Raw genomic sequence first — 107931 nt, 5'->3', positions numbered from 1 at the left:
TCGTCCCTTTCCTAGGGATGGGTGTGTTTTTTACTTTGAAAGGAGGTGCGGTAATATGAAACGATTTATAAGTACGGAAATAACCACCACCTGCATGACAAAAAAGCAGAGTAAGGTGATTTATAGATGTAACAATTAAACTTTTAGGAGGAGATTAGAAGATGAATAACGTTATAAATGTTGGGGTATTAGGTTTAGGTACGGTCGGAAGTGGTGTTGTTCATATTTTGAAAGAACATTATAAAAAAATCGCACTTGATACAGGATACGAAGTGAAAGTGAAAACAGTCGTTGTACGTGATTTGGAAAAAGAACGCGATGTTTGTATTGATGGAATTGCAGTAACAAGTCATGCAGATGAAGTTCTAAATGATTCAAATATTGATATTGTAGTAGAGGTAATGGGCGGAATTGAAGAAGCAAAACAGCATATTGTTAAGGCTTTACGAAATAAAAAACATGTCGTAACAGCAAATAAAGATTTAATGGCTGTATATGGTGCAGAGCTTCTTCAACTGGCGAACGATAATGATTGTGATTTATGTTACGAAGCGAGTGTAGCGGGCGGTATTCCAGTGTTAAGAGGACTAACTGATGGGTTAGCATCAGATCAAATTGAAAAAATAATGGGAATTGTAAATGGTACAACAAATTATATGTTAACAAAAATGAGTCAAAATGGATGGTCTTATGAAGAGGCTTTACAGGAAGCACAAAAATTAGGCTTTGCAGAATCGGATCCGACAGCAGATGTAGATGGACTAGATGCGGCGAGAAAAGTAGCAATTCTTGCAAACTTAGGTTTTTCGATGAATGTTTCATTAGATGATGTGCAAGTAAGAGGGATTCGAAAGGTCGAAAAAGAAGATTTACAAATGGCTGAAAAGTTAGGATTTACTATGAAGTTAATTGGTAAAGCTGAAAAACAAGGACCAGCCATTCATTTAAGTGTAGAACCGACGCTTTTACCGAGCCAGCATCCATTATCAAATGTGAATAATGAATTTAATGCGGTGTATGTTCATGGTCAAGCGGTAGGAGAAGTGATGTTTTATGGACCCGGAGCTGGGAAGTTACCGACTGGTTCTGCTGTAGTAAGTGATATTATTTCCATCGTTAAAAATATGAATCAAGTGCCGAAAAATAAAAGTGCGTTAAAAGAACCAGTTCCTTATGAATTACAAGGTGATGAAGAAGTAGTTTCGAAATATTTCTTGCGTATTTCATTACGAGATGAGCCTGGGATGTTACAAAAAATAACAGAATGTTTCGTTAATTACTCTGTAAGTTTAAAAGAAGTTATTCAATTACCTTTAAACCGTGAACTGGCAGAAGTTGTTGTTGTGACACATCGAACTTCCAAGTATCAATTCGAACGAGTTTTAGGAGCGATAGAAGCTGTCGCAAGTGAAATAAACAGTTACTACATTATTGAGGAGGAAAAACAATATGTATAAAGGACTATTGAAACAATATGCTTCTTATTTACCGGTGAATGAAAACACACCTGATGTCAGTTTAATGGAAGGAAATACACCTCTTATTCCGTTATTAAATATATCAAAGCAATTAGGGATTCAGCTATATGGTAAGTACGAAGGAGCGAATCCGACAGGTTCTTTTAAAGATCGTGGTATGGTGATGGCAGTTGCTAAGGCGAAAGAAGAAGGTTCAGAAGCAATCATTTGTGCATCAACAGGTAATACATCAGCATCAGCTGCAGCATATGCGGCACGTCTTGGGATGAAATGTATAATCGTAATCCCTGAAGGAAAGATTGCGCATGGAAAATTAGCGCAAGCGGTCGCTTATGGAGCTGAAATTATCTCAATAGAAGGGAATTTCGATGATGCACTTAAGGCTGTAAGAAATATTGCTGCAGAAGAGCCGATTACATTAGTAAATTCAGTGAATCCTTATCGAATTGAAGGACAAAAAACGGCAGCATTTGAAATTTGTGACCAATTGCAAAATGCACCAGATGTTCTAGCTATCCCTGTTGGGAACGCAGGGAATATTACAGCATATTGGAAAGGCTTCTGTGAATATGAGAAAGAAAAAGGTTATAAGAAGCCAAGAATTCATGGCTTTGAAGCAGAAGGAGCAGCGGCAATTGTAAAAGGGCATGTAATTGAAGAGCCTGAAACAATTGCAACAGCAATTCGCATTGGTAACCCAGCAAGTTGGTCGTATGCAGTAGAGGCTGCCGAGCAGTCTTGTGGTGAAATAGATATGGTATCAGATGAAGAAATTTTACATGCGTATAGGTTATTGGCAAAAACTGAAGGAGTTTTCGCTGAACCGGGATCAAATGCTTCATTAGCTGGCGTAATTAAACATGTTAAATCTGGAAAAATCAAAAAGGGAGAAACAGTTGTTGCAGTATTAACTGGAAATGGTTTGAAGGATCCTGATATCGCTATTTCTTCAAATCAACTAGACATCGCAAGTTTGTCAAATGATATAGAACAGATTAAAGATCATATTAAAGGGGTGATTATGTCGTGATACCATTAAGTGTTCGTGTCCCTGCTAGTACGGCAAATGTTGGTCCTGGATTTGATTCAGTTGGAATAGCTTTGTCATTGTATTTAGATGTGGTGGTTAAAGAAAAAGCTGATAAATGGCAAGTAATCCATTCCTTTGAAGAATCAATTCCGACAGACGATAAAAATTTAATCGTTAGCACGGCATGTAAAGTCTGTCCTTCTATATCACCCCATATAATAGAAGTTACTAGTAATATCCCATTAACAAGAGGGCTAGGAAGTAGTGCATCAGCGATTGTAGCTGGGATAGAACTTGCGAATCAACTAGGCAATTTGAACTTAACTGCTGATCAAAAAGTTCAAATTGCTACAAATTTTGAAGGACATCCTGATAATGTTGCTGCTTCTATATTAGGTGGAACTGTAATCGGAGCACTTGATGGAAAGGATATTTCCGTCGTAAGAATTGAGAGCAAGGAGTTAGGGGTAATTTCTCTTATTCCGAATGAAGAATTAAATACAGATGAAAGTCGATCTGTATTACCAAAGATGTTTCCGTTTCATGAGGCAGTTAAAGCTAGTGCGATAAGTAACGTATTAGTAGCTGCATTATGTCAAAAGCGGTGGGAAGTTGTAGGTGAAATGATGGAGAGAGACCATTTTCACGAGCCATATCGTTTAGAACTCGTACCGTTATTACCATCTATTCGTAAATGCGCAAAAGAATTTGGTGCGTACGGTACAGCACTTAGCGGTGCGGGACCATCTATTTTTATATTAACGCCATATGAGAAACGTCAAGAAATCGCTGAGCAATTAGCGAGAGTATTTACAGATATGAAAGTATGTGAGCTTGAAATCGACCATAAAGGTATTATTGTAAATAAGGAAGAGCATATTGGATCGTAAAGAAAGCTGGCATGGCTAGCTTTCTTTACGTTGCAAACCTATTTTAAATTAGGTTTTTTCGGAAAAAAATATAAAACAAATGTTGATTTTGAATAATGTAAGTAAAGAGTGCATTCATTTTGGAGGTGATTAAATGAATAAAGAGTCACCAGAAGAAAAAAGAGAGCGTATGAGACAAAATGAATTAAAAAGTAATCCTACGGGTTTCTTTACATGACGGACTCAATAGAGCGGAAACAGGTAGTCCAGTTGATATAGCAGGCGGTATGAATTGGAAAGGTACAGGGATAATCATTTTAGTACTACTTTTAGGATACATTGTATACACTTATTTTTTCAGTTAAAGAATGCTTGTTAAAATTTTGATTTGTTTAGTTTCATAATTGTTGAGAAAAAATGCAGTTACTGTATTACATATCTTCTAAGCAAGTTATAGTTGTTCATATCAACTTTTAATAATCCAAATAGAGCTAGCAAAATGCTAGCTCTATTATTTTTTGCCACATTCCTGTAACAAACCACCTGTATATTCATTGGTGGAGGTGCAGAGGATGAAAAAAATGATAGCGATATGTCTTCTAACAACTATGCCATTTTCGACTTTAGTCGGTTGTGACGTAAAAGGTAGTAATGCTGTACAAGAGTCTAAAATAAAGAAATCGACGTATAAAGATTTTACTTATGATGTAAATCCAGAAACATTCACATTAACTGTAGAACATGAGGGGGTAAAGGAACAGGCATCACGACCCCTATCGAAAATGAAGGTATCGAATGTAAAAAAAGAAAAGGATCGTACATCGTGGGAATATCCAGATCAAAAAGTAAAAATAAAATTAGAAAAGAAAAAAGACCACTTAAACATTGAAGTGGAATCGACTGGTGCAGAAAGCTTTACATGGCCGAAAGTAGAAGCTGAAAATTATACACTTCCATTATGGGAGGGTAAGCAAATTCCGAGCAATGATGAGAATTGGAAGAAGTTTTTAAAGGATGATGCATATTCATTTGCTGAATCATTTTCTATGAAGTTTTTCGCATTAAATGGTTCGAAATATTCAATTGTATATATTGCAAACAATATGTTTAATAATGAATTGAAGTTTCATTCGGATCCGAAAATAGGATTTGATTTTACACATGAATTTCCGAGCATAAATAAAAATAAAACATATGGATTTCAATTATATGTGACAAATAATGATGCGGTAAGCATTGCTAAACTGTATAAGGATGATATTGTTCGAAAAGGTGAATTTAAAACATTACAAGAAAAGGCTAGAAAAAATAAAGAAATCGAAAAGTTATATGGAGCGGCGCATTTTTATTTTTGGAATCAAAATGGTCTATCAGAAAATAATATAAATTGGCCAAAACTAAGGGAGCAAATAAATAGCCCGCTGTTTAGTCATATAAAAGAACTTATTCAAAAGAATAGTTCAGAGCCTGGGGAACTGAATGTATTAGATCAAGTAAGTAAACAAGATTTCATTGATAAGTATCAAAAAAATGTTATTTTACGTTATATAAACGAAGTATTATCCATGAAGGAATTTTATAAAGAGGATATTTTTCAAAACGTTGATCAGGAAGCTAGTGTGCTATTAAAGAAAGGTGTAGGTCACTTAACGAACACAGAATTGTATAGCTTAAATAAGCATTTATTAAAGTCGCTACTTGGTGATGCGGTTGAAGAGGTAAGTAAATGGGGTAATGCAGATGGAACGGACATACTAAAGGAAATGAAAGAGGTAGGAATAGAAAAAGCGTGGATTGGTCTGCCGAACTGGGAACAAGGATTTATGCAACCTAATTTCGTGACAAAAGCGAAGGAAATGGGGTATTTAGTTGGTCCGTATGATTCATATCATTCCATTCACGAAAAAAGTGATAAAAATTGGAACACAGCATCCTTTAATGACCCATCATTATATGAAGAGGCTACTGTAACGAAGAAAAACGGAGAAAAGGTGCAAGGCTTTTTAGGCAGAGGTCGCAAGTTAAACCCGACTTTATCGCTGCCTAGTGTAAAGGAACGCATGAATGATATATTACAAAATGGTCCTAAATATAATTCATGGTTTATTGATTGTGATGCGACAGGTGAAATTTACGATGACTATTCAGCGAAACATATAACGACACAAGAGCAAGATTTAAAAGCACGTTTAAAACGAATGGACTACATTGCGCAAGAAAAGGGTATGGTCGTTGGTTCTGAAGGTGGAAATGATTTTGCTAGTAGTACGATTGCATTTGCACACGGAATTGAAACACCTGTTATTAAATGGGACGATGAAGATATGCGGAAAAATAAAACAAGTCCGTATTATGTCGGTGGATATTGGTCACCAAATCAAAATGTGCCTGAAAAATATGCAAAACAAGTACCATTGAAAGAAGAATATAAACAAGTATATTTAAACCCAGTATATTCAGTACCATTATATAAATTAGTATACAATGATTCCGTTATTACAACGCATCATTGGGAATGGGGAAGTTTAAAGGTAAAAGATGAAGTTGGAAATCGAATGCTGTCTGAATTATTGTATAATGTTCCTCCGTTGTACCATTTAGATGAAGTAGAGTGGAATAAACATAAAAAAGAAATTACAGAGCATCTAAAAGTTTGGAATGAAGTTCATGAAAAAGCAGTAAAAGAAGAGATGACGAATTTTGCGTATTTGTCAGAAGATAAGCTAGTACAATCTGTTTCTTATGGAAAAAATATTAAAATCATTGTGAACTTCTCAAATGAAGACATGGAAGTAGAAAAGACGAAAATAAAAGCAAAGTCGGCTTACATTGATAATCAGGGGAAGAAAAGTGTGTATACGCCGTTTGAGAAATAATAAAGTTAAATATACTGTATTCATAGAGATTTTATAATTAGCTGGATTCTTTATTCATATCGTTTGTTAGGAAAAAGACATTCTAATTTAAAATGAAAGAGTTAATAAATTTGTAAATCCGCATGTTGCGAAGTGCTAAATTTTTGAAATTGGTAAATAGTGACTTGCCAAAAATAAGTACGAGAGTATAATGTGAAATGGAATACGTATTGGGTTTAAGTAGTAACCTTACAAAATTGTAAGGTTAGTGAAAGGAAATTCAATATGAAGATAAATAGACTTACATTATACTTGGTAAAGAGAAAGAGAGGCGAATGGGTATGAGCTCTGAATTAGAACAAAATACGAGAAGTAATAAAAAGCGTTCTAAAAGAAAGTCAATAAAATGGTTCATATTAATTCCATTTTTCCTACTTATTTTTGGAGGAGTAGGATATGGTTCGTTTATATATAATAAAGCAAAAGCTGTTGTAAATGATGCGTATGCGAAAATTGAAAAGTCATCAAAGCGTGATAAAGAAGTTGAACCTTTAAAGGATAATATTTCAATATTAATCATGGGTGTAGATGGAAGTGAAATGAGAAAAAGCCAATATGGCGAAGCAGTTCGAACAGATGCACTTTTATTAGCAACAATTAATAAAGATGATAAGTCTGTTAAGCTAGTAAGTATTCCACGTGATTCACGTGTTTATATTCCAACTAGAAAAAAATTAGATAAAATTACTCATGCTCACGTATTTGGTGGCGTAGAAAGCACACGCGATACGGTGGAAAGATTCTTAAATGTCCCTGTTGATTATTATGTGAAGTTTAACTTTGAATCATTCGTACAAATTGTCGATTCAATTGGTGGTATTGATATTGATGTACCAGTTACTTTCACTGAACAAGATAGTAAAGACCAAGCTGGTATGATCCATTTAGAAAAAGGTTACCAACATTTAAATGGAGAACAAGCACTTGCACTTGCAAGAACGCGTAAAATTGATAGTGACGCAATGCGTGGACAGAGACAGCAACTTGTAATAGAAGCAATTGCCAAAAAAGCGATGTCTGTTCAATCAATTAGCAAAATGGGCTCTTTACTAGATGCGGTTGATAAAAATATGAAAACGAACTTAACATTTGACGATATGCTTGCCATTACAAAAAATATGGCAGGATCTAATTTGGAAATGGAAAAATTGCAAATAGAAGGTACAGATAAACGTATCGGTGGTATTTATTATTACATTCCAAATGAAAAAAATGTAAAAGATATTTCAAAAAAATTAAATGATCATTTAGGTGTAACGCCAAAATCAGTCCGAAATGAATAATAAAAAAAGATTGGCTTTTGCCAATCTTTTTTTTGGGAATGTATTTGTAACTTTTCTGTAACGATTTTTTAGTTTAGAAAAATTATACTCATATGTATGAGTATAATGGATAGGTAAAAAAGTAAAAGGACATATTCAAAATTTGTGGTAAGGAAAGATATCATATGCAGAAATGGTTAAGCATGATGGGAATTATCTTTATATTGACTGGATGTAAAATGTCTGAAGCTCCAACAAGTCTAATGGAAGCTCCTACAAATGAAAAATGGATTAATGAATTAAAGGAACAAATTGATAAAGATTTACCTGTTAATTATCGCTTACTTACTCCAATGTCTAATAGAGATAAACAGACGACATGGTCAATGAATTTCGAGCGAGATAATAAAAAAGAAGCTGTCATCGTATATAAAATACCTAATGAAGATTATCATATATATTTAGCCGTATATGAGAAGAAAAATAATGGATGGAATATGAAGTCAACCTATACATTTGATGGGGAAGAAGTAGATATTGTTGAGGTAGGAGATTTCACAGGGAGTGGGGAAAGGGAACTATTGATAGGAATAACTACCAATCGTGATTTATTAGAAAACACAATGTATGTTTTTTCCGATGAGAGTGACGATATAAAGGAATTTTATAGACAGAAGTATACAAAGTTATTTATAGATGATTTAAACAAAAATGGTTTTAAAGACATAAGCCTTGTTTCGCATATGAAAGATGAACAGTTGAAGGTTCAGTTCATTGAAAAGTTTAAGGTATTGTCAGAGGTTACATTTGATCCGTATATAAATAGTATTCAAAGAATACAAATGGGTCGTATTTCTAAATCATTAAAGGCAGTTGTAATCGATGCGGGAACAGGGGCTCATTCAGGTATAACTTATGTAGCAAAATTTGATCAGGATCATTATGAAGTATTACCTATAGATGGGAAAGAAGATTTATTTAATGAATATGTTGTAGAAAGTAAAGATGTTAATGAAGACGGCATTATTGAATTTGTTCGTACTGTACGCCCAAAAGGTTGGGAAGATAAATCACATGGTGATAGTCCGCTTTTTGAACGTTACATACAGTGGAGTGAATCTGGAATTAAACCAATTGAAGAACGATATATAGATATAGAAAAAGGGTATTATGTGAAAATTCCTAAAGAGTTAATAGGGAAAATTACAATACCAGATCAGCAAAAAGAATCAAATTCTCAAAAGTTTTTGGATACAAGAACAAATAAAATATGGCTTGAAGTTCATATTTTTAAGCGGAAAGAATGGTTCAATATAAAAGGCTACAGCGCAGCAATTAAAACGGCTTCTCACGTATATGCAGTACCGAAGCAATCGGAATTTGAAAAAGTGAAAGCATATATAAAACCGCTAGCGGATTATCAACAAGAGTAGGAGGTGGGAATTATGTCAAAAATTTTAGTTTTAGAAGATGAATTAACGATCCGTAGCTTTATTGTTTTAAATTTAAAACGTGCTGGATTTTATGTAATAGAAGCTACTACTGGAGAAGAAGCGTTACAAATTTTGAGTGAACAAACTGTTGATATAGCACTGCTGGATGTAATGTTACCGGGGATTGATGGTTTAGAAGTTTGTAAGGCTATCAGGAAAGAAAATGAAAAAATGGGTATTATTATGTTAACCGCACGTGTACAAGATGAAGATAAGGTGCAAGGACTAGGAATAGGTGCAGATGATTATATTGCAAAACCGTTTAGTCCAGTAGTATTAACTGCACGTATACAGTCTTTATTAAGAAGAATAGAAGTACATGAAGAAAAAACGAATATTGTTACGTCAGGTCCATTTTCGTTAAATATTATAGAAGAAAGATTGTATAAAGATGGACAATTAGTCGATTTAACACCTACAGAGTATATGATATTACAGTATTTAATGAATCAGGCTTCAAAGCCAGTTTCGCGTGATGAAATTTTAAATATGATTTGGGGAACCAATTACGTAGGTGAGACGAAAGTAGTAGATGTAAATATGAGACGGTTACGTCAAAAGATAGAATGTAATCCATCAGAACCTGAATTTATTCTTACGGTGTGGGGAAAAGGATATGTGTGGAAGGAAAGTATAAGATGAAACGGAAAGTGACTTTATATTTTATGACGGTCATTACACTTATGCTTGTATTATTTGAAGTTGTATTTTCAGTCTCAATTTATCGATACTATTATAATGGTATTGTGCAATATATAGAGTCTCATGCGAAAACGAGTACACGTTTTTTTTCAGAATACAATTCACTATACTTTATTCGATTACAAGAATATAGTGGTGACATAATTAGTAGCTTTCAATTAGAAGGAACAGAATTACAGTTAATTGATCGTCACGGCTCGGTTATACAATCTTCAAGTGGTGAAAAGGTAAAAGGTAAAGTGAATATTCCACAATCATTATTAGAAGGTGAAATGTATAATCAAGTTACTACGAAAGGTAATAAAAAACAACTAGAGGTGCTAAGCCCACTTATACATCAAGGACAAACTATTGGTGTTTTAAAATATACGACTGTTTTAACAAATGTAAATAAAAAGATTATTGAAATTATTACGTTTACTATTTCTGTAGGTATTGTTATTTCGGGAGTCGCCTTCTTAATTAGTAGACGTTTGGCAAATTCATTTGTTGAGCCAATTGAATCCATTATTCAAGCCTCTTCACAAATTGCAGAAGGCACATTAAAGCAAAAAATTAAAGAAGATTATCCTGGAGAATTAGGTGAATTGGCACATAGTTTAAATTATATGGCCTATAAAATAGATAAGGCTGAGCAGATGAAAAATGAATTCATTGCTTCTATTTCGCACGAAATACGAACGCCTTTAACAGGAATTAAAGGTTGGAGTGAGACGTTAAAAACAGTAGATCATTTAACAGAAGAAGAAATAAAGCAAGGTATGGGCATTATTTCAGGTGAGACAGATAGATTGATTCATTTAGTAGAAGAATTGCTAGATTTTTCAAGATTACAATCAAATCATTTTAATTTATATAAACAAAAGGTGCAGTTGTACGATATACTAGAGGAGACGATTTGGCAATTAACTCCTAAATCGGAAGAGAAGGAAATTCAATTTATTACTACTATAGACCGAATTGAATTGATGGGAGATCGAAATAGGTTAAAGCAAGTTTTCTTGAATATTGTTCAAAATGCAATTAAGTATTCACATAAAAAAAGTACAATACACATTGAAGCGACTAAAATAGAAGGACAAGCAGTGATTAAGGTAAGAGACGAAGGGATTGGAATTGCTAAAGAACATTTACCATATATTGAGCAATCATTTTACCAAATTAATAATCATGCTGCAGGTGCAGGTATTGGTTTAGCTATCGTTAAAAAAATGGTAGAGCTTCATGGCGGTGTGCTTAGTGTTACAAGCAAAGAAGGAATAGGAACAACAATTTTGATAAAACTCCCATTATAATACAAATAAAATCTATTTATATGGTGAAATAAAAATAAATAGATGTATAATTATATTGGGCGATTTATATATAAGATTAATAGGGAGAGGAATTCGATAGAATGGAAAAAGCTTTAAAAATTAAACAAATAGTAGTCGTTTTAATAGCGATTGCCGCAGTAGCTATTGGGTATTACATGTTTCAATCAATTACTTCACCAGCAAAAGCTGTTGCGAAACAAGAAAATGTAGTGCAGCTTGCAAGTGAACAGCCGAAAGTTGAAATGAATAAAACGGCACCAAGTCGTTTTAATGGAAAAGAAAGAAAAGTTGCTTATCTTACATTTGACGATGGGCCAGGGAAATATACGGCTGAATTATTAAATACGCTAAAACAACATGATGCGAAGGCGACGTTCTTTTTAATTGGAGCGAATGTAAAAGAATTTCCTGATTTAGTGAAACGTGAAAATGCTGAGGGTCATTATGTAGGCATGCATAGTATGACACATAATTTCGCAAAGTTATATAAAAATGGCGAGTATGTAAATGAGATGAAAGAAGATCAAGGTTTAATCGCTAATATTATTGGGAAATCACCTAAATTAACACGTCCTCCATATGGTTCGATGCCTGGATTGAATGAAGGTCTCCGAAATAAAGTGGTAGAAGGCGGATTTAAAGTATGGGATTGGACAATTGATTCATTAGATTGGAGATACAATAAAATGCCAGTTGATGCAGCTGCAGCACAAATTGCTCAAAACGTATTAACAAACGCAACAAAACCACAAGAAGTAATTTTAATGCATGATATTCACCCGCAATCAGTTGCTGCTGTGCCAGCAATTTTAAAGGGGCTAAAAGAAAAAGGTTATGAGTTTGAAGCTTATCATGAAGAGAGTCACTTCCCAGTGAACTTCTGGCATGATAACCGTATGTAATGGAGGAATGAACGTTGAAGTATGGAAAAGTAGCAGTAGTTGGAGCATTATCAGTAGGACTTTTAACAGGTTGTTTCGGTGAAAAGCCAGAAGAAAATCTATATACAGCTTTTGAAACAGCAGCAACACAAGAAAAATCTTTAGTGGATGAAGCAAAAAAATTAGAGCAGTTAGAGAAACAAGGGCAAGAATTATATGCTCAAATTTTGCAAGAAGGTAAAGATCATAATGAAGCAGTTGTGAAGAAAATAGAGCAAGCTACTGCAAATGTAGATGATCGTGAAAAAGTATTGAAAAGTGAGAAAGAAATGCTAGAAAAAGCACAGAAGGAAACGAAATCTGTTCAAAGTAATATAGAGAAGATTGAAGATAAGAAGTTACAAAAACAAGCAAAAGCAGTAGAAGAGTCGTATAAGAATCGTTATGATGCATTCCAAAAGATGAATGAAAATTACACGAAAGTGTTAGCGACTGAAAAAGAACTGTATGAAAAATTAAAAGTAAAAGAAACGAAATTAAAAGAAATCGGTGAAAAAGTTAAAACTGTTAATGAATTAAATGTGGAAGCACAAAAGTCGAAAGAGCAGTTTAACAAATTTACAAAAGAGTATAATGACAGTAAATTAGCATTCTACAAAGGTGCAGAAATTAAGATTAAAGATCAGAAATAAAGAAGAATCTAAAGTGTAATAAAAAGCCGGAGAAACATCGTTATAAATGTTTTTTCGGTTTTTTACGTTAAATGAATAGAAAAGACTGGAATTGATATCATAAAAGAGTTATAGTGAGTTATTCTAAGGGAAACATTGTAAAGTAAGGAGAATAGGAATATGTCATATGAATTTTTACTCAAATTAGGTTTAGCACTCTTTTTAGGATTATTCATCGGGATAGATAGGCAGCTAAAGAATAAACCACTTGGTGTGAAAACAAGTATGGTTATTTCTGTAGCAAGTTGTTTAATTACGATGGTTTCAATTGAATCTGTGCATGTATATTCTGTTCCAGGACATACAAATATGGATCCGATGCGACTGGCCGCTCAAATTGTTAGTGGAATTGGTTTTCTTGGCGCAGGTGTCATTTTACGAAGAAGTAATGACGTTATTTCTGGATTAACAACAGCTTCTATGGTGTGGGCTGCTTCAGCTTTAGGAATCGCAATTGGTGCGGGATTTTATTTACAAGCGACAGTTGCTATGGTTTTAATTATTTTAGCGATTAATGTACTTCCGCAACTTGTGAAAATTGCAGGACCGTATTCATTAAGACAAAAGGATTTATCTATAAAAATTACTGTTAAAGAGCATCATGAGTTAGATGGTATATTTAAGCAAATTAAAAATTTAGGCATGCATGTGAAACGCGTGAAAATTAAAGATATAGATAGTGGAGCATTTCAGCAACTAGAGATGGTTATTTTAGCTCCAGAAGATTTATATACAACAGAATTATATAGTTCCCTGAAAGAGATTGATCGAGTAGTTTCAGTTGAAGTGGAAAGTAGATAATTGTGATAAAAAAGAGTGAAGTGAATTCACTCTTTTTTATTTGGATTTTTAAGGAATGAAATTGATATAATGATGAGTAATAAAGGGGGAGAAATGATGGGAATACATATTAGAAGAGCAATAAAGGATGATATACAAGGTATAGCAAAGGTGCATGTCGATAGTTGGAAAGCAACGTATAAAGGGATATTTGCTGACGAAATTCTAGATAATATAGCATATGAGAAACGAGAAAAACAATGGGAAGATATTTTTCAAAAAGAGGGTAATCATCAATTTAGATTTGTAGCAGAGAATTTAAATGGAGAAATAGTTGGATTCATCGATGGGGGAGTAGAAAGAACTGGTACATATAATTGTGATGGAGAATTATATGCAATCTACCTTTTACAAGAGTATCAAGGAATGAAAATAGGACAAAAGTTATTTCAAGCTTTATTATCGGATTGTATAAATAATGATATGCAATCACTTTTAGTTTGGGTTGTTACGAATAATCCTTCTAAAAAGTTTTATGAAAAATTTAACCCAGAAAAAATTGATACAAAATTTTTAGAGCGATTACAGGTAGAAGAGACAGCATATTGCTGGAGAGATATAAATAATATTATTATGTAAATTTTATGTTTGAAAGAGGTATACCAATTAAGGTATACCTCTTTTGTTTAAACATTTTGGATAGATTACTAATGAAAAATAGTAAGTATGTAGTTTGAAACTGAGTATTTTTTTGTGTATTTTTAACTAGATTAAAGAAAAGAGGGAAAACAATAAAAATTAAAGCAGATAAAAAAATTCTGAAATATACTATTGAATTGAATATCATTATCAATTAGAATCATAGTTGATAACGATATTCAATTATCAATTGTAATATGAAATTCTCATAGCGTTAATATAAAGAGGAGGACCAACATGCAGCATGCGAAACAAATCGCAGAACATGCAACATTACAAAGCTTTTTAAACTGTTATTTAAGAGAAACAGGGAGTGGAGAATGGATTACAGAGGATGAAAGAATGAAGAGTATCTTCAGTAATACGTTGAATAGAGATACAGTCCCCACATATTTATGTTGTCGGCTATCGGCACAGAACGTTACTTTGTATGGAGAAGTTATATATAAATCATCAACAGATCGCCATTTGTTTGGAGAACAATTTTATTATCAAATTGGAGATAGTCATTCTGTTATTACAGCAGATTATGTTACAGTTATTACATTTTTAATAAAAGAGATGTCTATCAACTACGGAGAAGGAACGAATCCTGCGGAACTTATGCTTCGAGTCATCCGTAGTTGTCAAAATATTGAGGAATTTACAAAAGAGAGAATAGAAGATACATCCGCATTATACGGTTTTCATACAACTTTTATAGAAGCGGAGCAGTCTTTATTATTTGGGCATTTAACTCATCCTACACCAAAGAGTAGACAGGGGATATTGGATTGGAAAAGTGCAATGTATTCTCCAGAATTAAAAGGAGAATGTCAGCTTCATTATTTTCGGGCACATAAAAGTATAGTAAATGAAAAATCATTATTATCAGATTCTACAACAATGATTATAAAAGAAGAATTAAGTAATGATGAGATGGTTAGTAAAGAATTTATAACGAAGTACTGTAAGGAAGATCAATATGCATTAATTCCAATTCATCCGCTTCAGGCAGAATGGCTCTTGCATCAAGCTTACGTACAAGATTGGATAGTTCAAGAATTGCTTGAGTATATTGGTCCTGTAGGTAAGTATTATATGGCAACATCATCACTAAGGACGCTATATCATCCCAATTCGAAGTATATGCTTAAGTTTTCATTTCCGGTGAAAGTAACGAATTCAATGCGTATTAATAAACTGAAAGAACTTGAGAGTGGTCTTGAAGGGAAGGAAATGTTAAATACGGCTATTGGTGAAGTACGAGAAAGATTTCCAGGATTTGATTTTATTTGTGATCCAGCCTTTATTACATTAAATTATGGAACACAAGAATCTGGATTTGAAGTGATTATTCGTGAGAATCCTTTTTATAGTGAACATGCAAACGACGCAACATTAATTGCTGGGCTAGTTCAAGACGCTATACCTGGGGAGCATACGCGGTTATCGAATATTATTCATCGCCTAGCAGATTTAGAAAGTAAAAGCTGTGAAGAAGTAAGCTTAGAGTGGTTTAGACGATATATGAATATTTCTTTAAAGCCAATGGTATGGATGTATTTACAGTATGGTGTTGCATTAGAAGCTCATCAGCAAAATAGCGTTGTTCAGCTAAAAGATGGTTATCCGGTCAAATATTATTTCCGTGATAATCAAGGATTTTATTTCTGTAATTCAATGAAAGAAAAGCTTAATAATGAATTAGCTGGTATTGGAGAACGTACTGGAAATTTATATGACGACTATATTGTGGATGAGAGATTTCGTTACTACTTAATTTTCAATCATATGTTTGGCCTCATTAATGGTTTTGGCACAGCAGGATTAATTAAGGAGGAAATTCTTCTCTCGGAATTAAGGTCTGTACTTGAATCATTCCTTCCGTATAACCGGGAACCTTCAACATTTTTAAGAGAATTATTGGACGAAGATAAGTTAGCGTGTAAAGCAAATTTACTAACGAGATTTTTCGATGTCGATGAGTTAAGTAATCCATTAGAGCAAGCAATTTATGTGCAAGTACATAATCCGCTCGTTAGAGAAGTGGCTGTTCGTTCATAAATAGCGTTAAAATTTCACGTAATACAAATAATGGTATTTTGTCATAAGGTGGAGGGTTTTATGAGAGTGGACATGTATCATACGAAAGTATTGAAGGCGCTCGAATCAGAAGATTACATTTCAGTACGAAGAAGAGTGCTACGTCAATTAGTAGAATCGTTAATTTATGAGGGGATTATTACACCGGTTCGCATAGAAAAAGAAGAACAAATTCTTTTTATAATACAAGGACTTGATGAAGAAGACAAAAGTGTCACGTACAAATGCTATGGCAGGGAACGGATGACATTTGGACGTATTTCGTTAGACTCATTAATAGTAAGAGTCCAAGATGAACAGCAAGAAATACAGTCTGTCTCGCAATTTCTAGAAGAAGTTTTTCGGGTTACTAGTGTAGAACAAGCTAAATTAGATTCTTTTATGCACGAATTAGAACAAACAATATTTAAAGACACGATTGCACAATATGAAAGAAATAATAAGAGAGAATATACTCAAAAATCTTACGATGAGTTTGAAAGCCAATTAATAGATGGCCATCCATATCATCCTAGTTATAAAGCACGTGTTGGATTTCAATATCGTGACAATTTTCAATATGGTTATGAATTTATGCAGCCAATAAAACTCATATGGATTGCAGCACATAAGAATTATGCGACTGTAGGTTATGAGAATGAAGTGATGTATAACAACCTTTTAAAAGAGGAGATTGGCGATCGTAAATTAGAAGAGTTTATGGAACGAATTCGTAATAAGGGATGTAATCCAAAACAGTACGTGTTTATACCTGTTCACCCATGGCAGTGGGAGAATTTCATCATTTTAAATTATGCGGATCATATACAGGGTAAATTTATTATTTATTTAGGAACATCAGAGGACGATTATTGCGCGCAACAGTCAATGAGAACGTTAAGAAATATTACGAGTCCAAAGAAACCGTACGTTAAATTATCGATGAATTTACTCAACACTTCAACACTTCGTACGCTGAAACCATACTCTGTTGTAAGTGCACCAGTAATATCAAATTGGTTAAATGATGTTGTAAGTAATGACGCCTATTTAATGGATGAAGCACGTTTAATCTTGTTAAGTGAGTTTTCAAGTGTAACGTATGACACGAATAAGAAAGCTATATATGGTTCATTAGGATGTATTTGGCGCGAAAGCGTTCACAAGTATTTAGATGCACAAGAGGATGCAATTCCTTTTAATGGTTTATACGCTAAAGAGAAAGATGGTACACCAATTATTGATGCGTGGTTGAATAAATATGGAATGAAGGATTGGCTACAATTACTTATTCAAAAAGCGATAATACCAGTTATACATCTTGTTGTAGAGCATGGCATCGCACTGGAATCACATGGACAAAATATGATTCTAGTCCATAAAGAAGGGGTGCCTGTTCGTATTGCGTTAAAGGATTTTCATGAAGGGCTTGAGTTTTATCGTCCATATTTGAAAGAAGTTGACAAATGTCCCGACTTTACTAAAATGCATAAAACATATGCGAATGGAAAAATGAATGATTTCTTTGAAATGGATCGCATTGAATGTTTGCAAGAGATGGTGTTAGATGCACTATTTCTGTTTAATTTAGGAGAATTAGCATTCGTACTTGCGGATGAGTATGGATTGAGAGAAGAACATTTTTGGATGATGGTTGTTGAAGAAATTGAAAATCATTTAAGAATATATCCACATTTGAAAGGTAGATTTGAAAATATTCAATTATATGCACCTACATTCTATGCTGAACAATTAACGAAACGTCGATTATATATGGATGTGGAATCGCTTGTTCATGAAGTTCCAAATCCATTGTATAGAGTAAGACAACTTATGAAACAAAAATCAGCTGTTACAGGGGGAAATTATGCTAATCGTTAATAAACAAGAGTATAGCAAAAGTGATTTTGAATTGAGATTACAAGTTTATGAGGAAATGGAACAATTTCAAAAAGCAGAAGGAAATAGATTTGCACTTTGTCTGAAAGATCCATTCGATATTATTACGCTTGTGTTTTTCTTAAAAGAAAAGAAATCATCAGTATTACTTATACATGAAGATACGCCAAAAGAAACGGCTATTGAAATGGCAAAGCGTGCAAATTGTGTAGGGATTTTATATGGAGAATATGGCGATTTTACAAAATTAGAAGTAGGGAACTTTTTACTAGAAGAGCCTTCTTTATTGCAATATAGTTCGGGAACTACGGGAGAACCGAAACTGATTCGTAGAGCATGGACGGAAGTTGATACAGAAATTACTGCCTATAATGAAGCTTTAAACTGTGAAGTAGATGAAGTGCCAATCGTTATGGCTCCTGTTTCACATTCATACGGACTAATATGTGGTACGTTATCAGCAATTACGAGGGGGAGCAAGCCTGTAATCATTACGAACAAAAATCCTAAATTCGCATTAAATATAGTTCGCAATACAGAAAAACATATTATATATGCAGTACCACTTATGTTACACATTATGGGGAGTTTTCCATTAGGAACGTTCCAGTTTCATAAAATTATGACATCAGGATCGCCTTTGCCAGAAGCACTATTTTATAAACTAAAAAAAATGACAACATATATGATGCAGCAATACGGTTGTTCTGAAGCAGGTTGTATTAGTATATGTCATGATATGAAAAGCCATTTAGATTTAGGAAACCCTCTACCTCATGCAAGTATAAGCATAGGTTCAGATGAAAATGCACCGGAAGAAATCGTCGTGAAAATGAATGATAAGGAAATTTTCACGAAGGATTTAGGGTATAAATCTGAGCGTGGCATTCATTTTATGGGGCGTATGGACGATGTAATTAATGTCTCAGGATTAAAAGTCTTTCCTATAGAGGTAGAAGAAACGATGCTTCGATTGGAAGGTGTGCAAGAGGCAATTGTATATCGGGGGAAACATCCTGTGATGGGCGAAATAGTTAAAGCGAAAGTGATCTCTCATGTTGATCCAGTGAAAATAAGAGAATGGTGTATTCAGCACTTACCTTCTTATAAAGTTCCGCATGAAATTGAAAGTGTAAATGAAATTCCTAAAAATAAAACTGGAAAAGTAAGTAGAAAGTTACTAGAGATGGGAGAGGTTACAACATGAGACGGGAAGCGTTAAAGAATGCCGTGTTAAAAATTATGATAGAAAAAATGGAACTGAAAAATGTAACGCATTTAGAAGAAACGATGCGCTTAAATCAAGATTTATATATAGATTCGGTCATGATGTTACAGCTTATTGTATACATAGAAATGGATGTAAAGCTATGCGTTCCAGAGGATGAGGTAGATCCAAAGGCATTTCTTACTGTAGGATCTTTGCTTGATTTTATGGAGGAGTTAGAGCCGTTACAGGAAGTAAATGTGAATAACTAACCTTTAGGAAAGTGGATGAGAGTATGACTTCAATTAAAGTGCACTGTTTAGTGAGTTGTTTTTGTGAAATTATAAAAAGGCGTAGCGACATTGATTTTCGTCCATTTTATTTTGGACTATGGGATGGAGATTTTGATATAACAGAAGGCGGAATTATTTCATATCACTCTGAAAACATTAACCATGATCATTATTTACTTTGGTTTGAAAAATTGTACGGTATTAAAGTAAACGAATGGTATGATCATGCAAAAGATAAAGATAGCAATGTAGAAACGTTTTTAGAATTAGTAGAAAACAAGCCGGAAAATCGTTATGTCATTGTAATGGTTGATATGTCTCTATTACCAGAGAGGGAAAATAAATTTCATCAAAAACCGTTTCCACATTATTTAATGATATCAAAAACAGAGAAAGAAGAAGAGTGGTTCATGCTAGATCCTGATTTTCGTTGGGAAGGAAATATGGAAAGAGAAAAAGTACTTCACTCTATTCAAGATAACCCATTTGGTGGAGGTTATTTCATTGATATAGAAGGAATTGGGGAGCCAACGCAAGAAACAGTAGCTAGTTATTTCACAGAAACATTCAAAAAGAACGACAATGAACTGACTATGGAACTGAAAAATTTAATTGTAAAAATGGCAAATGAGGAAGAAGGATATGCGCTTTCTGGACTTGTAGCAGCAGTAAAACAAATACCAGTACTTGCAATTCGTAAATATAGTTATGAGCATGCCTTTGCATACTTCCGTGAAACGTTGCAATATTCGGAGCAAGAATTTGATTATTGGTGTGATCGGGTAGAGGATATTGTACAAGGATTTACAAATGTACAGTATCGTGCAATTAAAATGGCAATGACGAATAATAAAGGTATGCTAGTATCGATTATTGAAAAACTGGATGAAATGAATGCGATTGAACTGCAAATTAAGAAGGAATTAGAGAGACAGTTTCTATCATGGAAAGGTATGAAAACAAATCAATCTGTCGCAACTCTTTAATAAGCTAACTGAATTTAAGATAGGGGAGTTTAATACTATGAAATATTCGCTATGTACCATTTCATTTCGTCATCAATTAATTTCATTTACTGATATTGTTCAATTTGCATATGAAAACGGTTTTGAAGGAATTGAATTGTGGGGGACGCATGCACAAAATTTGTATATACAAGAACGCGAAACGACAGAACGAGAATTGACTTTTCTAAAGGATAAAAACTTAGAAATTACGATGATAAGTGATTACTTAGATATATCATTATCAGCAGATTTTGAAAAAACGATAGAGAAAAGTGAACAACTTGTAGTACTAGCTAATTGGTTTAATACGAATAAAATTCGCACGTTTGCTGGGCAAAAAGGGAGCAAGGACTTCTCGGAACAAGAGAGAAAAGAGTATGTGAAGCGAATACGTAAGATTTGTGATGTGTTTGCTCAGCACAATATGTATGTGCTGTTAGAAACACATCCCAATACACTAACGGACACATTGCCTTCTACTATAGAACTATTAGAAGAAGTAAATCATCCGAATTTAAAAATAAATCTTGATTTTCTTCATATATGGGAGTCTGGCGCAGATCCAATAGACAGTTTCCATCGATTAAAGCCGTGGACACTACATTACCATTTTAAGAATATATCTTCAGCGGATTATTTGCATGTGTTTGAACCTAACAATGTATATGCTGCAGCAGGAAGTCGTATTGGTATGGTTCCGTTATTTGAAGGTATTGTAAATTATGATGAGATTATTCAGGAAGTGAGAGGTACGGATCTTTTTGCTTCCTTAGAATGGTTTGGACATAATGCAAAAGAGATATTAAAAGAAGAAATGAAAGTATTAATAAATAGAAAATTAGAAGTAGTAACTTCGTAATGTGAAATGATGTGAGAGTCTCGTTTTAGAGGCTCTTTTTTTATGGTGAAAAAATAACCAAAAATTTCCATGTATTTTAATTTGAATTTAACACAATTTATATATAAATAAGGAGGTGATTGGTAATGGCTAGAAATCGTAATTCTAATCAATTAGCATCACATGGAGCACAAGCAGCTTTAGATCAAATGAAATATGAAATTGCACAAGAGTTTGGTGTACAACTTGGCGCTGATACTTCTTCACGTGCAAACGGTTCTGTAGGCGGTGAAATTACAAAACGCCTTGTAGCGATGGCAGAACAACAACTTGGTGGCGGATATACTCGCTAATTGTAGAAGGTTATAGGAGAAAGGAAGGATTCTTCCTTTCTTTTTTTTTCAATTAATTGGTATGGATATATTGTGAACTGGATTCAAAGAATAGGAATAATACTATAATTTCCCCAATTTCTTTTGTTGTGAATGGGAAGTAGTAAAGATGTAATAGCCCTGGTGGAATGAAAACTATGTTCCAGCAGGGCTATTATATGGTAAGAAATATATGATGAAAGGTTCCGAAATCAACATGTTAAAAAAAGAAAACTGTTGTTTAATTGCGCTTGCATCAGTTCCACTTGTCATGACATTAGGGAATTCAATGCTCATTCCAATCTTGCCGACAATTGAAAAGAAATTACATATTTCATCGTTTCAAGTATCCATGATTATTACAATTTACTCTATCGTAGCCATTTTACTTATACCGATTGCTGGTTATTTATCAGATAGATGGGGACGAAAGATGGTAATGGTTCCGAGTTTGCTGATTGCGGCTATAGGAGGAGCGATAACTGGTTGGGTATCTTGGAAAGTTGATAATCCCTACACTTGGATATTAATCGGTAGAGCGATTCAAGGTATTGGTGCTGCTGGGGCAATGCCGGTTGTTATACCGTGTGTTGGTGATTTATACAAAGACGAAAAACAAGTTAGTACAGGCCTGGGAATTATTGAGACATCCAATACATTTGGAAAAGTGCTGAGCCCTATTTTAGGATCTGCTCTTGCTGCCATTGTATGGTTCTTACCATTTTGGGCGATTCCAGTTTTATGTGTCATATCAATTGTTTTGTTACTTGTTCTAGTAAAGGCAAAGAAACAAGAAGGAGAAGTACCACCACTTAAAGAGTTTATAAAATCTATTCTGTCTACGTTTCGAGAAAAAGGAAGATGGTTAATTGCCATTTTTGCATTAGGTGCAATTATTATGCTTATTTTATTCGGAATTCTCTTTTATTTGTCGACTATACTGGAATCAAAGTATGACATTCATGGTATATGGAAAGGGTGTGTGCTTGCTATCCCGTTACTTGTACTGTCAATTAGTTCATATATGGCCGGTAAAAAAATTGGAGATAATCAAAATGTTATGAAGAAGTGTATTTATATTGGTTTTTTAATGGCAGCTGCATCAGTCATCATTCCTTTATTTATAAAAGGGATTTATTTACTACTTCTTTGTCTCGTTATTATGGGGATAGGGATTGGTATGGCACTCCCATGTTTAGATGCCCTCATTACACAAGGAATTGAAAAGGAGCAAAGGGGAACGGTTACGTCATTTTATAGTTCAATGCGATTTATCGGTGTAGCAGCTGGACCACCTTTATATTCTTTTTTCATGAAAGGGGCGGACCATGAAGTGTTTTATTTGACAAGTATTTTCGCTGCCATTGGTGCTGTCATAGCAATCATTTGGATTAAACCAGCAAAGGATGCAAAGACGGTAAAACAGAAACCAGAGCCTACTTCATAATTTGTAAGAGAATTGCATGATGTTTTGAGTAACATGCAATTCTCTTTCGTTCATTAAGAATAAATAACTTGTTTTAACATATAAAGCGCGACACCCCATATGATGAGACCAGAAAATTTATTTAATAATAAAATTGTCTTTCCGGTTGAGTCTAGTCTTTTTAGAAATTTCCCCGCTAACGCTAAGCTTATAAACCAAATCCAAGAAACGATAATAGTTGCAAGTGTGAAAGCCCATTTTTCACTTCCTATGTATTGAATAGAATTTGTTCCAATTACACCGATTGTGTCTAAAATAGCATGTGGATTTAATAACGAAACGGATGCTGCGAAAAGGATTTGCTTTTTTAAGGGCATACTTTTTTCTTGTTTTACATCGTTGGAAGGGTTACTTCTCCAAATAACAAAGCCCATGTATAGGAGAAAGAAAAATCCAATTATATATAACGAGTTAGTTAGCCAAGAAAAAGTAAGGAGTACAAGGGAGACACCTTGCACTGCAATCAATATGAGTAACGTATCACATATAGAGGCAGTTAATACTACAGGGGCTGCCCTCCAAATGTTTGGTTGGCTCGCACCTTGGTTAAAGACAAAAACATTTTGTACACCTAATGGAATGATAAGTCCAAATGCAAGAATGATACCATGAATAATTGCTTCACTCATCATATTACCTCCTATTTTAATTCATTATGATAGTGTATATTGTATAGAAGAAATGAAAATTTGTATCCATCCATATGGTTGGGGAGGTTACCAACCAAAAAGAATATAAGGTGATATAATGGAAAGATTCGTTTGGAAACCGAATATGTCTCTAGCGACTCCTCTGTATAAACAAATAGAAACGTATATAAAAGAAAGGATCGTTAATGGAGAATGGACCGTTGGAACGAAATTACCTTCACAAAGAGATTTGGCACATACATTTGGTGTGAATCGAAGCACAATTGTAATGGCTTTCGATGAACTAGTTGCAAAGGGATACATAGAAGGGAATGGCAGGAAAGGAACAATTGTTGTAAATAATAATGAGAATGCTTCAACTTACGCACCCCCACCTAATTGGCAGTCTTATGTAGAAACAGGACTTCATTATCCGAATCTCCCAGCTATTCAGGAGATTAATCAAGCTGAATTTTATCCACATGTAATTCGATTAGGAACAGGTGAGCTCGCGCCGAGTCTCTTACCTGAGAAAAAGATGAAAGAAATTATGAATAAGCTTTTAAAGTCAAATGTGACGCTTGGGTATGAAGAGCCGAAAGGAAATTTTTATTTAAGGGAAAAGATTTCCGAATACTTAAAGGAGCATGGTATATGTGTATCTCCTGACTCTATATTAATTGTTTCAGGAGCAATTCAAGCGCTGCAACTTATCTCTATGGGGCTTCTTCCAAAAGGGGCATCCATCTTATTAGAGAAACCATCCTATTTATACTCGCTTAATGTTTTTCAATCCGCAGGAATGCGTTTCATTGGAATACCAATGGATGAGAACGGTTTAAATACATCATATATTACAAAATATAAGAAGCAATTTAATGCATCTATTTTATATACAATCCCGTCTTTTCATAATCCAACGAACTTTAGTATGAATGCGAAGAAACGAATAGAAGTGATGGAAATATGTAATGAAATTGGATTACCTATTATAGAGGACGCAGTGTATCAAGACTTATGGTTTGATGCACCTTGTTCGAAACCTTTAAAAGCCTATGATAAAAATGGAATCGTACTACATATTGGAAGCATGTCCAAAGTAATTAGTCCAGGGTTAAGAATTGGATGGATTGTTGGACCTGAGCCAGTAATTCAAAGATTGTCAGACATAAAAATGCAAACAGATTATGGTTCAAGCACTATATCCCAGAAAATTGCAGCAGAGTGGTTTACAAATGGTCTATATGATGAGCATTTGCGCTTTGTAAGAAGTGAATTGAAAAAACGAAGAGATTTTATGTTACTAATGTTAGATAAATATCTTCGTGAAATAGCAACTTGGCATGAACCAACAGGGGGATTTTATATATGGGTACATATAAAAGTACCCATTTCATATCGCAGTTTATTTGATAAAGCTCTGCAAGAAAAGGTTTTATTAAACCCAGGTACTTTATATGATAGAAGTGCAAATCAATTTTTGCGCCTATCGTATTCATACGCAACGTTAGAAGAAATTGAAATAGGTATAAAAAAACTTGCACAACTAATGAAAAAGTAAGAGGAGAAAGTAATGAAACAATATGTAATTTGCCAAATGATCAATGGAGAAAAATATTTAGCTGCTTATGCAGAGACGAAGCAAGAAGCGATTGAAAAAGCAGAACTGTTAGGATTAAGAACGGGAAATCGTTACATAGTTATTACTGCAGAGGAAGCCGAAGGGTTAACGTATCCTTAAACAATGTACGAGATTATATAATAATAAATAAGTCTAGTAATATAAGAAATTACTAGGCTTATTTATTATTAAGTTGTTAAACGTTCTCGTATTTATACGCAAAGTAATAATATTATGAGTCAAGTTGACGAAAAAATCGATTTGTCTTTCGGTCTTGATTTCCTTTTCTATATTCATCGATATATTGCCTAAAGTTCCAAGCTTGTAAAAATTTATTAGCAGAGTTATAACCAGAATTGTAAAGCCATTCTTTTTCTTCCTTTGTCAGTTCAAAATTAGTACTTGTAATCGTTCCTGTTGGAATTGTAATGGTTCTTGCTTTTGATTCCTTATCTAAATGACGTAAATCATGAGCTTGCATCATTGTTTTAAATAGTCCTTTGAACATGGAAATAGGCTCGTTATAGTGAGCAGGATCAGCTTGAATCTCATCTTTTACAAAATGAAATCCGAAAGTCGGCCAGCGAGGAGCGGTAGGTGAATCGAAGATCCAAATTGGATAATTACTTAGAATTCCTCCATCAACCATATAACAAGGCTGTTTCCATTTTGGAGTTCTCCATTTTACCGGTTCAAAGAAGAAGGGGATTGTACTACTCATTCTTACCGCTTTAGCGATAGAGAAGCGATAATTTAAAAATCCGTAGTTTGGTAAGTCGTCAGGAAAGACAACCATTTTACCATTACTAATATCAGAAGCGATGATTTTGAGTTTGTTTAGATCCGGTAAATCAGTAAATAAATGAACACCTTTTTTTCGAAGTAATTCTTCAATCCATTCTTCTATAAATACATTAGAGTATATACCTAGAGTAGTCCATGCACTTAGTCCTTTTCCGATAAAGGGGATTTTGTCAATAAAGGTTTTCTTCGTAAATTTGTTATAATCGATATCAGTTATAATCGTTTTTAGCTCTGAACAAGAATATCCTGCCGCTACAAGTGCCGCAATAATTGCACCAGCTGATGTTCCAGCTATACGTTCCCATTCATAACCTTTTTCGGCTAATGCGCAAATTGCTCCAACATGTGCAATACCGCGTACACCGCCTCCTTCAAAAACACCATCGATCTTCATTAAACATACTTCCTTTCAAATAAAAGATTTGGAAATGGCAAAAAAGCACGTATTGTACGTGCTTTTTTACAATGGTTTTTAAGTTTACTAGCAGCCTACAAAGCCGCCCCAACAGCTAGCTCCGATGATGATTAGAAGGATGAATAAAACGATTAATAAAGCGAAACCTCCGTAACCACAACCACCACAGCTACCGCCGTAACCGTAACCGCCGCAACTATATCCGTAACCCATGTGGAATTCCTCCTTATATTAAAAATAAAAATGAACGAGGGGAAAATGTACTGGAAGAACTAAAGAACTATCGTGTTTGTAGGAACAATGTATAGTATGCTTTTTTAAACTTGTTCGCGTACGAAGGATAAGCCCGTTTTTGGGAGGCTTGTTGATTTTGTAAAGAATGAAGTATAATCTTTGTACTATGATATAAATAAGTATGTAAATGTAAGGAGAATTTATGAATAAAAAAATTGAAGTATTAATTGATAAATATGAACTAACACACTTGAAAGAAGAACTTATTAATACTGTATTTCCTTGTATAAAAGTTGTGCCAAAGCAGCAGGGAACTGTTGCGATAGGTAGTTCGAAAATGGGAGGAGTTCCTGATCTACCAGCTTTATTTGAATATCCAAAGCATAAAGGAAATCCACTACAATTTATCGCGCAATTTAACTTAAGTGATTTACAAAACGTTGGTATGGATCACAATCTTCCTAAGACGGGGATGCTGTATTTCTTTTGCATTGAAAATTATTTTGAAGAAAATGTGAATCTAACAGAAGCTGGGCGTGTACTTTATTATGATGTTCCTGTAGAGCAATTACGAAGAGAAAATGAAATACAAGCGAAATATAACCAGTGTGCAATTACTTTTGAGCTGACATACAAATTACCAGAACTTTTCATTGAAGATGAGGCTGATTCAGATCGTTTCTTGCAATTACTTGAAGAGCTAATTCCAGATAACTACGATAACCATCAAATGTTTGGTGAGCCATTCTCTGTACAAGAAGAAGTGTTATATGAGACAGGAGAATATATGGGAGTAGACCCGCAGCAAATGACTCTTTTATTCCAAATTGATTCAGATCATAAAAATTGTAATATGGTTTGGGGAGAACTAGGGATGCTATATTTCTGTATTAGTAATGAAGATTTGAAAAATCAACGTTTTGAAAATACATGCTGTGTATTACAAACATGCTAATGAAAAAGGTTGTTCTTTTAAAAAGAACAACCTTTTTATGTGAATTAGTTAATATGCATAATCTCATATGACCTATACGAAAAAGTATTGTATACTCTGAAACTATACGATACTTTTTCGTATAGTTATAGAATATAAGGAGTGACAAGATGGGAAAGACAAGTAAGTATGTGACAGCTGCCGCACTTTGTTCAACTATAGTAATGGGAGGCTTGCAAGCGTCATCTGTATCTTATGCAGCTACAAATCCGACTACAGTGACAGCACAATCAGATGTAAAGTTATTAGATGATTTCAGAAAAGAATTAAAAAAACAGATTGATAATCGAGAAGAAAATATTACAATCACATATAAAACAAAAGATAGAAATGCTAGAAATATTATGGATCAATTGTATGGTGAGTTTAATAAAATTGTAGATGCTGATGAGTATGTAAAATATAATGTAGCGTCTACTAGATATTCTATTAAAGGAATGCCAGGGGACTATACGTTTACACTGCAAGTAAAATACCGTGAATCAAAAGAACAAACTCAATATGTAAAAGCTCAGGCGAAATCAATTGTTGGATCAATTGTAAAACCAGGGATGGATGAGCATGAGAAAGTAAAAGCTATTCACGATTACGTTGTTAAGCATGTGTCTTATGATACGTCTTATCAAGCGTATACAGCATATGAAGCATTAGCGAATCGTTCTGCCGTTTGCCAAGGATATACATTATTAACGTATGAGTTGTTAAAAGAGGCAGGTATTCAAAACCATGTTGTAACAGGCACAGGAAACGGACAAGCTCACGCGTGGAATTTAGTGAACATTGAAAACAAATGGTATCACCTAGATACTACATTTGATGATCCAGTACCAGATAAAGCAGGGCGTGTAACTTACTCATATTTTAACATGTCTGACGAACAGTTAAGTAAAGATCACGACTGGGATCGTAGTAAATATCCAGCAGCAACTACAAGTTATTTTGGTGAATTAACAAACAAAATAAAAGCTGGTAGCTCAAAAACTGTCGTATATGAGCAGATGTTAAAAGAAACAAATTTACAATACTTATCTGCAGAATACGGAGCAGAAAATTATAATGAATTTAAGCAAAAGTTGCAGCAACAGTTTGCAGCCAAACCAGAAAAAGTAGAAGTGCGATATAAGCAGTCCATGGATGGGACGATGCAAGATATAAAGAAAGTATTAAATGAAATAAATTGGCCAAAAGGTGCAAAGCGTGTGTCTTATCAAGTAGCGCCTTATAGTGCATTGGCGGGTTATTCATTAGCGACAATTACATTTACGTATTAAGCAATGGGAAAAAGCACCTGTAAAAGGTGCTTTTTTTATTTATTGATTGATTACTTTTGAATATTAAGAATTATGTGATAAAATAAAAGGATAAGGATGTGAATGTGGAATGAACTTGTTCGAAAGCGATATTTTTACATTGATATATACTTGTTTAGTAATCGGACTTATCGTTTTGTTTTTCATATCATTTACTTTGTTTATTAGAAGAGTATTACAAAGCAGTGCTGCAAAGAAACACCACGTGATTAATATGAACCAGAAGCTAGATCGAATCATTGAATTGCTTGAAAAAGATAAGAAATAGCGATAGAAGAGGTATGAAAAGGGGAATGAGAATGGCGAATTATATAAAAGAATTACGTGAAAAAGTAGGACATGATTATGTTTTCTTAAACTTTGCCGGTGGTTGTGTATTTAATAAAGAAGGAGAAGTATTACTGCAAAAAAGAGGAGACTTTAACGCTTGGGGCTTTCCAGGTGGTGCAATGGAGATAGGAGAATCAGCTGCGGAAACTGCAATCCGGGAAATAAAAGAAGAAACCGGGTATGATGTAGAAATAAATGAGCTTATTGGAGTGTATACAAAATATTTTCAATCATATCCAAATGGAGACAAGGCCCAGTCAATTGTGATGTTCTTTTCATTCTCAATAGTTGGAGGTGACAAAAAAGTAGATGGTGATGAAACGTTGGATTTGAAGTTTTTCCCGTTAGACGACATGCCACCGTTATTTTGTAAACAACATGAAGATTGCCTGCAAGATTTATTGGAGAAAAGAGTAGGGGTATATCGTTAACATATAAAAAAGAAGCTAAATGAAGATTAGCTTCTTTTTTATGTTTAATTTATTTCCACCAATCATCAAACATTGACGCTGGTACTTGTCTTTTATGCTCACTCACTGTGTAACGTTTTTCAATTTTCTCTGCAACGTCAGCTGGAACTGCTTTACCTTCTAAATAATCATCTAATTGATCATAAGTAATACCTAACTCTGTTTCATCAGCTTGACCTGGTTTTTCATCTAATAAATCAGCTGTTGGCATTTTTAAGTACAGTCGCTCGTCTGCGCCTAACTCTTGTAATAATGCACGTCCTTGGCGCTTCGTTAATCCCGTTAATGGTAATAAATCTGCACCACCATCTCCGAATTTTGTAAAGAACCCTGTTACAGCTTCTGCAGCGTGATCTGTTCCGATAACAAGTAGCCCTTTTTGTCCACCAATTGCATATTGAGTAACCATACGGATACGTGCTTTCACGTTACCTTTATTGAAATCTGTTAGTGATTCACCCAATAAGTTTTCATATTGATTTGAAAAAGCATCAACAGTTGAAGCAATATCAAATGCAACAGATTGATCTGCTTGAATGAATTGTAATGCTAATTGTGCATCATCTTCATCTTTTTGTACTTTATAAGGAAGACGCACGGCGATAAACGTTGCATTACCACCTTCGTTACGAATTTCTTCAACTGCAAGTTGTGCTAAGCGTCCTGCTAATGTAGAGTCTTGTCCGCCGCTAATACCAAGTACAAATCCTTTTGCACCTGTTTTTTTTACATAATCCTTTAAGAAATCAACTCGTTTACGAATTTCAACTTTTGGATCAATTACAGGCTGAACATGTAATGCTTTCATAATCTGTTCTTGTAATGTCATTATGTTTTCCTCCTATTCATATTAAAGCGGTAAATAAGTTTATATGTATAATGGTACATACTTCTATCCTTTATTATTTCGCAAAACTAACGAATATACAATAGGATGTGTGTATGAATATGAATGTAGTCATTATAAATAAAGTACTACGTATAAGCAATTTTTTAAACCTTTCAAAAATGTAAGGTTTTTGTCATTTGAATCGATGGAAGGTATTTCCGCACTTTACTAATATAAAAACATAGATAGTAGAAGGGCGGAGAAGTAATATGAACATTAGAGAACTAGCATATCGGAATGTAACCCGAAATAGACGGACATACTCAGCCTATTTTTTGAGTAGTGCATTTGCAATTATGGCCTTTTTTGTGTATTCATTTTTTGCGTTTCATCCGGCATTAAGTGCAGGAGAATTAGGTCAGTACGTATTCGTAAGTATGTCTTTTGCACAGTCTATTATTTACTTATTTACATTCTTCTTTATTTTATATTCGATGGGAATGTTTTTAAAAACGAGAAAGCGTGAACTAGGAATTTTAATGATGCTAGGTATGACGAAATATCAATTAAAGCGTCTGATCTTTTTTGAAAATATTATGATTGGAATAGGGGCAATTATTTTTGGTATTCTTTCAGGTATGTTATTTTCAGGGGTATTACTATTTGTCGCTCCGATGATATTGAAACTAGATATCTCCTTATCCTATTACATACCGATGAAAGCAATTGTTGTAACGGGTATTATGTTTTTTATTTTATTTATGATCATATCATTGTTTAGTGCAGGAATGATTCGTAAAAATAAGATTATGAAGTTGTTTAGAGGATCAGCAGAGGCGAAACCGGAACCGAAAGCATCAATCATTTCTTCAATATTAGCAGTAGTATTGCTTAGTGCTGGCTATGTAGGAGCTCTTCTATCACATGGAGCAATGGTATTTATTATGATGATTCCTGTTACAACGGTAGTTATTATCGGGACGTATTTGTTGTACAAGCAGCTGAGTGTCTTTATTATTCGATTATGTAAAAAAAGTAAACGTTTCTATTGGACACAGACTAATATTATTACGTTATCAGATTTAGCGTATCGTATGAGAGATAACGCAAGAATGTTCTTTATTGTAACCATTATTTCTACTGTAGCATTTTCCGCAATAGGGACATTAGTAGGCTTCGCATCCATGACGAAAGGTATAATGGAGAGACCAATTGCGTTTCATTACCATTCTAAGCAAGGGAATAGTAACGAATCACAACATATACAAATGATTGACAAAGGATTAAAGAAACATAATATAGCAGCTTCAAAAACTAATATTTCGACAAAGAAAACGGAGGAACAGTCGTTAAGAAGCGCCACTTTTATAAAAGAATCAGACTATAAGGAATATGCAAAGTTAACGGGAGAACCATTTAATACTGTAGCAAATAAAGAGGTTGTATTTTTGTCAGCTGATATACCAGGGCCAGCGATGAAAGAAAGAAAAGAAATTACTTTACCTAATATGAATGAAAGTTTAAAGGTGAAAAAAGTTACTTCATCTTCATTGGGGAAAATATTAAGAGGAAATGTTTATGTAATCTCTAATGATCAATATGATTCATTACAAGATGGATTTATAGAGACAAAAGATTATATGTATAAAACTGAAAGAACGAAAGATGAGATTGAAATTGGTAAAGAGCTTACGCATCAAATTAAACCGTATCAAGAATATTCAACGTTTAGTGCGGAAGAGTACGAGCAAAACCAAAGTTTACAAATTGCAGGACCGATTTTATTTGTAGGTTTCTTTATTGGTATAGTATTTTTCGTTTGCGCAGGAAGTTTCCTTTACTTCCGTTTATTCTCCGATTTGGAGGATGATGTTCGCTTGTTCGAAATGATTCGAAAAGTTGGATTGACAAGCAGGGAATTATCGAAGGTAGTTACAATTCGATTGGCGCTTTTATTCTTCGTTCCAATTGGTGTTGCAACATTACATGGGGCAGTAGCCTTAACGGCGTTAGGGCAAATGTTTGAGTACTCATTGTTTAAAGAAAATACAGTTGTATTAAGTATTTTCATAGGTATTCAAGTTGTATACTTCTTACTTATAAGATCCCGTTATGTAAAACAATTGAAAGAGAGATTACGTATGCATTAAATGTGTTTTTTTAACTCGAGTACAAAATTTTCTAAAAAGAGGCAAGTATTGCCAAAAAGTGATAAAATGGAAAAAGCGAGGTGAAAAAATTAATAGAGAGAAAGGGGGGAGAAATATGAAAGCAACAGGAGTTATTCGAAAAGTAGACGAATTAGGACGAATTGTTATCCCTAAAGAATTACGCGATGTATTGGGAATACAAATCAAATCACCGCTTGAAATTTTTGTAGAAGCAGATAAAATCATTTTACAAAAATATCAACCTTACAATGCTTGCCAAATCACAGGTGATGTTTCAGAACAGAACATATCATTAGCAAATGGAAATATTACTGTTGGGATAGAGGGAGCGGAATATTTAGTAAAAGAAATAGAAAAGTTTTTAAACAAGAGTGAGGTTTAGTCTTAATTTATATTATTTTTCAAATTACATATCATTCTTTTAAAAGACTGTAAGAGGACCATTAATTGGTCCTTTTATTTTGGTTATTAGTTGAATGACCCAGGCTGTTATTTCCTATAAATCATAGGGGAAATACAAAAGTAGTATAGAGTTAGTAAATGATGTTGAGAAATATTTGAAAAGAAGGAAAACAAAAAGAATAAAACGAATGTTACATTTACACGTATTCAAAAGTGGTCTGAAATGAAAATAATACATTTTCAGGAGGGATTACGATGAGTAGTACAGTGAATAAACAAAAAGGTATACAATTGATTCCATTTACCGTAAATAAGGTTGTAGAACAAGTAAATGAAATTCCACCAGGTGTACAACTGATTCACGCTCCGCAAGTATGGGGAAAGAGTGTGAAGGGGCAAGATGTAGTCGTTGCCGTATTAGATACAGGGTGTGATACTAATCATATAGATTTAAAAGATCGTATTATCGGCGGAAGAAATTTCACAAAAGATTATGAAGCTGATCCAAATGTGTATCTTGATAATAACGGACATGGTACTCATGTCGCGGGGACGATTGCAGCAACTGAAAATGGTGTCGGTGTATTAGGAGTTGCACCGCTTGCTAAAATGTTAGTATTAAAAGTTTTAGCGGGAGATGGTTCTGGAAGTTACGAGCAAATTATTGAGGCAATTCATTATGCTGTAAATTGGAGAGGGCCGAATCAAGAGAAAGTGAGAATTATTTCAATGTCACTTGGTGGTCCGCAAGATGTTCCAGAATTACATGAAGCAATTCAAAAGGCGGTAAAGCAGGATGTTCTCGTCGTATGTGCTGCTGGGAATAATGGAGATTGTAATGATAATACAGAGGAACTAGATTACCCAGGTGCTTACTCGGAAGTAATTGAAGTCGGCGCTGTCAATTTAGAACGGAAAATCACATGTTTTAGTAATTCAAATCAAGAAATTGATCTAGTAGCGCCAGGTGATGAAATATTATCTACGTATCCAGATGGGAAATATGCAGTGTTAAGTGGAACTTCCATGGCGACGCCGCATGTTGCTGGAGCGCTTGCCTTGCTCATTAAACAGTGTGAGAAAGAATACGGTCGAAAGTTATCAGAGCCGGAAATATATGCACAACTTATTAAAAGAACTGTACCTTTAGGGTATGAACGTACATCCGAAGGTAATGGATTATTAGATTTATTAAAAGAATAGCCATATTAAAAAAACATCTCATATGAATATGAGATGTTTTTTTATAATGGATTATTAGATTGATATACAAAATAGCCATATTATAAGAACATCTCATATGGATGTTTTTTTAATATGGCTCTGTCGCATGTAATACAACTTGTAATAAACCTGGGAATCTAGCATTTAAATCTTCTTCACGAATTGAAATGAAACGTTGTGTTCCTTCAAGGCGCGTGTACATAACACCTGACTCACGTAAAACTTTGAAATGGTGAGATAAAGTTGATTTTGCAACAGGGATGTTTAAAGCACCACAAGATTGTTCATTTTTCTCTAGTAACATATTTACAATTTGTAAACGAATTTGATCGCTAAGTGCATATAAGACAGAAGAAAATTGAATTTCTTCTCGATTTGGATGATAGAGTGTACGCATATTTCACCTACTTGTATAAGTTAAGATATTTGCACTATAACATATAAAGTGGTATATTTCTATTGTTCGAATATATTCGAACAATAGAAATATAGGGGGAGAAAAAATGAAGTATACAAAATTGCAAAAGGCAGGATTAAATATTTCAAAGTTGGGTTTAGGTACAAATGCAGTAGGGGGACATAATTTATATGCTGATGTGAATGAAGAAGAAGGAAAGCGATTAGTAGAAGAAGCTATTCAGCAAGGGATTACATTTTTTGATACAGCAGATTCATATGGTTTCGGTAGATCAGAGGAATTAGTAGGAGAAGTATTAAAGGGAAAACGTCATGAGTTTATACTTGCTACAAAAGGTGGAATTCAACCGTTGTTAAATGGAGAAACTTATATTAACAATGAACCAAGTTATTTAAGGAATGCTGTGGAAAATAGCTTAAGAAGATTACAGACTGAATATATTGATTTATATTATTTACACTTTACAAATCCTGAAACAAGTTACATAGATTCAATCGGAGAGCTTACTCATTTAAAAGAAGAAGGGAAAATTCGTTCAATTGGAATATCGAACGTAAACATAGAACAATTAAAAGAGGCGAATCAACATGGTCATATAGATGTTGTACAATCTCCATACAATATGTTAGAACGTACAGCTGAGGAAGAACTGTTGCCGTATTGTATAGAAGCGGGTATTTCATTTATTCCATATGGGCCTCTTGCTTTTGGAATATTAGGCGGAAAATATACAGAAGATTTTAAATTAAATGAAGTCGATTGGCGTCAAAATGTAAATCTATTTGAAGAAAATACATATAAGAGTAATTTTAAGAAAGTGAATAAGTTAAAAGGGCTAGCTAAAGAAAATGATATTGAAGTGTCTCATTTAGCGTTAGCATGGTTATTAAATAAAGAAGGAATTGATACTGTTATACCTGGTGGAAAGCGGGCAGAGCAGGTAAGAGAAAGTGTGAAAGCGGTAGACGTTGCATTGCATGAAAGAGTCATGAAAGAAATCCAATCTATTTTAGAAGATTAGTTAAACAGAGGGAGAGTACCCTCTGTTTATATAAGGAGAAGGTCTAAATGAACAGAGTACTAGCTGTATTTTTTATGATAATGTTTATGATCGGTACAGATACTTTCTTAATTTCACCACTGTTGCCGACATTGCAACAGGTGTATCATGTTTCAACTGAGTTGTCAGGATGGATGGTGAGTTCGTATGCTTTAGGGTATGCTGGATTTGCGCTTATTGCTGGTCCTATATCAGATGGATTAAACAGAAAAAAAGTGATGGTACTAGGTATGAGTTTTTTTGCAATAAGTACGTTTTTGTGTGGAATTGCACCGAGTTTTTTATGGATGCTAACATTTAGATTTTTAGCAGGTGTAAGTGCAGCTTTTGTATCTCCACAAGTGTGGGCATCTATTCCGCTCCTTATAGAGAAGAAGCAAATTGTGAAAGCAATTGGGGTTGCAACAGCAGGGTTATCAATCTCTCAAATTTTAGGGCTGCCACTGGGAGCTTATTTAGCAACGATACATTATACAATCCCATTCTATTTCATTGGTATATTATCAGCACTACTTGTCATTCTTATTTATGTTGTATTACCAGAAATACAGTCGGTTCATATAGGTGGAAATAAAAAAGCGATTTTACAGCGTTATAAACAATTACTTACAGATTCAAAGGTTTCACTTTCTTATTTTGCATACTTTGTTTTTCAAACCGGAAATTTTGCTGCATTTTCATTTTTTGGTGTATGGCTTTCCGTTCAATTTGGCTTACAAGTTCATGAAGTAGGTACAGCTATGCTCGTATTAGGGTTAGGAAATTTAACTGGTAATATTTTTGGTCCTAGAATCGTAAATAAAATTGGTTATAACCTTTCTTTCTATGGTGGAATTATATTTACAGCAGTGCTATATGTATTACTTCCACATGTAAAGAACATTGTATTGGTGGAGTTATCGTTCTTTGCTTTGTTTTTTTTGACAGGAATTTTGTTTGTATTAATGATGAGGCACTTACAAAACATATCTAGTGCAGCAAGAGGAACAGGAGCCGCGCTTGCAAATGCTTCTATGTATATTGGTCAAATGATTGGTGCGGCAATAGCAGGAATGTTATTTGCAGTATCTCACAATTTTATACTTATAGGTAGTTTTACTGCTTTACTATATATAGGAGCTTTATTTTTGTTTAGAAAAAGTGAAAAACTTACTGAAAGTAGTGAAACAGGAATTGCATCATAAAGCTTGTATAAATATTTCGCAAATCAGAATTAATAAGAGTGTGAATACATGAATGTGCTTTTAATTAAAGTGGTTACTAAAAGTATAGAAATAGTAGAAGAAATGTATTGTAACAAAGTTATGAGGAATCAAAAAATAAAAATCCCTATAAAGATAGGGATTTATATATCGGCATATAGTTCCTTGGAAAAGGATATACTTAGTTTAGCATATCGGACTACTTATATTTGTGAAATAGATGTGAAAGTAATGTGAAAAATGCCGAAGGAAAAAACTATTTAAATAGAGGGCAATTTAGATGGGAATATGGATTTTACATAAATATTGTGTTATATTTCTACTTATCTGTTAATAATTACATATTTTAATTTTATTGGGGATAAAAGGGAGAGGTTTAAATGCAATGGTATTTGAAAGCTCTAAAGAATTATGGGAATTTTAGTGGTAGAGCTACGCGAAAAGAGTACTGGATTTTTAGTTTATCCAATATCGTAATTTTTTGGCTACTGTTATTTTTATCATCATTTTCAGAGGTGTTAGTTGCTATTATTGCGTTGCTATTTATGTTAGTAATGATTATACCAAGTTTTTCGGTTGGTGCACGACGATTACATGATATTGGGAAAACGGGATGGTGGCAACTATTAAATTTTGTACCGTTTGGTAGCGTTGTTTTACTTGTATTTTTTATCATTGAAAGTGAAGAAAATGACAATCAATACGGACCAAATCCGCATTCAGATTTAAAAGAAGCGATTTAATAAACTTATTTAGTTTGTAGCATTACTAGTTCAATTATTTTATCTATTATTAAAATGGTTTGCGTGGGCTAATATTATTAGTTTGATCTTTAGGTCTAGATGACTTTTGAAACTGTAAAAATGGGAAGTATAAAGGCGGAGAGAATATAGCATGGAAAGAAAAAAATTCTAAATAAAAAGCACTGTTTTAGCTAATGTAGCTAAAACAGTGCTTTTCTCTTTGATTGAACAGTTGCAGCATTTTCATCATGTATACCTGCATCTTTAATAATTCGTTGTTTTGCTTTATTTAATAGATGGTTTACTGCTTCGCCAAAATAGTTAGCTTCGCTTTTTGTGCGGGCTTCTCGTAAACATTTATAGTTTTCTAGCAGTTCCTCTTTTTCGGAGTTTGTTAAGAAATCTTCTATTTTCTTTTTTGTCATACGAAACACCCTTTCTCCTGACAAACGACGCAATAGAAAATATTTATTTCTCATTATAACAATAATTTTAAAAGAAAGTATACACTAACGTCGCAATAATTTGTCAATTTCTTGAATCTTCTCATCAGCTTTCCCAATTTGCGTATTTTTAGCCTGTTCGCCACCAAGAGCTTGATGTAGTAAAAAAGTTTGACCGGAAATAGCAGTTACAATGGATACTTTTATAATTTCTTTTATTGCGGTGACATCGAATAAAACGAGCCCAAGAAGTGCGGCTAGGCTACCAGTAAAAATATCAGTTAAAAATCCAAAATGAAAAAATGTTTTCAAACGGCGTGGAAGCAATAACTTACCTTGGTTATTGATTAGATGGGAAACGAAGCCGGTAATGCCACCAACGAGAACAGCGGTTAGCCATTGATACATCTCCATCGAATCCACTCCTTTTAGTGAATAAGATTCGATTATTTTATATCGATTCCTTTTAATATTTCATATAAGCATATTGAGAAAGTTTGTTTGGGTATAATTTGTATTCAAATTAATTGTAACAGAAAATTTAGATATATTTCAGTCTATTATATGAATCATTTTTACAATAATATGAATGCAGAAAGGGGTGCGTGATATGAATATAGATTATCGAATAAGAAGTGTAGTTGGTTATACAAAAAAATAGGGGAATTAGTAAGCCTGCTTGAGCATACGAGAGCTGTAACATTAGGCGAAGCAAAAAAATTATCAGTTGAGCAATTAGATTTAATTATGCAAAGCAGCGGAAATTCAATTGGCGCCTTATTAAAGCATATAGCAGCTATTGAAAAAGTTCATCAGCTTATTTCATTTCAAGATCGTGACTTTACAAAAGAAGAATTAGAAATCTGGGAAGATGCACTGTATTTAGGGGAAGCGGGTAGAGCAATCCGTGGTCATGAAATACAGTATTATGTACAACTTCTACAAAGTGTTCGAGAAGAATCTCTGAAGTATTTAAGTGAACAAGGTGATGAGTGGCTCATGTCAGAAAGAAAGTGGCCTAACGGTGTAGCATATAACCAGCACTATCTATGGTTTCATGTGCTAGAAGATGAAATTAGTCATCGAGAACAAATTAGAATGCTCAAAAACAAGTTATTTGAAAATTGCGTAAAATAATGTAGCTTTTTATAGGAGAATTCCATATAATGAGAATAATTAAAATAAGAACGGGGTGATGTATTATGGCGAAAATAACTTATATGAATAATCAACCAAATACAAAGGTGGATGGAAAGGGCGATATTATATAAGGTAATTCGCAATCCTTCCACTTAGTACAAACTAGGGAGGATATTTATTTGAATCAAAATATTTTAGAATCTTTCGGCTGGGATTCATTTTTTGAAGAACAAGTTACAGAGAAAAATTATGAAGTAGGTCGTATTTTACTTGAGCATAAGCATATATATCGCATTATTTGTAATGATGGTGAATATATGGCAGAACTGTCTGGGAAGTTTCGGCATGAAGCGATTACGAAAGGCGATTATCCAGCAGTTGGTGATTGGGTGTATATAAAGAAAATAGAAGATGAAAAGAAAGCGATTATTCATCGTATTTTCCAGCGAAGAAGTTCTTTCTCAAGACAAGAGGCTGGAACAAGAACAGAAGAACAGATTATAGCAGCAAATGTAGATTATTTATTTTTAGTGAATGCACTTAATCATGATTTTAATGTTAGAAGGATGGAACGTTATTTATTATTGGCGTATGAAAGTGGCGCTATGCCAGTTATTGTTTTAACAAAGAGTAGTATATGTAATGATGTAGAACAAAAAATTGTAGAAACGGAAGCTATAGCAATTGGTGTTCCTATTTTCGTTGTTGATAGTTTAGAGCATACAGGTATTGATTCGTTGAAACAATTCGTTTCTTCAGGGAAAACAATTGCTTTAGTTGGGTCATCAGGGGTAGGAAAGTCAACTTTGTTAAATGCTCTAATAGGAATTGATGTAGCAAAAACGGGAGATATACGTGAAGAGGATAGTAGGGGGAGGCATACGACAACGCATCGAGAATTATTCCAATTGCCTAGTGGCGCTCTCGTGATTGATACGCCTGGCATGAGGGAATTGCAACTTTGGGAAGGCAGCGAAGCGATTCAAACAGCATTCTCTGATATTGAAGAATTTGCGACAACATGTCGTTTCCGTGATTGTAAGCATGAGAATGAACCAGGATGCGCGGTGTATAGTGCAATTGAAAACGGACTTATTACGATAGATCGTTTGAAAAGCTATAAAAAATTACAAAGAGAACTGGCGTATTTTATGAGGAAACAAGATGCAATCCTTGCCAGAGCAGAGCGTGATAAATGGAAGAAAATTTCTAAACAACATAAAAAAATGTAAAAACCAAAGGGGCCCCTTTGGTTTTTTCTATTTGTAAATTTTATAATAATATTATTCGTATATATAGACAAAGAGAAATTAATTGTTTAAACTTTACAAAGTATTCACCATAATAGGTTATGAAAATAATAATTAAGGAATGGGAAATATTCATAATTAACTCAATTTAACTTTTAAATTCGAAAATTAGGAGGTTCATAATGGGTAAACTATTAAATTTATTTCGTGATATGAAAGTAGCAAAAAAGCTATTAATTTCATTCTTTGTAATTTTAATTGCAGCCGTTTCTATAATCGGGGGCATGTCTTATCAAACTGCTAAAAAGAATTTTGAATCACAAATTACGAGTAGTGCTAACGATAATATAAAAATATTAGATAATTTAATCAATCAAATGATTGAAGCAAAATTTAACGATGTGAATAACTTTGCACGAGTAATTCAAGGGAATATGTATCAAGGGGATAATCAGGATGAGCTAAGAAAGACATTATCTCAGTATATCAATTTGAATATAGATGTTGAACAAGTGTATGTTGCCGGTAATGATAAGAAATTTGTACAGGAACCAAATATACAAATGGCAGCAGATTATGATCCAACAACACGACCTTGGTATAAAGATGCAGTGGCAAAACAAGGTGGTATTGTTGTTAGCGAGCCATATAAGGCAAAAGGAAATGGACATATTGTCGTAACGATTGCAAAACAAACAGAAGATAAAAATGGGGTTGTTGCGCTAGATTTAAGTTTAGACAATTTATTAAAAACAACAAAGTTAATCAATATTGGTAAAAAAGGATATGCCTTCATTTTAGATGGAAAGCAAAAAATCATTGCTCATCCACAAGAAAAATCAGGGGATAAAGCAGCTGATTCTTGGGCAAAGAAAATTTATGAAGATAATCACGGTGCTTTTACATATTCTTATGGTGGTAGTGAAAAGAATATGGTATTTGCTACAAACGTAAAAACAGGTTGGAAAATTGGTGGGACGATGTACGCAACTGAAGTAATTGAAGCTGCTCAACCTGTATTTTATAATATGTTAATTGTTATGCTTATCTCATTAGTAGTAGGCGGGGCACTTATTTATTTTGTGACACTTTCAATTACGAAGCCTTTAAAGAGATTAGTTGTTACCTCTAAAGAAATAAGCGAAGGGGATTTAACGCAAACAATTGAAATCCATTCTAATGATGAAATCGGCCAACTTGCTAAAGGCTTTAATGAGATGACGAATTCGTTACGGACGTTAATTGGAAGAATTAACGATTCAGCTGGGCATGTTGCAGCGGCATCAGAAGAGCTAACTGCAAGTGTAAGGCAAGCAAGTGAAGCGACTGAGCAAATCACAATCGCAATGGATGAAATATCAAGTGGGGCAACGACGCAAACAACAAGCGTAGAAAATGGCGCTATGTTACTGTTTGATGTAACGGAAGGAATTCAACATGTAGCAAATAGTTCATCATCTATTAATACGGCTTCTGCACATACTCGTGAAAAAGCAGAAGATGGTGGGAAACTAGTAGGAAGAACAGTAAACCAGATGCAGTCTATTGCAGAATCGGTTTCACAATCAGATGCAGTTATACAATTACTAAATAATAAATCAAAACAAATTGGTGATATTTTAGAAGTAATTCAAAATATTGCAGATCAAACAAACCTTCTAGCTCTAAATGCGGCGATTGAAGCCGCAAGAGCCGGTGAGCATGGAAGAGGTTTCGCAATTGTTGCAGATGAAGTGCGTAAATTGGCAGAGCAGTCTAGCGTATCTTCTAGTGAAATTAGTAAATTAATATGTGAAATACAAGATGATATGGGTAAGACAGTCAAATCTATGAATCATGTAAATGAGGAAGTTCAATCTGGACTTGTTATCGCAAATGAAACGAAGCAAAACTTTGCTGAAATCTTACAATCTACAAATGAAATAGCTAATCAAATTAAGACGATGGTTGAAACGGCTAATGGAATGTCAAAAGGGGCAAATGAAGTATCTATTTCGGTAGGACAAATTGCAATGACAGCACAAAATAATGCGACAAGCACACAAAATGTTGCGGCTTCAGCTGAAGAACAGCTAGCTTCGATGGAGGAAATTGGATCTGCAGCAGGCACGTTATCTCAAATGGCTGAAGAGTTGCAAGGACTAATTGACAGATTTAAAGTCTAATAGAGAACAGACTACCTCTAGTAGCATTATGCCAATAGAGGGTAGTCTGTTTTATTGTGTAAAATCAAATGGAGATGTAAACTTCCTTTATGACGTTTAAAATGGTATTTTGCATAATGTTTGTCGAAAAATAGAGGTATTTGTTAGCTTTGTGTATAATTATTAACGTATAGAATACAAATAAAAGGAGAGTATTATGGGAGTGTATTGGGGGACAAAAAGACATTCTTGGCTTAGTTACGTCTCATTTTGGCTAAGTATTTCATTTTTTATTGTTTTTCTAATTGAAGTGTTTATATTAAAAACACTTTCGAATAGCTCGGTGCAAATTGTTAAATATTTTTATTTTATATTTGTACCAGTAAATATTTTTCTTAGTTTAAAGTTACTATTTAAGAAGAATGAAAAGAAAGCGTTACCTATTTTTAGTTTCATTGTCTCATTATTATTTGCAATTTTAATAATCGTATTAGTTTTAGCAGCTATAGGGAAGGTCTTTTGAGGGGAGTGGTATAAGTCACTCTCCTTTTTTATTTGTGGTAGTCTTACTATATATAAAAGTGTGAATGCTGTGAGCTAATAAAAGCAGAGAGTAGACAATATTTGCATGGATTAAAGTCTGTCGTTATTTGAACTTGTAAGAGTGTATGGAGTAATGAGGTAATATACATAATAATGGAGATAGAATTAGTTATTTTATAAGTATGTATGAAGCAAATGAATACGGTAAGAACGTTGATATATGGTACAATAGCTATGGATAGTGATAGAGATAAAGGGTATATAAAATACTCATCGTTTTTTAGTAAGAGAGGGGTTATCTTATGCTATACGAGGATTTGGAGACATTATTTCAAACAGCTCCGAAAGAAGATAGAGGCGGATGGAAATATATAATCCAAGAACAAAATAATACATTTAAAATTGTTGATGAAATACTGAAAAATCAAATGAGTGTCGAATTATATTTTAATGAATACGATGAGGTGAAAATCACTTTATATAAAGATGGAATTCCCATTACGACTATGCAAAGAATTGCGATTTCAAAAGTTGAATTAGACGAAGATGAAGAAGGTATTCAATTTGTTTTAGAGCGCATGCCTAGTCGAATGATTCGGTTGCAGTTAAAGCCATATTTAGCATTAGAAATGGGACCGTACTGGGAAGTATGTGATGATTGTGAATGAGCGTAAAAAAGCATCCAATAACATGGATGCTTTTTTATGTTTTTTGAAGTTGTTTAAACGCAATGATTGGCAGTATAACAATACTTACCCATCCGATGATAGGATATAGAATGTGAAGTAAGTCACTGTAACCGATGTAGCTAAAGCAATAACTAATTAGTAAAATGAAGAAAATAATATTGTTATTTTTCCACCCAGTAATAGATTGCATCTGTTTTGTCATTCCGAACACATTACCAACTAAAGTTGTGAAAACTTCACCGAAAATAATGAGAACGAAAAAGAAGTGAAAAGTTGCATTAAATCTTCTTATGACTTCAGCCATTGGGATGTTATATTGGTAAAATTGATCGACTGATAAGATTGCTAAATGGCTGCATAATAAAATTAAAGAAAGTCCAGCACCACCTAAAATCCCACCCCAAAAAATAGCTTTTCGGTCCTTTACTTCACTGGCTAATGGGACGAGAACACTTTGGGCGAGAGAAAGATTTAAGGCGACATATGTAATAGGGCTAGTAATCCATTTCATATTCCAGTTCTCTGCAGGAATAGTGTTATTAATGGAAGGTGTACCGTGAAAAAAGGTTGTAATAGCAAGTCCGATAATAAAAATCATCATAATAGGTACGACAAGTGTATTTACTTCAAAAACACCTTGTAATCCGCGGCTACTTATAATAAGACAAGCGATAACTGTAATAAGAATACCGAGTTGTCTTGGTAAGCGAAGTTGCTCTTCAAATACTGCACCAGCCCCTGATAACATAACGCTCGTTACGCCGAATAAAACGAGTAATAATAATGTGTTTACAACATTCCCAAATACATCCCCAAATAAATATTTGTTAAATTCTTGCGCTGAAAATGCCCCGATTTGTGATGAAAGTAACATCATCTTTGTGCCAAGCCAAATAAAAAAAAATCCACTTACACATATGCCAATGGTCCCGTATAATCCATTCACTGTGAAAAATTCAACAATTTCTCGTCCAGTAGCAAATCCAGCTCCAACGACAGTTCCGATATAAGTAGCGGCTACTTTCTTTGCTACTTGCCATTGTTGATTGTCCATGTTATCCCTCTTTCTACTATGATGAGCTTGATGTACTATTATGCATATGTATGAGCTTGGACAATTAGACGTATGAAGTGTTTGAAAAAATACATGAATTTAATGATATTAGGGAAGCATTAAAGGTGTTAAAACTTTGTTACATATAAGCCAATTGTTCGAAAGGAAAGGGAATGTATGGTAAAATGTAATTGGGTTATTAAAAGATAAACATTACAAAATGATAAGAGGAGTGATTGTATGAGTACGAAAACAAATGTTGTTGAAGTATTAAACAAGCAGGTAGCAAACTGGAATGTGTTATATGTTAAACTACATAATTATCACTGGTATGTGACAGGGCCACACTTCTTTACATTACATGAGAAATTTGAAGAGTTTTATAATGAGGCTGGAACGTATATTGATGAGTTAGCAGAACGTATTTTAGCTTTAGAAGGTAAACCATTAGCGACAATGAAAGAATATCTCGCAACATCTAGTGTCAGCGAAGGGACAAGCAAAGAATCTGCAGAAGAAATGGTGCAAACATTAGTGAATGATTATTCTGCACTTATTCAAGAATTAAAAGAAGGTATGGAAGTTGCAGGTGAAGCTGGTGATGAAACATCAGCTGACATGCTGTTAGCAATTCATACAACATTAGAACAGCATGTATGGATGCTAAGTGCATTCTTAAAATAACGATAAATATAATAGAAACCCATTGAAAAATTATTTCAATGGGTTTTTTTATGATTTTTCAGTTTTCTTTTATGCTATAATATAGTAAAAAGGAGGCGATGCGATGTTTCGCTTTTTCAGAACTGGAAAAGAAGAGCGGGAAATTACGAAAGATGAATTAGAACAAGCGATGGCTCAGTTTTTAGAAACGAATGCTAATATCGTTTATACAGTATTAGTAAATGAAGATTATACAGTAAATTATGATTTGTTAAAACCGTATTTACCTGCATTTCCAACAAATGATTTTCTCATAACGAAGGAAACGCTTGAGGTATTTGAACATACAGCAGAAAATTTAAGCCTAGTGAAAGAAATTGATGTCGTACAAAAAGCAGTAGACCAATACGTAACAGAAAAAGAAATGTTCCCAATTGTTGAAGGTAGCGAAGATCGCCTCATATGCGGAATGAAGCTAGGACCTTACTTAAACCGTAGCTTAAAAAGAGACTTATATATTTCAGAAAAACATTATTTAGTTTCAAGTAAACCAGATAGAAAAAAACAAAAGAGCGGGTAGATGTAATGAAAACAACAATACATATATTGTTGTCTTTTTTTGTTTTTTAAAATATTGATTTTTCAGTCTATTATTATTTATACTAAATGTATTGGACAGGGAAGAGTAACTATTAAGCATCATTTTGAGAATAAGGTATTGTTAGCGTGGGTTATACAAAGTGGTATAAAGATTCGCAAAAAATATTATAAAAGGTTTCGGGGGAATTGGTACATGAAAAATAGCATGACTTACATTCAATTATTAAATGAAACGTTACGTTGTTATGCAAATAAAGGAAGTTTTGAAGCGTACAATTATATAATGGAAAACGCTACAGGTGTAATAGGGAATGAGGCGCAAATATATAATTTTAAGTATGCACTCGCAAGTGCATCGGGACTTGAAAAAGAAGCATTACATTTAATGAGAGAGGCCATTATAGAAAAGGGATTCTGGTATGGAAATGAGTATTTAATTTCCGACGAAGATTTAAAATCACTACATAAATTTGAAGAATTTCATACAATGGTGCAATTATGTAATGAAAGAGAAGAATTAGCACATAAAAAGGAAAGACCAGATGTGAAATATATATACAGCAAGAAAGAAGGAAATCTACTACTTACATTGCACGGTGACCAAGAAAATATTCAAATAGTAGAGCCATATTGGAAATCAGTTTTGACACAAGATTACACGTTAGCTTTACCACAGTCTTCACAAATTCAGTTTTCAGATGGATTTGTTTGGGATGATATAGAGAGAGGGAAAGAAGAATTAAAAGGGCATTACAATAAGTTTATAGAAAACCATACAGTAGAAAATGTAATCATTGGTGGTTTTTCTGCAGGGGCAAGAGTAGCTTTATATACGATTTTGCAAAAAGATATAGAGGTTGATGGTTTTGTTTTTATGGCACCATGGCTTCCCGAGATTGAAGAATGGGATGAGTTGCTAAGAGTGCTGCAGGATAAACATATAAAAGGATATATAGTATGCGGGGATCAAGATGAAGATTGTTTCGAATCCACGCAGCAATTTGTACAACTATTAAGAGAGAAGAATATAGAACATAAGTATAAAGTTGTCCCTGACTTAGATCATGATTATCCTATTAACTTTGAAGAGCTATTAAAAGAAGCTATTGAATATATAGGAAATGAAAACAATAAGTAGTAAGAAAAAGAGATGCATCATATGTGATGCATCTCTTTTTAGAATTATAAATTAAAAGCATTTGCTAATAAGCGATAAGACTTTAATTTATGTTCAAATTGATGAGTAATCGTGACAATCATAAATTCGTCAGTATTGTATGCTTTGCTTAAGTTTATTATTTTTTCTTTTACAGAAGACGGATCACCAACAATCATACGTTGACGATTTTCTTTTATACGGAATAAATCATAAGCGCTGTATGAATAATTTTGAGCAGTTTCAATAGAAGGTGTACCAGTAGTTCGTTTTCCTTGCTCTAATAATAAGATTGATAAATCTAAACTAGAAGCAATTTTTTCCGCTTCTTCATTTGTTTCTCCGCATATAACAAAAATGGCAACGATTGAATTAGGCTTATCTCCTAAAAATGAAGGCTGATATTGTTCTTGGTAAGCCCTCATAACTTCAGGGCCTCCAAAGCCATTAATAAATTGCGCAAATGCGAAAGAAGCTCCGTTGTTTGCAGCAATTTTAGCGCTCTCTCCGCTAGAACCGAGCATCCACATTTCAGGAGATGTTGGGATAACTGGAGTGGCTTTTAAGTTTGCATAGTGATGGTTTTCTGGTATTTGATCATGTAAGTACATTGCAACGTCTGCAATTTGTTCTGGATATTGATCAAGTGAGACCATTTTCCCTTCTTGAAGTGCGCGAGTTGCTATTGGCATACCACCAGGAGCTCTACCAACACCGAGATCGATGCGGTTCGGATACAGTGCTTCTAGAACACGGAAATTCTCAGCAACTTTATATGGGCTATAATGCGGTAACATAACACCACCTGAACCGACTCTAATACGGTCTGTTTTTGCGGCAATATGAGAAATAAGTATTTCTGGACTTGAACCAGCTAAGCTTACGGAATTATGATGTTCGGATACCCAAAAACGTGTAAAGCCGAGTTTTTCAATTTCTTGTGCAAGCGTAACTGTATGTGAAAAAGCTTGGGCTGCTGTGCTACCATCTGAAATAGGTGATTGGTCTAATACACTTAACTTGATCATAGAATATACCTCTCAATCTTAATGTACATCCTATTATATATTTACTTATGAAAAATGCGTAGTGAAATGCTCAAAATGAAAAGCGGATAATCCTATTTCCGCTTTTAATGAGAAAATCCGCGTTCATAATGATTCATTTCAACCAGATTTAAAATATATTCATAGTTGTCAATTTCACATTTTAGCTGTTCACGTTCTTTTTCAGATAGTGTCATATTGCTAAGTTTTTTACATAAGTTTTGTTTCTTTAATTCTAAATGCTTTTTTGTAGCGTGGTAATCATAAGTATGTTTCATTTTTTAGTCACTCCTTCGTTGCGGTTGCTATATTATACGAAGCATAAAGAAATATGAAATCTGTCTCTTATGTACTTTTAGTGAATATTCAAATTGCAATGGTGTTATGTTTATGGGGATGTATGAATAAAATGCACTAAACCACTAACGTCCATTTGATGAAGTAAGGGGTGGAATTGTGCAGAAAGATATAATGTATAACACTGAAATGGATGAAGCGTTAAAAATTATAGATAAAGGATTGAAGAAGACGATAAGCCCAAAACAAATTATTATTGTGGGAGCTGGTATGGCTGGATTAGTTTCAGCATCTTTATTAAAGGCTGCAGGACATGATGTGAAAATTTTTGAAGCAAACAACCGGGTAGGTGGCCGTATAGAGACAGTTAGAATGGAAGATACCGGATTATATTTAGATGTTGGAGCAATGAGAATTCCGTATACACATACATTAACGATGGCATATATAAGAAAGTTTGGGCTACAGGTGAGTCCTTTTATTAATAGGAATGAGACGGATATTATCTATGTAAATGGACGGAAAACGACGTTGAAACAATATGAAAAGGATCCGAGTATTTTAAGGTATCCTGTGGAAATGAACGAAGTGGGAAAAACGTCTGAAGAACTATTGTTACTAGCAGTACAGCCGATAATAAATTTTATTAAAAGAAATCCAGAGAAAAATTGGGACGTTGTAGTAAAGGATTTTGGAAGATGCTCTACTGGGCAATTTTTAAAGTATCATCCTTATCAGTATAATACTTACTTTTCGCCAGTAACAATTGAGATGATCGGTGTTCTATTAGATTTAGAAGGTTTTTTGGAACGATCGTTTGTAGAGACTTTACGCTTTCTATACATTATGCAAGAGGAGAGCGGATTTTGTGAAATTGTGGGCGGGAACGATAGATTGCCAAAGTCATTTTTACCGCAATTAGAAGAGAATATTATATATAATCAAAAATTAATGAAGCTACATCAACACGATAATGGTGTGACAGCTTTCTATCGGAACGAGGAAACTTTTGAATATAGTAGTATTACAGGAGATTTAGTTATTGTTACCATTCCGTTTTCGACAATGCGTTTTGTAGAAGTAGATCCGTTTGATTCTATATCTCATGAAAAATGGAAAGCAATTCGTGAATTACATTATATGCCTGCGACGAAAATAGGAATTCAATTTAAAAGCCGATTTTGGGAAGAACAAGGACAATTAGGCGGCAGAATTATAACAGATTTGCCAATTCGTTATGCCTATTATCCAAGCTATGGAATTGGGGAGAAAGGACCGGCTATGATGTTAGGTAGCTATACATGGTCTTATGACGCGTTGTTATGGGATGGTTTATCAAAAGGTGATCGTATTTATTACGCATTACACAACTTAGCAACAATATTAGGTGGTCAAGTGTATGATGAGTTTATATCTGGAATATCAAAAAGCTGGACATTGGATCCGTATGCGCTTGGAGGATTTGCACTTTTTCAAGCAGGTCAAGAATCTGAGCTGCAACCAGCGATTGTCAAACCAGAGGGGAGAATATTCTTCGCTGGAGATCATACAACGCTATATCACGGATGGATTCAAGGTGCGATTGAATCTGGAATTCGTGTAGCGGCGGAAGTGAATGAGTAAAAGGTTTTTAATTCAGAAAATTCTTTACCATATAACTTGAGATGGATATTATTATATATAAAAGAATTATGGGGAGTGTTTACAGTGAATCCGTTATTATTCGATTTTCCTTCTGAATTTTATACTGACAGGCTTTTTATTCGAATGCCGAAACCAGGAGATGGTAAAGTTGTATATGATGCAATTCAGGCTTCAATACAAGAACTGAAACCTTGGATGGTGTTTGCACAAAAAGAGCAAACAGAGCAAGAAATAGAAGAAAGTATTAGAAAATCACATATTCAATTTTTGCAACGTGAGGATTTAAGATTACTAGTATTTTCGAAAGAAACAGGTGAATTTATTGCTTCAGCCGGATTACATCGTATTAATTGGGATATACCTCAATTTGAAATCGGATATTGGATTGATACAAGGTTTAGCGGAAAAGGCTATATGGTAGAGGCTGCGAAAGGTATAACGGATTACGCTTTTTCTGAATTGAAAGCAAACCGTGTAGAAATTCGTTGTGATTCTTTAAATAAGAAGAGTAGAGCGATACCTGAGAAATTAGGTTTTAAGTTAGAAGGTACGTTAGAAAGTGCGAGTGTTGCGGTAGATGGAAATGGATTAAGGGATATGTGTGTATTTGCAATGACGAGAAATACATATAAAAAAGAAGAGCTGTAAAGAAACAGCTCTTCTTTTTGTGTATTATGGTACAGGATGTCCATTAGAGCTTTCGAAAATTGTAAACCATTGTTGACGATCTAAGTTAACGTTTGTAGCAAGAGCGGCCGTTTTTACGCGATCTAATTTACCAGAGCCAACGATTGGCATCATATTAGCTGGATGAGCAAGTAACCAAGCATACATAACCGTATCGATACTAGAAACACCTAGCTCAGTAGCAACTTTTTGCATAGTTTCGCGTACACGTACGGCACGTTCGGATTGACCAGTAAAAATTTCCCCACCAGCAAGAGGTGACCAAATCATTGGATTGATTCGTTTTTCTTGGCATAAATCAATTGTCCCTTTTTCAAAATGCTCAAGCTGCAATGCAGAAACTTCAATTTGGTTCGTAATAAGTGGAAAATCTAAGTACGAACTTAACATATTAAATTGTGAAGGTAAGAAGTTAGATACACCGAAGTGACGAACTTTTCCTTCTTGTTTTAATTGTGAAAAGGCTTTTGCCACTTCATTTGGATCCATAAAAGGATCGGGACGATGAATAAGTAATACGTCAATATAATCTGTATGTAAATTGTTAAGTGATGCTTCTACACTTTGCATAATATGCTCTGCACTAGTATTGTAGTGAGCAACATATCGCTCTGGAAATTTCGGTGATGGGGGAGCGATTCCACACTTTGTAATAATTTGCATGTTTTCTCGTAAGGAAGGCTTTAATTGTAAAGCTTCTCCAAACAATCCTTCACACGTATATCCGCCGTAAATGTCAGCGTGATCAAAAGTAGTAATTCCCATATCCATACAATCTTCAATGAAAGAAAGTAATTCTTGTTTCGTCATATTCCATTCTGCTAAACGCCAAAATCCTTGAATAATACGAGAGAATTCTAGCGTTTCATTCATTTGAACTCGTTCCATTATAAGTACCCCCTTGATGAATAATTATTATTTTGAAAAGGCTTTCTTACTACGTATTATTATATAGTTTGGGGGGTGTACATACAATAAATATGTTTTGCTAAAAAAATGATTTTCTCTATATGCTATAATGTAGAAACATATAGGTAGAAGGAGATGTACGAAATGATTCCAGTAACAATATTAACTGGTTTTCTTGGATCGGGGAAAACGACATTATTAAATCGTATTTTATCAGAAAATCACGGTAAGAAATTAGCGGTGATTGTAAATGAAATAGGGCAAATTGGCATTGATAATCAGTTGATTATGAATGTGGAAGAAGAAATTATGGAAATGACAAATGGCTGTTTATGCTGTACTGTACGTGAAGATTTACTCGTTGCTTTAAAACAGTTATTGGACGTAAAAGCAGAAGGGAAAATGGATTTTGATGGTTTAGTAATTGAAACGACTGGCCTTGCAAATCCAGGCCCGATTATTCAAACATTCTTTTTAGATCCAGTCATCCAATCTGCTTACCAAATTAACGGTGTTGTAACGGTGGTAGATAGTTATCATATACATAAACATTTTGAAAAAGGATTAGAAGCAAAAGAGCAAATTGCGTTTGCTGATGTTGTTTTAGTAAATAAATTAGATTTAATTGAAGAGAATGAGAAAGAAAATCTCTTGCATAAAATTCAAGGAATTAACCCGACTGCAAAGTTAATTGAGGCGACTAACTGTGAGGTAGATATACCATCTTTATTACAAATCCAAACGTTTAAAACGAAAGATACGTTGCAAATTTACCCTCATAAAGAACATAACCACTTAGAAGGTGTGAAATCATTTGTATTACGTGAAGAACGTCCGCTGGATTTACAAAAGCTTAATGAGTGGATGTCAGCTGTCGTGCAAGAGCTAGGGGAATATTTATATCGTTACAAAGGAATTTTATCGATAGATGGAGTAGATAAACGTATCGTTTTCCAAGGTGTACATACGTTATTTGCTGCTTCGTACGATAGAGAGTGGCAAGAGGGAGAAGAGCGAGTAAGTGAAGTAGTTTTTATCGGAAGAGATATTAATAAAGAGTGGTTCCAAGAACATTTCGAGGAGTGTGTGAAATAAGTCTGCGTAAATTGTAGGCTTATTTTTTATGAACACTCTATTAGATTGTAAAACAGAATTAAATAAGGGAAAGAAACTAAAAATTGATAACTGTATAATAAAAAGCCTGTTTTCACAGGCTTGTATTTTCGTCTATTAGTAACTCCATTACAACACCTACAACTGGACCTTCATCATCAATATCCCCATTTAAGCGGAAACCAAATGATTCATACAGTCCCATTGCAAGTTTGTTGTCTGGATGTAAACTTAAGTAAATTATTTTACATTCAAATTTTTCTTGTAAGAATTGAATGAGTAAGCGAAGGAAACGTTTTGCGTATCCTTTTCCTTGATATTGTTGGTCAATCATAAAGCGATCGAGCCATACACTTTTATGTTTTACTGAATACCATCCATACATTGCGTATCCTACAAGTGTTTCGCCATCATATAAACCTACTGACGTTCCGTTTCCTTCATATAATGATTCTGCTAAAGAAAACGCGTTACTTTCAATAAATTGTTGCTGGTCTTTTGCGACGTCTAAAGCAACTACTGAACGCCAATTTTTTGCTGTTACTTCACAAATGTGAAGATTCATAATTCCAACTCACCTTCTAAATTAATATAGCTTTCAAGCTAATATGGATAATTTTACTTGTTATTTTGGTCAAGTCAAGGATAAATACATAAAAAGGCAGCTGAATAACAGATTCAGCTGCCTAGAAAATATAATGGATTAGTTTGTTGCTTCTTTCAATGTATTTACGTTTTCTTCCATTAAAGTGAAGTAATCTTTATTATTTTTTGCATCATCTTCAGAAATAGTAGCTAAGTGATTTAAGCGTAAAACTTTTGTACCAGTTTCTTTTTGAATTACGGATGCTACTTTTGGAGTAGAGAACGTTTCGAATAAAATATATTTTAGATTATGTTCTTTTACTGTTTTTGTAATGTCAGCAAGCTGCTTTTGAGATGGTTCATCAGAAGCTGAAATTCCAGCGATAGGAATTTGTTTTAGGCCGTATCGTTGTTCCCAGTAACCATAGGCAGCATGAGAAACTAAAATTTCTTTCGTTTTTGCGTTCGCTACAGCTGCCTTAAATCCATCGTCTAAATCAGTAAATTTAGTTTGAAGTGCTGCAAAGTTTTTTTCGAATTCTTTTTTATGTTCAGGTTGTAATTCTACAAGTGCATTTTTAATTTTTTCTGCTTGTTTCATTGCTAGAGTAGGATCTAACCAAACATGTGGGTCTTTATCGTGATGATGTTCATCTTCTTTATGGCCATCTCCATGATCATGATGCTCTTCTTCAGTAGAAGCACGAAGCTCAATACCTTTAGATGCATTTACAATTTTAACATTTTCTTTTTGTAATGTTTTTTCCATTTTTTCAGCAAATGGTTCTAATTCAGCGCCGTTATAAACAAATAAATCGGCTTTTGCAACTTGTACTGTTTGTTTTTGACTTGGTTCAAATGTATGTGAATCTGCACCAGGTGGGTAAATTGCTTCAACATTTACATAGTCGCCACCAATTTTCTTTGCGAAATCAGCAAGTGGGAAAATCGTTGTATAAACTGTTAGCTTTCCATCTTTCTTGGCATTACTTTCTTTTTTATTTGAGCAGCCAGCGAAAATTAAGGTAAAAATAAGTAAGAATGAAAATATAGTCAATCTTTTAGGCATGAAGTTCTCCTCTTTTCTTTTTTACGGATATATTTTCCCCAATTATAGAAGAAAAATATCATTTTAATACAAAACGGAATAATTACGTTTTAGTTTGCGAACTTAGTATAATACATCTTTAATAAAGTTGCAATAAATAATAATCATTCCGATTTGTTTTTGTTATAAAGTTGTCAAATATAGGTGTATTATTTTTGCAAATGCATGCATATGTGACAACGCTGTTTTCATATATTGAAAAGGAGGTAAAGAGGGGGATGAGCGCTTGGGTTACTTAATGGAAGCTATTTTATTAATATTAGCGGTAGTATTGCCATTATCTTTCGTATTAATTTTTTTAAGAAGATTAATAAGTAATTTAGGGGACGCTACAACAATAACGAAATTACAAGAGAGAGATGAGAAAAAAGAGTGAGTAAAGCACTATGCGTACGCATAGTGTTTTACTTGTGGTAAAATAAGAGCAGGAAACTCCTAAAGGTTGTATTTTACTGAAGGAGAGAAAAGTAAAATAAGAGGTATATGCATATATGAATAAGCGAACAGCGTTAATACTTGGTGCAAGTGGTTTAGTTGGACAAGAGATAACGCGTCTATTACTTGAATCAGATTACTACGATTCGGTTACTATTTTTGTAAGAGAGCCAATGCAATTGCAACATGAGAAGTTACAGCAGAAACAAGTTGATTTTTCGGTATTAGAGGAATATAAAGAGTTCTTTGCTGTGGATGATGTTTTTAGTTGCTTAGGAACAACAATAAAAAAAGCAAAAACAAAAGCAAATTTTAAAAAAGTAGATTATGAATATACGTTACGAGCTGCTTGTTTAGCTGAAAAACAAGGGGTACAAAATTTCCTTGTCGTGTCTTCTATGGGAGCGAATCCTAAATCATTTTTCTTTTATTCACAAGTAAAAGGGAAAATGGAAGAAGAATTGCAAAAGTTAGTGATCGGTGGTATTCACATTTTTAGACCATCATTATTAGTAGGAAATCGACAAGAATTTCGTTTCGGCGAACAAATGGCTGAAAAGTTATCTCGTATTATTCCTTTTATCTTTAAAGGGGCTTTCAAAAAGTATAAACCAATTTCAGCTAAAGATGTGGCGAAAGGGATGTATATAACCGCGCTGCGAGAAGAATCGGGTATCCATACTTATAATTCAAATGAAATTACAACGATAGAATAAATAAAACCGAGAAGAATGACTTCTCGGTTTTATTTATTCGTATGAATTTTCCCTGGCGCTCGCTTGTATTGATATGGTTCTTGCAATTCAAAGCCAAGTTCATTGGCCGCTATTCTCGGGAAGTACGGATTGCGAAGTAACTCACGTCCGATGAAAATTAAATCAGCTTCGTTATTATTTAAAATTTGCTCTGCTTGTGACCCAGTCGTAATCAATCCAACTGCACCAGTTGCAATCTTAGTATGCTCTTTAATATGTTTGGCGTATTGTACTTGATAACCGGGATACACATCAATATGTGCTGGTACAACTGCGCCAGAACTACAATCTATTAAATCTATTCCCTGTTCTTTCATCCACTTTGTATACTGAACATAATCTTGAACCGTTAGCCCGTCAGGGTGATAATCATTTGCTGAAATACGAACGAATATTGGTCCGTCCCAAACTTCATTTACAGAGTCGATAATTTCGCGTAAGAAACGATAGCGGTTTTCAGGTGAGCCGCCGTATTTATCCGTTCGTTTATTAGTAAGTGGTGATAGGAATTCATTGATAAGGTAACCGTGAGCGCCATGTAATTCGATAACATCAAATCCGGCTTGTTTTGAACGTAACGCGGCCCTCTGAAAAGCTAATATAGTCTCTTTGATTTGCTGTATATTCATTTCTACTGGTATCTTCATCTTATCATTAAAAGGAATTGCAGAAGGAGCGAAAGCATTCGTATCTAATTCAGCTTTTCTTCCGGCGTGAGCGAGTTGAATGGCAGCTTTTGCGCCGTTATCATGTATAAAAGTAGTCGTTTTATGTAAGCCTTCAATTAGGTTGTCATCCCAAATACCTAAGTCTTTGTTAGAAATTCGTCCTTCAGCTAACACCGCAGTTGCTTCAACCATAACTAAACCTACTTGGCCAGCAGCGCGAGTTCCATAATGAATGAGATGAAAATTCGTAACGCTGCCATCCTCATTCCCCGATGAATACATACACATAGGCGACATAACGATACGATTTTTTAGTGTAACGTTCTTAATTGTATAAGGTGAAAAAAGCTTGGAATTCATCAAATAGCCTCCTTGATTGAATTTTCTTATATTTTACCATTCTCTTTTTTGTTTCTCTAATAAAACGCTTATACGAAAAATTTTGTATATTCGTGTTACAATGACTAATATGAACTGAATTGGAGGATGGCATATGTACCAGGCTTATTATGAAAGCGAAGTAGGTTTGCTTGAAATTACAGCGAATCAAGAAGGAATTACGTCTGTTATATTTGTTGATGAACGACAAGAAGAAAATAAAAATGAAATGATAGAACAATGTATAAATGAGTTAGATGAATATTTTAAAGGGAAAAGAAAAGAGTTTACGGTCCCGCTGTCTGCGGAGGGAACAGCATTTCAAAAAAATGTATGGGATGCACTTTATACTATTCCATACGGCGTAAGTGCTTCATATTTAGATATTGCAGAGAAAGTTGGAAATATAAAAGCTGTACGGGCAATAGGAGGGGCAAATAGTCGGAATCCAATTTCAATAATTGTTCCATGTCACCGTGTAATAGGAAAGAGTGGAAAGCTTGTTGGATATGCTGGTGGTTTATGGAGGAAAGAGTGGTTATTAAAACACGAAGGTATTTTGAAATGACGTATGGATGGGAAGAGGGATTGTTTTGAAATGTATAAATTGTGGGCAACCTTGCGAGGAGGAACAGTTAAACTGTGCAAGTTGTCAGCGAAACTTGGATAATGAACAAGAGGAAGGTAGCTCGTTAATAGATAAAGAACTGGAAGTATATGTAGGGAGACAATATCCGTATTACAAAAGGAAATGGGATCTTGAGAATAAGCGGATTGCTAGGTGGAGCTGGAATGGTTGGGCTGCTGTCTTCAATATAGGCTGGCTAGGATATCGTAAGTATTATGTACCAGCTGCTTTATTTATGTTGTTATTAGTAGCGTGTGATGCATTTTCGTATTATATGGGATTTAATGTAGCGTTGCCAATCATTAATATGGTGCCTCTTACGTTTTTATTACTCATTTTTATTCTGTTTGGAATGGGGATTTTTGCAAATGGATTATACTATCAATTTGCGGAAAGACGTATATACCGAATAAAAGCAAGAGAAATAAAAGATAAATCAGTTGAAAACTATCTAATCAATGATAGCGGCGGAACGAGCAAAATGGGAGCGACAATTGTTACTATTTTAGCAGTTGCTAGCATATTTTTTAGCCATTTCTTTTTTCCGACTGATCGAGACGTTATTCAAAAGGTTCGTACAAGCTCGCTTTATGAATATCCTTTCTTTTCAATAGGTGAATCTTTCGAAAATTATTTTCAAAATTCAGGTTGGATATATTATCGTGGAACGGAAGGGTTAGAATTAGTAGAATTCCAAGGATATAACACCGGAATGCCAAGACAAAAGGTGAAGATTCAATTTGTTGTCGATTATAAATTAGGTGAAGTGGAACCATACTCACTTATGGTTAATGGTGAATCTAAAACTGAAGAAGAGTTTTTGAAGCTGATGGAAGAAATATTTAAAGTTCAAAATCCATTTGATATAGAGGATGGATTACAAGTAAATGCTATTCAAGAAAGCGGCTGGAAAGAAATTTCCGATCGCTTTTTTCTATGTTTGTTAAAATAAATATTTAAAATAATCAGAATCTTTTGTATAATGAAATATATTATATAGGATTTAACTTATACATATAGATTGGGGGAAGGAAGAATGAAGAGAAAGACAACAACAATTGCTGCACTTGCGTTAACGACGAGTGTATTGGTTGCAGGATGTGGGAATGGTGAGAAGGCTTCGACAACGAAGAAAGAATCGAATAAGGGAATGGCCGATAAACAAGTTTTAAATTTGCTAGAAACAGCTGAAATTCCTTCAATGGATACATCTAAATCAACAGATTCTGTATCTTTCCGTGTATTTGTAAATGCAATGGAAGGTTTATATCGTCTAGATAAAGATAATAAACCAACACCAGGTATGGCAAAAGATGTGAAGATTAGTGAAGATAAAAAGACATATACATTTGAATTACGTGATGCGAAATGGTCAAATGGTGATCCAGTTCGAGCACAAGATTTTGTATATGCATGGCAACGTACATTAGATAAAGCATTAGCGGCAGAATATGCATTCATTTTATTTGATGTGAAAAATGCACAGAAAGTAAATAAAGGTGAATTACCAGCAGATCAATTGGGTGTTAAAGCGAAGGATGATAAAACGTTGGTAGTAGAATTAGAGCAACCAGCACCTTATTTTCTTGAGCTTACGTCGTTCCCTACATTTTTCCCATTAAATGAAAAATATGTGAAAGAGCAAGGAGATAAATACGGATTAGAAGCAGATAAATTAGTATATAATGGACCATTTACAATGAGTCAATGGAAACATGAACAAAATTATCAGTTGAAGAAAAATCCTAATTATTGGGATAAAGATACTGTAAAATTAGACGAAATTAATGTAAGTATTGTGAAGGAAACAAGCACGGGAGTAAATTTATATGATAGTGATCAAGCAGATCGAGTTATTTTAACTTCTGAATTTGTTGATAAATATAAAAAGAATAAGCCAGATGAATTTAAAACGAAGTTAGATCCACGCATATATTTCTTACGTTTTAACCAAAAAAATGCAACATTTAAAAACCAAAAAGTACGTGAAGCGATTGATTTAGCATACGATAAAAAAGGAATTGCTGATGTCATTTTAAATGACGGTTCATTGCCAGCATATTTCTTAGTACCTGAAAAATTCACGACAGGTCCGGATGGAAAAGATTTCCGCTCTGTAAATAAAAACTTCCGTGATAGTAAAGATAATGCAGAGAAAGCAAAAAAATTATGGGAAGAAGCGAAGAAAGAGCTTGGTCAAGATACAATTACGGTTGAATTACTAAACGATGATAACGGTAGCCGTAAAAAAGTGGGCGACTTTATTAAGGAAGAACTAGAGAAAAACTTGCCTGGTATTAAAGTGAATTTGAAACAGCAACCATACAAGCAGAAGCTAGATTTAGAAAAGAAATTCCAATATGAATTCTCATTATCTGCATGGAGTCCTGATTATCCGGATCCAATGACTTATATTGATATGTTTGTTACTGGAAGCTCATTTAATGAAATGGATTATTCTAATCCGAAGTATGATGATTTAGTAGCGAAATCAAAAGGAGAGCTATTAAAAGATGATAAAGCACGCTGGAATGCACTTGCGGAAGCTGAAAAAATCTTAATTGGTCAAGACGCAGCAATTTCTCCTACGTACCAACAAAGTACAGCTTATTTAGAGAAGCCGTTTGTAAAAGGCATTGCTAACCATACGTTTGGCGGGGACTTCAGTTATAAATGGGCATATATTACAAAAAAATAGTATAATGAAAGGTGAGTGAATTTTCGCTCATCTTTTATTTGTATAAGGAGGAATTATAGTTGTTAAGGGGAATCAATCATATTTGTTTTTCGGTATCTAATTTAGAAAACTCTATTATGTTTTATGAAAAAGTATTAGAAGGAGAATTATTAGTTAAAGGAAGAAAATTGGCTTATTTTAACATATGTGGAGTATGGATAGCGCTTAATGAAGAGACGCATATTCCGAGAAATGAGGTTCATCAATCTTATACGCACATTGCATTTTCTGTTGAACAAGAAGACTTTAAATGTCTAATACAGCGATTAGAAGAAAATGATGTTCATATTTTACAAGGAAGAGAACGTGATGTAAGAGATTGCGAATCTATATACTTTGTTGATCCTGACGGTCATAAATTTGAGTTTCACTCAGGGACACTGCAAGACCGTTTAAATTATTATAGAGATGAGAAACCTCATATGACATTTTATTAGGGAGGGATAGCATTTGCATGCACTTGTAATTGGTGGAACAGGAATGCTAAAGAAAGTTTCTATGTGGCTTTGTGAGAAAGGATTTTATGTTTCTATTATCGGGCGAGATGAAGTGAAATTAGAAAATGTTAAGCGAATGAGTTCTGCACCAGAAAATATTACATGCCTTTCGTTAGATTATCATAATGATGAAGATGTAAAGCTAGCTATTAAAAGTACAATTAAGAAAAATGGCCCAATCACATTAGTTGTTGCATGGGTACACACAAGTGCAAAGCATGCACTATCAAATATTTGTAAAGAACTAGATTTGTCGTCTAAAACATATAGTTTATTTCATATTTTAGGTAGTAAAGCATCACGTATGCCTGCACAAAAAATAGGGAGTACGCGATGTATTTATCATAAAATTATTTTAGGTTTTATTTTAGAAGATACATATGGAAGATGGCTTACTCATGAAGAGATAGCTGATGGAGTTATAAAAGGGATTGAAAGTAAACGAGCGGAGTGGATTGTAGGGAGAGTTGAACCGTGGGAATTACGACCAACATGGTGAGGGGGAGTAAGAAATGAAAACAACTATATATGTAACAAGGCATGGTGAAACAGAGTGGAATGTAGCGAAGCGAATGCAGGGACGGAAAAATTCTGCTTTAACTGAAAATGGTATAGTTCAGGCGAAACAATTAGGGAATCGAATGAAAGATTTACCAATCCATGCGATCTATAGTAGTCCGAGCGAAAGAACACTTCATACGGCAGAGTTAATAAAAGGGGAACGTGATATACCCATTATAGCGGATGAGCATTTCTATGAAATCAACATGGGTATATGGGAAGGACAAACAATCGCGGATATAGAAAAGCAATTTCCAGAAGAAGTACATCTGTTTTGGAATGAGCCACATCTTTTTCAGTCAACATCAGGCGAAAATTTTGAGGCCGTTTATGAAAGAGTAATTGAAGGGATGCAGCTTCTTTTAGAGAAGCATAAAGGACAAAACATATTGATTGTTTCTCATGCGGCAGCAGCAAAATTACTTGTAGGGCATTTCGCGGGAATTGAAATAGAAAATGTGTGGGATGATCCATTTATGCATAGTGCCAGTTTGAGCATAATAGAATTTGAAGAGGGTATTGGTAAAGTGAAACAATTTGCAGATATAAGTCACTTTCAATAAATGTAAAAAAGGCCGCAAAACGGCCTTTTTTGGGTGGTATAAAAACTAGCAGTTACGTTTTTTATACCAGAAGTGATCGAATTTCTTATTTTTGCAAGATGGGAATTTATGTCCGCCTTTGCAATCATTCCATTTGTGTCCGTTATCATGACAGTCTTTACCATGATCACATGAATCATCGCAAGAGTGACCGTGTCTGTTAGGGAAGAATTCGCATTTTTTACAGAAACTTCGTTTTGTCCAGAAAAATTTCTTTTCAAAGCGTATGCATTTTGTAATGAATGTACAATGTTTTCTGCGAGTACGTTTTGTAACTAGTACGCATTCTTTTCTACGCGTTACTTTCGTAACGAACGTCCATTTTTGAACACGTACACGTGTACATTTCGTAACAAATGTCCATTTTTTTACGTGCGTACATTTTGTAACGAACGTACAATGTTTCACTCGAGTACATCTTGTTCTTGGACATTTACCCCCAGTTGTACATTTACATCCAGTTGTACAATGATGATGAGTGAATTTATCATCATCGCATTCAAAAGTACTTGGATCTTGGTGTAAGAAATCCTCCATCCCAGCACTTTTGATTTCTTCAACAGCTTTTCTAATATCACGTTTCATAGAAATCCTCCTTATCATGTATTAAAGTGAAAAGGTATTCTTTTTCCTTAACATGATATGTATGTAGGCATCTTTCTGAACAGGACAAGAGTGTAATTTTATATAAATAGATGATTGCGGATGTATGGACAAGACAAGGCGCATACATTGAATGAAGAGAACTGAGAAGGGATGAGAAAACATGCTGCCTTCATATGATTTTTTTGTTCATCCAATGTACTTAGTGGAATTGAAAAAGGACATTTGGTCAGATAGTCCAGTGCCAGCAAAATTAACTTATGGAAAAAAGAAGTATGATATTGATATCGTATACCGAGGAGCTCATATTCGCGAATTTGAGAAAAAGTCTTATCATGTTATGTTTTATAAGCCTAAAAAATTTCAAGGTGCGAAAGAGTTTCATTTGAATTCGGAGTTTATGGATCCGTCTCTCATACGAAATAAATTATCTTTAGATTTTTTTCATGATATTGGTGTACTTTCGCCAAAATCACAACATGTATTTATAAAAATTAATGGTCAAATTCAAGGTGTGTATTTACAGTTAGAATCGGTTGATGAAAATTTTTTAAAAAATAGAGGATTACCGAGTGGTTCTATTTATTATGCGATAGATGATGATGCGAATTTTTCATTAATGAGTGAACGAGATAAAGATGTTAAGACAGAGCTCTTTGCGGGTTATGAATTTAAATATTCGAATAAAAATAGTGAAGAACAACTGAGTGAATTTGTATTTCAAGCGAATACTTTGACGAGGGAAGCCTATGAAAAAGAAATTGGGAAGTTTCTACATGTAGATAAATATTTACGATGGTTAGCAGGAGTTATTTTTACGCAAAACTTTGATGGTTTCGTTCATAACTATGCACTATATCATAACGATGAAACAAATTTATTTGAAGTTATACCGTGGGATTATGATGCGACTTGGGGGCGAGATGTACAAGGGAGACCACTTAATCATGAATATATTCGCATTCAAGGGTATAATACGTTAAGTGCAAGATTGCTAGACATACCTGTATTTAGAAAGCAGTATCGAAGTATTTTGGAAGAAATATTAGAAAATCAATTCACAGTTTCGTTTATGAGGCCGAAAGTAGAAGGGTTGTGTGAATTGATTCGCCCATATTTACTACAAGATCCATACATGAAAGAAAAATTAGAAACATTTGATCAAGAGGCTGATATGATTTATGAATATATAAATAAAAGAAGAAAGTATATACAAGACCACTTACATGAATTAGATTAATTTTGAAAGAGATTGAAACGTTATCAATCTCTTTTTTTTGTATAATAAAGATGTATCAATAAAAATGAAGTAATATATTTGATAGAGAATGGGGATGCGGATATATGACGATTAAATGGATTGATTGGGTAAAACAAATACAATCTATAGCTCAAGCGGGTTTAACGTATTCTAAGGATGTGTATGATATTGAGCGTTTCCAGCAATTACGAGATATTTCTATTTCAATGATGTCACATTACACGAAAACAGATTGGGAAGTCGTAGAGAAATTATTTGCAAGTGAGACAGGCTATCAAACACCTAAAGTTGATATAAGAGCGGTTGTTTTTCAAAATGAAAAGTTATTATTTGTGAAAGAAAAAAGCGATGGGAAATGGGCATTGCCAGGTGGATGGGCTGATGTCGGTTACACGCCAACCGAAGTTGCAGCAAAAGAAGTTTTCGAAGAGACTGGTTATGAGGTAGATCATTTTAAGTTACTAGCTATATTTGATAAAGAAAAACATCAACCATCTCCATCGGCGACGCATGTATATAAGATTTTTATTGGATGCGAGATTATTGGTGGAGAAAAGAAAACTAGTATTGAAACAGAAGAGGTGGAGTTTTTTGGTGAAAATGAATTGCCTAATTTATCAATTGCTAGAAATACAGAAGACCAAATTAAAGAGATGTTTGCCTACATGAAAGACCCGCAGAAAGAGAAATTAATAGATTAATCCTGCTTGAATTGTACATATTGTTAAAATGAAGATATTGGCAGATTGCAGCCTTTATGTAATAATGGGATGGTATGTGAAGAAAAAAGGAGATAAAAAAGAACATGTTAGCAAACATAATAGATCAGTTATTGCAATTTTTTGCAAGCTTAGGTTACTTTGGAGTAGCTCTTGCTTTAATGATTGAAGTAATCCCGAGTGAAATTGTACTTTCGTATGCTGGCTTTTTAGTAGCGAATGGTAAAATTAGTTTTGTGGGTGCAGTTATCGCCGGAACGATTGGTGGTACTTTAGCGCAAATCTTTTTATACTGGCTTGGATACTACGGAGGGCGTCCGGTTGTAGAGAAATATGGGAAATATCTACTTATTAATAAACATCATTTAGACATAGCGGAAGGTTGGTTTAAGCGTTATGGAGCAGGCGTAATATTTTCTGCGCGCTTTATCCCAGTAGTACGTCATGCGATCTCTATTCCAGCAGGACTAGCTAAGATGCCATTAAAACTATTTACACTTTATACGGTTGTAGCGATCATTCCATGGTCAATTCTATTTATATACTTAGGTGAAAAACTTGGTGGGAATTGGCGACAAATTAAAGAGTATGCATCTGATTACACACATTACATAATTATAGGAGCTGTTCTTTTTATTGCTCTATACTTTGGTTTAAAGTATTTCAAAAAGAAAAAAGCAGCGCGTTAAAGTCAATGATTTTTCATTGGCTTTTTTTGTTTGTTTCGGTTCTAAAGAAAAGGAGTTGTCCATAATGTGTAATAATAAAGCGTAGCGGAGGAATGTGATGAAAGGGTCACCGTTTATACGTGGAACGATATTTTTAACGATGGCAACGATGATATCAAAAATGTTAGGGTTTATATATGTTATACCATTTACAGCGATGGTCGGTACGAGTGGTTACGTTCTATACACATATGCATATCGTCCTTATACCATCATGCTCAGTATAGCAACAATGGGATTACCACTTGCAGTTTCAAAGATGGTATCAAAATATGATCAACTGAATGATTATCATACGGTTAAGAGAGTGGTGAAAAGTGGAATCGTGTTTATGTTTATAATGGGAGTCATTTCGTGTTTTACGTTATATATGCTAGCTCCGCATTTAGCTAAGCTTGTCATCGATGGGAATGATCAAACGGGGAATAGTGTAGGAGCGGTTACTACTAATATTCGAATTGTAAGTTTTGCGTTAATACTTGTGCCAGTAATGAGTTTATTAAGGGGCTTCTTTCAAGGATTCCAATCGATGGGGCCTTCTGCATTAAGTGTAGTTGTAGAGCAATTTTTTCGGGTTTTAACCATTTTAATAGGAAGCTTTGTCGTTTTATATGTTTTAAAAGCTTCTGTTTCGCTAGCGGTTGGTATTTCAACGTTCGGTGCATTTATGGGAGCTGTAGGTGGATTAACTGTTTTAAGTGCGTATTATATAAGAAGGAGAAGGCACTTAAAGAAAAAAGAGATGGAAAGTATACCACAAACAACGAAATCTTTTTTCTCATTGTATAAGGAGCTCTTTACATATTCTATTCCTTTTGTTGTGGTGGGCTTAGCAATTCCGTTGTATCAGACGATTGATACATTTACAATTAATAAACTACTTATACAAATAGGGTATATGCAAGGAGAAGCGGAAAAAATTAATGCGATAATTGGTCTTGTTCAAATGGTTGTGCTTATCCCGGTATCCGTTGCGACAGCTTTTAGTATGTCTCTCGTACCAGAGATGACGAAAGCTTACACAGCAGGAAATACGAAGCTATTGTACAAACATTTTACGAGAACAAATGTATTAGTAGTAGCAATTACGGTACCGGCGGCAATTGGAATGATGGTGTTAGCCAAACCTGTATATACTCTTTTATTCGGTGCTGGAAATGATCCAGAGATGGGGAGAATCATTTTACAGTATTATGCTCCTGCTTGCATACTATTTTCTCTTTTTACAGTAACGGCTGCTATGCTACAAGGAATCAATCAACAGCAGAAGACGGTGCTAGGACTAGTGATTGGAATTATTGTAAAGATAGTTTTAAATATTGTATTGCTTCCGTATTTCGATTATGTAAGTTTTATCATTTCAACATACGCGGGCTATACGATTTCAGTCGGGTTTAACTTGTGGATGCTTTCTAAATATGTTATAAAGGCAACATAAGCTTTTAAGGCAGAGAGCACTCTGTCTTTTTCTATGTTTAGCCCGCTTTAACGGGCATTGAGACCCTCACCTCAAAATACAGCGAAAGAAAAGAAGTTTGGTTGGGGGGCGGGCTACCCGTAAAAGCCCGATTTGTGAGGGCTAATAATCAGCGGGGGATAAAGCCACCTACTGATTAAAGTTTCACTTTATAATATTTTTCCTATAAAAACGTTTTCAAAATAATTTTTCTATTGAAATTTAAACGTATGTTTCATATGCTGAGAATGGCGGTTTAAAAACTGTGATTTAAGAGAGGTAGATTCCTACATGTAAAAAGAATCGGGGTGATAGTATGTTAAATATATATTTAACAGACCGAAACGGAAAACTACAAGAGATTGAGGAAATGCAAAAGGGGTGCTGGATTAATGTACTTCATCCAACAGAAGAAGAAATTCAATATCTAGTACAAACTTTAAATGTAGACTTAGATTTCATTAAAGACCCTTTGGATGATGAAGAACGCTCTCGTATTGAAAAGGAAGACAATAATACTTTAATTATCGTGGATATTCCGACAGTTAGACATGACGAAGAAGGAAATTCGATTTATGACACGATTCCAATAGGTATGATTGTGATGCCGGATTGTTTTGTTACAATCTGCTTAGAAGAGAATCCAATTTTTGAACGTTTTATTAATCAACGTATTAAAGAATTTTATACGTTTAAGAAGACGCGCTTTGCACTTCAGCTCTTATATACGATTTCTACTTATTATTTAAGATACTTAAAGCAAATAAATCGAAAAACAATTGATTTAGAGCATCAATTAAATCAGTCAATGAAAAATAAAGAGATTTTCACATTATTAGGCCTTGAGAAAAGTTTAGTATACTTTACAACGTCATTAAAGGCTAATAAAATTGTAATTCAAAAGTTAATGCGTAATAGTACATTTTTAAAAATGTATGAAGACGATCAAGATTTATTAGAAGATGTATTAATTGAAAATAAACAGGCTATTGAAATGGCGGAAATATATAGTCACATTTTAAGTGGAATGATGAATACTTTTAGCTCCGTTATATCAAATAATTTAAATAGTGTTATGAAACTGTTAACGTCAATTACCATCATTTTATCTTTACCGACTATGGTTTCTAGTTTCTTTGGAATGAACGTAAAGGTTCCGTTTGAAGGGGAAGCACACGGTTTTGTAATTGTACTCATCATATGTGTAACACTATCTTTCACGTTAGCTTTTGTTTTTTGGAAGAAACGTTACTTTTAACGATAAGAAAGCTGCTCTAGCATAGTTATATAACTACGCTAGAGCAGCTTTTTTGCTATGAAATCTCAAATTTTGAATAGAATATAACTTGTACAATGTAATGTATATAAAGGGTATGTATGCCATATAAACCTTGTTCAATTAATGAAATGGGGTTAAAATTACATATTGTTAATGAAAAGTTGGAGGAAATACATCATGGAATTGTTTCAATTACCGAAAGCATTCCTGCAAATGAATACAATTTTTATCTCCATATTGATCGAAGCACTTCCTTTCGTGCTCATTGGTGTATTTATTTCAGGATTCATTCAAATGTTCGTGACAGAAGATATGGTGGCAAAATGGATGCCGAAGAACCGATTTCTGTCTGTTTTATTAGCTACTTTTTTAGGCATGTTGTTTCCAGGTTGTGAATGTGGAATTGTTCCGATTGTAAGACGATTAATTGGAAAAGGCGTTCCACCATACGCAGGGATTGCATTTATGTTAACTGGACCTATTATTAATCCAGTTGTATTATTTGCTACTTATGTTGCCTTTGGGAGTAGTATGCACATGGTATGGTATCGTTCTATTGTAGCGATTATCGTAGCCATTATCGTTGGAATTATATTATCCTTTATGTTTAAAGAACATCAATTAAGAGATGATCACTTCCCAGAAGTGAATAATAAGCGTCCACTGCGTAAAAAAATGTGGGATGTATGTACACACGCTGTTGAGGAATTCTTCTCAATGGGAAAATATTTAGTACTAGGTGCGTTAATTGCAGCAGCGGTACAAACGTTTGTACAAACTTCAACACTTCTTGCTATTGGACAAGGTCCGTTTTCTTCATCAGCTGTTATGATGGGACTTGCTTATATATTATCACTTTGTTCAGAGGCAGATGCATTTATCGCTTCTTCGTTCCAAAGTACGTTTTCAACAGCTTCACTTGTCGCGTTCCTCGTTTACGGACCGATGGTGGATATTAAAAATATGTTTATGATGCTTGCGACATTTAAAACTAAATTTGTAATTGTTGTTATAGTTACAGTTACTCTTGTTGTTTATGCAAGCTCACTACTCATTTATGCGATGGGGTGGTAGGTTATGTTTCGAGCATATATATTATTAGGTTTTACAATATTAATTGCGCAGCTTCATATTTCCGGTAACATTACGAAGTATATCAATATGAAGTATGCCTATTTATCAACAACAGCAGCAATTATTTTAGGTTTCTTAACGATTATACAAATTATCGTCGTTTTCCAAAAAGAGCACCAAAAGGAAAAAGAGAAAAATGATTGCAGTTGTGACCATAGCCATTGCGGGCATGATCATTCAAAAGATGAGAATACATGGTGGAAAAAAGCATTTTCGTACTCCTTGTTTTGTTTTCCAATTATCTCAGGGTTATTTTTCCCAATTGCGACGTTAGATTCGGATATTGTTAAAGCGAAAGGATTTCACTTTCCTGTTGCACAAGCAGAAAGTAAGGATCCATTTATGACAAGACAATTTCTAAGACCTGATACGAGCATTTATTACGGGAAAGAAGGATACCGTGGTGTAATGGAAAAAGGGAAGAAAGAGTTTGTTACGAAAGACAATATTAATTTGAAAGATGAAGACTTCCTAAAGGGTATGGAAACAATTTATAATTATCCTGGCGAGTTTACTGGGAAAAAATTATCTTTTAAAGGGTTTGTTTTTAGGGATGATTCTTCTAAAAAAGAACAATACTTCTTATTCCGTTTCGGTATTATACATTGCGTAGCAGATTCTGGTGTGTATGGTATGTTAGTGAAAAAGCCAGAAGGCGTAGAGTGGAATAATGATGACTGGATTCAAGTAGAAGGAGAGATAACTACTGAGTTTTATCAGCCGTTTCATGCGAATATTCCTGTATTAGAAGTAACAAAATGGAATAAAGTTGAACAGCCGAAAGAACAATATGTATTTAGAGGAGCCGATTGATAAAATCGGTTCTTTTTTGTGGACTAAAAGTTCTGAATGTTGTTAATATTAAACGTGTAGTTCATTTAGTATAGTGATTATTGAAATATTAGGGATAAATCATTAAAGGGGTGATAACAATGACAGAAGTAAAGGGGAAAACAGCCAATGAGTCAAGGGTGTTCAAAACGAGCCGAGTATTCCCAACAGATTTAAATGATCATAACACGCTATTTGGTGGGAAGATATTAGCGGAGATGGATATGGTTGCTTCTATTTCAGCATCCAGACATTCGAGAAAGGAATGTGTCACAGCATCTATGGACTGGGTCGATTTCTTACATCCTGTTCGTTCTTCAGATTGTGTTAGTTATGAATCTTTCGTAATTTGGACGGGAAGAACTTCGATGGAAGTGTTTGTGAAGGTAGTAGCTGAAGATTTAATTTCAGGTGAGAAGCGTATAGCGGCAACGTCATTCGTTACTTTTGTGGCACTTAGTAAGGAAAATAATCCAGTTCCAGTACCGCGTGTTATCCCTGAAACAGAAGAAGAGAAAGAATTACATCGTATTGCTGTGTTACGTGCAGAACAGCGTCATATACGTAAGGCAGAGAGTAAGAAAGTAGCCACATTGTTAACCTTTTGAGATGAATATTTAGCCATTTAAGTTATTATAGCAGTCGGAAATGGTTTTAAAATGAAAAGCGGACACCTAAAAATAGGTGTCCGCTTTTATAGTTTTTTCATCCACATATCATATGACAGTAGCTACTTAGCAGAAGCAAGCAGCACCGACGATGATTAAGAGGATAAATAATACGACTAATAGCGCAAATCCATTACCATGTGCGAAGCCCATTGTTATTTCCTCCTTTTATTTTAAGATACAACATACAATATGCAAATGAGCTATTGTTTGATATGGACATATATCATGCAATGACATATTTTCTTGAATGATAATGTAATAAAAAAGGGAAGATATAGAAATAACAGTAAGTGGAGAAAGGAATTTATCCATGAAGCACTTTTTCGCTATAATCCTTTGTTTAATAGGTGTATTCATTTGGATGAACATCGATGTGGAAATGGGGAAGGAAATGGCTAGTGAATATGAATTAGGACAAGTTCGATTAGGTGAATTTCAATTATATACGAACGGTGAAGAGTTATATAGAAAATTATTTGAGGATATAAACGATGCAGAAAAGTATATATATATCCATTTTTATATTGTAGGAAAAGATGAAATAAGCCAAGAGTTTTTACAGTTATTAGAGAAAAAAGCATCTAGCGGAGTAGAAGTAAATTTGTCAGTCGATCGGATAGGTGGATATAAGCTGAAGAAAAAGGTAATTAGCCGATTAAAGGAAAACGGTGTGAAGTTTACATTTAGTAAAAAACCGAAACTGAAAAATGTGTTCTATTCTTTTCATCAACGGAATCATAGACGTATTGTTACGATAGATGGAAAGGTATCATACGTCGGTGGTTTTAATATCGGAAAGGAGTACCTTGGACAAAATCCAAAGTTTGGGCCATGGCGTGATTATCACGTGCGCATCCATGGTGAGGGTGCAGCGGATATGGAAAGAAAGTTCGCCGAAGATTGGAAAGAAGATACAGGAGAAAAAATGCCTATACATGAAAGAATACCTACATTAGGGAATGTGAAATATCAATATTTATTTTCAAATGGAAAAGGCTTATGGGAAACGTATGGGGCACTTTTAAAAAAGGCTAAAAAGTCTTTAATTATCGCTACACCATATTTTGTACCAAGTAAAGAAATGGTGAAAGAGTTAAAAGCTGCATTAAATCGTGGTGTTAATGTGAAAATTCTCGTGCCATTTAAAAGTGATGCCATATTGTTAAAACAAGCTGCCTATCCATATTTGAAAGATATGTTACATGCTGGAGCGGAGATTTATCAATATCGAAATGGATTTTTTCATGGGAAAGTAACAATTATTGATGGAGAAATTGTTGATATTGGGACAGCGAATTTTGATAATAGAAGTTTTTATTTAAATTGTGAGTCTAACTGTATCATATATGATAAAACAGTTGTTGATGAAGTATGGAGTCGATTACAGGTAGACTTTCATAAATCAAAACGATTTTCTGAAGAAGATTTTGAGAAAATTAGTAGATGGGATTGGTTTTTAGCGAGAATAGCGAATGTTTTAGCATCATATTTATAGTATATGGACAAAAGAGAAGGGAGGCGCTTTAATGGACTGTATGAAAGAATTAATGAAATATAGTTATATGCTAATATACAAGGTTGGAGAGTATGCTGGAAAGGTCAGAGACGAAGAATTAAAAAATCTATTACAGCACCATTTACCATATATGTTACAAGCATATAATGAACAAGTAAATTTTCAAGAAGGAGAGAATGTGCAGCATATAACCTGTGAAACAACGGAGTTTGATTTGCATGAAATGGAAAAGGAAACAGTTAGTAAATATACAGGGGATATTCATATTGCAACCAGTTATATTGCGCATTTGAAACGATTAGCTTTAAAGTTTGCTCAAGTTGCAGTGGAAGTTGCTAACCCAGAGTTTCGCTCATTTTTGGAAAATTGTTTCCTGAAAATGAACCGTTACGCTTATAGTGTGTGGCAATATGTTATGAAGAAGGAATATAAGATTACACATCTATATGAAAATGAAAAGTTTGCATGAGAAACTAAGGCGAAATGGTATGCGCCTTAGTTTTTTTACGTCCATTGAGAGAAAAAAACTAGTTTTATTGTGTATCGATTGGAAATGAAATATATAAATTAAAATTAGGTTTTGTTATCGGAAAATTTACAAAAATTTACCGTATATTTACTGTTTTTCAATCTCTCCTTTAAAAATAGAGAGTAATATGAGGTTGTACATATTCTATCACAAGGAGGAAACGCAAATGAACAAATGGGTTAAATCATTAACTGCTATGGCACTTGCAAGTTCTTTATTAATGGTAGGTTGTAGTAAAGGTGAGGACAAGAAGAAAGAAGACGACACAACAACACAACAAGAGGACAAAAAGGATAAAGAAACAAGCGGAACCGAGAAGTCTACTGATTCTAAAGAAAAGAAATAAAGTAATAATAAAGCTTCCTCTTATATATGAGGAAGCTTTTTTGTTGTAAATTGATTGAGATTATTGAAAAATAGAAAGAGAATGAAAGAGGGGGAAAACAAATGAAAGTATGTATATTGGGAGCAACAGGACGAGTAGGTTCAAACATAATTAATTTAGCATTAAAGGATTCAGCTGAAGTGACTGTATTAGCGCGTGATTTAAATAGAATAGAAATACAACATGAAAGGTTACGAGTGATAGAAGGTAATGTATTGAACGAAAATGATATAAATAAAGTGATAAAAGGAAGCGATATAGTAATTAGTGCACTTGGAACGGATCAAAATGGAACATTAGCGAAGAGTATGCCACAAATTATTAAGCAAATGGAAGAAGAAGGGGTTCGTAGGATCATAACAATAGGAACAGCTGGTATTTTACAAGCAAGAACAGATCTAAATTTATATCGTTTTCAATCAACGGAATCAAAAAGGAAAACGACAACGGCAGCGGAAGATCATTTAGCTGCATATGAGGCACTTAGTAATAGTAATCTATATTGGACCGTCGTTTGTCCGACACATTTAATAGATGGTGAGGCGACAGAGGTATATCGAACTGAAAAAGATATATTGCCAGAAGGTGGATCAAAAATTACAGTGGGTGATACAGCACACTTTGCATGGGATCTATGTAAGAAAAACATATATGAAAATAGTCGAGTAGGTATTGCATATTAAAAAACCATCCCGAAGTCGGGATGGTTAAAAGATGATATAACACAAGAAGATGATAATCATAATGATTTGGAGAATTGCTTTCGCTACTGTACTGCTTAAAAAACCAACTACAGTAGCGACTCCAACTAGAAAGGCATCTTTTGGCGCTTTTTTATGTACTAGTTCTGTTATAAATACTGATAAAAATGGTATGATAATAAGTCCGAATGGCGGGAAGAAGAACGAGCCGACAATGATAGAAATCATTCCGACACGTTCGCCCCATTTAGAACTACCGTATTTTTTTAAGAAATATCCATTTGCAATAAAATCAGCAACGAAAATGAAAAGAGTGAAAATGACTTGAATAATCCAAAAAGAAGTTGTTAATTCGCTTCCATTTATACCGAAATGGTAAATCAAATATCCAGCCCAGACAGCTAGTATGCCAGGGATAATTGGATAAATAAAGGCGAGAAATGAAACAACGAAACAGGCAATGATACAAATTGTTAATAAAACAGTCACTTTATAGCTCCTTTTTAATATCTAGTTTATGTACAGCAACTTTTTTGACTTGATGTCCATCAAGTTCTAATACTTTAAATTGAAAACCAGCATATTCAATGGAATAGCCAGCTTCAATATTTAAGTCAACTGCTTGAGAGAGAAGCCATCCTCCGATTGTATCTAAATCACTATCATCAATATGTAGGCCAAACATATCATTTACTTCAGAAATAAGCACTTTTCCATCTAAAACAGTAAGCTTAGGTGTACGCTTTTCAATCATAGGTGATTCATCAGCATCGAATTCATCTTGAATTTCTCCAATGATTTCTTCAAGAATATCTTCCATCGTTAAAAGTCCGGCAGTACCACCATATTCATCCATAACGATTGCCATCTGAACGCGATTTTTTTGAAGGTGGACTAACGTTTTACGAATTGGAACTGTTTCAAATACAGTTAGAACAGGATGTATATAAGATTCAAGTGGTTTATAAATACCTTTCGTTTGATCATGGAATACTTCTTTCGTATTGATCATCCCGATGATATCATCTTTATCTTTTTCAATGATTGGATAGCGTGTATATTTTTCAGTAGCGACGATATCCATATTTTCTTCTAACGTATTTTCAGTAGACAAGCAAATCATTTCGGTACGAGGAACCATAATTTCTTTCGCAACTCGATCATCAAATTCAAAAATGTTATTTACATATTTATATTCGGTTTGGTTTATTTCACCGCTTTTAAAACTTTCACCTAAAATGAGTCGCAATTCCTCTTCAGAATGAGCAAGTTCACTTTCCTTCGCAGGTTCTAATCCGAGTAGTTTTGTGAAAAATATAGCTGTACTATTGAGTAGCCAAATGAATGGATACATAATTTTATCAAATAAAATAAGCGGTCTTGCAAATTTGAGTGTGATTGCTTCTGCTTTTTGAATTGCGAAAGACTTTGGAACTAATTCACCTAATACAACGTGGAAAAATGTAATAACACTAAAAGCAATAACAAAAGATAAAGTGTTAGCCATTGTTCCAGTAATATTAATTTTTTCAAAGAGCGGTCGTAGTATATGTTCCACAGTCGGTTCACCAAGCCAACCAAGCCCTAAAGAAGTGATTGTAATTCCGAGCTGACAAGCTGATAAATAAACATCTAAATTAGATAGGACGCTTCTTGCAGCTAAAGCTTGTTTATTACCTTCATTTGCAAGTTGGTCAATTCGACTTTTTCGTACTTTTACAACAGCGAATTCTGATGCAACGAAAAAGCCAGAAATAAGAATAAGTACAAAGATGAGAAAAATATTTAATATGTCCAAGCGTGTTCTCCATTCCAAGGTTTGGAATAAAGATGTCACCTCCTGCAATTATGTTATACTTTTATAATAAATCCAAATGAAAAGAATAGTCAAAGGAAAAGGGTAAATATTGGTATGTTTCTGTAATAGTTTTTGAATTTGCTGTTATTTTGTCCGCTATACAAAAGGAATAACCCCCTACTTTTAGATTATAGAGGGTTATTTTAAATTAAGGTTTTGGAACACTTCTCGTTAAAGTGTATGACTGTTGCTTGGAGTAGTTTGTGGTCCATAGTGTTTGAAGGAAAGAAAGTATGCTATATGGGATATAGAGTAGTAATAAGCCGATTGTAACAATTATGGGTGAATTTCCGCCAAATTGAACGATAAATTGTAACAGGCCATTTGCATGAAAAACGCATTCCATAAAAACGAATGAAAGAATAATGGAACCTAAAATTGATTTATGATTTGAAGTAAGCGCTAAAAACAATGTGTCTACAAGAAAAGAATCATGTTTTATTTCATATTCATTTGTGTTTCTTAAGAAAGGAATCCATTTTTTTACTGCTTGCATAACGATAATCATGGAAGTACTACATACGATGATAAATGATGAGTAGTAAGGAAGGTTTATAAATTGTGCGATGTATAGAAGTAGTAATAAGACTGAACATTGTAATACTACAGTGCAAAAAGAGTAAGGTATCCATTTCAATACAGTAGTAAACTTTTTAAACGAGTTAGGTACTTTGAAAAATAAATGACCGATACCCAAACTTATGAAAAATCCGATCGCAAGGGTAAAAGTAAAACGAACAATCGATATAAAATATATTTCCCATATGTAAGGGAATAATGGTGTTGAATGATTAGAAGTATGTATCATTTGATTTGCTGAGAAAAAGATAGATTCATGCATCCAATCAACCTTTGGAATTGATATAGAAGAAAGCTGTGCGAAGTTTTGAAAAATGCTAATAAATCCATTTTGATAAGAGTAATTGTGTGTAGTAAAAAGAGCTGGAATAGGACTTATGGCAAAAATAACAATAACACCAATTATAAATTTACATATATGTGAGCGTAATAAGGACATATAACCACCTACTCTTGGAAAATTCAGAAAATTCTTATTCTTATTTTAGCTTTTTTTGAAAGAAGTTACAATATATTTTTCATTCAGTAATTCAGAGAGAAGATTTGATAGCAAAAATATACAAGTGAAGGATTCATGAATAAATTATGACAAGAAAATGAATAATTTTCAGAAAAATAAAATAAATTATTTATTTTTTTCTGAAAATATAATATAGTTATGGCACAGAAAGTATTTTAACATAAGGAGGCTTTTTATGAGGATTAAAGGGAATTACGTGCCGAAAAGGGAAGTTTTACTGTGCTCAAGTTCGATTACGATAGGGGAAGCGTTAGAGCATTTAAATAAAACGGGGTATCGTTGTGTACCAGTTTTAGATGAAAAAAAAGAGAAATTTTTAGGGAATATATATAAAGTAGATATTTTAGAATATAAAGGATCACTTGATGAGAGTGTAATACAATTATTAAACGATAAAGAAGGATTTGTGAGAGAAGATTCATCTTTCTTTAAAGTATTTTTTACAATAAAAAAATTGCCTTATTTATCAGTAGTTGACGAAAAAGGGGTTTTCCTTGGAATTTTAACGCATAAAAAAGTTTTTGAGTTATTAGAGGATGCATGGGGCGTTCACTCTAGTAAATACTCTGTCATGATTGGAACGCAAGACTATAATGGAGCAATCCAAAAGTTATCGACAGTTTTAAAGAAATATACTGGTATTCAAAGTTTGATGACTTTTGATAATGATGCCTTATTAGTTCGTAGAATTATGTTTACATTAGGAGAAGAGTTTAACGACGGTGAATTAGAGACATTATTGAAAGATTTAGAAGATCACGGATTTAGAGTTGTGTATGTGGAAGAGATGAAAAATCCACGTGAAGTTGAAACGATAGAGTAACATAACAAAAGCCATCTTTATGGATGGCTTTTGTTATGTTACGTGTGTAAAGTTATTTGGAAATAACGATAGGGTAATAAGTGAGATTGTAACAATATTTGTGTAAGAGAATAAAAAATGTAGATAATTTCGATTTTCAAAAAAATCAATTTGAAAATATGTTTTTATTTTGCAACTAAATATGTTACTATATGTGTGATAAAAACAAAGAGGTCTGACATCTACACTCCGCGTAATAACACTCTAATGATTTAAAAATTCAAAAAAATCAAAATTCAAAATAATAATTGTATTAATGATTAGAGTAAAAATAAGGGGAATGGAGAAATTATGGAGAAAGACACTGCTTTGTAAGGGGCATATTTTATCATCTTGAGCAGAGAGGAGGATGCATAGCATATTGTAAAATATAGAGATAAACAATGAAAAAGTGCTATGCAAATGAAGAGCATGAAAGGACGTTTAAGGCCAGGTGATACGGTAGCAATTGGTTTAATGCTATTTGCATTATTTTTAGGAGCAGGAAATTTAATTTTTCCGCCAGTTTTAGGTCAACAAGCAGGAGAGAATGTTTGGATTGCTACAATAGGATTCCTTGTAACGGGAGTCGGATTACCCCTACTAGCTGTAACAGCTGTCGCGTTTGTAGAGGGGGACTTGAAAGCGCTATCTTCTAGAGTCCACCCTATATTTGCGTTTATTTTCCCATTGATTAGTTATTTAGCAATTGGACCATTTTTCGCGATTCCTCGTACTGGAGCTGTTTCGTTTGAAATGGGTATGAAGCCGTTTTTATCAGAGGCAATGGTTTCAGAGTGGTACATGCTATTTCTTTTCACGATAGTTTTCTTCGGAATAACGTGGTATTTATCATTAAATCCATCTAAATTAGTGGATTGGTTCGGAAAGTTTCTTACACCATTATTAGTATTAATTGTCGCTGTTATTGTCGGAAAGGCAATTATTGATCCAATTGGAGAGCCAGCTGCGCCGTTAGCTGCTTACAAAGAAAATGCTTTCTTTGGTGGATTTATTCAAGGATATTTAACGATGGATGCAATTAGCGCGCTTGTATTCGGAATTGTCGTTGTACAAGTTATCCGCTCTAAAGGGATAAAAGAGAGTAGTCAAATTGCAAAAATAACAGTAGTATCAGGTATTATTGCTGTACTTGGTTTAACGTTAATTTATTTATCACTTGCTTATCTTGGTTCAACAAGTACATCACTTGGTATCTCAGAAAACGGTGGCCTTATTTTAACGAATGTTGTAAATGAGCTATATGGGACGAGTGGTAAAATTTTATTAGGGCTTGTTATTATACTCGCTTGTTTAACAACTTCTGTTGGGTTAACATCTGCGTGTGCAGGTTTCTTTACAAACTTATTCCCAAAACTTTCGCATAAAACGATTGTAACAATGGTATGTGTATTTAGTTTAATTGTATCTAACCTAGGTTTAACACAATTAATCGCAGTAACATTACCTGTGTTAATGATCATTTATCCAGTTGCAATTGTATTAATCGTACTTTCGTATTTCCATAAGTGGATTGGGAAGCGTAATACAATTTATATTGGAGCTATTTTAGGTGCATTGTTAATTAGTTTCTTTAATGGTTTAGAAAGTGCGAAAATTAAAATTGACGCGATTTCTAATGTACTACAAATGTTACCGTTATATAACGAAGGAATCGGATGGTTAATTCCATCATGTATTGGCGGGATTCTTGGTTTCTTCTTCTATAAATCAAATGAATCAAGTGAATTACAAAAGAAAGGTGCTTAGGCACCTTTCTTTTTTTGAAGGGGATTTTTGTATTTTGTCTAAGTAATAATTGGGGGGAATGATAAATGGCTAATTTTGAAGATTTTTTAAATTTGGATTTGAGAATTGGAACTGTAATACATGCAGAGGAATTTAAAGAAGCGAGAGTACCAGCGATTAAACTAGCAATAGATTTTGGAGAAATCGGGATAAAGCAGTCAAGTGCTCAAATTACGAAAAGGTATATTCCAGAAGATTTAATCGGTCAACAAATCGTTGCTGTTGTAAACTTTCCACCAAAGCGTGTAGCTGGATTCAAATCAGAAGTGCTTGTGCTTGGTGGTGTTCCTGAAGCTGATGATGTTGTGTTACTTCAGCCTAATATGGAATTGCCAAATGGAACAAAAATTAGCTAGGGTGAAGGTAGGGGCTAATATGGATATCGGACGAGAATATTTGCAATGTGCGATTTCGAACTTTAAAGCAACAAAGAAACAAGGGGAACGGGCACTTTCTCAATTATCATATGAACAAATACAATGGTCTTCTCATGAAGAAACAAATAGTATAGCGATTATTATTAAGCATCTGCACGGTAATATGCGTTCTAGATGGACGGATTTTTTAACGTCTGATGGTGAAAAAACAGATCGTAATCGAGATGGTGAATTTGAAGGATGCTATCATTCAAAAGAAGAAACCCTTATAGCTTGGCAAGAAGGATGGAAATATGTTTTTAATACGATGAATACTTTAACGCCGCAACACTTATTGAAGACGGTATACATTCGCGGTGAAGCACATACTGTCATGCAAGCAATTGAAAGGCAAATTTCTCATTATGCATTGCATATTGGTCAGATTATTTACATTGGGAAGATGTTAAAAGAAAATGAGTGGGAATGTTTAAGTATTCCGAGAGGTCAGTCTGCGCGTTATGTAGAGAAAAAACGTTCAACATAATAATAAGAAAGAAACCGATAAAAAATAGGAAAAAAGAAAGTCAGCGAAATAATAGATGGTTCTGTAATCATAAGAATACTGCCAAAAATAAGTCCATATATAATAAGAAAGAAATTGAAAAGTGTATTTACAGGGAGAAATCGTGAGATAAACACTTGCTGTCGTTTAAAACAATCACTGTGAAATAAATAAAAGCGGAAGTACCATGTGGCTGTAATAAGGTCTTTCTTTCTCACAATTCTTTTTTTGCATGTATGACAGATAAATGGTGGTTGCATTTCATTACGCTCCATTTTTTATTTTCATAATAATGTGAAACAAAAGTAGGTACAAAGTGTATGTTCCTATATACGCTCCTGCAATAAGGAAAAATGGATTCAGTAAAATTCCATGAATGCTCGTCATGAAAACTAAATCTTGTATTAAAACATCGTATATATTAATGGAAATAATTGTACCAAGTACATATAGTGCCAAGTACGCAGAAATATGTAGCACAATAGAGATTTTTGGTTGCTTAGCGGACAAATAAAAAATGAATGATAGAGCGATTGGTAATATTCCTATTAATAGCTTCAATTCATTTCACCTCATTAACAATATAGCCGAAATTTTAACGGTCTATTCTCTAGGGCTTGTACATAACTTGAAATAGAGAGGTGATAGTATGAATCGGGGCTTTTTTTTTATGAAGTTTACAAATATGCGTAAGTTAGTTTTATTTGTTATTACTACAGTGCTAGCGACTTTTTTTCTTATTAGTCTGATGGTAACCTCTATGAAAGAGACAAAGTCAACGTATTTATATAATTGGTTAAATGAGTTATCGATGAATGGTTACATGTATGTACTTGGAAAAGAGAATCATTATTTTACACAGGAGTATCGAAATTTGAATCAAGATTTTTCAATTTCTTCTTTTCTCTTTTCTATGGCTACAAATATTCGCTTTAATGATGTACGCAGTTTTGTCGGGAAAGAGCTCCCGGGATTTGGTAAGTACGATACAGAAATTGTTATTGCGGGTGAGGGTACAAATTATTCTAACTTACCGATAGAGTCGAGTGTTCCTCTTGAAGAAGTAGTGAAGGAACGGACTAGTGGAACTGGACAAGCACCTAAACAAGATACGAATAAAGAGAAAAAACAGCCGTCCCAAACGACTGGGAAGAGACAAGTTGCGTTTATTTATCATACACATAGCTGGGAATCTTATTTACCTTTACTTAACTTAACGAATGACCCGAATCCGAATAAAGCAACGAGTTCTGTGTCGAATATTTCTATATTAGGAGATCGTTTCCGTGAACAACTAGAAGGTGAAGGGATTGGGGCTACTAACGATAAGAGTGATGTTGGTCAAAAGTTAATAAGTAAAGGTTTAAACAGTAATAGTTCGTATAAAATGTCACGAGAAATTGTGCAGCAAGCTATGGCTGGAAATAAAGATCTTCAATACTTTTTTGATTTGCATCGTGATAGTGCCCGAAAGAATGTAACGACAAAAACAATTGGAGATAAATCATATGCAAAGCTTGCATTTGTAGTAGGGAAAGGAAATAAAAACTATGAAAAAAACTTACAATTAGCGACAGCTTTACATGAGGCGATTAATAAGAAATATCCAGGAGTGAGCCGTGGGGTCATTCAAAAAGGGTTCCAGACAGGAAATGGAATCTATAATCAAGACCTATCAGGACAAGCGATATTAATAGAAGTTGGTGGTGTAGATAATACAGAGGAAGAATTGAATCGATCAATTGATGCACTTGCTAAAGCATTTGGTGAATATTTTTGGCAGGCAGAAAAAGTGAATGGATAAAGTGAAACGTGAATTAGCCAGGACATCTATCGATAATTATTAGCTCACTTCAATCTTGGAAAAACGTAAGTGTAATGCTTGCGTTTTTTCTTTGTAATGGTGAGATGTCACAGAATAGACATAATTTGTCGTTGTTATAGTAATATCGAAATTTGTCAATTTATAGTAGGAGATTTACAAAGGGATTTTCGAGAAAGTAGAGAAAATCTTTTTATAAGGAAAACTTTTTATTATGAAACTGGTAGGGTGATTGAAGTGATTAGAGAGATCGAAATAGAAGATGCAGCATCATTTTTACAATTAAGTAAGCAATTAGATGAAGAAACGAAGTTTATGTTATATGAACCAGGAGAAAGAAAAACTACAGCTGAGCAACAAGAAAAAATAATCGATCGATTTATAGAAAATGAATATGCAACAATATTTGTAGCAGTTGAAGATGAGAGGATAGTAGGTTTTATATTAGTGAATGGAAATAACATTCAAAGAAAGAGACATGTGGCAACCATTGTAATTGGTATTTTGCAAGAGTATAACGGGCGAGGTATTGGGACGAGATTGTTTAAAGAGGTTGAGAAGTGGGCAAAATTACATGATGTATGGCGTTTAGAATTAACAGTAATGGCCCACAATACAAGAGCTCAGACACTATATAAAAAAGCTGGATTTGAGAAAGAAGGTGTCAAAAAAGCTGCTCTTATTATCGATGGAAAGTGCATCGATGAGTATGAAATGGCCAAATTATTAAAATAAGAGGTCGTTATATGAAAAAAAGATGGGCACTACTTGGTATTGTAGCTGCAATAATTATTGTTGGAGTAGCAGGAATCAATTATAAAATGTATAAGGATAAGCAGGCGCGGGAAGTAAGTGTAAATAGCATATTTCCGAAAGCGAAAGAAACGATTGCTAATATGGATGGGGATATTGCGGTAATTAATAATCCGAATTCAATGCTTGTACTTGTAAATAAAAGTAGGCGTTTACCAGATGGGTATAGACCGCCAGATTTAGTTATTCCGAAAGTGCGCTACTCTAGTGAAGGTGATCAAGAAAAGAAAAAGATGAGAAAAGAGGCAGCGAGGGCGCTTGAGGATATGTTTCAGCAGGCTGACAACGAGCGTATTTTTCTTTTTGCAGTTTCTGGATTTAGATCTTTTGATCGACAAAAAGCATTAAATACGATGTATAAAAAACAAGACGGGGAAGCAAAAACAGCAATGTCTAGCGCGGTTCCTGGCACAAGTGAGCATCAAACTGGACTAGCTATGGATATTACGTCTCAATCTGCTAAATTTCAGTTAGAGACAGTTTTTGGGGAAACGAAAGAAGGTCAGTGGCTTTCTGAAAATGCCCATAAATTTGGTTTTGTGGTTCGATACACAAAAGCGAAAGAAACGATTACGGGCTATCGGTATGAACCATGGCACGTAAGGTATGTGGGAAATCCACAAGCTACATATTTGTATGATAATCAACTGACACTTGAAGAAGTAACAGAGTGAACAATTGAGGGGAGAGACGTACAATGACGATGTTATATAAGAAAAAAGTACATGCATATATTACAAGAGAAAAAGAGGGGGTTATGCAATTACTTGTTTTTAAACATCGTGATATACATGAAGCTGGTATTCAAGTGCCAGGGGGAACGGTTGATGAAGGTGAAACGTTAGAAGCTGCTATATTGCGTGAAGTACAGGAAGAATCCGGATTGCGTCATTTATGCATAGAGCGGTTTTTAGCAGATTACATTATACATATGAAAGAAAAACAGGAGTATGAAAAACGCCACTTTTTCCATGTAACTTTACTAACAGATGTAAAGGATACTTGGGAACATATTGTAAGTGCTGGTGAGGAAGATAAAGGATTAGTATTTTGCTATGAATGGGTTGATATTGCAAAATGCCCTGAATTAGCTGGGAAACAAGGTGAGTTTTTACATTTATTAGATGAAGTATACGCACAGTAATGTAAGAGTCTGAAGCGAAGGTTAATCCGTTTCAGACTTTTTTTATTTTTCGGGAAATTAAAGGTGTTTAAATAAGAGTATTGAATTTCTTTAAAGGGATATTAATTTAGGATGTGTTGAGATGAAAAATTGAAAAAGTAAGGGGTATATGTTAAAAAAGTTCATATAAGGGAGAATATAAATGGAAATTCAGTTTAATTCAATCTTAAAAAAGGAATTAACAATTCAAGATATTCAAAATGAAATGGAATCTGGAAAGCTAACTTCAAAAGAGCTAGTGATGTATTATCTCTATAGAATTGCAAAGTATGATCAAGACGGGCCGAAAATCAATTCAATTTTAGAAATCAATCCAGATGCTATTTTTATTGCAGAAGCGTTAGATTATGAAAGAAAGACAAACGGCGTAAGGGGACCATTGCATGGAATACCTGTTTTGCTTAAGGATAATATTGAAACGAATGACTTCATGCATACAAGTGCAGGTACAATAGCTCTAGAACAAAATATAAGCAGTGAAGATGCATTTCTCGTTACTAAACTGCGAGAAGCAGGGGCAGTGATAATAGGAAAAACGAATATGACAGAATTAGCAAATGCAATGTCTTTTGAAATGTGGGCTGGATATAGTGCAAGAGGTGGTCAAACAATCAATCCATATGGAACGGGCAAGGATCATATGTTTGTTGGCGGATCTAGTACAGGATCTGCAATAGCAGTTGCTGCTAACTTTACAGTAGTATCTGTTGGGACAGAAACCGATGCTTCTATTTTGAGCCCCGCTGTTCAAAATTCTGTAGTAGGTATTAAACCGACTGTCGGTTTAATTAGTCGTAGAGGAATTATTCCATTTACTTATTCGCAAGATACAGCTGGACCATTTGCTAGAACGGTAACCGATGCTACTATTTTGCTAGGGAGTTTAACTGGAGTGGATGAGAAAGATGTAGTTACTCACAAAAGTGACGGTAGGGCATATCGGGATTATACATCTTACCTTGATGCAAATGGTTTAAATGGAGCGAAGATTGGTGTGTTTAACGATGCACCAAAAGATTATTACGAAAATGGTGAGTATGATGAAATCTTGTTTAAGGAAACGATCCAAGTATTACGTAATGAAGGAGCGACAGTAGTAGAAAATATTGATATTCCTTCTTTTCATAGAGAATGGAGCTGGGGAGTTCCGCTTTATGAGCTGAAGCATAGTTTAGATAACTATCTTACTAAATTACCTTCTACTATCCCGGTACATTCTATTTCGGAGTTAATGGAGTTTAATAAAAACATAGCAGAAAGAGCTTTAAAATATGGACAAACTAAGTTAGAGGGAAGAAAAGATTTTCCTAATACGTTACGAAATCCAGAATATTTAAATGCGAGATTAGAAGATATATATTTTTCTCAAGAACAAGGCATTGATTTTGCATTGGAAAAATATAATCTTGATGCGATACTGTTTCCTTCCTATATAGGTTCTACTATATGTGCGAAAGCGGGTTATCCGTCTATAGCAATACCAGCAGGGTATATGGAAAGCGGGAGGCCTTTTGGAATTACCATTGCAAGCACTGCCTTTAGTGAAGGGATATTAATTAAATTAGCTTATGCTTTTGAACAAGCGACAAAGCATAGAAAAATCCCCAACTTATCATGAATAGAATAAACAAAGAGGACAGGAATCCCTATCCTCTTTGTTTTAGTGATTAAATTGAAATATCGTTCTGCTCTGTCTTATGATATTTTAATAAACTAAAAGATAAACAAGCGGAACATAAAATAAGAATAGAAGCGATGATATAAATTGTACGAACACCGAACATATCAGTAATAATGCCAATGCTAAGCATAGATAGTCCAGAGGCTGTTGAAAGAAGTGCGCCATGTGCTGTATACATTTTTGATAATAAAGAAGGGGCGACACTTGATTGTAAAACAGTCGTTTGGGAAATATCTCTAATTTGATAACATGGTCCCATTAGAACACATAGAAAAAGCGCAATAAATCCGCTGCTTGTCATACCATATAAAAATGTAAGAATGCTAAATATAAGAGAGCTAATCGACATAGATCGTATTAAATTGTTTTGAATATAGGAACTCATTTTCCATGCTAATAGACCACCGATTAACGTGCCAACATAATAACTTGTATTAATATATCCCCACCATTCTTCGCCCTTATGAAGGATAGTCGTAACGTATGCCATCGTAATAGCACCAATCCATATTGTCCCTGCGAAAGTTTCGATTAAGTCCATATATGTAACGGTACGGAGAGAAGGATTTTGAAATAGGAGTTTCCAACCTTCCAATAAAACAGTACTTTTGGAAGAGGGAGAATCTGCTATTCTTTCAGTATGTATGGAACGTAATGAAAAATGTAATGCAATGCATCCGAAAATCATTAAAATGTTATTAATCATGAGTGTAGAAGTAGCGCCAATGAGAAGAACGACAATACTCGTAAATGAATAAGCAACGGCTTGCACAATTTGTGTTGAAAAGGAAAAGATACTATTTACTTTTACTAATTTTTCTTTCGGTGTAAGGCGCGGAAGAATACCGTATAATAATGGAGCACTCCACCCGCTACATAATGAAATGACAAAAATAAAAGTTAATAGAGCTATAATGTTTGTGGATAAGACCGGTAACAAAATCATTAATAATAGTAAAAAGACTGTTTTCAACCATTGGAGCGTATATAACAGCGTATAAGATGGAAAACGATTTATCATAAGTGGTGCAGAGATGTTAGCAATTAGATTTGTGATAACTTGTAATAATGGAAAAAGAGCAGTAATAGTAGCTGATTTAGTTGCTATATAAATATGAGTTGTAATAATCATTACATATACGATGTCAGCGAGAGTAATGCATATTTTGGAACCTAAATAGTAGATTAGTGACAGGTTTCTCAATAAGAATATCACCTCTATAAAAAATAGTATTTAGTAATTGTAATTTAAAAATTAAAATTTTTAAAGAATTTAATTTTTTGTCACTTTTTGAAAGGGATTTTTATGTATAATGAAGAATATATTGATATAGTATTATATTAATGATCATTGTAACAGTGAATATGTACAATAGCTTGTAGCAAACGCCCAAGTGTAAGAAAGGGCGGATAAACCATTCTTTTCTTCATATACATATAGAAAATGAGAAAGAAAGTGAGGGTTGCATATGGCTGCTTGGGTAATTTGGTTTATAATAGCTGGTATTTTATTTATCGCGGAAATGTTGTCGATTACATTTTACATGCTTTGGCTTGGAATTGGAGCTGTTGTCGGAGGTCTTATTGCTTTGTTTGCTCCTGATGCACTACTGTTACAAGTTACTGTTGGTGCAATTGTAAGTTTAACTTTGACATTCTTTACGAAAAGAATTTCAAAAAACTTTCGAGAAGCAAAAGGTTTTACTGATACAGTAGATATGCTTGTTGGTAAAAGAGGGATTGTTATGCAAGCGATTACAAATGAAGCGAATGGTATTGTGAAGGTGGATGGAGATACTTGGACAGCTATTGCAGATTCTTCAATTGATGCTGGAGAAAAAGTCGTTGTTATAAAGAGGCATAGTACTATATTACAAGTGAAAAAGGAGAGTGAATAAATATGGTAGCATTAACGTTAACGATTATATTCGCACTAATTGTAGTTACATTTATCGCATTAACAATTAAAATTATTCCTCAGCAAAAAGTTGGGGTTGTTGAAAGATTTGGTAAGTTTCAACGTATAATGCACCCAGGGTTAAATATTTTAATACCAATTGTAGATCGTGTTCGTGTATATCATGACTTACGCATTCAACAAACGAATGTACCACCGCAAAAGGTAATTACGAAAGATAATGTTCAAGTAGAAATTGATACAATTATTTTCTATCAAATTGTTGAACCAGAACTTGCGACATATGGTATTTCAAACTATGAATATGGTGTTCGTAATATTACTTCAGCAACGATGCGTCAAATCATCGGTAAAATGGAACTGGATGAAACGTTATCTGGTCGTGAAAAAATTTCAACAGAAATCCGCTTAGCGCTTGATGAAGCAACAGAAAAATGGGGCGTACGTATTGAACGTGTCGAAGTTGTTGATATTAACCCGCCAAAAGATGTGCAAGCATCAATGGAAAAACAAATGAAGGCTGAGCGTAATAAACGTGCGATTATTTTAGAAGCTGAAGCAGCAAAACAAGATAAAGTCCTTCGCGCTGAAGGAGAAAAGCAAAGTAAAATCTTGATGGCTGAAGGGGATAAAGAAGCACGTATTCGCGAAGCTGAAGGTATAAAAGAAGCAAAAGAATTAGAAGCACAAGGGGAAGCACGAGCAATTGAAGAAATTGCAAAAGCAGAACAAAATCGTATTGAATTGCTTCGTGAAGCGAATTTGGATGAGCGTATACTTGCTTACAAATCATTTGAGTCATTAGCTGAAGTTGCAAAAGGACCAGCAAATAAAATCTTTATTCCGTCTAATGCAATTGAAACACTTGGTACTCTTGGGGCAATTGGAGAAATATTTAAAGAAAAACAAGCGAAGAAACTACTTTCAAATGATACAGGAAAAGAACAATAAAAGTGAGGAAGAGAAATGGTATACCATTTCTCTTTTTTTGTGCGTATATTCTGAAAAGCTTGTACATATCCATGTATAAAGAAGGTGATGCAGTGAAAAAGTATGCAACTCGAATACATGGGAAGAAGCTGATTTCGTTACTCCTTTTATATGCGCTAATAGTAATTATGATAGCGTCGATTTTGACGTCATTTTTACATACAATGAAATCGAATTATGCAAATCAATGGTTTGGAAAAGTATCGATGCAAGGTTTTGTTCAAATGATAGAAAGTGAGAATCGCTATTACGGATTTGATTATTTTAAGAAGAATAAAAGAGAGTCAGTTGGGAATTTAATGTTCTCTATCGCGACAGATTTGAAAATTAAAGATTTAAGAACATTCGTCGGTAAAGAAGTACCTGGTATGTCAAAGTATTATTCTAATATTATCGTAGCTGGGGAAGGGACAAACTTGACAAATATCCCAAATGAATCTAGTGTACCGATTGAAGAAGTAACGAAAGAACGGGAAATAGCAAAAGATAAAGTTACAGAAGCGGAAAAGAATAATCCGGTTCAGAAAAAGAACGGAGCGAAAAAAGGTGAAAGTGCAGTATATATTTATCATACACATAGCTGGGAATCCTTCTTTCCATTATTACCAGGGGCAACTGATCCATCTAGCCCAGATGTAAATGTGTCTTTACTAGGAAAACGTATGAAAGAGCAACTTGAAGGACAAGGAATTCCGGTAGTTCATGATAAAACGAATATGGGTGATTTATTAGCGAGTAAAAAGTGGGTATGGTATCAGTCATATAAAGCGTCTCATGAATATGTAAAAGAAGCATTAGCACAAAATAATAAAATTGCGTTTCCGATTGATATACACCGTGACGATCAGCGTAAGAAAGTAACAACAAAAGTAATTAACGGAAAATCGTATGCAAGATTATATTTTATAATTGGGATGGAAAATGAAGGCCGTGCTGAAAATGAAAAAATTGCAAGAGCGATCAATAGTTATTTAGATGAAAACTATTACGGATTAAGTAGAGGGATTTTTCCAAAGTATAAAAAAGATGGAAATGGCGTTTATAACCAAGATTTATCGAAAAATGCGATGTTAATTGAAGTTGGTGGTGTTGATAATACGTTAGATGAATTATATAACACAATTGATGTGTTAACAGAAGCGTTTAGTAAATATTATTGGAATGATGCGGAAAAAGTGAATGGATGAGGGACGGGAGACCGTTCCTTTTTTATTTTGGAATCTTAAAATGTGATATAATGGAATTTTATGAATGTTAAATAAAGGGAGAGAGAAACATGCAAATACTACTAATACGCCACGGAGAATCAGAAGCTGATATTTTACATGTGCATGAAGGTCGAGCTGATTTTGAGTTAACTGACAAAGGGAGACAACAAGTACAAAGACTTGTACAGAAAGTGAAAAAAGATTTTGCACCAGATTTCATTTGGGCAAGCACATTAAAACGCGCTCGTGAAACGGGTGAAACATTAGCAGAAGCAATTGGTTGTCCAATTCAATTAGAAGAGGAATTAATGGAGTTTAATAATGGAGTGCAAGCAGGCTTATCATTTGAAGAAGCAAAGAAATATCCAGAGCCAAAGTTTCTTCATGATCGTTTTGAAAACGGGGAATCGTTTATTGAGTTTCGAATGAGAATAGAAGGAATCTTTTCTAAAATCTTGACAGAGAATACATATGACCGAATTGCAATTGTTGCCCATGGGGGCGTAATTAATAGTCTATTACGTGCATTTTTCAAAATGCCAATTTCAATGGACTACTATTTCAAAATGGGAGATACGGGAATAAGTTTAATTGAAATTGAGGGTGAACAAAAAACGGTGCATTTCATTAATGATACGAATCATTTGGACGGGATGTAAAGACTTATGTACAAAGTTGTATTTTTCGATGTTGACGGTACGTTATTAAGTGAGATTGATAGAAGCATGCACGAAAGTACAAAAGAAGCGGTACAAAGATTAATAGATAAAGGAATTCACGTAGTTGTTACAACTGGAAGACCATATAGTTTATGCTCACAATTTAAGGAACTAGGTATAAATACGTTTATTTCAGCAAATGGTGCACATATAAAATGTGGGAAAGAAGTTATACATAAATCAGTACTTTCAAGCGAAATCGTTCATGATATTTCAAATTTTGCTGAATTACATGGTCACAGTGTTTCTTACTTTACAGAAGAATTTGCAATGAATAATATTGCTTCCAAAGATGAACGTGTCATGCGAGCGTTAAATGAAACCTTAAATTTAGAGCAGTATCCTGACAAAGTTAGAAACTTATCAGATGAGATGTATTGCATATGTCTGTATGCTGATGATACAGAAGCTCAAAAATTCATTGAAAGATATCCAGCACTTACGTTTGAGCGTTTTCATGGTTACGTTATAAATGTATTGGAAGATAGTAAAGTATCGAAGCTAACTGCAATTCAAAAAGTATTGGAACATTTAAACATTAGTAAATTAGAAGCCATTGCTTTTGGCGATGGTGGAAATGATATTGAGATGTTGCAGTATGTAGGATTAGGAGTTGCGATGGGAAATGGTGGAGAGGAGTTGAAGAGAAGGGCTGATTTCGTTACAACGAAGGCGAGTGAAGGCGGAATTTCTTATGCCTTAAAGAAGTTGCGCATTATTTAAAACTAATAGTTAGTCAGTGTGAAAAATCCTGTTTTATTAATGGCTTTTGTTAATATGTATACTGTTTTAGGGAATTATTTGAGCTCTCCTACTTACAATTTAACTGCAGAACAAATCCTTTATTTTCGCTTAGCAGGGCTGTTTGGTATGTTGCTCTCACCACTTGCAGGTCGTTTAACAAAGAGGTTTGAAGTAAGGAAAGTTCTTCAAGGAGGATTGTTGATTGCTATTTTTAGTCTAAGTTCAATAGGCTTTGTTTCGTATCTATCTCTACTTGTAATGATGAGTGTCTGTTTTGTAATAGGTATTGCTATATCCGTTCCGTCTTTAGTTTCTCTTGTAGGTCAATTAGGAGGGGAAATTAGGAATGATACTTTTTATTGGTTTTGTAGCTTCTCTATTTATAATTAATGAATGAGTGGAAAATCACTCAAATAAAGGAATGCGAGGATCGTTCATATGCTCGCATAATAAAATATGAATTTGTCCACGATGATGATAAAAGTGTGCAACGATTTCAAGTAACCATTCAAAGCGCGAATAAGAAATACCCCAATAGGCAGTCATAACTTCTGCTAATTCTATTTGGGAGTAGGAAAGAAATGTTTTAGAGAGAAGGTTGTAACCTTCAATCATCGTTTGTTGCATGTGAGCAACTGTTACGGGGGTACGTTCTATATAAAAGGTATGTAATTCTTTTTCTGGAATACCATTTAAAATGAGTAAATCAGCATGACAAATAAGAGAAAGATGTGCACACATTTCAAATAATGATCGTTTTGAGTGAATCGGTTGTATTTTTAAATCGTTTTCACTATATTGGTTAAGCATATCAATAGAAGTATCAATAGCAACTTTTAGTTGATGCAATGCAGATTGAACAAACATTGTAATTCTCCTCGTCTCCGTATATAATAGTTTCTTGAGGATATTATATCATACTCAAAATTCCGAAAATTCTAGTAGTTTGACTAGCATAATGAAAAGTATTATATTGTAAAAGGTCATATGAAACGTGAAATAGAATGGAATGCAATTATTGAGTTAGGAGTTAGACCAATGAGTTTGAAATATGGAAGAGATACAATTGTAGAAATTGACTTAAATGCTGTAAAACATAATGTAAAAGAATTTAAAAAACATGTAAATGATGAAGAAATTAAGATGATGGCTGCTGTAAAAGCGAATGGGTATGGCCATGGGGCAGTTGAAGTTGCCAAAGCTGCAATTGAAGCAGGAATACATCAACTTGCAGTTGCATTTGTAGATGAAGCAATAGAATTAAGAGAAGCAGGAATTACTGTGCCGATTTTAATTTTAGGATACACACCAGTAGCGGCTGTAGAAGATGTAATTCAATATGACGTTATGATGACTGTTTATAGAGTAGAAGATTTACATGGTATAAATGAAATTGCAAACCGTCTTCAAAAGAAAGTACAAATTCAAGTAAAAATTGATACAGGAATGAGTCGTATCGGTTTACAAGAAGAAGAAGTTAAACCATTTTTAGAAGAATTAAACCGTATGGAGTATGTAGAGGTAGTAGGGATATTTACGCATTACTCTACGGCAGATGAAATCGATAAATCATATACGAATATGCAAACAAGTTTATTTGAAAAAGCTGTTAATACAGCGAAAGAATTAGGAATTCAAATACCATATATTCATAGTTCAAATAGTGCGGGATCAATGGAATTAAGTAACACATTTCAAAATATGGTACGCGTTGGAATAGGAGTGTACGGTATGTATCCGTCAAAAGAAGTGGATCATTCAGTCGTTTCTTTACAGCCTGCGTTGTCGTTAAAATCAAAAGTAGCTCATATTAAACAAGCGAAGAAGAATCGTGGTGTAAGTTATGGGAATACGTATGTAACAACTGGTGAAGAATGGATTGCGACTGTACCAATTGGTTATGCTGATGGTTATAATCGTCAATTATCTAATAAAGGCTATGCGTTAATTAACGGGGTTCGAGTACCTGTTATTGGCCGTGTTTGTATGGACCAGTTAATGTTGGATGTTTCAAAAGCGATGCCAGTACAAGTAGGAGACGAAGTAGTATTCTACGGTAAACAAGGTGAAGAAAATATCGCAGTAGAAGAAATAGCGGATATGTTAGGTACAATAAACTATGAAGTTACATGTATGCTAGATAGAAGAATTCCGCGTGTCTATAAAGAAAATGACGAAACAACTGCAGTTGTAAATATATTAAGAAAAAACTGAATCATTTCGATTCAGTTTTTTTATTCATATCAAATGCGAATATACCCTCGTTATGTAATACGGAGTAAACTTTGTGAAACACACTTTTTAGTTCATCTAAATTAAACTATCACCGGCAGAGATGACCAGTCCCGCAACAAAGATCTAATATACGAGAGTAGGGAAGAGCATCTTGTAAAACGAGGCTGGGTAGGAGTATTAAACAAAATGTCTCCAATGTTTATTATAGATGTTTGCTAAAATATCATAATTAGAATAAATTGTTTTTTTAATATATATATTCACCTAAATATTCATTAAATTATAATAGTCATGCCTCGTTTTAATTTCAAAACCACATTGTGTATATAGTTTTAAAGCGTGGATATTTTTCGTTTCGACGTCTAATTCAATTGTTGAAACTCCTTCTGTAATAAGGGTATGTACTATATTACAAAGAATATCTTTTCCGTATCCTTTACCTTGATAAGAAGGATGAACGGCGAATCCTGATAGTGTAGTAGATTGCTCTTGTTTAGAAACTGTAATTGTTCCTATCACTTTTTCAGCAATAAGGGCACTGTAAACTTGATGGGAAGATGAATTCATCATTTTTTGTAACCATGCAGTCGTATTTTCTACTGAATCACCAAAGGCTTTACTAGAAATTTTAATAAGATCAAGAAGTGATTCTGAAGTTGCAAGAGTAAGCTGTATATTATTATCTGTTGTTTTTTGAATTTCGTTTGTTTTGCACTCCATACTATATTCACTATATAAATATGGTAACTTCATATGTTTTACAAATTCATTCCCAGAAATAGAATCCCCATTAATAATAAGAAGAGCTTCATCTGTCTCTCTATTTTGTATTTCTTTCATTGCAGTTTGTAAAAGGATAGTTCCGAAACGTTGTTTTCTAAAATGAGGATGTACAAAGCCTATTAGTTCAAGTTTTGTTGGTCTTTCGAAATCATACATATTTAAAGCGCCAATTAATTGAGTACCGTTATAAAGAAGAAAATCGTTTATATAATCTTCATTTCGATTTTTTAAAAAGTTGATATGTAAATCTGAAGAGTAATCAAGATTGTCTTGTTGCCCACAAATATAAGCCAAATCCTTCATTTGCTGTATTTCACTTTCTGTTACAGAACGCTTTTTCTGAATATCCATTGTATACTCCCTCTCATTCGTATTTAAAAATAGGATGGGTGACTTAACCATTTTTTTAATTCCACATTACCTTGCACAGATAACAGTCGGTATAAATAACGATAAGGCTGTCTATATTCTTCTAAGTGAGGAATAGACATAATTGTTTCGTAACCACTTTTAAAGGCATGTGCTTCTTTTTCGGTAAGTACATATTCTAGTCCGATAAAATCAAGTTCTCGCGGAGCAACAGCGTAAGCTTCACTATCTACTAAACCCGTAATAGTTGTACCGTCAGATAAAAATTGAGTAGGATCCATATCAATTAAGACGAGTGTAGATTCCTTTGGTACGGACAGGGAAGAAAGTTGTGATTCAAAGGTAGGGAATGCATTTTTTATGCTTTCATCATCGGAATAAAACATATTCACAAGCTCTTTACTCACGTTTAAAATATGTGATTGGAATTCATCTAGTGGAACTTGGAACGTGCCTGACGGATTTCCTATGAAATCGGCTTTAAATTTATGTATTTCTGCAAGTCCTTTTCCTAGGCTGAATAAAATAGAATCTGGTTGCTCGATAAAAGATTGAACTGTGTTACCTACTAACTTTTCGACCACCACAAATTCACGGCTATTTAAAACATGTTTTTCTAATATTGTTGGGATAGGAAGATTCGTATGTTCTTGCAGCAATGTATGTACAGTTTCTAAATGATGGACGTTCCTTGGATCAATTCCAAATAGATTTTTACATCCCCACCAAAAATCATTATTTGGTTCTTCATTCATTTTAGAAGCACGAACGATAACTTCTGTATCTTCTGTTTGAACGAGAAAAACATCACTTGCATGATCTTCATAACCTGGGTGCAAGGCTTGAACGGATAGAATAGGTGAATTGAATAGTTGTTGTAACATGAAAAGACTCCTTTTTCTGTAAATTCCATAAATTCATTATATAACAGATGATGTGTTATGAGGATAAAGATAAAAAGATAGACAGCATACTTACATTTATAGTGAAAACTCATTAAAAATATTATATTTCTCTATTTTTGTATGAATTGTCTAAAAATAATGGTGGTAATACTTGAATGTAAGACTCGTATCTTTAAATCTATGAAGAGTAAAAGTAAAATTAAGCATTCATTTATAAGATTGTGAATCACAATAATGTAGACTATAGAAAATATTTCTCAATAATAAAATGAAGAGAAAAGCATGAAGAAGTAGAATGCATTCATTTATAATAGACTTAAATTAATTAATATAATTAATTGTTAATTTTATTATATTAATTGGATAGGAGAGAATGTTATGGCAAATGTACTCGTAATAAATTTTCCTGGGGAAGGTCATATTAATCCGACTTTAGCTATTGTAAGTGAGTTAATTCAGCGAGGGGAAACAGTTGTTTCTTATTGTATTGAAGATTATAGAAAGAAGGTTGAAGCAACAGGTGCGGAATTCCGAGTGTTTGAGAATTTTCTCTCTCAAATTAATATTATGGAACGAGTAAATGAAGGTGGGAGTCCTTTGACGATGCTATCTCATATGATTGAAGCATCAGAGCGTATTGTTACTCAAATTGTAGAAGAAACAAAAGAGGAAAAATATGATTATTTAATATATGATAATCATTTTCCAGTAGGACGTATTATAGCGAATATTTTACAATTACCAAGCGTTTCATCCTGTACAACGTTTGCTGTTAATCAGTACATTAATTTTCATGATGAGCAAGAATCGAGACAAGTAGATGAAATGGATCCATTATATCAATCTTGTTTAGCGGGAATGGAAAGATGGAATAAGCAGTATGGAATGAAATGTAATAGTATGTATGATATTATGAACCATCCTGGTGATATTACGATTGTATATACTTCAAAAGAATATCAGCCGCGTTCAGAGGTATTTGATGAATCGTATAAATTTGTAGGTCCATCAATTGCTACTCGAAAAGAAGTGGGGAGTTTTCCTACCAAAGATTTAAAAAATGAAAAAGTGATTTTCATTTCTATGGGAACAGTTTTTAATGAACAACCTGCTTTGTATGAAAAATGTTTTGAAGCGTTTAAAGATGTTGATGCGACAGTCGTATTAGTCGTTGGTAAGAAGATAAATATAAATCAATTTGAAAATATCCCGAAAAACTTTAAGTTGTATAATTATGTCCCGCAATTAGAAGTTTTACAGCATGCTGATGTATTCGTGACACATGGTGGTATGAATAGTTCGAGTGAAGCGTTATATTACGGTGTTCCATTAGTTGTAATTCCGGTAACAGGAGATCAGCCATTCGTTGCAAAACGATTGACTGAAGTAGGGGCAGGAATAAGACTTAATCGCAACGAGTTAACTTCTGAATTGTTACGTGAGACTGTAAAGAAAGTAATGGATGATGTGACGTTTAAGGAGAATAGTCGTAAAGTGGGAGAGTCGCTTAGAAATGCCGGTGGATATCAAAGGGCAGTTGAGGAAATATTCAAATTAAAAATGAAGCCGTACGTAAAGATTAAATAGATGTTAAAAACACACTTACTTTTAATTTGTAAGTGTGTTTTTAGTATTACGCGTTACATGTGCTACATAAAAATAGCGATAAAGGAGAAACTTTTGTGTATATAAATCGATACCTTTGAATTAGTAGTAAAATTACGTTAAAATAATACTAAGAAAATATATAAGTTTTGGGGGTAATGAATGAAGAAAGTATTTGAATACGTATTATTAACAATTGGCTCAATTATAGTAGCAGGTTCATTAGAGCTTATTTTAGCACCTAATGGATTAGTAGATGGCGGGGTAACGGCTATTGCTATTATGGCAAATAAAGTTGCAGGATTGCCGCTTTATGGTGTGTTCTTAGGAATTAATATCCCAATTTTATTATTTACTGCAAAAGTAATGGGAAAGAAATTTTTTATCCGTACATCTTATGCGAATGTAGTTACAACACTCGGATTAATTTATTTAAAACCATTTCCAGCAATTACGACTTCTGAGTTATTAATTGTACTTTATGGTGGAGTGCTGTTCGGAATTGGTGTTGGGATTGTTGTTAAAATGGGTGGAGCAATTGACGGTTCAGAAATGTTAGCAGTTTGGATGAATAAACACTTTAATGTACCGATTAGTACATTTTTACTTGCAGTAAATGCAGTTATTTTCATCTTTGTTGCCATTTTATTTTCAATCGAACAAGCGATGTTCTCGTTAGCAATTTTCTATATTGTTACGAAGATGATTGATTTTATACTAGATGGTATTAATCAAGGTAAGAGCGTTATGATTATTTCTGGTAAGAATAAAGAAATAGGCGATTTACTTATGAAAGAATTGCAACTATCTGTTACGTATCTACATGGAGAAGGTGGTTTTTTAGGGGAGCATAAGAGAATCATTTATTGCATTACAAACCGATTCATTTATCCGAAAATGAAAGATCTCGTTCTCTCTGTAGATCCAACCGCTATAATTGAAGCTTCCTATTCAACAGAAACGACTGGTGTGAAACGTCCGGGAAGGAAAGTTAGGTCAGGTGAATAACTAGAAGAAGGCTGTCCAAAAAGTTATTTTGGAACAGCCTTCTTTTTTATTTTGTTGAATTGTTAACATGTTACAAGTTAAACCCAATGTTAACAAGTTTCCTTGCAACTAGGAAACCAAGCGTCTTTCAATAATATAGCCAACGTTTCAATTTTATTTTCCGGAATACTACCAAAGCCGAGTAATACGTATGATTCCTTACGTAAATCATTCACGAAATCATATGGAGAAAGTGGGTATAATTTAACGCTTTGTTTTTTAGCGGATTCAATCAGTTCATTTTCATTCATACTGTTATTTACACATAAAACAATATGAAGTCCGGACTGTTCGCCAAGAATTTGAACATTAGCCCCCATTTCTTTCATAATGGATTTTACTAATGCATGATGTTTTCTTTTATAAAGTGTACGACTTCGATTAAGGTGACGTTCCCAATTCCCATTTTGTATAAAGTTAGCAAAAGCAAGTTGTTGTATTGTAGCGACTGTTTGTTTGAAAATTCCATGCAGTTCTTGATATGTTTTTAAAAGATGTGGTGGTAAAACAACATATCCCATTCGTAAAGAAGGTAAAAAAGATTTTGAGAAAGTCCCCATATAAATAACGCGTTCATTTGAGTCAAGACCTTGTAAAGAAGGAATTGGCTTACCTGCGTAGCGAAACTCTCCGTCATAGTCATCTTCAATAATGTATCCATTGCAATCATTAGCCCACTTTAACAATTCTAATCTTCTAGATAAAGGCATAATAATCCCGAGTGGAAATTGGTGTGATGGTGTAACGTAGGAGACATTGGAATTTGTATTGTATAAACTAGAAATATCAATCCCTTTTTCATCCAATGGTATGGGATGAATTTGTCTATCACAGCTTTTAATAATTGCGTGTATACGGTGAAATCCAGGGTTTTCAATGCCGTATTCTTTTGTAGGGCCAAGCAGTTGAAGTAGTAGCCAGAGAAGTGGCTGTGTTCCGGCGCCAATAACAATTTGATCAGGTGAAGAATGTACACCGCGAGAATGATATAAATATGTTGATATATGCTCTCGAAGAGCGAATTCACCTTGAGGGTCTTCTTTGGTAAATAGTGCATTTTCGTATGTAAGTATGGATTCTTGTAATGCTCGTTTCCAATTTGTAATCGGAAATGCATTTTGATCAATAAGCCCTTGGCTACAATCATATTCAAATTTTTCTTCTATCAAATTGTTCGTCTTCTTTGCTGCATTTCGTTTTTTATTTGGGATAACGTCAATATCGAAATTTGCTACAAAAATACCACGTTTCGGTTTACTTTCTGCATAACCTTCAGCTAATAACTGTTGATAAGCTGATTCAACAGTAATGCGGCTAATATTAAGTTGTGATGCTAAATTTCTGTGTGAGGGTAGACGTGTGCCAACAGAAATAGTCCCTTGTATAATTTCAGCTTTTATATATTCGTAAATTTGCAAGTAAATAGGTGTGTTACTTTGTAATTGCAATGGGATAGTAAAATCCATATAAAACTCTCCTTTAAAACTGGCCTTATAAAAAACACTTAAACTGCCACTTAAGTAAAGGGCAGTTACTTTCTATAATAATGATATAACATTTAGAAAATTATTTAAATAGTTAAGGGAGAGTTAAAAATGAATGTTAAAGAAGTAGTAACAGAAGAGCAATTATATGAAGTATTACCTGTTTTACAGCAATTAAGAACGAAACTTTCAAAAGAGGAAACAAGCTCTTTATTTCGAAATATGAAAGAAGAAAATTATAAACTATTTTCGCTGCGTAATGAGGATGATGAAGTTGTTAGCCTTGCAGGTGTAGCAATTTGTACGAACTTTTATAATAAGAAACACGTTTTCGTATATGACCTTGTAACAGCAGAAGCACATCGTTCAAAAAGACATGGGAAAGTATTACTTTCGTATATAGAGAACTGGGGAAAGGAAAACGAATGTGAGTCTATCGTCCTCACGTCAGCATTTTCAAGAATTGATGCTCATCGTTTTTATGAAAGAGAAGGGTATGATAAGGTGAGTTATTCTTTTCATAAAGAATTATAAAAAATAAGAAGAAGTTGTCCCGCAAAAATTGGGAACAGCTTCTTCTTATTTTTTAAGTTATTATTAAACCGTAAATAGGTTGTAAGTTATGGTATATGTATTTGAAAAGGTTATATAGTGTATTTTGTCGAATTGTTTTAATTTAATAAAGAGAATGATTGGAGCGCTTATACTTGAAAAAAATAAAGAAACTATCAATCCCTAATGATGCTAGAGTTATCGTCATATCTGATATTCATGGAGAATTAAATCTTTTAAAAGAAGCACTACATAAAGTTAACTTTAAAGATGAAGATTATTTAATTATTAATGGAGATCTTTGCGAGAAAGGACGAGATAGCGTAGGCGTAGTAAACTACGTTATGAATCTTGTAAAGAACAATTCAAAGGTTCACGTTGTTGAAGGGAATTGTGAAGTTTTAGTTGATGCTCTTCTAAATGAAAATCCTGATCTTATTAATTATTTATGTATGAGAAAGCACTCGATTTTTAATGAATGGCTAGAGCAATTAGGTTTTTCAGTTCATGAGGGCACTTCAATTCGTGAAGTGAAAGAAGCATTGTTAAGTGAATTTTCACAAGAACTATATTGGCTAACAGAGTTGCCAACAGCGATTGAAACAGAAGATTATATTTTTGTACATGCCGGTCTAGAAGATAGAGTAGATTGGAAAGAAACAGAGCGCAAAAATGCGATAGCAATGCCACAGTTTTTTAATAAATCACATAAAGCAAATAAGTATGTAATAGTTGGTCATTGGCCTGTCGTGAACTATTCTGAAGAAGCACCGTCTAACAATCCAGTTATTGATAAGGAGAAAAAAATTATTGCAATTGATGGAGGAAATGCAATTAAAGAAGCAGGGCAATTAAACGTATTTATTATTCAGAGGAAACAAACCGGCGATACGTTTTCTTATACATATGTAGACTATTTTCCAGAGTACGAAGTAATAGCGGATTTTAATGCGAATTCAGAAATGCAGGGCGGAGTGACATATCCGTATTATTACATAGAGCCTATCGAGAAGATGCAAGATTACACCGTATGTAAACAAAAGGAAACGAATAATTTACTCACTGTAAAAAATGAATATATGAAACAACTTGAGTCAGGTGAATATACAGTGAAAACCGATATTTCTTGTGCGCAAATAAGCGTTAGGAAGGGAGATATCGTTTCTCTCATTGATGATAGCTGTTCAGGATATGATTTAATTAAAAAAGATGGCGTAGAGGGTTGGATAGGGAAAGGGATTTTAGTTGAGATAGAAAAAGTGAAAAATAAAACATTAAGCTGAAATAGGAGGGGTATAACCTCCTATTTTTTTAAAGGAGTAGATTGCTTGCTGTCTTTAATAAGTAAATAAATCGTACTCGGCAGAATGATAAGCGTCATTCCTAAAAGAATTGCTAGTATAGCATAACCTCTATAGGGAGCAGGAACGATAAAAGGAAGTATCGCTAAAAAAATACCTGCTATCATCATTGAAATACTACTAATATTTGAAGCTCTTTTTTCAAGGTGCTTATCATTCCATTCTAATGAAACGGTTGATTTAGTCGTATCAATTTTGGAACTGAAATAACCTATTAATATAAATAAAAGCCCTAATGCTAAAAATATGAAATGATCAAGAGGAAGTGAAAAGCCAAGAGCAATGAGGGCGATGACAATATCGACAAAAAATAAGAATAGTAACATTGTGTTGCCGATCCAATGGAGAAATTTCTGGTTATTCGCTACTTTAGATAAAGCTAAAAATACAAAGAATAAGAAGGAACATATAATTATATTTACGATTACAAAAGTGCTTTTATCCATTGTTGATGTAGGCGTTCCATTGAAGTCCCATTTCGTAACAATATTTGATGGTAAGAAGAAATATAGAATAATATTTGTCGTAATAATAGTGAGAAATAAAGCAATACTAAATCGATTATTCACTAAATCACCAGCTTTCTAAATCAATAATTGGTATCTAATAACAAAATTATACAATATAATAAATGATATTAGTTTTGATTTTTCTGAAAAAATATTATAATTATATATGAAATAAAGAGGAATGCAGGAGGGAATTATGCAAAACGTTATATTAAAGGGGAAGAAAGTTACAATTCGTACAATAGAAGAATCAGATATAAAAACATTATGGAATATCGTATTTAAAGAAGAAAGCCCAGAATGGAAGAAATGGGATGCGCCATATTTCCCGTTCTCAATGCAAGAATACTCTTCCTATAAAGAGAAGGTGCAAACTCGTTTGCAAGAAGAACCACTGTCAAATTTAATTATAGAAAATAACGGTCAAATTATAGGGACGGTCGGATTTTATTGGGAGCATAAACCGACGCGTTGGCTGGAGATGGGAATTGTTATTTATAATCCAACTTACTGGAATGGTGGATACGGTACAGAAGCGTTAACGTTATATCGAGATTTATTATTTGAAAAGATGGAAATTGGTAGAGTAGGGCTCACGACTTGGTCTGGTAATGAACGAATGATGAAAGTAGCGGAGAAAATAGGAATGAGCTTAGAAGGTAGAATGCGAAAGTGTCGTTATTATAACGGAACATACTATGATTCTATTCGAATGGGCATGATTCGTGAAGAATGGGAAGCGCTATGTGTAACGAAGGGGTGAGAAAGATTGTACGCTATTATTGCTACATTTGATCGTGTGTTTACTCATAAAATTACAGAACTGCAAAATGAATTAACAAATGTAATTGGAACAAATCAATTAGCTGGAGTAGAACCTCATATAACGATTGCGGATTATAATGAGTTAGATGTTCATTTGTATACGGAGAAACTAGGGGAGTTTGTAGCTATTCAAGAAAATATAGACGCAGTAACTTTTCCTTCTGTTGGAATTTTTCCTACTAATGGAACGGTCTTTCTAGCGCCGACCGTTACCGATGAATTGTTAAAACTTCATTATTCTTATCATGATTATTTTAAAACTTTTCATGACAACCCAAATTCATATTACGTACCGGGAAAATGGGTTCCGCATTGTACAATTGCAAATAGATTACATACAAAGCAGTTTTTAAGTGTAATGGAATATATTTATGGAAAGTTTAATTTTGCAACAGCTTCAATTGAGAAATTAAAATTAATTAAGGTGAATTATGAAAATGGTTTTGCCGTTTCTTCTAGTATATTAGCAGAATATAATTTAAAGAGAATGGAGACATCGAGATGACATATATAATTAGAGAAATGAAGCAAGAAGACATTCACGCTGTACAATCAGTAGCAAAAATAGCTTGGCATGATACATATGAAGGCATTATTCCGAGAGAAATTCAAGATAGTTTTTTAGACGAGGCATATTCTGATGAAAAAATGAAATATCGTCTTAAAAATACGCATTTATTCGTTGCGGAAGAAGAGGGTGAAGTAATAGGGTTTGCGAACTTTTCACCTGTTAGACTACAAAACGAAGCGGAATTAGGTGCGATTTATTTGTTACCAGATCAGCAAGGAAAAGGGATCGGAAGTGCTTTATTACAAAAAGGAATTAAAGCATTAAATGGGATACGGAAATTGTACATACATGTAGAAGCAGCAAATGAAAAAGGAAAACGCTTTTATGAAGCGAAAGGTTTTGCTGAATTAGAGCAATTTGAAGAAGACTTTGAAGGACATATGATGCAGACAGTAAGGATGGTTTTATACGTATAAGGAGAACTAGTAATGAAAATTTTTGATTTTAGTGAAAAAGTAGGAAAGCACCTATCAGTATTTCAATCTAATTTCATCATGTCGAAAATATTAAACCATCGAGGAAATATACATATCGGTGCTATGCATTTACACGAGAATGGAATCATCGGTAATCATGAAGCAGTTGTATCTCAACTGCTTCTTATTGTGGACGGGACAGGATATGTATGTGGAGTAAATAAAGAAAAGATAAAGATAGAGGCGGGACAAGCTGTGTTTGGGAAAAGGGAGAGCTCCATGAAACAAGTACAGAACACGGATTAACGGCAATTGTTATGGAAGCGGAGAATCTTGAACAAGCGATAGTAATGCCTATTATTCAAGGGGAGTTGTGAAAAATGATAATTAAGGCGAATCAAGAAGAGACCAATGAAATATTAAAATATGCGGCTCAATCGCTTTTTGAAGGGACGAGAGGGAATTGTCAATTAAGTACCGAGAAAGCAATTGAGATTACAAAGCCGATTGTAGAAAAAGGAGCATACTATTTAATTATTAAAGAAGAAAATAAAGTAATGGGATGGATATTAATAGGGGAAAATACAGACTATTTTTCTCGTGAAAAACTTGGATTTATATATGAATTGTACGTTTTCCCAGAATATCGCGGGAGAGGATTATCGCGAGAACTGATGGAAGCTGGTATTAAGGAATTAAAGGAGAAGTATTCAGAAATTCGGTTGAATGTATTTGCTGGGAATTTTGCAAAAGAGATGTACGAAGAGTTTGGGTTTGTTGAAAGGCAGGTAATTATGACTTTGAAGTGAGTATTATAGTCTCAATGGGAGAAAATAATGATTTAGTAGCTACTTTATCGCTGGGATTTAAAATGAATAAGTCCTTATAAATATATAAAATAGATGGTTTGCCTTTATTTTTTAGTAGATTTATAGAGTATGCTTAAAAACAAATAAATTAGTATTATACAATATATCGTTATTATAGTAAAAGAGAAATTTTGGAAAAATATCATTTTTTTGTTTAGAAATCTTTAAATTATTGATATAATCAATTTGTAGAATTGATTATTGGTTAATTTTACTATTTTTAAATTTTAAGGGGGATTTAATAATGGCAGGACAAATTCGTATGTCACCAGAGGAGCTTAAATCGAAAGCGACTCGATATGGACAAGGTGCAAATCAAATTGAGGACATTTTACGTCAACTACAAAACTTACAAAATGAATTAAGAGGAGAATGGGAAGGTCGTGCTTTCGAAGGTTTTGACCAACAGTTCAATCAATTAAAGCCAAAAGTACAAAACTTCGCACAGTTATTACAAGAAATCAATATGCAGCTTAATAAAACTGCAGAAGCTGTTGCTAGACATGACGAAGATCTTTCTCGTAATTTCGGTCTACAATAAGACAGATAAAAAGAAATATATAATTTAGCCATGCAACCATACGTTGTATGGCTAAATTACTTTAAAACTAGAGTAAGATACGAAGTCTTTCATTAGATAGACTCGCAGTCGCAGGAGTGATAAGTAGTGAAAAAGTTCAAATGGAGCATCTTGTTGTTTATTATTTTAGCTCTTGTACTATCAACAGGGGTCTCCTATTTAGCATTAAATCAAAATGTTAAGAAAGCTAATGAGAATACTACACCAAAAATGACAGTTGCGTTGGTAAATGAAGATCAGGGCACTGTATTTGAGGGCAATAAAATAGCGTTTGGAGATCAATTTGTTAAAAATGTAAATAAAAATACGAAACAAGAATGGTACGTAGTTAGTCGCGGGGTAGCAGAAAATGGATTGAAAAATAATAATTACAATATGATGATTGTTATTCCAAATGATTTTTCTAGGAAAGCAGTTGCGATTGATTCAGAGATTCCGGAGAAATTAACTTTAAACTACAAAGTAAATGCAACTGGGAATAAGGATTTGAAAGCTGAGGCAGAAAATACAGCTTCTGTTATTTTAGAAGATTTCAATAAGCAAATAATCGACGTTTATTTTGCGAGTATTATCGGTAAGCTACAAGGTGCACAAGATAATATAGGTAAAATAATTGAAAAAGGAAACGTTCAAACAACTATGTATAAAAAAGATATACATAGTCCGTTAGCAAATTACACAAATCAATTTAAAACAGTACAAGATTATACAGGTGTTTCTGTTAATAGCTTCAAAGGATTTCAGGATGTTTTAAAAGGTTTCGGTCAAGCGTTAGATGAAGGGAATAAATCTAACAGTACGTACTTAGATGGTTTTAATAACTTTCAAAAAATGCAAACTGATAACAATTTATTAGCGAATAATTTCACAAATCAATTTAATCAATATATGAATGATATGAATACAGGCGATGCTTTAAAGCAATTAAGTGCATTGGAATCCGCTAATAAAATTATTTCAAATCAATTTACGTTTTCAGAGAAAGAACCCAATATTTTAACTGATGCTTCAGCGATTCAAAAATATTTAGCAGATGTAAAAAAACAAGTGTCTGAATATGATACAGAACTTGCAGGGAAGTTAGAAAGTGATATTCAAGAGACGGTAATTAAGAAATTAAAGCAATCTATGTCGAATGATGGAAAGCAAGAAATCTTCATAAATACATTAATGAAACAACCAGATGCTCGAATAAAGAAACAAATCGAGAATTTAATTGCGAAATTACCTAGTTTAAACATGGAAGAAATCGGTCAAAGTGATTTGCCAGATACAACGAAATTACAACTGCAAAATGTAATTCAATTTACAAAAAAATATAATAAAGAAAATAATTTTTATTATGATCCTGTAAATAAAATATCTTTAGGAAACGCAATTAAAGAAGTAAAGGATAGACTTTATACAGAGGGAATTACATTTAGTGATACTGCGAAAGTAATTAAAATGGAATCTCCGCAAATTTTGAAGATAAAGATTCCAGAAGAATTTAAACTAGATGGAAGTACAGGATTCTTACATATTGATGATGTGGATCGTACAAGTGACTTTCTTCAAAGCGAAGCAGGAGAAATTACAATAGCTCCTCGTAATGAAGGGGATATAAAGATTAGCTTGGATGTGAAGTTAAAAGATCCAAACATCAATATAGATGTTTTCTCTCCTGTAACATGGCAGTGGGAATTGAGCGGGACTCATAAAAAAGAAACTAGTCCTGAAAAAGAAGAACCTAATAAAGAGGATAAAGGAACACAAACTGAAAATAGCAAGGTGGAAAATGTGGTTCATAAATCACAGTATGGCATAATGCCGTTGGTACACAGTGCTAAAAACCCTATTATTAAAAAAATGGAAAACACAACAGGGAAAGATAACGGAACCGGAGGAAACCC

At 33.9% G+C, this 107931-nt stretch carries 116 protein-coding genes and 4 pseudogenes; 92 read left to right on the top strand and 28 right to left on the bottom strand.

Annotated elements, in window-relative coordinates:
- Window positions 1–161 precede the first annotated feature (161 nt).
- From DN401_RS24415 to DN401_RS24315, 21 genes and pseudogenes are all read left to right on the top strand, one after another.
- A complete protein-coding gene (locus DN401_RS24415) occupies window positions 162–1457 on the top strand; it encodes a homoserine dehydrogenase (RefSeq protein ID WP_001066902.1) in 1296 nt (431 codons plus the stop codon).
- On the top strand, window positions 1450–2508 hold the full coding sequence (gene thrC, locus DN401_RS24410; RefSeq protein WP_000276434.1) for a threonine synthase: 1059 nt from the start codon (window positions 1450–1452) through the stop codon (window positions 2506–2508). The genes DN401_RS24415 and thrC overlap by 8 nt, the downstream gene beginning before the upstream one ends.
- Window positions 2505–3398, top strand: a complete 894-nt coding sequence (thrB, locus tag DN401_RS24405; RefSeq protein ID WP_000612682.1) for a homoserine kinase — start codon at window positions 2505–2507, stop codon at window positions 3396–3398. Before thrC ends, thrB begins: the two co-directional genes overlap by 4 nt.
- A 133-nt stretch (window positions 3399–3531) precedes the next feature.
- A pseudogene (locus tag DN401_RS24400) lies at window positions 3532–3742 on the top strand (DUF6366 family protein).
- A 207-nt stretch (window positions 3743–3949) separates the two neighbouring features.
- Window positions 3950–6253 (top strand): glycoside hydrolase, encoded by a 2304-nt coding sequence (locus DN401_RS24395; RefSeq protein ID WP_000738111.1) that lies wholly within the window; start codon window positions 3950–3952, stop codon window positions 6251–6253.
- Between the two features lie 320 nt (window positions 6254–6573).
- Window positions 6574–7575: an LCP family protein gene (locus tag DN401_RS24390; protein ID WP_002182662.1), complete on the top strand. Its 1002-nt coding sequence runs from the start codon at window positions 6574–6576 to the stop codon at window positions 7573–7575.
- 164 nt (window positions 7576–7739) lie between these two features.
- A complete protein-coding gene (locus tag DN401_RS24385) occupies window positions 7740–8987 on the top strand; it encodes a hypothetical protein (protein WP_149287994.1) in 1248 nt (415 codons plus the stop codon).
- Between the two features lie 12 nt (window positions 8988–8999).
- Complete coding sequence (locus DN401_RS24380) at window positions 9000–9689, top strand: response regulator transcription factor (RefSeq protein ID WP_000036068.1); 690 nt, start codon at window positions 9000–9002, stop codon at window positions 9687–9689.
- Complete coding sequence (locus DN401_RS24375) at window positions 9686–11044, top strand: sensor histidine kinase (protein ID WP_000824536.1); 1359 nt, start codon at window positions 9686–9688, stop codon at window positions 11042–11044. The genes DN401_RS24380 and DN401_RS24375 overlap by 4 nt, the downstream gene beginning before the upstream one ends.
- A 101-nt stretch (window positions 11045–11145) precedes the next feature.
- Window positions 11146–11967, top strand: a complete 822-nt coding sequence (locus tag DN401_RS24370) for a peptidoglycan-N-acetylglucosamine deacetylase (protein WP_000409484.1) — start codon at window positions 11146–11148, stop codon at window positions 11965–11967.
- A 14-nt stretch (window positions 11968–11981) separates the two neighbouring features.
- Window positions 11982–12638 carry a YkyA family protein gene (locus DN401_RS24365; RefSeq protein ID WP_000873566.1) on the top strand — a complete coding sequence of 219 codons (657 nt, stop codon included), beginning with the start codon at window positions 11982–11984 and terminating at the stop codon, window positions 12636–12638.
- A 159-nt stretch (window positions 12639–12797) separates the two neighbouring features.
- A complete protein-coding gene (locus DN401_RS24360) occupies window positions 12798–13478 on the top strand; it encodes an MgtC/SapB family protein (RefSeq protein ID WP_000119510.1) in 681 nt (226 codons plus the stop codon).
- 96 nt (window positions 13479–13574) lie between these two features.
- Window positions 13575–14096 carry a GNAT family N-acetyltransferase gene (locus DN401_RS24355; protein WP_000511208.1) on the top strand — a complete coding sequence of 174 codons (522 nt, stop codon included), beginning with the start codon at window positions 13575–13577 and terminating at the stop codon, window positions 14094–14096.
- Between the two features lie 297 nt (window positions 14097–14393).
- Window positions 14394–16202 carry an IucA/IucC family protein gene (locus DN401_RS24350; protein WP_001163346.1) on the top strand — a complete coding sequence of 603 codons (1809 nt, stop codon included), beginning with the start codon at window positions 14394–14396 and terminating at the stop codon, window positions 16200–16202.
- 60 nt (window positions 16203–16262) lie between these two features.
- Window positions 16263–18101 carry an IucA/IucC family protein gene (locus DN401_RS24345; protein ID WP_001261822.1) on the top strand — a complete coding sequence of 613 codons (1839 nt, stop codon included), beginning with the start codon at window positions 16263–16265 and terminating at the stop codon, window positions 18099–18101.
- On the top strand, window positions 18088–19326 hold the full coding sequence (locus DN401_RS24340) for an AMP-binding protein (RefSeq protein WP_000909573.1): 1239 nt from the start codon (window positions 18088–18090) through the stop codon (window positions 19324–19326). The genes DN401_RS24345 and DN401_RS24340 overlap by 14 nt, the downstream gene beginning before the upstream one ends.
- A complete protein-coding gene (asbD, locus tag DN401_RS24335; RefSeq protein WP_001250560.1) occupies window positions 19323–19598 on the top strand; it encodes a petrobactin biosynthesis protein AsbD in 276 nt (91 codons plus the stop codon). The genes DN401_RS24340 and asbD overlap by 4 nt, the downstream gene beginning before the upstream one ends.
- A 23-nt stretch (window positions 19599–19621) precedes the next feature.
- The gene (locus DN401_RS24330; protein WP_000200705.1) at window positions 19622–20605 is read left to right on the top strand and encodes a DUF6005 family protein; all 984 of its coding nucleotides are present in this window, start codon (window positions 19622–19624) and stop codon (window positions 20603–20605) included.
- 37 nt (window positions 20606–20642) lie between these two features.
- Window positions 20643–21485, top strand: a complete 843-nt coding sequence (locus DN401_RS24325) for a sugar phosphate isomerase/epimerase family protein (RefSeq protein ID WP_000877670.1) — start codon at window positions 20643–20645, stop codon at window positions 21483–21485.
- Window positions 21486–21610: 125 nt separating this feature from the next.
- Entirely contained in the window at window positions 21611–21817 is a 207-nt protein-coding gene (locus DN401_RS24320) for an alpha/beta-type small acid-soluble spore protein (protein ID WP_000113545.1), read from the top strand.
- Window positions 21818–22052: 235 nt separating this feature from the next.
- Window positions 22053–23282, top strand: coding sequence for a bacillibactin exporter BcbE (locus DN401_RS24315; RefSeq protein WP_002204804.1), 1230 nt, complete (start codon window positions 22053–22055; stop codon window positions 23280–23282).
- Between the two features lie 53 nt (window positions 23283–23335).
- Here DN401_RS24315 and DN401_RS24310 read toward each other — a convergent pair whose 3' ends face one another.
- Complete coding sequence (locus DN401_RS24310) at window positions 23336–23950, bottom strand: LysE/ArgO family amino acid transporter (protein WP_001287303.1); 615 nt, start codon at window positions 23948–23950, stop codon at window positions 23336–23338.
- 118 nt (window positions 23951–24068) lie between these two features.
- Between DN401_RS24310 and DN401_RS24305 the strand changes: the two genes are divergently transcribed.
- Together DN401_RS24305 and DN401_RS24300 are read left to right on the top strand one after the other, a co-directional pair.
- Window positions 24069–25511: an aminotransferase-like domain-containing protein gene (locus DN401_RS24305; RefSeq protein WP_061457083.1), complete on the top strand. Its 1443-nt coding sequence runs from the start codon at window positions 24069–24071 to the stop codon at window positions 25509–25511.
- Between the two features lie 12 nt (window positions 25512–25523).
- Complete coding sequence (locus DN401_RS24300; protein WP_000816389.1) at window positions 25524–25691, top strand: DUF3933 family protein; 168 nt, start codon at window positions 25524–25526, stop codon at window positions 25689–25691.
- A gap of 112 nt (window positions 25692–25803) precedes the next feature.
- Here DN401_RS24300 and DN401_RS24295 read toward each other — a convergent pair whose 3' ends face one another.
- Together DN401_RS24295 and DN401_RS24290 are read right to left on the bottom strand one after the other, a co-directional pair.
- Window positions 25804–26769: a patatin-like phospholipase family protein gene (locus DN401_RS24295; RefSeq protein ID WP_149287993.1), complete on the bottom strand. Its 966-nt coding sequence runs from the start codon at window positions 26767–26769 to the stop codon at window positions 25804–25806.
- An 87-nt stretch (window positions 26770–26856) separates the two neighbouring features.
- Window positions 26857–27003 (bottom strand): YjcZ family sporulation protein, encoded by a 147-nt coding sequence (locus tag DN401_RS24290; protein ID WP_000540425.1) that lies wholly within the window; start codon window positions 27001–27003, stop codon window positions 26857–26859.
- Window positions 27004–27226: 223 nt separating this feature from the next.
- Between DN401_RS24290 and DN401_RS24285 the strand changes: the two genes are divergently transcribed.
- The 4 genes from DN401_RS24285 (at window position 27227) to DN401_RS24270 (ending at window position 30089) form a co-directional block, all read left to right on the top strand.
- Complete coding sequence (locus tag DN401_RS24285) at window positions 27227–27979, top strand: YwqG family protein (RefSeq protein ID WP_001034844.1); 753 nt, start codon at window positions 27227–27229, stop codon at window positions 27977–27979.
- A 149-nt stretch (window positions 27980–28128) separates the two neighbouring features.
- Complete coding sequence (locus tag DN401_RS24280) at window positions 28129–29289, top strand: transglutaminase domain-containing protein (protein WP_000520866.1); 1161 nt, start codon at window positions 28129–28131, stop codon at window positions 29287–29289.
- A 109-nt stretch (window positions 29290–29398) separates the two neighbouring features.
- Entirely contained in the window at window positions 29399–29596 is a 198-nt protein-coding gene (locus DN401_RS24275; RefSeq protein ID WP_001048091.1) for a DUF4083 domain-containing protein, read from the top strand.
- 31 nt (window positions 29597–29627) lie between these two features.
- Entirely contained in the window at window positions 29628–30089 is a 462-nt protein-coding gene (locus tag DN401_RS24270) for an NUDIX hydrolase (protein ID WP_000024999.1), read from the top strand.
- Between the two features lie 49 nt (window positions 30090–30138).
- On the opposite strand, the gene nadE is transcribed toward DN401_RS24270, so the two are convergent.
- Window positions 30139–30957, bottom strand: a complete 819-nt coding sequence (gene nadE, locus DN401_RS24265) for an ammonia-dependent NAD(+) synthetase (protein WP_000174901.1) — start codon at window positions 30955–30957, stop codon at window positions 30139–30141.
- A 269-nt stretch (window positions 30958–31226) separates the two neighbouring features.
- Here nadE and DN401_RS24260 point away from each other — a divergent pair, with 269 nt between their 5' ends.
- The 3 genes from DN401_RS24260 (at window position 31227) to DN401_RS24250 (ending at window position 34733) form a co-directional block, all read left to right on the top strand.
- Window positions 31227–33107 carry an FtsX-like permease family protein gene (locus DN401_RS24260; protein WP_001025988.1) on the top strand — a complete coding sequence of 627 codons (1881 nt, stop codon included), beginning with the start codon at window positions 31227–31229 and terminating at the stop codon, window positions 33105–33107.
- Window positions 33108–33222: 115 nt separating this feature from the next.
- Window positions 33223–33510, top strand: coding sequence for an AbrB/MazE/SpoVT family DNA-binding domain-containing protein (locus tag DN401_RS24255; RefSeq protein ID WP_000648324.1), 288 nt, complete (start codon window positions 33223–33225; stop codon window positions 33508–33510).
- Between the two features lie 275 nt (window positions 33511–33785).
- Window positions 33786–34733: a serine protease gene (locus DN401_RS24250; RefSeq protein WP_000099760.1), complete on the top strand. Its 948-nt coding sequence runs from the start codon at window positions 33786–33788 to the stop codon at window positions 34731–34733.
- A gap of 109 nt (window positions 34734–34842) precedes the next feature.
- On the opposite strand, the gene DN401_RS24245 is transcribed toward DN401_RS24250, so the two are convergent.
- Window positions 34843–35151, bottom strand: coding sequence for an ArsR/SmtB family transcription factor (locus DN401_RS24245; protein ID WP_001259906.1), 309 nt, complete (start codon window positions 35149–35151; stop codon window positions 34843–34845).
- A gap of 106 nt (window positions 35152–35257) precedes the next feature.
- Between DN401_RS24245 and DN401_RS24240 the strand changes: the two genes are divergently transcribed.
- The 4 genes from DN401_RS24240 to DN401_RS24225 all read left to right on the top strand — a co-directional run bounded on the left by DN401_RS24240 (window position 35258) and on the right by DN401_RS24225 (window position 38177).
- On the top strand, window positions 35258–36193 hold the full coding sequence (locus DN401_RS24240; protein ID WP_149287992.1) for an aldo/keto reductase: 936 nt from the start codon (window positions 35258–35260) through the stop codon (window positions 36191–36193).
- 47 nt (window positions 36194–36240) lie between these two features.
- Window positions 36241–37416, top strand: a complete 1176-nt coding sequence (locus DN401_RS24235; protein WP_149287991.1) for an MFS transporter — start codon at window positions 36241–36243, stop codon at window positions 37414–37416.
- A gap of 48 nt (window positions 37417–37464) precedes the next feature.
- Window positions 37465–37671 carry a hypothetical protein gene (locus DN401_RS30520; RefSeq protein WP_001101741.1) on the top strand — a complete coding sequence of 69 codons (207 nt, stop codon included), beginning with the start codon at window positions 37465–37467 and terminating at the stop codon, window positions 37669–37671.
- A 143-nt stretch (window positions 37672–37814) separates the two neighbouring features.
- Window positions 37815–38177 (top strand): DUF805 domain-containing protein, encoded by a 363-nt coding sequence (locus tag DN401_RS24225; protein ID WP_001198796.1) that lies wholly within the window; start codon window positions 37815–37817, stop codon window positions 38175–38177.
- Between the two features lie 200 nt (window positions 38178–38377).
- On the opposite strand, the gene DN401_RS24220 is transcribed toward DN401_RS24225, so the two are convergent.
- Together DN401_RS24220 and DN401_RS24215 are read right to left on the bottom strand one after the other, a co-directional pair.
- Entirely contained in the window at window positions 38378–38602 is a 225-nt protein-coding gene (locus DN401_RS24220) for a hypothetical protein (protein WP_000162602.1), read from the bottom strand.
- Between the two features lie 84 nt (window positions 38603–38686).
- Window positions 38687–39034, bottom strand: a complete 348-nt coding sequence (locus tag DN401_RS24215) for a DUF4257 domain-containing protein (RefSeq protein WP_000426317.1) — start codon at window positions 39032–39034, stop codon at window positions 38687–38689.
- 196 nt (window positions 39035–39230) lie between these two features.
- Here DN401_RS24215 and DN401_RS24210 point away from each other — a divergent pair.
- From DN401_RS24210 to DN401_RS24190, 5 genes and pseudogenes are all read left to right on the top strand, one after another.
- Window positions 39231–39757 (top strand): annotated as a pseudogene (locus DN401_RS24210) (DinB family protein).
- Window positions 39758–39939: 182 nt separating this feature from the next.
- Window positions 39940–40992: a ribosome small subunit-dependent GTPase A gene (gene rsgA / locus DN401_RS24205; protein WP_001073076.1), complete on the top strand. Its 1053-nt coding sequence runs from the start codon at window positions 39940–39942 to the stop codon at window positions 40990–40992.
- 200 nt (window positions 40993–41192) lie between these two features.
- The gene (locus DN401_RS24200) at window positions 41193–43175 is read left to right on the top strand and encodes a methyl-accepting chemotaxis protein (protein ID WP_000517290.1); all 1983 of its coding nucleotides are present in this window, start codon (window positions 41193–41195) and stop codon (window positions 43173–43175) included.
- Between the two features lie 196 nt (window positions 43176–43371).
- Window positions 43372–43677, top strand: a complete 306-nt coding sequence (locus tag DN401_RS24195) for a hypothetical protein (protein ID WP_000539569.1) — start codon at window positions 43372–43374, stop codon at window positions 43675–43677.
- 322 nt (window positions 43678–43999) lie between these two features.
- Window positions 44000–44365, top strand: a complete 366-nt coding sequence (locus DN401_RS24190; RefSeq protein WP_000965068.1) for a DUF3979 family protein — start codon at window positions 44000–44002, stop codon at window positions 44363–44365.
- 34 nt (window positions 44366–44399) lie between these two features.
- On the opposite strand, the gene DN401_RS24185 is transcribed toward DN401_RS24190, so the two are convergent.
- Window positions 44400–45440 (bottom strand): YkvI family membrane protein, encoded by a 1041-nt coding sequence (locus tag DN401_RS24185; protein ID WP_000370204.1) that lies wholly within the window; start codon window positions 45438–45440, stop codon window positions 44400–44402.
- Between the two features lie 240 nt (window positions 45441–45680).
- Here DN401_RS24185 and DN401_RS24180 point away from each other — a divergent pair, with 240 nt between their 5' ends.
- The 3 genes from DN401_RS24180 to DN401_RS24170 all read left to right on the top strand — a co-directional run bounded on the left by DN401_RS24180 (window position 45681) and on the right by DN401_RS24170 (window position 47841).
- A complete protein-coding gene (locus DN401_RS24180) occupies window positions 45681–46124 on the top strand; it encodes a Dps family protein (protein ID WP_000105199.1) in 444 nt (147 codons plus the stop codon).
- 103 nt (window positions 46125–46227) lie between these two features.
- Window positions 46228–46683: a DUF3939 domain-containing protein gene (locus tag DN401_RS24175; protein WP_000488210.1), complete on the top strand. Its 456-nt coding sequence runs from the start codon at window positions 46228–46230 to the stop codon at window positions 46681–46683.
- Between the two features lie 213 nt (window positions 46684–46896).
- Window positions 46897–47841 (top strand): alpha/beta hydrolase, encoded by a 945-nt coding sequence (locus DN401_RS24170; RefSeq protein WP_000798324.1) that lies wholly within the window; start codon window positions 46897–46899, stop codon window positions 47839–47841.
- 44 nt (window positions 47842–47885) lie between these two features.
- Here DN401_RS24170 and DN401_RS24165 read toward each other — a convergent pair whose 3' ends face one another.
- The gene (locus DN401_RS24165) at window positions 47886–48887 is read right to left on the bottom strand and encodes an LLM class flavin-dependent oxidoreductase (protein ID WP_149287990.1); all 1002 of its coding nucleotides are present in this window, start codon (window positions 48885–48887) and stop codon (window positions 47886–47888) included.
- 104 nt (window positions 48888–48991) lie between these two features.
- Window positions 48992–49183: a DUF3896 family protein gene (locus DN401_RS24160; protein ID WP_000683364.1), complete on the bottom strand. Its 192-nt coding sequence runs from the start codon at window positions 49181–49183 to the stop codon at window positions 48992–48994.
- Window positions 49184–49361: 178 nt separating this feature from the next.
- Between DN401_RS24160 and DN401_RS24155 the strand changes: the two genes are divergently transcribed.
- Window positions 49362–50825: a flavin monoamine oxidase family protein gene (locus tag DN401_RS24155; RefSeq protein WP_149287989.1), complete on the top strand. Its 1464-nt coding sequence runs from the start codon at window positions 49362–49364 to the stop codon at window positions 50823–50825.
- A gap of 84 nt (window positions 50826–50909) precedes the next feature.
- A complete protein-coding gene (locus DN401_RS24150; protein WP_001068745.1) occupies window positions 50910–51494 on the top strand; it encodes a GNAT family N-acetyltransferase in 585 nt (194 codons plus the stop codon).
- Between the two features lie 24 nt (window positions 51495–51518).
- On the opposite strand, the gene DN401_RS24145 is transcribed toward DN401_RS24150, so the two are convergent.
- Complete coding sequence (locus DN401_RS24145; RefSeq protein ID WP_000442824.1) at window positions 51519–52421, bottom strand: aldo/keto reductase; 903 nt, start codon at window positions 52419–52421, stop codon at window positions 51519–51521.
- A gap of 165 nt (window positions 52422–52586) precedes the next feature.
- Between DN401_RS24145 and DN401_RS24140 the strand changes: the two genes are divergently transcribed.
- On the top strand, window positions 52587–53537 hold the full coding sequence (locus DN401_RS24140) for a CobW family GTP-binding protein (protein ID WP_000613424.1): 951 nt from the start codon (window positions 52587–52589) through the stop codon (window positions 53535–53537).
- 112 nt (window positions 53538–53649) lie between these two features.
- On the opposite strand, the gene DN401_RS24135 is transcribed toward DN401_RS24140, so the two are convergent.
- Window positions 53650–54120, bottom strand: a complete 471-nt coding sequence (locus DN401_RS24135) for a GNAT family N-acetyltransferase (RefSeq protein WP_001048677.1) — start codon at window positions 54118–54120, stop codon at window positions 53650–53652.
- Window positions 54121–54258: 138 nt separating this feature from the next.
- Window positions 54259–55209, bottom strand: coding sequence for a metal ABC transporter substrate-binding protein (locus DN401_RS24130; RefSeq protein WP_001126148.1), 951 nt, complete (start codon window positions 55207–55209; stop codon window positions 54259–54261).
- 265 nt (window positions 55210–55474) lie between these two features.
- On the opposite strand from DN401_RS24130, the gene DN401_RS29950 reads away from it, so the two are divergent.
- Entirely contained in the window at window positions 55475–55624 is a 150-nt protein-coding gene (locus DN401_RS29950; protein ID WP_000540932.1) for a hypothetical protein, read from the top strand.
- Window positions 55625–55739: 115 nt separating this feature from the next.
- Entirely contained in the window at window positions 55740–56399 is a 660-nt protein-coding gene (locus DN401_RS24125) for an oxidoreductase (RefSeq protein ID WP_001042735.1), read from the top strand.
- 29 nt (window positions 56400–56428) lie between these two features.
- Here the strand turns inward: DN401_RS24125 and namA are convergent, their stop codons facing one another.
- Window positions 56429–57466 (bottom strand): NADPH dehydrogenase NamA, encoded by a 1038-nt coding sequence (namA, locus tag DN401_RS24120; RefSeq protein WP_001086176.1) that lies wholly within the window; start codon window positions 57464–57466, stop codon window positions 56429–56431.
- Between the two features lie 133 nt (window positions 57467–57599).
- On the opposite strand from namA, the gene DN401_RS24115 reads away from it, so the two are divergent.
- From DN401_RS24115 to DN401_RS24090, 6 genes are all read left to right on the top strand, one after another.
- The gene (locus DN401_RS24115) at window positions 57600–58052 is read left to right on the top strand and encodes a methylated-DNA--[protein]-cysteine S-methyltransferase (RefSeq protein WP_000283912.1); all 453 of its coding nucleotides are present in this window, start codon (window positions 57600–57602) and stop codon (window positions 58050–58052) included.
- A gap of 7 nt (window positions 58053–58059) precedes the next feature.
- Entirely contained in the window at window positions 58060–59064 is a 1005-nt protein-coding gene (locus DN401_RS24110) for a DUF2628 domain-containing protein (RefSeq protein WP_370512996.1), read from the top strand.
- A gap of 84 nt (window positions 59065–59148) precedes the next feature.
- Window positions 59149–60810, top strand: a complete 1662-nt coding sequence (locus DN401_RS24105; protein ID WP_000824278.1) for a peptide ABC transporter substrate-binding protein — start codon at window positions 59149–59151, stop codon at window positions 60808–60810.
- Between the two features lie 59 nt (window positions 60811–60869).
- A complete protein-coding gene (fosB, locus tag DN401_RS24100) occupies window positions 60870–61286 on the top strand; it encodes a FosBx1 family fosfomycin resistance bacillithiol transferase (RefSeq protein WP_000943772.1) in 417 nt (138 codons plus the stop codon).
- 13 nt (window positions 61287–61299) lie between these two features.
- Window positions 61300–61845 carry a short-chain dehydrogenase gene (locus DN401_RS24095; RefSeq protein ID WP_149287987.1) on the top strand — a complete coding sequence of 182 codons (546 nt, stop codon included), beginning with the start codon at window positions 61300–61302 and terminating at the stop codon, window positions 61843–61845.
- Window positions 61846–61858: 13 nt separating this feature from the next.
- Window positions 61859–62470: a phosphoserine phosphatase 1 gene (locus tag DN401_RS24090; RefSeq protein ID WP_000858827.1), complete on the top strand. Its 612-nt coding sequence runs from the start codon at window positions 61859–61861 to the stop codon at window positions 62468–62470.
- 45 nt (window positions 62471–62515) lie between these two features.
- Here DN401_RS24090 and exsB read toward each other — a convergent pair whose 3' ends face one another.
- Complete coding sequence (gene exsB, locus DN401_RS24085) at window positions 62516–63094, bottom strand: exosporium protein ExsB (RefSeq protein ID WP_025687476.1); 579 nt, start codon at window positions 63092–63094, stop codon at window positions 62516–62518.
- A gap of 181 nt (window positions 63095–63275) precedes the next feature.
- On the opposite strand from exsB, the gene cotH reads away from it, so the two are divergent.
- From cotH to DN401_RS24045, 8 genes are all read left to right on the top strand, one after another.
- On the top strand, window positions 63276–64352 hold the full coding sequence (gene cotH, locus DN401_RS24080) for a spore coat protein CotH (protein WP_000938001.1): 1077 nt from the start codon (window positions 63276–63278) through the stop codon (window positions 64350–64352).
- 104 nt (window positions 64353–64456) lie between these two features.
- Complete coding sequence (locus tag DN401_RS24075) at window positions 64457–65074, top strand: NUDIX hydrolase N-terminal domain-containing protein (protein ID WP_000153584.1); 618 nt, start codon at window positions 64457–64459, stop codon at window positions 65072–65074.
- A gap of 104 nt (window positions 65075–65178) precedes the next feature.
- Window positions 65179–65781 (top strand): undecaprenyl phosphate transporter UptA, encoded by a 603-nt coding sequence (gene uptA / locus DN401_RS24070; RefSeq protein ID WP_000880691.1) that lies wholly within the window; start codon window positions 65179–65181, stop codon window positions 65779–65781.
- 97 nt (window positions 65782–65878) lie between these two features.
- Window positions 65879–67258 carry a putative polysaccharide biosynthesis protein gene (locus tag DN401_RS24065; RefSeq protein WP_086402045.1) on the top strand — a complete coding sequence of 460 codons (1380 nt, stop codon included), beginning with the start codon at window positions 65879–65881 and terminating at the stop codon, window positions 67256–67258.
- Window positions 67259–67592: 334 nt separating this feature from the next.
- Window positions 67593–68534: a magnesium transporter CorA family protein gene (locus DN401_RS24060; RefSeq protein WP_000932389.1), complete on the top strand. Its 942-nt coding sequence runs from the start codon at window positions 67593–67595 to the stop codon at window positions 68532–68534.
- Window positions 68535–68732: 198 nt separating this feature from the next.
- Entirely contained in the window at window positions 68733–69629 is an 897-nt protein-coding gene (locus DN401_RS24055) for a permease (protein ID WP_000418716.1), read from the top strand.
- 3 nt (window positions 69630–69632) lie between these two features.
- Window positions 69633–70502, top strand: a complete 870-nt coding sequence (locus DN401_RS24050) for a TIGR03943 family putative permease subunit (RefSeq protein WP_000488043.1) — start codon at window positions 69633–69635, stop codon at window positions 70500–70502.
- A 119-nt stretch (window positions 70503–70621) separates the two neighbouring features.
- Entirely contained in the window at window positions 70622–71128 is a 507-nt protein-coding gene (locus DN401_RS24045) for an acyl-CoA thioesterase (RefSeq protein WP_000141164.1), read from the top strand.
- Between the two features lie 126 nt (window positions 71129–71254).
- On the opposite strand, the gene DN401_RS24040 is transcribed toward DN401_RS24045, so the two are convergent.
- Window positions 71255–71341, bottom strand: a complete 87-nt coding sequence (locus DN401_RS24040; RefSeq protein WP_000505094.1) for a YjcZ family sporulation protein — start codon at window positions 71339–71341, stop codon at window positions 71255–71257.
- 160 nt (window positions 71342–71501) lie between these two features.
- Here DN401_RS24040 and cls point away from each other — a divergent pair, with 160 nt between their 5' ends.
- From cls to DN401_RS24020, 4 genes are all read left to right on the top strand, one after another.
- Window positions 71502–72686, top strand: a complete 1185-nt coding sequence (gene cls, locus DN401_RS24035) for a cardiolipin synthase (RefSeq protein WP_149287986.1) — start codon at window positions 71502–71504, stop codon at window positions 72684–72686.
- 31 nt (window positions 72687–72717) lie between these two features.
- Window positions 72718–73176, top strand: coding sequence for a spore coat protein (locus DN401_RS24030; RefSeq protein ID WP_000340528.1), 459 nt, complete (start codon window positions 72718–72720; stop codon window positions 73174–73176).
- Window positions 73177–73402: 226 nt separating this feature from the next.
- Entirely contained in the window at window positions 73403–73582 is a 180-nt protein-coding gene (locus DN401_RS24025) for a hypothetical protein (protein WP_001045960.1), read from the top strand.
- Between the two features lie 101 nt (window positions 73583–73683).
- Complete coding sequence (locus DN401_RS24020) at window positions 73684–74304, top strand: NAD(P)-dependent oxidoreductase (protein ID WP_061457090.1); 621 nt, start codon at window positions 73684–73686, stop codon at window positions 74302–74304.
- A gap of 24 nt (window positions 74305–74328) precedes the next feature.
- Here DN401_RS24020 and DN401_RS24015 read toward each other — a convergent pair whose 3' ends face one another.
- From DN401_RS24015 to DN401_RS24005, 3 genes are all read right to left on the bottom strand, one after another.
- Complete coding sequence (locus DN401_RS24015) at window positions 74329–74811, bottom strand: DUF456 domain-containing protein (protein WP_061457091.1); 483 nt, start codon at window positions 74809–74811, stop codon at window positions 74329–74331.
- Window position 74812: 1 nt separating this feature from the next.
- Entirely contained in the window at window positions 74813–76120 is a 1308-nt protein-coding gene (locus DN401_RS24010; RefSeq protein WP_000353738.1) for a hemolysin family protein, read from the bottom strand.
- A gap of 208 nt (window positions 76121–76328) precedes the next feature.
- The gene (locus DN401_RS24005; protein WP_000055274.1) at window positions 76329–77198 is read right to left on the bottom strand and encodes a hypothetical protein; all 870 of its coding nucleotides are present in this window, start codon (window positions 77196–77198) and stop codon (window positions 76329–76331) included.
- A gap of 256 nt (window positions 77199–77454) precedes the next feature.
- Here DN401_RS24005 and cbpA point away from each other — a divergent pair, with 256 nt between their 5' ends.
- From cbpA to DN401_RS23985, 4 genes are all read left to right on the top strand, one after another.
- Window positions 77455–78102: a cyclic di-AMP binding protein CbpA gene (gene cbpA / locus DN401_RS24000; RefSeq protein ID WP_001220526.1), complete on the top strand. Its 648-nt coding sequence runs from the start codon at window positions 77455–77457 to the stop codon at window positions 78100–78102.
- Between the two features lie 450 nt (window positions 78103–78552).
- Window positions 78553–79890: a branched-chain amino acid transport system II carrier protein BrnQ4 gene (gene brnQ4 / locus DN401_RS23995; RefSeq protein ID WP_011110049.1), complete on the top strand. Its 1338-nt coding sequence runs from the start codon at window positions 78553–78555 to the stop codon at window positions 79888–79890.
- 65 nt (window positions 79891–79955) lie between these two features.
- Complete coding sequence (gene csaA, locus DN401_RS23990) at window positions 79956–80285, top strand: chaperone CsaA (protein ID WP_001263013.1); 330 nt, start codon at window positions 79956–79958, stop codon at window positions 80283–80285.
- Window positions 80266–80832: a DUF1572 domain-containing protein gene (locus DN401_RS23985; RefSeq protein ID WP_000435831.1), complete on the top strand. Its 567-nt coding sequence runs from the start codon at window positions 80266–80268 to the stop codon at window positions 80830–80832. Before csaA ends, DN401_RS23985 begins: the two co-directional genes overlap by 20 nt.
- Here DN401_RS23985 and DN401_RS23980 read toward each other — a convergent pair.
- Window positions 80805–81110, bottom strand: coding sequence for a permease (locus DN401_RS23980; protein ID WP_142391099.1), 306 nt, complete (start codon window positions 81108–81110; stop codon window positions 80805–80807). The genes DN401_RS23985 and DN401_RS23980 overlap by 28 nt on opposite strands.
- Before the next feature lie 4 nt (window positions 81111–81114).
- A complete protein-coding gene (locus tag DN401_RS23975; RefSeq protein WP_149287985.1) occupies window positions 81115–81411 on the bottom strand; it encodes a hypothetical protein in 297 nt (98 codons plus the stop codon).
- Window positions 81412–81499: 88 nt separating this feature from the next.
- Here DN401_RS23975 and spoIIP (DN401_RS23970) point away from each other — a divergent pair, with 88 nt between their 5' ends.
- From spoIIP (DN401_RS23970) to DN401_RS23950, 5 genes are all read left to right on the top strand, one after another.
- A complete protein-coding gene (spoIIP, locus tag DN401_RS23970; protein WP_001079278.1) occupies window positions 81500–82654 on the top strand; it encodes a stage II sporulation protein P in 1155 nt (384 codons plus the stop codon).
- A gap of 255 nt (window positions 82655–82909) precedes the next feature.
- Complete coding sequence (locus DN401_RS23965) at window positions 82910–83407, top strand: GNAT family N-acetyltransferase (RefSeq protein WP_000617568.1); 498 nt, start codon at window positions 82910–82912, stop codon at window positions 83405–83407.
- Between the two features lie 11 nt (window positions 83408–83418).
- On the top strand, window positions 83419–84159 hold the full coding sequence (locus DN401_RS23960) for a M15 family metallopeptidase (protein ID WP_000747649.1): 741 nt from the start codon (window positions 83419–83421) through the stop codon (window positions 84157–84159).
- A 23-nt stretch (window positions 84160–84182) separates the two neighbouring features.
- Window positions 84183–84629: an NUDIX hydrolase gene (locus tag DN401_RS23955; RefSeq protein WP_000178285.1), complete on the top strand. Its 447-nt coding sequence runs from the start codon at window positions 84183–84185 to the stop codon at window positions 84627–84629.
- Window positions 84630–84810: 181 nt separating this feature from the next.
- Window positions 84811–86286 (top strand): amidase family protein, encoded by a 1476-nt coding sequence (locus DN401_RS23950; protein ID WP_000405419.1) that lies wholly within the window; start codon window positions 84811–84813, stop codon window positions 86284–86286.
- A 49-nt stretch (window positions 86287–86335) separates the two neighbouring features.
- On the opposite strand, the gene DN401_RS23945 is transcribed toward DN401_RS23950, so the two are convergent.
- A complete protein-coding gene (locus DN401_RS23945) occupies window positions 86336–87553 on the bottom strand; it encodes an MFS transporter (RefSeq protein WP_149287984.1) in 1218 nt (405 codons plus the stop codon).
- 265 nt (window positions 87554–87818) lie between these two features.
- On the opposite strand from DN401_RS23945, the gene DN401_RS23940 reads away from it, so the two are divergent.
- The 6 genes from DN401_RS23940 to DN401_RS23915 all read left to right on the top strand — a co-directional run bounded on the left by DN401_RS23940 (window position 87819) and on the right by DN401_RS23915 (window position 92318).
- On the top strand, window positions 87819–88247 hold the full coding sequence (locus tag DN401_RS23940) for an NfeD family protein (protein ID WP_000741976.1): 429 nt from the start codon (window positions 87819–87821) through the stop codon (window positions 88245–88247).
- Window positions 88248–88249: 2 nt separating this feature from the next.
- Entirely contained in the window at window positions 88250–89218 is a 969-nt protein-coding gene (locus tag DN401_RS23935; RefSeq protein ID WP_121868365.1) for an SPFH domain-containing protein, read from the top strand.
- Between the two features lie 20 nt (window positions 89219–89238).
- Complete coding sequence (gene spoIIP, locus DN401_RS23930) at window positions 89239–90444, top strand: stage II sporulation protein P (protein WP_306426789.1); 1206 nt, start codon at window positions 89239–89241, stop codon at window positions 90442–90444.
- 89 nt (window positions 90445–90533) lie between these two features.
- Window positions 90534–91124, top strand: a complete 591-nt coding sequence (locus DN401_RS23925; protein WP_001166435.1) for a histidine phosphatase family protein — start codon at window positions 90534–90536, stop codon at window positions 91122–91124.
- 6 nt (window positions 91125–91130) lie between these two features.
- Window positions 91131–91907 carry a Cof-type HAD-IIB family hydrolase gene (locus DN401_RS23920; RefSeq protein ID WP_000278973.1) on the top strand — a complete coding sequence of 259 codons (777 nt, stop codon included), beginning with the start codon at window positions 91131–91133 and terminating at the stop codon, window positions 91905–91907.
- A 39-nt stretch (window positions 91908–91946) separates the two neighbouring features.
- A complete protein-coding gene (locus tag DN401_RS23915) occupies window positions 91947–92318 on the top strand; it encodes an MFS transporter (protein ID WP_011110050.1) in 372 nt (123 codons plus the stop codon).
- Window positions 92319–92333: 15 nt separating this feature from the next.
- On the opposite strand, the gene DN401_RS23910 is transcribed toward DN401_RS23915, so the two are convergent.
- Entirely contained in the window at window positions 92334–92795 is a 462-nt protein-coding gene (locus tag DN401_RS23910; RefSeq protein WP_000497991.1) for a DinB family protein, read from the bottom strand.
- Window positions 92796–92966: 171 nt separating this feature from the next.
- On the opposite strand from DN401_RS23910, the gene alr reads away from it, so the two are divergent.
- Window positions 92967–94142 carry an alanine racemase gene (alr, locus tag DN401_RS23905; protein ID WP_002204801.1) on the top strand — a complete coding sequence of 392 codons (1176 nt, stop codon included), beginning with the start codon at window positions 92967–92969 and terminating at the stop codon, window positions 94140–94142.
- Window positions 94143–94164: 22 nt separating this feature from the next.
- On the opposite strand, the pseudogene DN401_RS30330 reads toward alr, so the two are convergent.
- The 3 genes and pseudogenes from DN401_RS30330 to DN401_RS23890 form a co-directional block, all read right to left on the bottom strand.
- A pseudogene (locus DN401_RS30330) lies at window positions 94165–94415 on the bottom strand (class I SAM-dependent methyltransferase); the annotation flags it as partial.
- 12 nt (window positions 94416–94427) lie between these two features.
- Entirely contained in the window at window positions 94428–95297 is an 870-nt protein-coding gene (locus DN401_RS23895; protein WP_000354421.1) for a GNAT family N-acetyltransferase, read from the bottom strand.
- A gap of 23 nt (window positions 95298–95320) precedes the next feature.
- Window positions 95321–96199, bottom strand: coding sequence for a nitrate reductase (locus DN401_RS23890; RefSeq protein WP_000941374.1), 879 nt, complete (start codon window positions 96197–96199; stop codon window positions 95321–95323).
- Window positions 96200–96598: 399 nt separating this feature from the next.
- Here DN401_RS23890 and DN401_RS23885 point away from each other — a divergent pair, with 399 nt between their 5' ends.
- Window positions 96599–97807: a macrolide family glycosyltransferase gene (locus DN401_RS23885; protein ID WP_136363334.1), complete on the top strand. Its 1209-nt coding sequence runs from the start codon at window positions 96599–96601 to the stop codon at window positions 97805–97807.
- A gap of 180 nt (window positions 97808–97987) precedes the next feature.
- Window positions 97988–98833 carry a YitT family protein gene (locus DN401_RS23880; RefSeq protein WP_000755127.1) on the top strand — a complete coding sequence of 282 codons (846 nt, stop codon included), beginning with the start codon at window positions 97988–97990 and terminating at the stop codon, window positions 98831–98833.
- Between the two features lie 89 nt (window positions 98834–98922).
- Here DN401_RS23880 and pdxR read toward each other — a convergent pair whose 3' ends face one another.
- A complete protein-coding gene (pdxR, locus tag DN401_RS23875) occupies window positions 98923–100338 on the bottom strand; it encodes a MocR-like pyridoxine biosynthesis transcription factor PdxR (protein WP_103622862.1) in 1416 nt (471 codons plus the stop codon).
- 129 nt (window positions 100339–100467) lie between these two features.
- Here pdxR and DN401_RS23870 point away from each other — a divergent pair, with 129 nt between their 5' ends.
- Together DN401_RS23870 and DN401_RS23865 are read left to right on the top strand one after the other, a co-directional pair.
- Entirely contained in the window at window positions 100468–100890 is a 423-nt protein-coding gene (locus DN401_RS23870; protein WP_098212890.1) for a GNAT family N-acetyltransferase, read from the top strand.
- Between the two features lie 173 nt (window positions 100891–101063).
- Entirely contained in the window at window positions 101064–102191 is a 1128-nt protein-coding gene (locus tag DN401_RS23865) for a metallophosphoesterase (protein WP_048655643.1), read from the top strand.
- A gap of 20 nt (window positions 102192–102211) precedes the next feature.
- Here DN401_RS23865 and DN401_RS23860 read toward each other — a convergent pair whose 3' ends face one another.
- Window positions 102212–102838: a DUF1648 domain-containing protein gene (locus DN401_RS23860; protein ID WP_001065171.1), complete on the bottom strand. Its 627-nt coding sequence runs from the start codon at window positions 102836–102838 to the stop codon at window positions 102212–102214.
- A 136-nt stretch (window positions 102839–102974) separates the two neighbouring features.
- Between DN401_RS23860 and DN401_RS23855 the strand changes: the two genes are divergently transcribed.
- From DN401_RS23855 to esaA, 7 genes and pseudogenes are all read left to right on the top strand, one after another.
- Window positions 102975–103541: a GNAT family N-acetyltransferase gene (locus tag DN401_RS23855; RefSeq protein ID WP_001181784.1), complete on the top strand. Its 567-nt coding sequence runs from the start codon at window positions 102975–102977 to the stop codon at window positions 103539–103541.
- Between the two features lie 6 nt (window positions 103542–103547).
- On the top strand, window positions 103548–104108 hold the full coding sequence (locus DN401_RS23850) for a 2'-5' RNA ligase family protein (RefSeq protein WP_000270858.1): 561 nt from the start codon (window positions 103548–103550) through the stop codon (window positions 104106–104108).
- Window positions 104105–104590, top strand: coding sequence for a GNAT family N-acetyltransferase (locus DN401_RS23845; protein WP_000221048.1), 486 nt, complete (start codon window positions 104105–104107; stop codon window positions 104588–104590). Before DN401_RS23850 ends, DN401_RS23845 begins: the two co-directional genes overlap by 4 nt.
- A gap of 12 nt (window positions 104591–104602) precedes the next feature.
- Window positions 104603–104967, top strand: a pseudogene (locus DN401_RS23840) (cupin domain-containing protein).
- A 3-nt stretch (window positions 104968–104970) separates the two neighbouring features.
- A complete protein-coding gene (locus tag DN401_RS23835) occupies window positions 104971–105399 on the top strand; it encodes a GNAT family N-acetyltransferase (protein ID WP_000584253.1) in 429 nt (142 codons plus the stop codon).
- A gap of 304 nt (window positions 105400–105703) precedes the next feature.
- Window positions 105704–106000, top strand: a complete 297-nt coding sequence (locus DN401_RS23830) for a WXG100 family type VII secretion target (protein WP_000918601.1) — start codon at window positions 105704–105706, stop codon at window positions 105998–106000.
- Between the two features lie 126 nt (window positions 106001–106126).
- A partial coding sequence (gene esaA / locus DN401_RS23825) for a type VII secretion protein EsaA (RefSeq protein WP_149287983.1) occupies window positions 106127–107931 on the top strand: 1805 nt, incomplete at its 3' end.

The sequence above is a fragment of the Bacillus sp. BF2-3 genome (genome assembly GCF_008368795.1).
GTDB lineage: Bacteria > Bacillota > Bacilli > Bacillales > Bacillaceae_G > Bacillus_A > Bacillus_A cereus.
This window is presented reverse-complemented; position numbering and strand designations above follow the sequence as displayed.

Coding starts and splice junctions, on each gene's coding strand:
- DN401_RS24315 (WP_002204804.1), top strand. CDS start 22,053: ATGTTAAAAAAAGAAAACTGTTGTTTAATTGCGCTTGCATCAGTTCCA.
- DN401_RS23980 (WP_142391099.1), bottom strand. CDS start 81,110: ATGCAACCACCATTTATCTGTCATACATGCAAAAAAAGAATTGTGAGA.
- DN401_RS24295 (WP_149287993.1), bottom strand. CDS start 26,769: ATGAAGATCGATGGTGTTTTTGAAGGAGGCGGTGTACGCGGTATTGCA.
- asbD (WP_001250560.1), top strand. CDS start 19,323: ATGAGACGGGAAGCGTTAAAGAATGCCGTGTTAAAAATTATGATAGAA.
- DN401_RS24140 (WP_000613424.1), top strand. CDS start 52,587: ATGATTCCAGTAACAATATTAACTGGTTTTCTTGGATCGGGGAAAACG.
- DN401_RS24055 (WP_000418716.1), top strand. CDS start 68,733: ATGGAATTGTTTCAATTACCGAAAGCATTCCTGCAAATGAATACAATT.
- DN401_RS23835 (WP_000584253.1), top strand. CDS start 104,971: ATGATAATTAAGGCGAATCAAGAAGAGACCAATGAAATATTAAAATAT.
- DN401_RS24050 (WP_000488043.1), top strand. CDS start 69,633: ATGTTTCGAGCATATATATTATTAGGTTTTACAATATTAATTGCGCAG.
- alr (WP_002204801.1), top strand. CDS start 92,967: ATGAGTTTGAAATATGGAAGAGATACAATTGTAGAAATTGACTTAAAT.
- cotH (WP_000938001.1), top strand. CDS start 63,276: ATGCTGCCTTCATATGATTTTTTTGTTCATCCAATGTACTTAGTGGAA.
- DN401_RS24305 (WP_061457083.1), top strand. CDS start 24,069: ATGGAAAGATTCGTTTGGAAACCGAATATGTCTCTAGCGACTCCTCTG.
- DN401_RS24270 (WP_000024999.1), top strand. CDS start 29,628: ATGGCGAATTATATAAAAGAATTACGTGAAAAAGTAGGACATGATTAT.
- DN401_RS24115 (WP_000283912.1), top strand. CDS start 57,600: ATGTACCAGGCTTATTATGAAAGCGAAGTAGGTTTGCTTGAAATTACA.
- DN401_RS24005 (WP_000055274.1), bottom strand. CDS start 77,198: ATGTCCTTATTACGCTCACATATATGTAAATTTATAATTGGTGTTATT.
- DN401_RS24105 (WP_000824278.1), top strand. CDS start 59,149: ATGAAGAGAAAGACAACAACAATTGCTGCACTTGCGTTAACGACGAGT.
- DN401_RS24170 (WP_000798324.1), top strand. CDS start 46,897: ATGAAAAATAGCATGACTTACATTCAATTATTAAATGAAACGTTACGT.
- DN401_RS24245 (WP_001259906.1), bottom strand. CDS start 35,151: ATGCGTACACTCTATCATCCAAATCGAGAAGAAATTCAATTTTCTTCT.
- DN401_RS23830 (WP_000918601.1), top strand. CDS start 105,704: ATGGCAGGACAAATTCGTATGTCACCAGAGGAGCTTAAATCGAAAGCG.
- DN401_RS24290 (WP_000540425.1), bottom strand. CDS start 27,003: ATGGGTTACGGATATAGTTGCGGCGGTTACGGTTACGGCGGTAGCTGT.
- DN401_RS24260 (WP_001025988.1), top strand. CDS start 31,227: ATGAACATTAGAGAACTAGCATATCGGAATGTAACCCGAAATAGACGG.
- DN401_RS24350 (WP_001163346.1), top strand. CDS start 14,394: ATGCAGCATGCGAAACAAATCGCAGAACATGCAACATTACAAAGCTTT.
- DN401_RS23895 (WP_000354421.1), bottom strand. CDS start 95,297: ATGGATATTCAGAAAAAGCGTTCTGTAACAGAAAGTGAAATACAGCAA.
- DN401_RS24065 (WP_086402045.1), top strand. CDS start 65,879: ATGAAAGGGTCACCGTTTATACGTGGAACGATATTTTTAACGATGGCA.
- DN401_RS24360 (WP_000119510.1), top strand. CDS start 12,798: ATGTCATATGAATTTTTACTCAAATTAGGTTTAGCACTCTTTTTAGGA.
- DN401_RS24145 (WP_000442824.1), bottom strand. CDS start 52,421: ATGGAACGAGTTCAAATGAATGAAACGCTAGAATTCTCTCGTATTATT.
- DN401_RS23885 (WP_136363334.1), top strand. CDS start 96,599: ATGGCAAATGTACTCGTAATAAATTTTCCTGGGGAAGGTCATATTAAT.
- DN401_RS24255 (WP_000648324.1), top strand. CDS start 33,223: ATGAAAGCAACAGGAGTTATTCGAAAAGTAGACGAATTAGGACGAATT.
- exsB (WP_025687476.1), bottom strand. CDS start 63,094: ATGAAACGTGATATTAGAAAAGCTGTTGAAGAAATCAAAAGTGCTGGG.
- brnQ4 (WP_011110049.1), top strand. CDS start 78,553: ATGAAAGGACGTTTAAGGCCAGGTGATACGGTAGCAATTGGTTTAATG.
- pdxR (WP_103622862.1), bottom strand. CDS start 100,338: ATGGATTTTACTATCCCATTGCAATTACAAAGTAACACACCTATTTAC.
- DN401_RS24040 (WP_000505094.1), bottom strand. CDS start 71,341: ATGGGCTTCGCACATGGTAATGGATTTGCGCTATTAGTCGTATTATTT.
- DN401_RS24220 (WP_000162602.1), bottom strand. CDS start 38,602: ATGACAAAAAAGAAAATAGAAGATTTCTTAACAAACTCCGAAAAAGAG.
- DN401_RS24375 (WP_000824536.1), top strand. CDS start 9,686: ATGAAACGGAAAGTGACTTTATATTTTATGACGGTCATTACACTTATG.
- DN401_RS23910 (WP_000497991.1), bottom strand. CDS start 92,795: ATGTTTGTTCAATCTGCATTGCATCAACTAAAAGTTGCTATTGATACT.
- DN401_RS23950 (WP_000405419.1), top strand. CDS start 84,811: ATGGAAATTCAGTTTAATTCAATCTTAAAAAAGGAATTAACAATTCAA.
- DN401_RS23925 (WP_001166435.1), top strand. CDS start 90,534: ATGCAAATACTACTAATACGCCACGGAGAATCAGAAGCTGATATTTTA.
- DN401_RS24395 (WP_000738111.1), top strand. CDS start 3,950: ATGAAAAAAATGATAGCGATATGTCTTCTAACAACTATGCCATTTTCG.
- DN401_RS24215 (WP_000426317.1), bottom strand. CDS start 39,034: ATGGAGATGTATCAATGGCTAACCGCTGTTCTCGTTGGTGGCATTACC.
- DN401_RS24275 (WP_001048091.1), top strand. CDS start 29,399: ATGAACTTGTTCGAAAGCGATATTTTTACATTGATATATACTTGTTTA.
- DN401_RS23935 (WP_121868365.1), top strand. CDS start 88,250: ATGGTAGCATTAACGTTAACGATTATATTCGCACTAATTGTAGTTACA.
- DN401_RS24165 (WP_149287990.1), bottom strand. CDS start 48,887: ATGATCAAGTTAAGTGTATTAGACCAATCACCTATTTCAGATGGTAGC.
- DN401_RS24125 (WP_001042735.1), top strand. CDS start 55,740: ATGAATAAGCGAACAGCGTTAATACTTGGTGCAAGTGGTTTAGTTGGA.
- nadE (WP_000174901.1), bottom strand. CDS start 30,957: ATGACATTACAAGAACAGATTATGAAAGCATTACATGTTCAGCCTGTA.
- DN401_RS23960 (WP_000747649.1), top strand. CDS start 83,419: ATGAAAAAAAGATGGGCACTACTTGGTATTGTAGCTGCAATAATTATT.
- DN401_RS24385 (WP_149287994.1), top strand. CDS start 7,740: ATGCAGAAATGGTTAAGCATGATGGGAATTATCTTTATATTGACTGGA.
- namA (WP_001086176.1), bottom strand. CDS start 57,466: ATGAATTCCAAGCTTTTTTCACCTTATACAATTAAGAACGTTACACTA.
- cls (WP_149287986.1), top strand. CDS start 71,502: ATGAAGCACTTTTTCGCTATAATCCTTTGTTTAATAGGTGTATTCATT.
- csaA (WP_001263013.1), top strand. CDS start 79,956: ATGGCTAATTTTGAAGATTTTTTAAATTTGGATTTGAGAATTGGAACT.
- DN401_RS24355 (WP_000511208.1), top strand. CDS start 13,575: ATGGGAATACATATTAGAAGAGCAATAAAGGATGATATACAAGGTATA.
- thrC (WP_000276434.1), top strand. CDS start 1,450: ATGTATAAAGGACTATTGAAACAATATGCTTCTTATTTACCGGTGAAT.
- spoIIP (WP_001079278.1), top strand. CDS start 81,500: ATGAATCGGGGCTTTTTTTTTATGAAGTTTACAAATATGCGTAAGTTA.
- DN401_RS24370 (WP_000409484.1), top strand. CDS start 11,146: ATGGAAAAAGCTTTAAAAATTAAACAAATAGTAGTCGTTTTAATAGCG.
- cbpA (WP_001220526.1), top strand. CDS start 77,455: ATGAGGATTAAAGGGAATTACGTGCCGAAAAGGGAAGTTTTACTGTGC.
- DN401_RS23915 (WP_011110050.1), top strand. CDS start 91,947: ATGGCTTTTGTTAATATGTATACTGTTTTAGGGAATTATTTGAGCTCT.
- DN401_RS24030 (WP_000340528.1), top strand. CDS start 72,718: ATGGACTGTATGAAAGAATTAATGAAATATAGTTATATGCTAATATAC.
- DN401_RS23940 (WP_000741976.1), top strand. CDS start 87,819: ATGGCTGCTTGGGTAATTTGGTTTATAATAGCTGGTATTTTATTTATC.
- uptA (WP_000880691.1), top strand. CDS start 65,179: ATGTTAGCAAACATAATAGATCAGTTATTGCAATTTTTTGCAAGCTTA.
- DN401_RS24390 (WP_002182662.1), top strand. CDS start 6,574: ATGAGCTCTGAATTAGAACAAAATACGAGAAGTAATAAAAAGCGTTCT.
- DN401_RS24190 (WP_000965068.1), top strand. CDS start 44,000: ATGCTATACGAGGATTTGGAGACATTATTTCAAACAGCTCCGAAAGAA.
- DN401_RS24110 (WP_370512996.1), top strand. CDS start 58,060: ATGGGAAGAGGGATTGTTTTGAAATGTATAAATTGTGGGCAACCTTGC.
- DN401_RS24240 (WP_149287992.1), top strand. CDS start 35,258: ATGAAGTATACAAAATTGCAAAAGGCAGGATTAAATATTTCAAAGTTG.
- DN401_RS23880 (WP_000755127.1), top strand. CDS start 97,988: ATGAAGAAAGTATTTGAATACGTATTATTAACAATTGGCTCAATTATA.
- DN401_RS24300 (WP_000816389.1), top strand. CDS start 25,524: ATGAAACAATATGTAATTTGCCAAATGATCAATGGAGAAAAATATTTA.
- DN401_RS24130 (WP_001126148.1), bottom strand. CDS start 55,209: ATGCCTAAAAGATTGACTATATTTTCATTCTTACTTATTTTTACCTTA.
- DN401_RS23985 (WP_000435831.1), top strand. CDS start 80,266: ATGGAACAAAAATTAGCTAGGGTGAAGGTAGGGGCTAATATGGATATC.
- DN401_RS30520 (WP_001101741.1), top strand. CDS start 37,465: ATGAATGTGCTTTTAATTAAAGTGGTTACTAAAAGTATAGAAATAGTA.
- DN401_RS24160 (WP_000683364.1), bottom strand. CDS start 49,183: ATGAAACATACTTATGATTACCACGCTACAAAAAAGCATTTAGAATTA.
- DN401_RS24175 (WP_000488210.1), top strand. CDS start 46,228: ATGTTTCGCTTTTTCAGAACTGGAAAAGAAGAGCGGGAAATTACGAAA.
- DN401_RS23870 (WP_098212890.1), top strand. CDS start 100,468: ATGAATGTTAAAGAAGTAGTAACAGAAGAGCAATTATATGAAGTATTA.
- DN401_RS24235 (WP_149287991.1), top strand. CDS start 36,241: ATGAACAGAGTACTAGCTGTATTTTTTATGATAATGTTTATGATCGGT.
- DN401_RS23920 (WP_000278973.1), top strand. CDS start 91,131: ATGTACAAAGTTGTATTTTTCGATGTTGACGGTACGTTATTAAGTGAG.
- DN401_RS23855 (WP_001181784.1), top strand. CDS start 102,975: ATGCAAAACGTTATATTAAAGGGGAAGAAAGTTACAATTCGTACAATA.
- DN401_RS24020 (WP_061457090.1), top strand. CDS start 73,684: ATGAAAGTATGTATATTGGGAGCAACAGGACGAGTAGGTTCAAACATA.
- DN401_RS24320 (WP_000113545.1), top strand. CDS start 21,611: ATGGCTAGAAATCGTAATTCTAATCAATTAGCATCACATGGAGCACAA.
- DN401_RS23845 (WP_000221048.1), top strand. CDS start 104,105: ATGACATATATAATTAGAGAAATGAAGCAAGAAGACATTCACGCTGTA.
- DN401_RS23890 (WP_000941374.1), bottom strand. CDS start 96,199: ATGTTACAACAACTATTCAATTCACCTATTCTATCCGTTCAAGCCTTG.
- DN401_RS24200 (WP_000517290.1), top strand. CDS start 41,193: ATGGGTAAACTATTAAATTTATTTCGTGATATGAAAGTAGCAAAAAAG.
- DN401_RS24045 (WP_000141164.1), top strand. CDS start 70,622: ATGACAGAAGTAAAGGGGAAAACAGCCAATGAGTCAAGGGTGTTCAAA.
- DN401_RS24340 (WP_000909573.1), top strand. CDS start 18,088: ATGCTAATCGTTAATAAACAAGAGTATAGCAAAAGTGATTTTGAATTG.
- DN401_RS24330 (WP_000200705.1), top strand. CDS start 19,622: ATGACTTCAATTAAAGTGCACTGTTTAGTGAGTTGTTTTTGTGAAATT.
- DN401_RS23955 (WP_000178285.1), top strand. CDS start 84,183: ATGACGATGTTATATAAGAAAAAAGTACATGCATATATTACAAGAGAA.
- DN401_RS24325 (WP_000877670.1), top strand. CDS start 20,643: ATGAAATATTCGCTATGTACCATTTCATTTCGTCATCAATTAATTTCA.
- DN401_RS24310 (WP_001287303.1), bottom strand. CDS start 23,950: ATGAGTGAAGCAATTATTCATGGTATCATTCTTGCATTTGGACTTATC.
- DN401_RS24250 (WP_000099760.1), top strand. CDS start 33,786: ATGAGTAGTACAGTGAATAAACAAAAAGGTATACAATTGATTCCATTT.
- DN401_RS24135 (WP_001048677.1), bottom strand. CDS start 54,120: ATGAATCTTCACATTTGTGAAGTAACAGCAAAAAATTGGCGTTCAGTA.
- DN401_RS24280 (WP_000520866.1), top strand. CDS start 28,129: ATGGGAAAGACAAGTAAGTATGTGACAGCTGCCGCACTTTGTTCAACT.
- DN401_RS24025 (WP_001045960.1), top strand. CDS start 73,403: ATGAACAAATGGGTTAAATCATTAACTGCTATGGCACTTGCAAGTTCT.
- DN401_RS24185 (WP_000370204.1), bottom strand. CDS start 45,440: ATGGACAATCAACAATGGCAAGTAGCAAAGAAAGTAGCCGCTACTTAT.
- DN401_RS24060 (WP_000932389.1), top strand. CDS start 67,593: ATGTTAAATATATATTTAACAGACCGAAACGGAAAACTACAAGAGATT.
- DN401_RS24195 (WP_000539569.1), top strand. CDS start 43,372: ATGGGAGTGTATTGGGGGACAAAAAGACATTCTTGGCTTAGTTACGTC.
- DN401_RS24090 (WP_000858827.1), top strand. CDS start 61,859: ATGAAAACAACTATATATGTAACAAGGCATGGTGAAACAGAGTGGAAT.
- DN401_RS24180 (WP_000105199.1), top strand. CDS start 45,681: ATGAGTACGAAAACAAATGTTGTTGAAGTATTAAACAAGCAGGTAGCA.
- DN401_RS24075 (WP_000153584.1), top strand. CDS start 64,457: ATGACGATTAAATGGATTGATTGGGTAAAACAAATACAATCTATAGCT.
- DN401_RS24345 (WP_001261822.1), top strand. CDS start 16,263: ATGAGAGTGGACATGTATCATACGAAAGTATTGAAGGCGCTCGAATCA.
- DN401_RS24380 (WP_000036068.1), top strand. CDS start 9,000: ATGTCAAAAATTTTAGTTTTAGAAGATGAATTAACGATCCGTAGCTTT.
- DN401_RS24285 (WP_001034844.1), top strand. CDS start 27,227: ATGAATAAAAAAATTGAAGTATTAATTGATAAATATGAACTAACACAC.
- DN401_RS24415 (WP_001066902.1), top strand. CDS start 162: ATGAATAACGTTATAAATGTTGGGGTATTAGGTTTAGGTACGGTCGGA.
- DN401_RS24225 (WP_001198796.1), top strand. CDS start 37,815: ATGCAATGGTATTTGAAAGCTCTAAAGAATTATGGGAATTTTAGTGGT.